The organism is Pseudomonas sp. Kh14 (genome assembly GCF_900291005.1).
Taxonomy (GTDB): domain Bacteria; phylum Pseudomonadota; class Gammaproteobacteria; order Pseudomonadales; family Pseudomonadaceae; genus Aquipseudomonas; species Aquipseudomonas alloputida.
Map to the genome: position 1 here is coordinate 1 of NZ_OLKJ01000037.1, position 114,272 is coordinate 114,272.

The window sequence follows — 114,272 nt, forward strand, 5'->3', positions numbered from 1 at the left end:
GGAGCGGGTTTACCCGCGAATACGGTGGCGGCGGCAACGGTGAACGGCGGGTGGAGATTGGCCAGCAGGGCCGGCCCTTTCGCGGGTAAACCCGCTCCTACACGGCGGCCTATGCCCAACCACCGATGTGTGTCCACAACCAATTTGTGTAGGAGCGGGTTTACCCGCGAATACGGTGGCGGCGGCAACGGTGAACGGCGGGTGGAGATTGGCCAGCAGGGCCGGCCCTTTCGCGGGTGAACCCGCTCCTACACGGCGGCCTATGCCCAACCACCGATGTGTGTCCACAACCAATTTGTGTAGGAGCGGGTTTACCCGCGAATACGGTGGCGGCGGCAACGGTGAACGGCGGGTGGAGATTGGCCAGCAGGGCCGGCCCTTTCGCGGGTGAACCCGCTCCTACACGACGGCCTGTGTCCAACCTCCGATGTGTGTCCACAACCAATTTGTGTAGGAGCGGGTTTACCCGCGAATACGGCGGCGGCGGCAACGGTGAACGGCGGGTGGAGATTGGCCAGCAGGGCCGGCCCTTTCGCGGGTGAACCCGCTCCTACACGACGGCCTGCGTCCAACCTCCGGTGTGTGTCCACCACCAATTTGTGTAGGAGCGGGTTTACCCGCGAATACGGTAGCGGCGGCAACGGTGAACGGCGGGTGGAGATTGGCCAGCAGGGCCGGCCTCTTCGCGGGTAAACCCGCTCCTACGGGGATCTCGGCAGGAACAGCGGATAGGCAAACAAAAAGGCCGGCATCTCTCGATACCGGCCTTCGTGCTTACTTGGCCTGGTAGATGATCCCCGGGCTGCACTGCACCATCTGGTAATGGTCCGGCAAGCCGTTCAGCGCTTCCGAGGCGCCGAGGAACAGGTAGCCACCGGGCTTGAGGGTACTGTGAATGCGCAGCAGGATGTCCTTCTTCACCTGCGCCGAGAAATAGATCAGCACATTCCGGCAGAACACGATGTCGAACTTGCCCAGACTGGCATAGCTGTCGAGCAGGTTGAACGAGCGGAACTCGACACGGCTGCGAATCGCCGGCTTGACCGCCCAACGCCCCGGACCCTTGGGGTCGAAGTAGCGCTGCAGGCGTTCCTGGGACAGGCCGCGGGCAATCGCCAGACTGTCGTATTCGCCGGTTTTGCAGTTGGTCAGCATGGTGCCGGAGAGATCGGTGGCGACGATCTGCGCCCCCATCTTCAACTGGCCGAGGTTGCTGCGCTCGAACTCGTCGATCGCCATTGAAATGGAATACGGCTCCTGCCCCGACGAACAGGCCGCCGACCACATGCGCAGGCGCTGGCCGGGGTTGTTGCGGATGAACTCGGGGATCACCTTGTTCTTCAACACCTCGAAGGGGTAGGTGTCGCGAAACCACAGGGTCTCGTTGGTGGTCATGGCATCGACCACCTGCTCGCGCAAACCGCCGCGCGGCTGGGCCTGGATGCGCTGCACCAGCTCACCCAGGCTCTTGATGCCCTGTTGTTCCATCAGCTTGTTGAGACGGCTGGAAACCAGGTACTGCTTATTCTCGCCCAGCAGGATGCCACAGGCTTTCTCCAGGAAGACCCGGAACTGTTCGAAATCCAAATTACCCGTAGACACTACTGCCGCCTCTTTTCAATCACTGGTGCCGGGGGCATGCCCCCGGCTGCTTCAATGCGCTGCCTTGATCCGGTCGACCACCCGCTGGGCCAGGTCGTCCGGCTTGAACTTGGCCAGGAAGTCATCGGCGCCGACCTTCTTGACCATTGCCTGGTTGAACACCCCGGAAAGCGAAGTATGCAGGCAGATGTGCAATTTTTGCATGCGCGGATCGCTGCGAATCTCCGCCGTTAGCGTATATCCGTCCATTTCCGGCATTTCAATGTCCGAGATCATCATCAGGAACTCTTCTTCCGGCTTTTTGCCCTCATCCACCAGCTGACGCAGGTAGTTCAGCGCCTGACGGCCATCATTGAGCGCCACCACCTCGACCCCTACGGTCTGCAGGCAACGGCTGACCTGCTTGCGCGCCACCGACGAGTCGTCGACGGTCAGCACCCGCATCAACACCGCCTTGTCCTGCACTTCGGCATCGATCACACCGGCCGACACCGACTCGGACGACGGCGACACTTCGGCCAGCACCTTCTCCACGTCGATGATCTCGACCATGCGGTTGTCCACCCGGGTGACCGCAGTGAGGTAGTGATCACGGCCGGTACCCTTGGGTGGCGGATGGATCTCTTCCCAGTTCATGTTGACGATGCGCTCCACCGAATGCACCAGGAAGCCTTGGGTCTTGGTGTTGTACTCGGTGATGATCACGAAGCTGTTGCGTGTATCTTCCTGCAACGGCCGCAACCCGGTGGCCATCGACAAGTCGAGGATCGGGATGGTCGCCCCGCGAATATTGGCAACGCCACGCACCACAGGGTGCGCCTTGGGCAGCAGGGTCAGCGCAGGGCATTGCAGTACTTCCCTGACCTTGAACACATTGATGCCGTAAAGCTGTTCGCCATTGAGGCGGAACAGCAGCAATTCCAGGCGATTCTGCCCCACCAGCTGCGTGCGCTGGTTGACCGAATCCATAACACCCGCCATGCCAGACTCCTTAACGTTTCAGCCTTTCGTTGCAACTCAGGTAGCGAGTCGGCACGGGCTTTGCTTTTTTGAGTGTCATGCACACGAAAACGACATTTTCCCGACGATTGACACGCCTGCTGACTGGCCCGCTGGCCACGCTGTGCCTGCTGATGCCCGGCGCTCGCACAGTGGCGAACGCGTTCACCTTGCCTGAACAGCTTATCGGTGTCACCCAAGGGTTTCTTGAATTCACCGTTGAAGATTATCTGTCCACTACCCAGACTGCCGGCCGCTATGAAATCCAGGTCAACCCGCTGGACCCACGCCTGCGCATGCCGTTGTGCAGCCAGCAGCTGGACGCCTCACTGGAAAGCCCGGCCCAGCCGCTGGGCCGGGTGACGGTACGGATACGCTGCAACGGCGCAGCACCGTGGACGGTATTCGTGCCGGCCACCGTGCGACTTTTCCGCGACGTGGTGGTGGTAACCCGCCCGCTCAAGCGCGACAACACGGTCGGCGAAGGTGACGTGGCCCTGCGCGAGCGCGATGTCGGCACCCTGGGCCAGGGCTTTCTGACCGAGCTGGACCAGGCGGTGGGCATGAAGATGCTGCGCCCCACGGTGATCGACCAGGTGCTCACCCCGCAACACCTGGAAAAGGCCGAGGTGGTGCGCAAGGGTGACCAGGTGGTGATCATTGCCCGCAGTGGCAGCCTGAGTGTGCGCATGCCGGGCGAAGCCCTGAGCAAGGGCGGCCTGAGCGAGCAGATCCGGGTACGCAACCTCAATTCCAAACGCGTGGTCAAGGCCAGGGTGACCGGCCCGGGCCAGGTCGAGGTCAGTATGTAGGCCAGCCACCAGATTGCGCTGGCAGTGAGGAACCGCTTTTCCTAAACTGAGTCAGAACATGGGTTCGCGGGCTTGCCGACAGGCGGCAATGCATTTGTGCCTAAAGTTTATATCGGGTTGGCCGAAAACAAGGCAAGCGTCCAAATACCCAGAGGTTTCTGATCATGGTCATCGACTTCAGTCGTTTGAATAACTCTCCGTCCGTCACGGGCGGCGTGCGCGGCAACACCGCGTCCGGCAGCGCCGAAAAACCGGCAGCCAGCCAGGAAGCGGTGAAAGACACCAGCGCCAGCGGAGAGGCGGTACACCTCAGCCAAGAGGCACAGCAGTTGCAGAAAATCAGCGACAAGCTGCGCGACGAGCCAGTAGTCAACAGCGCCCGTGTGGCCCAGTTGAAGCAGGCGATCGCCGACGGCAGCTACCAGGTCGATGCCGGCCGGGTCGCCAGCAAACTGCTTGATTTCGAAGCCCAGCGCTGACCGTACGGCGCGCTGACTTCACGGACGCCAGAAAAGCCAAGAGTTAGCCATGCACGACACCACCTTGCTGCAACTGATCGAAGATGACATTGCCCCGATGCAGGAATTGCTCGACCTTCTGCACAAGGAAGCAATCGCCCTGCATGGCCGCGACATGCCGCTGCTGGAGCAAATCCTGGCGCGCAAGCAGTCGTTGATCATCTTGCTCGAGCAGCATGGTCAGCGCCGCAGCCAATTGCTCGGCAGCCTGGGCCTGAGTGCCGACCGCACCGGTGTGCAGGCTGTAGCCGCGCAGTCACCTCATGGTGATGTGATGCTGCAGCGGCTCGACATGTTGTCGCAACTGATGGACGACTGCCAGCAGGTCAACCAGACCAATGGCCGGATCATCCAGGTTCAGCAACACGTCACCAACAACCAGATCCGTATCCTTCAGGGCGGCGATTCGCCTTCGCTCTACGATAGCCGTGGCAGCACCTCGCCGCTGGCCAAACCGCGCGCGCTCAGCCAAGTGTGATTTTTCTATCAAGGCACAGAACATAGTGGCAAAATGCCGTTACTTGCGTGTGTCGCTTTTGCCTGGAGAACGATAAGCTGTGTTCAATGAATCCGATGCCCCGCAACCACCCAAGGTGTTGAGCACCCCCTTGGAGATTGCGGCCAACTTGCGGCAGCTGCAGGAAAGCCACGACCCCCTGATCATCACCTTCCACGACCGCAGCCAGCGCTTCCAGAGCTATGTGGTACACGTGGACCGCGAAAGCAACACCCTCGCACTGGATGAGATGATCCCCCGTGACGGCGAGAAATTCATCGAGAACGGCGAGCACTTCCGTGTCGAAGGTTTCCACGATGGTGTACGCATCGCCTGGGAATGCGATCACGCGCTTAAAATCAGCGAAGTCGACGGCCACCGCTGCTACAGCGGCGCCCTGCCGCAAGAGATGACCTACCACCAGCGCCGCAACGCCTTCCGCGCCGCGCTGAAGCTATCGCAGCTGGTCGACATCATCCTTGACGGTGCTCACCTCAAGGGCAACGGCGCCATGCGAGGCAAGCTGCTGGATATCTCGGCCACCGGCTGCAAACTGCGCTTCGAAGGCAATGTCGAAGACCGCTTGCAACTGGGCCAGGTGTATGAGCGTTTCAAGGCGGGCAACCCACTGGGCCTGGTGGACACCATGGTCGAGCTGCGTCATCTGCACTATGAAGAGCGCATCAACACCACCTTTGCCGGCGTGCGCTTCCACAACCTGAGCGGGCAGGCTCAACGCAAGATCGAGAGTTTCGTGTACCAGCTGCAGCGTGAGGCGCGGCGGTTCGACAAGGACGATTATTGATCGTCGGTCGGTAAAACAGAAAACGCCACCTGCTGAGGTGGCGTTTTCATTTGTGTTTCTGCTGGGCTGGCCTCTTCGCGGGTAAACCCGCTCCTACAGCGACTTGCTGACCTCTTCAGGTTCAGGCGCCTGTTGCTGCGCACCCTTCTCTTCATCCTCGGTATCTTCAGCCGCCACCGGCGCCTGCATCACGTCCTGCACAGTCTGCTCATCCACCCGCGGGTCCAGCGCCGCCGACAACGGCGAGCCGGCCGCCGGCATCGCCACGTGGCCCAGCGGCGCATCCTGTACCTGATGCAGGCCGGTAACCGCTTTCGGCCGAATGCGCCAGACCAGCACCAGGGCAAAGAATACGAAGAAGGCATACAGCATCTGCGCGCCCAGCACTTTCATCAGAACCCCTGCCGCCAGCGGACCGACGCATGCACCCACACCGTAGGTCACCAACAGCATCGCCGTCAGCGATACCCGGCGCTCGCTTTCCACGTGGTCATTGGAAAAGGCAACCGCCAGCGGGTACAGGCAAAACTGCAGCAACGAGATCAGGAAGCCGATACCGAACAGCAACTCCAGCGGCACAGTGGGCAGTATTGCCAATGGCGCAGCCGCCAGCGCCAGCCCCACTGCCACACTCCGAATCAGCACCGCCCGGTCATAACGGTCAGACAACCAGCCCAGCGGCCACTGCACCAGCAGGCCGGCAAAAATGCAGCTACCCATGAACAGACCGATCTGCTCGGTACTCATCCCCTGGCTTGACGCATATAAAGGCGCCAGACCGTAGAACGAGCCGACAATCAGCCCCGAGCCCAAAACCGTACTGAGCGACTGCGGCACGCGCTTGATGAAGAACTTCGGCTCCATCGGTGCCGGGCGCAGGGGCGCCGGGTGAATACGCCGGGTCATCGCCACGGGCACCAGGCACAGGGCAAAGCACATTGCCACCAGCATCAGCAACTCAGGGCCGAGCTGCGGGTGCACCACCAGAATCAACTGGCCAAGCACCAGCCCCAGGTACGAGGCAATCATGTAGCCGCTGAACACCGCGCCCCGGTGCTTCACATCGGCTTGCTCATTGAGCCAGCTCTCGATGACCATGTATTGGCACATCATCCCCAGGCCGACGATCACGCGCAGCCCGACCCAGGCCGGCAGCCAGCTGGTCAGGCCATGGCCGAGCACCGCAGCGCCGACGATACCGGCACAGGTAGCATAGGCGCGTATGTGCCCTACCCGTCCGATCAGCCGGTGGCCAACCTTGCCGCCAACCGCCAGACCAAAGTAGTTGGCCGCCATCAACGCACCCACCCACAGGCTGTCGACGTGGTCGGCAGCCAGGCGCAGGGCCAGGTAGGTGCTGAGCAGGCCCGAGCCGATCAACATCATCAGCGCGGCGAAATACAACGACTGAAACGGCTTCCATACATTTCGCATACGTCCCGTGGAGCTCCCTGGTCAGGTGGCAGTTTTGGGTGCTAGCAGCATAAAGGCAAAAACCGCCTGGCGCAGGCCCCCCCGACAGCTATTTGGCACTGCGGGGGCGTGCCCGGTGCAGGTTGTGTCGCGCTCAGGCCTGTGCCGCCAGGACCCGGCGCTCCCACGGCGTGATCTCGTCGAAGAAATCGCTCAGCTCAAGGGTCTTGCTGGCAATGTAGCCTTCGATGAACTCGCTGCCGAACAGTTCCCGCGCCAGCGTGCTGCGCTTGAGCCTTTCAAGGGCCGCGTGCAGCGTGCACGGCAGGCTCAGGTGTTCGGGTACTTCGAATTCGCCCTGGATGGCTGGCGATGGCTGCAAGCGCTGCTCGATGCCATGCAGCCCGGCGGCCAGGCTGGCAGCAATGGCCAGGTACGGGTTGGCATCGGCGCCAGGCAGGCGGTTTTCCACCCGTCGCGCGACCGGCGCACTGGCCGGAATGCGCAAGCCAGCGGCGCGATTGTCCTCGGACCAGCACGCATTGTTCGGCGAGGCATAGGGGTGGCACAGGCGCTGGTAGGAATTGACGTTGGGCGCGAACAGGGCGGTGAAGTCGGCCATGCACGCCTGCAACCCGCCGATGAAATGGTGGAAGGTGTCTGTCGGCAGGCCTTGCTCGTCACTGAACACGTTACGCCCGCTGCCGACCTCGACCAGGCTCTGGTGAATGTGCATGGAACTGCCGGGCGTACGCGCCAGCGGCTTGGCCATGCAGACCACGGTCAGCCCGTGCTTGAGCGCCACTTCCTTTAGCAGGTGCTTGAACAGGAAGGTCTGGTCGGCCAACAGCAGCGGGTCGCCGTGCAGCAGGTTGATCTCGAACTGGCTGACACCCATTTCGTGCATGAAGGTGTCACGTGGCAGGCCGAGTGCGGCCATGCAGTGGTACACCTCCTTGAAGAACGGGCGCAGGCCGTTGTTGGAACTGACACTGAACGCCGAATGGCCCAGCTCGCGGCGGCCATCGCTGCCTACAGGCGGCAGGAACGGTTGCTGCGGGTCGGTGTTGGGGGCAAAGACGAAGAACTCCAGCTCGGTTGCCACTACCGGCGCCAGGCCCAGTGCCGCATAGCGGGCTATCACGGCCTTCAGCTGGCCCCGGGTGGACAATGCCGAGGGCCGGCCATCCAGCTCGTTGGCATCGCAGATGGCCAAGGCGCGGCCGTCATCGCTCCAGGGCAGGCGGTGGACCTGACCGGGTTCGGCCACCAGTGCCAGGTCGCCGTCATCACTGCCGTAGAATTTCGCCGCTGGGTAGCCGCCCATGATGCACTGCAGCAGCACACCCCGGGCCATCTGCAGGCGACGGCCTTCGAGGAAGCCGTCGGCGGTCATCACCTTGCCGCGCGGGACGCCGTTGAGGTCGGGGGTGACGCATTCGATTTCATCGATGCCCTGGAGCTGAGCAGTGCTCATGACGCTTGTCCTTGTTGTTGTAGGCTGACAACAACATAGGCTGCGGGTGTTTAAAATATCAAGCAGCCTATTGGTGGCTGTGCCGGCCTCTTCGCGGGTGAACCCGCGCCTACGGGTGGGTGCGATCCTTGTAGGAGCGGGTTCACCCGCGAAGAGGCCGGCACAGGCCACCCCTACTCCCGCAAGGTCATGCCATTGGCCGGCAACGGCAACGCCGTCTTGTAGCGCACCTGCTTCAGGGCAAAACTTGAACGAATATTGGCCACGCCCGGCAAGCGCGTCAGGTAATCGAGAAACCGCTCCAGCGCCTGGATGCTCGGCAGCAGCACCCGCAACAGGTAATCCGGGTCCCCGGTCATCAGGTAGCACTCCATCACCTCGGGCCGCTCGGCGATCTCTTCTTCAAAGCGGTGCAACGACTGCTCCACCTGTTTTTCCAGGCTGACATGGATAAACACATTCACATCCAGCCCCAGCACCTCAGGCGACAGCAAGGTCACCTGCTGGCGGATCACTCCCAGCTCTTCCATGGCCCGCACCCGGTTGAAACAAGGCGTGGGCGACAGATTCACCGAGCGTGCCAGCTCGGCATTGGTGATGCGGGCGTTCTCTTGCAGGCTGTTGAGAATGCCGATATCAGTACGATCGAGTTTGCGCATAAGACAAAATCACCGGTTTTTTGTGTTTATGCGGAATGTTTATCTGCCTCGCTCGGCAAAGGCAATCAACTTGAGAGAAAAATTCTCCTGCCGGGCCACTAAGATGTAGGTGACGCTGACTTACCAGTCACAAGCCGGTACTCAGCGGCGGCCGCTTCAGAGCTCACAAAAACAAATACCCGAGCGAGCGTAAAAAGCATGAACGAGTACGCCCCCCTGCGTTTGCATGTGCCCGAGCCCACCGGCCGGCCAGGCTGCCAGACCGATTTTTCCTACCTGCGCCTCAACGATGCAGGTCAAGCCCGTAAACCCGCTATCGATGTCGATGCTGCCGACACTGCCGACCTGTCCTACAGCCTGGTCCGCGTGCTCGACGAGCAAGGCGATGCGCAAGGCCCCTGGGCCGAAGACATCGACCCACAGGTCCTTCGTCAAGGCATGCGCGCCATGCTCAAGACGCGGATCTTCGACAGCCGCATGGTGGTCGCCCAGCGCCAGAAGAAGATGTCCTTCTACATGCAAAGCCTGGGCGAAGAAGCCATCGGCAGTGGCCAGGCGCTGGCGCTGAACCGCACCGACATGTGCTTCCCGACCTACCGCCAGCAAAGCATCCTGATGGCCCGCGACGTGTCGCTGGTCGAGATGATCTGCCAACTGCTGTCCAACGAGCGCGACCCCCTCAAGGGCCGCCAGTTGCCGATCATGTACTCGGTGCGCGAAGCCGGCTTCTTCACCATCAGCGGCAACCTGGCGACCCAGTTCGTACAGGCGGTCGGCTGGGCCATGGCATCGGCGATCAAGGGCGATACCAAGATCGCCTCGGCATGGATTGGTGACGGCGCTACTGCCGAGTCGGACTTCCACACCGCCCTCACCTTTGCCCACGTATACCGCGCCCCGGTCATCCTCAACGTGGTCAACAACCAGTGGGCCATTTCCACCTTCCAGGCGATCGCCGGTGGCGAGTCGACCACCTTTGCCGGCCGTGGCGTGGGTTGCGGTATTGCTTCGCTGCGGGTTGACGGCAACGACTTCGTCGCCGTGTACGCCGCCTCGCGCTGGGCGGCCGAGCGCGCCCGCCGCGGCCTGGGCCCAAGCCTGATCGAGTGGGTTACTTACCGTGCCGGCCCGCACTCGACGTCGGACGACCCCTCCAAGTACCGCCCTGCCGACGACTGGAGCCACTTCCCGCTGGGTGACCCGATCGCCCGCCTGAAGCAGCACCTGATCAAGATCGGCCACTGGTCCGAGGAAGAACACCAGGCCGTCACGGCCGAGCTCGAAGCTGCGGTGATTGCCGCACAGAAAGAAGCCGAGCAGTACGGCACCCTGGCCAACGGGCACATCCCGAGCGCCGCCTCGATGTTCGAGGATGTGTACAAGGAGATGCCCGAACACCTGCGCCGTCAACGCCAGGAACTGGGGGTTTGAGATGAACGACCACAACAACAGCATCAACCCGGAAACCGCCATGGCCACCACTACCATGACCATGATCCAGGCCCTGCGCTCGGCCATGGATGTCATGCTTGAGCGCGACGACAATGTGGTGGTGTACGGCCAGGACGTCGGTTACTTCGGCGGCGTGTTCCGCTGCACCGAAGGCCTGCAGAACAAGTACGGCAAATCGCGCGTGTTCGACGCGCCCATCTCCGAGAGCGGCATCGTCGGTACCGCCGTGGGCATGGGTGCCTATGGCCTGCGCCCGGTGGTGGAGATCCAGTTCGCCGACTACTTCTACCCGGCCTCCGACCAGATCGTCTCCGAGCTGGCACGCCTGCGTTACCGTTCGGCCGGCGAATTCATTGCCCCGCTGACCCTGCGCATGCCTTGCGGCGGCGGCATCTATGGCGGCCAGACTCACAGCCAGAGCCCGGAAGCGATGTTCACCCAGGTGTGCGGCCTGCGCACCGTGATGCCGTCCAACCCTTATGACGCCAAAGGCCTGTTGATTGCCTCGATCGAATGCGACGACCCGGTAATTTTCCTGGAGCCCAAACGCCTGTACAACGGCCCGTTCGATGGCCACCACGACCGCCCGGTAACACCGTGGTCGAAGCATCCGCACAGCGCCGTGCCCGACGGCTATTACACCGTACCGCTGGACAAGGCCGCCATTACCCGCCCTGGCAATGACGTGACCGTGCTGACCTACGGCACCACGGTGTACGTGGCCCAGGTGGCCGCCGAAGAAAGCGGCGTCGATGCCGAAGTGATCGACCTGCGCAGCCTGTGGCCGCTGGACCTGGATACCATCGTCGAGTCGGTGAAGAAGACCGGCCGTTGCGTGGTGGTGCACGAGGCCACCCGCACCTGCGGCTTCGGTGCCGAGCTGGTGTCGCTGGTGCAGGAGCACTGCTTCCACCACCTGGAGGCGCCGATCGAACGCGTCACCGGCTGGGACACCCCCTACCCTCACGCACAGGAATGGGCTTACTTCCCCGGCCCTTCGCGGGTAGGTGCGGCACTGAAAAAGGTCATGGAGGTCTGAATGGGCACGCACGTCATCAAGATGCCGGACATTGGCGAAGGCATCGCGCAGGTCGAGTTGGTGGAATGGTTCGTCAAAGTCGGCGACATCATCGCCGAGGACCAGGTGGTGGCCGACGTCATGACCGACAAGGCCACCGTGGAAATCCCCTCGCCGGTCAGCGGCAAGGTGTTGGCCCTGGGTGGCCAGCCCGGGGAAGTGATGGCGGTCGGTAGCGAACTGATCCGCATCGAAGTGGAAGGCAGCGGCAACCATGTGGATGTGCCTCAGCCAAAACCGGTAGAGGCCCCGGCTGCCCCCATTGCAGCCAAGCCGGAACCGCAGAAAGACGTAAAACCCGCCGCGTACCAGGCGCCCGCCAACCACGACGCTGCGCCCATCGTGCCGCGCCAGCCGGGCGACAAGCCACTGGCCTCGCCGGCCGTGCGCAAACGCGCCCTGGACGCCGGTATCGAACTGCGTTATGTGCATGGTAGCGGCCCGGCCGGGCGCATTCTGCACGAAGACCTCGACGCCTTCATGAGCAAGCCGCAAAGCAATGCCGGGCAAGCACCTGATGGTTATGCCAAGCGCACCGACAGCGAGCAGGTGCCGGTGATCGGCCTGCGCCGCAAGATCGCCCAGCGCATGCAGGACGCCAAACGCCGGGTCGCGCACTTCAGTTATGTCGAGGAAATCGACGTCACCGCCCTGGAAGCCCTGCGCCAGCAACTCAACAGCAAGCACGGCGACAGCCGCGGCAAGCTGACCTTGCTGCCATTCCTCGTGCGCGCCCTGGTGGTGGCGCTGCGTGACTTCCCGCAGATCAACGCGACCTACGACGACGAAGCGCAGATCATCACCCGCCATGGCGCGGTGCATGTGGGTATTGCCACCCAAGGTGACAACGGCCTGATGGTACCCGTGCTTCGCCACGCCGAAGCGGGCAGCCTGTGGGCCAATGCCGGCGAGATTTCTCGCCTGGCCAACGCTGCACGTAACAACAAGGCCAGCCGTGAAGAGCTGTCCGGCTCGACCATCACCCTGACCAGCCTTGGCGCCTTGGGTGGCATTGTCAGCACGCCCGTGGTCAACACCCCGGAAGTGGCAATCGTCGGGGTCAACCGCATGGTCGAACGGCCAGTGGTGATCGACGGCCAGATCGTCGTGCGCAAGATGATGAACCTGTCCAGCTCGTTCGACCACCGCGTGGTCGATGGCATGGACGCCGCCCTGTTCATCCAGGCCGTGCGTGGCCTGCTCGAACAACCCGCCTGCCTGTTCGTGGAGTGAGCATGCAACAGATTATCCAGACAACCCTGTTGATCATCGGCGGCGGCCCTGGCGGCTATGTAGCAGCCATCCGCGCCGGGCAACTGGGCATTCCTACCGTACTGGTGGAAGGCCAGGCACTGGGCGGCACCTGCCTGAACATCGGCTGCATCCCGTCCAAGGCGCTGATCCACGTGGCCGAGCAGTTTCACCAGGCCTCGCGCTTTACCGAACCCTCGCCGCTGGGCATCAGCGTGGCTTCGCCGCGCCTGGACATCGGCCAGAGCGTCACCTGGAAGGACGGCATTGTCGACCGTCTGACCACCGGTGTTGCCGCCCTGCTGAAAAAGCACGGGGTGAAAGTGGTGCATGGCTGGGCCAAGGTACTGGACGGCAAGCAGGTCGAGGTCGATGGCCAGCGTATCCAGTGCGAGCATCTGTTGCTGGCGACCGGTTCCAGCAGTGTCGAACTGCCTATGCTGCCGCTGGGTGGCCCGGTGATTTCCTCGACCGAAGCCCTGGCGCCGAAAACCCTGCCGCAACACCTGGTAGTGGTCGGCGGTGGCTATATTGGCCTGGAGCTGGGCATTGCCTATCGCAAGCTGGGTGCACAGGTGAGCGTGGTGGAAGCGCGTGAGCGCATCCTGCCGACCTACGACAGCGAATTGACCGTCCCGGTGGCCGAGTCGCTTAAGAAACTGGGCATAGCGTTGCACCTGGGCCACAGCGTCGAGGGCTACGAAAATGGCTGCCTGCTGGCCAGCGACGGCAAGGGTGGGCAACTGCGTCTTGAGGCCGATCAGGTACTGGTGGCCGTGGGCCGCCGGCCACGCACCAAGGGCTTCAACCTGGAGTGCCTGGACCTGAAGATGAACGGCGCCGCCATTGCCATCGACGAGCGCTGTCACACCAGCATGCACAACGTCTGGGCCATCGGCGACGTCGCTGGCGAACCGATGCTGGCGCACCGGGCCATGGCCCAGGGCGAGATGGTCGCCGAAATCATCGCCGGCAAGGCCCGACGCTTCGAGCCGGCAGCGATTGCCGCCGTGTGCTTTACCGACCCGGAAGTGGTGGTGGTCGGCAAGACCCCGGAACAAGCCAGCCAGCAGGGCCTGGACTGCATCGTCGCGCAGTTCCCGTTTGCCGCCAACGGCCGGGCCATGAGCCTGGAATCGAAAAGCGGTTTTGTGCGCGTGGTGGCGCGGCGCGACAACCACTTGATCCTGGGCTGGCAGGCGGTTGGCGTGGCGGTTTCCGAACTGTCCACCGCGTTTGCCCAATCGCTGGAGATGGGCGCGCGCCTGGAAGATGTGGCCGGCACCATTCATGCCCACCCAACGCTGGGTGAAGCGGTACAGGAAGCCGCACTGCGCGCCCTGGGCCACGCCTTGCATATCTGACACTGAAGCGGCCGAGGCCGATTTGGCCCGCTGCGCCGAGAGGCGCTGCGGGTCTTTTTTCATTCAGGCCATCTAAGCCTTCAGAAAACCGCACGCTCTTTGATGGGCTAGTGTGGTGTTTTGCAAATACGGCCAATAACTCGCGAGCGATTTTTGCGCTCAGGCAAGGCGTCGCGACGAGTCGTAGCCCAGCTACGGCGAGGAGCGACAACGCCGCATGAGCGCAAAAAGCGCCGCGAGTTATGGTCGTTATTTGTGAAACACCACACTAGCTACTCGGCAATTGCGTTCTTGCCTGTACCCTTGGCCCTGTAGAGTGCCTTGTCGGCACGCGCCAGCAGCGCGTGCTGGTCCTCCCCTTCCCGCCATTGCACCACGCCATAGCTCATGGTCAGCCTGCAATCACCCACCGGCTCCACCTGCTCCAGCACCTGACGCAAGCGCGCCGCCACATCCAGCGCCTCCCCCAGCGCGGTCTGCGGCAGCACGATGACGAACTCGTCGCCGCCCCAGCGCGCCAGCAGGTCCAGTTCGCGCAAGCAGGTGCGCAGGCTTTCGGCCACCCGGACCAGCGCCGCATCGCCACGGGCGTGACCGTAGCGGTCGTTGATCGGCTTGAAATCATCCATGTCCATCGCAATCAGCGACAACGGCTGACGGAAGCGCTGGGCGCGCTGGCACTCCAGCTGCAACGCACTCTCCAGTCGGTAACGGTTGGCGACACGGGTCAACGCATCGCGTTCGGCCAATTCACGGTTTTCGTCCAGTTGCCGCTGCAACTGCTGGTTCACCCAGGACAACTCACGGGTGCGTTCGGCCACCTGAAACTCCAGCGACTGGTTCTTCTGTTCCAGTTGAGACACCAAACGCTTGCCAGCGTCGATATTGCGGTGCGCACCCAGCATGCGCGCTACGGAACCGTCCTCGTTATGCGCGATGATGTAGCCGCTGTCTTCGATCCAGATGTAGCTGCCGTCCTGACAACGGCAACGGTATTCAATGCGGTAGCGCTCGTTGCGGTGATTGATATAGGCCTCGAAATGGGCCATTACCCGTGGGTAGTCTTCGGGATGGATCACGCTTTCCCAGGTAAATACCGAGTTGGCCATGGAGTGGCTGGCATAGCCCAGCATGCTGTACCAGCCCGGGTTGCGATAAACGTAACCGGTATTGGCATTCCAGTCCCAGATGCCATCGCTGATCAAATCGAACAAGGTGTGCAACTGCTGTTCACTGAAGCCGGCAGGTACCGGCCTGGTGTCTTGACTCATGGACGCTCTCCCTGATGCCCAGCAACTGCGCTCCGATCAAGGGGCTGCCGACAGTGGTGTTGATTGCCGCGAGCGGCAAGATGATGCCTATCACGGGCAAGCATATGCCCACCCGAGTGCAACCGAAATAGCGCCAACGCCCTGATTTCGACCGGCACAGCGCTGGCATGGCTTTTGCGCTTGGTACCTGCCAACGAGATTTCCAAGGAGGAAACATGATAATCGCCCCAAACGGCGTCAGCTGGCAGCCCACACTCCACCAGCCTCGGTACACCAGCGATGAGCAGACAGTGGCCCAGATTGCACCGCTGCGCACGCCAATAACCACCGCCAACACGGCGAGCCAACAACAGAGCGGGGGCAGTACCGCTCAGCAAAACGCTGAGGATGCTCGTGCAGAAGCCTTTGCCAAATTCAAGGTGATGCTGCAAAACCTGGGTTCTGCGACCACCGAGCCGGTCATCGGAGAACCACTGCCGCCCAAGACTGCCCGGCAGGAGTTTCAAGACTTCATGTCCAAGTCGCCCGGCGAGATGATCAAGGAAAAACTGCTGCGTGAAATAGGCCTGACCGAAGAAGAGTACGACGCCCTGCCGCCAGAATTGAAAGCAAAGGTCGACGAGTTGATCGCCCAGCGCATGAAAGATGACATCGAGCGCAAGATCGAGGAGAAAGCGCAAGAGCAGATCGCCAAAGTGGACGGCGGCCTGGATGAAGAGCAACAAGCGGCACGCCCGGTATGAGGGGGTGGCAGCGGCCGGTAAGGAGAGCGCCGCGGATCGTCCAAGGCGCCCCAGCCTGAACGGTTTGAAGACGTCCGGTGGCGTCGATGTTCAGGTGGTGCATGGCTTCGTCAACTGCACCACTACCGGCGCCATGACCGGTCTCAGGAAAAATAGGCAGGATGTTGTGCAGAGAATTCGTTTGAGGTCCTTGGCCTTATTGTCCAGGGTGGCAGGCTGGTAGCTATTTGCCACGCGTGGACGCAGGCGCATGACGATGCCTGCGTAGGGGAACGATGCCGGATCCCCCCTAAAATAAGAGAGGACAAGGAAATGCAATCACACGGTTTGAAGCAAAGCCTCAAGCAGCGGCATATCACCATGATCGCCCTGGGTGGGGTGATCGGTGCAGGGCTGTTCATGGGCTCGGGCTCACTGATCGCATCGGCAGGGCCCGCGGCCATACTGTCGTATTTCATTGGTGGCCTGGTGGTCACCCTGGTCATGTTCATGCTGGGTGAAATGGCCTGCCGCAACCCGGATGCAGGGTCGTTCTCGACCTACGCCAACACCTACCTCGGCGACTGGGCAGGGTTTGCGGTCGGCTGGCTGTACTGGTTCAAGTCGATGATGACCATCACCCTGGAAGCGGTATTGCTGGGCGCCATCCTGCATGACTTCCTGCCCTGGCTACCGATCTGGGCAGGCGCCTTCCTGATGCTGGTGACACTCATGGCCAGCAACGCCTACTCGGTGCGTTCGTTTGCCGAAGTAGAGTATTGGCTGGCCGCGATGAAGGTCGCCACCATCCTCATCTTCATGCTGCTGGGCGTCTCGATCCTGCTCGGCCTGCACAGTGAGATTCCCGCCCCCGGCCTGATCAACCTCACCGCCCATGACGGCTTCATGCCCAACGGCCTGTCACCGGTGATGGCCGGCGTTATCGTGGTGATTTTCTCCCTGGGGGGCAGCGAAATTGCCGCCGTGGCCGCGGGTGAGTCAGAGAACCCGCGACAAAACGTGATCCGCGCGATCAAGAGCGTGATCCTGCGGGTGATGCTGTTCTACGTAGGTTCTGTGTCGATCCTGATCCTTTGCCTGCCCTGGACCGACAAGGCCAACCTGGCCTCGCCCTATGTTTCGCTGTTCAGCCTGGCCGGGTTCGGTGGTGCGGCAGTGGCCATGAAACTGGTGCTGTTCGTCTCGTTCATGTCGGTGATGAACTCGTTCATGTTCTCCAACTCGCGCATGCTGTTCTCGCTGAGCCAGCGCGGTCACGCGCCCAAGCTCTTCTCGCGCACCAGTGCCAAGGGCGTACCGATCAATGCACTGCTGCTGAGCCTGTCGATCTGCACGATGATCCTGACCGTGCACTTTGTCAGTGGCGGCGACTTGTTCATGACCTTGGCCAAGAGTACCGGCAGCCTGGTCATGGTCGTATGGATCTTCATCATCATCGCCCACGTGGCCATGCGCATGAAAACCCGCCACGAAGCGGTCGCCCCAAACGCCTTCCGTGCCTGGCTGTTCCCCTATACCAATATCATTGCGCTGTTCGCCTTGCTGGCAGTCATCGGCACCCAGGCGTTCGACCCGGCATCGCGTTTCCAGTTCTGGTTCACGGTGCTGACGGTACTGCTGGTGGTGGCGGGGTACTTCCTGATGCGCCACCGGCTGGCATCTAGCGCGGCGTTAGCCCACGAAGGTGATGCATGACAGCGCTGGCCAAGCGCAGATGCTGTCAACAGCAGCACGGCGGCAACGAAGACGACGGAGACAATCATGGGAATGACGAGAATGGCGTCCCAGGCAGGAATTGAACCTGCAACCTTCCCCTTAGGAGGGGGATGCTCTATCCAATTGAGCTACTGAGACGCTACGACCGGCAGCGAGCGCTGCACAGCGGGATGGCCAGCATGTTAACCAGCATGCTGGCGTTTGTCATGCCTGAACTGGGCTTTTTCGCGTAATCCTTTTCTGCGGCTGCTATCCCCGCGGTAGCACGCCCTGATCGCGAAGCAGCGAAACGAATGCGGCGACCGCCGCCTCCAGTGTGGAAGAATTATCCAGCACATGCACCGACGGGTCGGCTGCAGCTTGCAAGCGTGCGCTGCGCGCCAGGCGCTGCTCCACTTCTTCTGCGGTTTCCCGGCCCCGGGCCAGCAAGCGCTGGCGCAGCACCTCAGGCTTGACCTCGACCAACACGGCCAACAAATCCGGATAGCGCTGACGGGCCTCTGGCAGATAAGCCCGCGAGCCATTCACCAGCACCGCCCTCCCCGCCGCCAACCACTGGTCCACCTGCCGGGGTATGCCATAGTCCAGACCATTGGCCCGCCAGTGCATGGCAAACGCACCCTGCGCACGCAAGGTATCAAACTGCTCAGGCGTGACCCCTTGGGCAGCTTCGCCTTTGGCTTCGGCCGAACGGGTGATGACCCGGCGGGCAATTTCTACCCCGGCGGCGGCCAGTTGCTCACGCGAAGCGTCGATCAGGGAATCTTTCCCGGAACCCGACGGCCCAACCAGAAATATCAACCGGCCCGTCCCTGATCGGCGGTCGCTTGCGTCATGTTGCATAGCCACTATGCTCTATGGAGGGAACCGGCGCATTCTAGGGCTTTTCCGGGCATTTTTCTGCGTTTTACCGATTGTTGACGGCAAAAGACTGACGGCCAGGCTAGCCAGAGCATGTAAAACTTTTCAAACCAGTGCTCATTTCTGATAATTGGTACTGGCATAAAGCCTTTATCCGGATCACTATTTGTCACATAATTGACGCCAAGCAAACGGCGACCTTGAGGCAAGATGAGCATCCATTTTTCACTGGCGGTTGAACATTTTGTCGTCGCCACGGTCGTACTTCCATCCCGTGCGGCCAATTTGAGAACCGCTTCCCCTGAACCAAACTCTGGTCAATTTATATGCGCCCAATGAAACAGGCTATTTATTCGAGCCGCACTGCTGACAAGTTCGTCGTCCGCCTGCCAGACGGAATGCGTGAGCGCATTGCCGAGGTAGCGCGCAACCACCACCGCAGCATGAACTCCGAGATCATTGCACGCCTGGAACAGAGCCTTATCCAGGAAGGTGCGCTGGGTGACGAACTGAGCATGCGCCTGGACAGCCCTGAACTGTCCCTGCATGAGCGCGAGTTGCTGCAGCGTTTCCGCCAACTGTCCCACCGCCAGCAGAACGCTCTGGTCGCCCTCATCGCTCACGATGTGGAAATGGCCGCAGACGCCTCCTGAGGGCTGCAGCGAATACGAAAAAGCCAGCGTAAGCTGGCTTTTTTGTGGGCGTCTGACTGGCAGCAAGGCCACTACCCTGCGGAATTGTTCCCACAGGGCGGATCGGCTTACAACAGGAACAGCGTGGCCAGCCCAAGGAAGATGAAGAAACCACCGCTGTCGGTCACAGCAGTGATCATCACGCTCGCCCCCATCGCAGGGTCGCGCCCCAGGCGGGCCAATGTCATCGGGATCAGCACGCCCATCAGCGCCGCCAATAACAAGTTCAAGGTCATCGCCGCGGTCATCACCACCCCCAGCGACCAGCTGCCATATAGCCAGAAAGCCACCGCACCAATCACGCCGCCCCAAACCAGGCCGTTGATCAGCGACACCGCCAATTCCTTGCGCATCAAGCGACTGGTATTGCCTGGCGACACTTGGTCCAGGGCCATGGCGCGGACGATCATGGTGATGGTCTGGTTACCAGAGTTGCCACCAATACCCGCAACGATCGGCATCAACGCAGCCAACGCCACCAGCTTTTCAATCGAACCTTCGAACAACCCGATCACTCGCGAAGCAACGAACGCGGTAATCAGATTGATGGCCAGCCACGCCCAACGGTTGCGGAACGAACGCCAGACCGAGGCGAAAATATCTTCCTCTTCACGCAGACCCGCCATGTTGAGGACTTCGCTCTCGCTTTCCTCGCGGATCAGGTCAACCATTTCGTCGATGGTCAGACGGCCGATCAGGCGTTCGCTCTTGTCCACCACTGGGGCGGATACCAGGTCATAACGCTCGAAAGCCTGCGCTGCATCGTAGGCATCTTCCTCGGGCTGGAAGGAGACAGGGTCGGTCGCCATGACCTCCGCCACCTTCTTCTCCGGGTCGTTGACCAGCAGGCGCTTGATCGGCAACACCCCCTTGAGGATGCCGTCGTAATCGACCACGAACAATTTGTCGGTGTGGTTCGGCAATTCTTTCAGGCGGCGCAGGTAGCGAAGCACCACTTCCAGGCTGACGTCTTCGCGGATGGTGACCATCTCGAAGTCCATCAGCGCACCGACCTGCTCCTCGTCATAGCTCAGCGCCGAACGCACCCGCTCGCGCTGCTGGGCATCGAGGGTTTCCATCAGCTCGTGAACAACGTCACGCGGCAGCTCTGGGGCGAGGTCGGCCAGTTCGTCGGCGTCCATCTCCTTGGCGGCAGCCAGCAGCTCGTGATCGTCCATGTCGGCGATCAGCGATTGGCGAACCGAATCGGAAACTTCCAGCAGGATGTCGCCATCGCGCTCCGAGCGCACCAACTGCCAGACCGTCAGGCGATCTTCCAGGGGCAAGGCTTCGAGGATGTAGGCGATGTCGGCGGGGTGCAGGTCATCGAGCTTGCGCTGCAGCTCGACGAGGTTCTGGCGGTGGACCAGGTTTTCTACCAGGTCGTTGTGCGCGCCTTCCTGGCGATGGGTCAGGTCTTCGACCATGCGCTGACGATGCAGCAGTTCGACCACCTGGGCCAGGCGATCCTGCAGGCTTTCTTGCGCTTTTTTAACTTCTACTTCGGTCATAGGCGAACTCCACTCCCAGCAGCGGAGCACGCCGAGGGAATCAATCGGTCAGATCTTTCTGTATGAATCGTGTTAGCGAGTAACTACTGGGTAAGTCCATGGTGGTTTTCCACAAGCCCCGGCGGGGCTGACGGGCGCAATCATACACTGCTAAAGCTGTCAGATCGCTTAAATTTTTGGCCAGAACAATCGTTTGCGTGATAAAGCTGGGACAACGCTCGAAGCTATCAGTGCGACGGTTGTTTTGGATGAGAAAGCACATTTGATTTTTGAGGCCGCTCAGCGGCGCCAGACTACACCGCAATCATTACAGAAGAGCGTAGATCGACAGGCTCAAGAATTCATTGACGCACAAACAAAAAGCCCGCTCTATTGAGCGGGCTTTCTGATGGGGTGTGGCGGACTCAGCAGGATTCGAACCTGCGACCGCTCGGTTCGTAGCCGAGTACTCTATCCAGCTGAGCTATGAGTCCGTGGTGGTAGTTTTAGACCAGATTACCACTGGTTGACTGAAATGGCTTTGCAAGCAAAACCACTTCAAAAAGTGGCGGACTCAGCAGGATTCGAACCTGCGACCGCTCGGTTCGTAGCCGAGTACTCTATCCAGCTGAGCTATGNGGCGGACTCAGCAGGATTCGAACCTGCGACCGCTCGGTTCGTAGCCGAGTACTCTATCCAGCTGAGCTATGAGTCCGCGATTGGCAGTTTTAAACCAGATACCGCTGGCTGACTGAAATGGCTTTGCAAGCAGAACCACTTCAAAAGTGGCGGACTCAGCAGGATTCGAACCTGCGACCGCTCGGTTCGTAGCCGAGTACTCTATCCAGCTGAGCTATGAGTCCGCGATTGGCAGTTTTAGACCAGATACCGCTGGTTGATTGAAGCAGCCTTGCAAACAAAGCCACTTCAAAAGTGGCGGACTCAGCAGGATTCGAACCTGCGACCGCTCGGTTCGTAGCCGAGTACTCTATCCAGCTGAGCTATGAGTCCGTGTCTTGCCGCGCATTATAGGTCGCTGAAACATTTTTGCAAGAAGCTTTTCGTTATAAAATAACTACTTAGCGCTCCTACCGTTTACAGCGCCCTACGCAAATAATGGCGGTGAAGGGGGGATTCGAACCCCCGATACCCTTATGAGGTATACTCCCTTAGCAGGGGAGCGCCTTCGGCCACTCGGCCACCTCACCGCAACACGAGGCGAATATTAAAGAACCTCTTTCACCTTTGCAACCCTTTTTTTGAAAAAAACTTCAAAAAAATTAAAGGCTTGGCTCTTCATCCTTCTCCTTCTTGATCCGCAGGTAGATTTCCTCGCGGTGAACTGCCACTTCTTTCGGGGCGCTCACGCCAATACGCACCTGGTTGCCTTTGACGCCAAGCACCGTCACGGTGATCTCGCCGTCTCCAATGATCAGGCTCTCGGCGCACCGACGAGTCAGAATCAACATAGCTTTCTCCTTACGCAAAACATTCAGGGGTAACAGTCTTGGATATCGGGCCCGGGTCGCGGACGACGACCATGGCCCCGGTTACTCGCCGCACAAGGCAGGACAGGACCTGCGCGGCGAGCAGAAACGCGAAGGGCGCGGCAAGCCGCGCCCTTCCAGGCAGCGCCTTACTCGCCCTGTCGGGCAGGAGCATCCAGATCGAACGCGGTATGCAGCGCGCGTACGGCCAGCTCCAGGTACTTCTCTTCGAGCACCACAGAAACCTTGATCTCGGAAGTGGAAATCATCTGGATGTTGATGCTCTCCTTGGCCAGGGCTTCGAACATGCAGCTGGCAACACCGGCATGCGAACGCATGCCGACGCCAACGATCGAGACCTTGGCGATCTTGGTGTCGCCGATCACTTCACGGGCACCGATTTCGCGCGCGGTGTTTTCCAGCACGCTCTGCGCCTTCTCGTACTCGTTGCGGTGCACGGTGAAGGTGAAGTCGGTGGTGTTATCGTGAGCAACGTTCTGCACGATCATGTCGACTTCGATGTTCGAAGCGCTGATCGGGCCGAGGATCTTGAAGGCCACGCCCGGGGTATCCGGCACGCCGCGAATGGTCAGCTTTGCTTCATCACGGTTGAAGGCGATACCGGAAATGATCGGCTGTTCCATGGATTCCTCTTCATCAATGGTAATGAGGGTACCCGGACCCTCCTTGAAGCTGTGCAGCACGCGCAGCGGAACGTTGTACTTGCCGGCGAACTCCACCGAACGGATCTGCAGCACCTTGGAACCGAGGCTGGCCATTTCCAGCATCTCTTCGAAGGTGATCTTCTCCAGACGACGAGCCTGTGGCACGACGCGCGGGTCGGTGGTGTAGACGCCATCGACATCAGTGTAGATCTGGCACTCATCAGCCTTCAGCGCCGCCGCCAGGGCCACGCCGGTGGTATCGGAGCCACCACGCCCCAGGGTAGTGATGCTGCCGTGCTCGTCGACACCCTGGAAGCCTGCAACCACGACCACGCGGCCTTCCTTGAGGTCGGCACGAATCTTCTGGTCGTCGATTTGCAGAATGCGCGCCTTGTTGTGCGAGCTGTCGGTGAGGATACGCACCTGGTTGCCGGTGTAGGACACCGCTGGCACACCACGCTTGATCAAGGCCATGGTCAGCAGGGCAATAGTGACCTGCTCACCCGTCGACACGATCACGTCCAGTTCACGAGGAACCGGCTGATCGGTGATCTGCTTGGCCAGGTCGATCAGGCGATTGGTTTCACCGCTCATGGCCGACAGCACAACCACCAGGTCGTCGCCCGCTTCACGGTGTTTCTTGACCTTTTCGGCTACCTGCTCGATCCGCTCGATGGAACCGACAGAGGTGCCGCCAAATTTCTGTACGATCAACGCCATTTCAATGGTGCCTCAGCCCATACAGGGCCCCAAAAAACAATCCAACATGAAGAGGTGGACGGGAGTGGCCTGTGTGGCCACTAGACCATCCCCCCGTTCATCTCAAAGTCCCTGCTCTGCGAATGGCACGGCCAGCGCCAGGGCCTGGTCCAGGGCAGCGACGTCGACGCCACCACCCTGGGCCATGTCCGGACGGCCACCGCCCTTGCCACCCACCGCCGCAGCGGCTTGTTTCATCAGATCGCCAGCCTTGAGTTGGCTGGAGAGGTCCTTGGTCACGCCGGCCACCAGCACAACCTTGCCCTCATGCTCGCTGCCCAGCAGGATCACTGCGTGGCCGAGCTTGTTCTTCAGCTGATCGACCAGGGCCAGCAGAGCCTTGCCATCCTGCCCATCCAGGCGGGCGGCGAGGACCTTGGCACCCTTGACCTCAACGGCCGCGTTGGAGAGATCGTCCCCGGCGGCGCTGGCGGCCTTGGCCTGCAGCTGTTCCAGCTGCTTCTCCAGCTGGCGGTTGCGCTCAAGCACAGCCGACAGCTTGTCGATCAGGTTGTCGCGGTTACCCTTGACCAGTTGCGCGGCTTCCTTGACCTGCTCTTCGGCAGCGTTCAGGTAGGCCAGCGCAGCGGCACCGGTTACGGCTTCGATACGGCGCACGCCAGAGGCTACGCCGCCTTCGCTGATGATCTTGAACAGGCTGATGTCACCGGTGCGCTTGGCGTGGATACCGCCGCACAATTCCACCGAAAAATCACCGCCCATGCTCAGCACACGCACGGTGTCGCCGTATTTCTCACCGAACAGCGCCATTGCGCCTTTGGCCTTGGCAGTTTCGATGTCGGTCAGTTCGGTTTCAACCGGGGTGTTCTTGCGAATCTCGCGGTTGACGATGTCTTCCAGCTGCTTGATCTGCTCCGGCTTCACCGCTTCGAAGTGGCTGAAGTCGAAACGCAGGCGCTGGCTGTCGACCAGCGAGCCCTTCTGCTGTACGTGCTCGCCCAGTACCTGGCGCAATGCTTCGTGCAGCAGGTGGGTGGCGGAGTGATTCAACGAGGTGGCGTGCTGTACGTCGGCATCGACCTTGGCCTCGACTGGCGAACCGATCAGCAGCGCACCGCTGGCCACCACGCCATGGTGCAGGAAGGCGCCGCCGGTCTTGGTGGTATCACGCACGTCGAAGCGTGCAGCACCCGCCTGCAGGAAGCCGCTGTCACCGACCTGACCACCGGACTCGGCGTAGAACGGCGTGCGGTCGAGCACCACAACGCCCTGCTCGCCTTCACCCAGCTGGTCAACGGATTGGCCGTCCTTGTACAGGGCGATGATCTTGCCCTGGCCCTCGGTGGCGTCGTAACCGAGGAACTCGGTGGCGCTGTCGACCTTGACCAGGCTGTTGTAATCCATGCCGAAGGCGCTGGCGGAGCGGGCGCGCTCACGCTGGGCGTCCATTTCACGCTCGAAGCCGGCTTCGTCGATGGTCAGCTCACGCTCACGAGCGATGTCGGCAGTCAGGTCCATCGGGAAGCCATAGGTGTCGTACAGCTTGAACACCACGTCGCCCGGTACCACGTCGCCTTTCAGCTGGGCCAGGTCTTGCTCGAGGATACGCAGGCCCTGTTCCAGGGTCTTGGCGAACTGCTCTTCTTCGGCCTTGAGCACGCGCTCGATGTGCGCTTGCTGGCTCTTCAGCTCCGGGAAGGCTTCGCCCATTTCAGCGGCCAGTGCGGCAACGATCTGGTAGAAGAAGCTGCCCTTGGCGCCCAGCTTGTTGCCGTGACGGCAAGCGCGGCGAATGATGCGGCGCAGCACGTAGCCACGGCCTTCGTTGGACGGCAGCACGCCGTCGGCAATCAGGAAGCCGCACGAACGGATGTGGTCGGCGACCACTTTCAGCGAGGCCTGGCCGTCATTGCTGCAACCGATGGCCTTGGCTGCGGCAGCCAGCAGGTTCTGGAACAGGTCGATCTCGTAGTTCGAATGCACGTGCTGCAGCACGGCGCTGACACGCTCCAGGCCCATGCCAGTGTCCACCGACGGCGCTGGCAGCGGGTGCAACACACCGTCGGCAGTGCGGTTGAACTGCATGAAGACGTTGTTCCAGATCTCGATGTAGCGGTCACCGTCTTCTTCTGGCGAGCCAGGTGGGCCACCCCAGATATCCGGGCCGTGATCGTAGAAGATCTCGGTGCACGGGCCGCACGGGCCGGTATCGCCCATGGTCCAGAAGTTGTCGGAGGCGTACGGGGCGCCCTTGTTATCGCCAATGCGCACCATGCGCTCGGCCGGCACGCCGACTTCCTTGGTCCAGATGTCGTAGGCTTCGTCGTCGGTGGCGTAGACGGTGACCCAGAGCTTTTCCTTGGGCAGGTTCAGCCACTGCTCAGACGTCAGGAAGGTCCAGGCGAAGGTAATGGCGTCGCGCTTGAAATAGTCGCCGAAGCTGAAGTTGCCCAGCATTTCGAAGAAGGTATGGTGACGCGCGGTGTAACCGACGTTTTCCAGGTCGTTGTGCTTGCCACCGGCACGCACGCACTTCTGGCTGCTGACAGCACGCGTGTAGGCGCGCTTCTCCGCACCGAGGAAGCAGTCCTTGAACTGGTTCATGCCTGCGTTGGTGAACAGCAGGGTCGGGTCGTTGTTCGGGATCAGCGAACTGGAGGCGACTCGGGTATGTCCCTGCTCTTCGAAGAAGCGAAGGAAGGCTTCACGGATTTCTGCGCTTTTCATAGGTTCTTCCACGGAAACGGCGGCCGTTTGGGCTGATACGTCGCATCGACGAAACGACGGCAAAGGGCGCCATTATATCCAGCCTGAACGGCGGATGCAGTGTGTTTATACGCCCGAAACGGTCAATCGCCATGAAATCGTCATCTCGGGCATCAAAGTGGAGGCTATACGGTTCAGCGCCTTGTCACAACGCCCCCCTTCTCATTCACCTTGTCCCTAGATAAGTACCACTCCTCGCCTGCACAACCCTTTAGCTTTAGCCACGGCGACAACTGCCGCCCCCCATTCACAGCAAGCGAGCCTTCTCATGCACCCCAACCCCGTCTATTTCATTTCTGGCAGGACCAGCGGTTTTCAACAGCGGGCAGACACGTCCATCGATGGCCAAGCCGTTCATCGTTTCTACGAATACCGGGACGACAAAATAGACGTCCTTCTGGAACAGGTATGGTTCGATCAGGGCCAGATCCCGGGCAAGCACCACATGGTGATTCAGACCCATTCCTCGGCAGTCGATATCGACATTTCCCTCTACGATTGCCACCTGAAAGCCACAGTCGGCAACAAGAGGTTCGTCCTCGCACCTACGCAAAGACAGACCCTCATCATCAGAACGGCAAAGGGTGAGGCCAACGTCCGCGTGGCGGAGGAAGTGAAGACGCCCGTGATCATCCAGGCCGCAGAGGGCCGTGCGCACATCACCACCGGCGGCGGCATCACCGAGGTCTTCACCGGCAGTGGCAATGCACAGATCAACGTGGGCCCGGGGCTGACATTCATCAAGCGCGGCTCGGCGAGCCGCGGTATGGGCGGTCATATCCTGGGAGTCGACGGCTATATTCTGGTCGACGACCCACATGAATCAGTCATCTATGCTCGCAACCAGGCGGGTGACGCCCGCTTCGAGCAGCCACTCTCCGCCCCGCTCACCGCACTCGCCAGCAATACACTCGACATACGAGGCAGCGACACCTTCAAACAGGCCGTCCACAACCACCTGGTTTTTCTTTGCCACACACATTGCGGCCAGCAACTTCTGACACAGCTGGCAAAACGGTCGTGGATAAGGGTTACCGAAACACCTCTAGCCACCCGTTTCGACGTCTACACCTCAGACCCGACCGACAACGACCATTACCTGCGACGAGACAGTAAACTGGAGTGGGTGGCCGGCTTGCCTGCCGAGGGCGGAGACCTGGCACTCAACCTGACTCGCTCGGGCAGCGACAATTTGCCGCTGCTCGACTTTTACCGTTGCTTGTGCGAGGCGTATAGCGCCTTCAACGGTACGACGGTACCTGGGCACAGTTCAATCAGCACTCTCGATCGCAGGCAGATCCAGGTCGACAATGCTCACCTGCAAGCAATTGGCCTGCCGAGCGGCCTTCTGTACGATTTCGACAATAACCCCGACACGGCGCCAACCGACACCAACCCATCACCCTTCAACGAAAACGCGCTGCGAATGGAGCTGGGCCTGCCAGTGCGCACTTACTACTGAGCGAGCCCATGTGGCGCGCCGGAACGCGCGCCACCTCCCCCATCACCCCAGCCGCTGCCCCGAATCCGGCACAATGAGAATCCCCGCGCGCAAGCCGTTCTTCACCTTGGGGTTGGGGAAGATGATGCGCGCCCCCTCCTCCTCGACCACCCAGCGCATCTCGGCCAGGTCTTCAGCCAGCAGGTAACCCTTGCTCAGCTCGGAGAAGTTTTCGATGTCCGCCGGCAAGTGCAGGTGAAAACTGTCGCTGTGCTTGATGATTTCGCGGGAAACACTGAACAGCTGCAGGCCATCCAGCGAACTTTCGCCCTCTGGCTCGGTAGCCTCGATGATGCGGATCAGCCGCTCTTCGAGCTTGTCGAGGTTGACCTGGTCGTTCTGGCCGAACGGACGGGCCTTGCCCAGCTCGAGGGTGAAGGCTTCCGCATCCAGCTGTTCGTAGGTGAACGCGCTGAAGGTGATGGACGACTTGCTTTGCAGCAGCACCGCTTCCATACCTGCCGCCGCCAGGCGCGCCAGTTCGCGACGGGAATGCTTGCGCCCCTCTTTATAAGGGTACAAGGCGAATTGCTCGATCTTCGAACCACGGATGGCAGTATGCAGGTCGTAATGCAGGCGGTTGCGCCCCGGCTTGCTGAAGAACACCCGGGCGAACTGTTCCAGCTCGGCGGCACGCAATGCTTCGAAGCCGCTGGACAGCTCATGGCGGCCATTGAACAAGCGGTTGATGTCCTGTTCGATAAAGCGCTCGCCCTTGCGGATCGCCGCCGGGTTGCCGAACAGGAACAGCACCCGTGCCCTGGGTTTGATCTTGCCGTTGGCCACGCCGTGCAGCAGCCGCTCGAGCAATTCGATCGGCGCTGTTTCGTTGCCATGAATGCCGGCGGACAACAGCAAGTCCAGCCCGCAATCTTCGCTTTCAGCCGGACGCACTTCAAGCGCGCCCTCTCCCAGCCACCGCAAACGCGCGCCCTTGGGTGTCACTTGGGTCTTCTCGGCCGGTTCGTGATCGGTGAGGGTCAGCTCAAGCAATTTGCCAAGGGCGAGCATAGGTACTTCCTTAGTGGTGGTGGCCGCAGTCAGGGCCATGAACGTGATCGTCGTCTTCGCCAAGTTCTGCCGGTTCCATTTCCAGCTGCAGGCTGACCAGGTTGGTGGCCATCGGGCGCAGCAGCAAGTTGGCATACTCGGTGTCGTCTTCCTCGACATCCACGCCGATCAGCAGTTGGCCACGGCCGTCCTGCTGAATCCACACTTCCTTGCCTTGCCAGACCACAGCAAAGCGGGTGCAGGAAGTTTCCAGCTGGGTGCCGTCTTCATCTTCGAGGATCAGGCGCAAGGCGTCGGTCATTACAGAGTCTCTCTTCAAGGTTGGCGTTGGAACGGATACACCGAGCCCAACTTCAGGATCTGGGTCAATTCGTCCAGTGCCGTACGGCATTCCACCAGCAGTTGCGGGTCAGCCAGGTCTGCTTCGCCAAGGCGATCGCGGTAGTGCCTGTCGACCCACTGCAGCAGCGTGTCATACAGCGAGGCCGTCATGATAACGCCTTGGTTGACCGCCGCCAGCTCCGCTTCCTTCAAAGCCACGCGCAAACGCAGGCAGGCCGGGCCGCCGCCGTTTTGCATGCTTTGCTTGAGGTCGAACACCTTGACCTCCTTCACCGGGCCTCCCTGGCTGGTCAGCTGGCCCAGATAGTCCCAGACCCGCTCGTTGTTGCGGCACTCTTCCGGCACGACCAACAGCATGGAACCATCGTCGCGGCTGAGCAGCTGGCTGTTGAACAGGTAGGATCGCACCGCGTCCTCCACCGCCACCGCTGCCCTGGGCACGCAGATGGCCTGGAAGTTGCCACCCTTGCTGGCCAGTTTAGCTCGCAGCTGCCCAAGTACCCCGTCGGTATCGAGAAACGCGTCCTCGTGGTAGAACAGCACCTCGCCGTTACCTACCGAAATCACATCATTGTGGAACACACCCTGGTCGATCACCGCCGGGTTCTGTTGAGCGTAGACCACACCGTCATCGCTCAGGCCGTGCAGCCGGGCCACAGCCTGAGAGGCCTCCAGGGTTTGCCGGGCCGGGTACTTCTGTGGCGCCGGGTAACGGCTGTCGAAGGCGCTGCGGCCGTAGACAAAGAACTCCACGCCAGCCTCGCCATAGGCGCGGCAGAAGCGCGTGTGGTTGGCCGCGCCCTCGTCACCGAACTGTGCCACGGCAGGCAGCGCTGCGTGGTGGGCAAAGTGTTTCTCGTTGCTGAACATGGCGCCCAGCACGCGGCTGGTGGTCGGGTGCTCGATGCTGCGGTGATATTTGCAGTTGAGGTTGGCGGCGGTGAAGTGCACACGACCGTCAGCAGTGTCGGCACTGGGGCTGACTGTCGCGGCGTTGGCCACCCACATGCTCGAGGCCGAGCAACTGGCCACCAGCAACGGCATGGCCTCGCGGGCGGCACGCTGGATAACTTCGGCATCGCTACCACTGAACCCCAGGCGGCGCAGCGCCGCCACGTCCGGGCGCTCTTGTGGCGCCAGAACTCCCTGCTTGAAGCCCATGTCGGCCAGCGCTTTCATTTTCGCCAGGCCCTGGCGCGCTGCCTCACGCGGGTTGGACGCCTGCTGGCTGTTGCTCTGCGAAGCCACGTTACCGTAAGACAGGCCGCCATAGTTGTGGGTAGGCCCCACCAGGCCATCAAAATTCACTTCATAGGATTTCATCGGCTAGGCTCCGTGACCTGTTGTTATAGGGTGACGCCCGGCGTCAGGGTCGCCGGCAAGGCAAGGCTGGCGGTCTCCAGCGAAGCCACGGGGTAAGCGCAGTAGTCGGCCGCGTAATAGGCACTGGCGCGATGGTTGCCACTGGCACCCACACCACCGAACGGCGCGCTGCTGGCAGCCCCCGTCAGCTGTTTGTTCCAGTTGACGATGCCAGCGCGACTGCGCAGCCAGAAGTACTGGTAGCGGGCTCGCGAATCAGACAATAACCCGGCGGCCAAGCCATACTGGGTGTTGTTGGCTTCATCGATGGCAGCATCGAAGTCGGCGTAGCGGATCACCTGCAGCAGCGGGCCGAAAAACTCTTCGTCCGGGCGGTCAGCCACGGCGGTGACATCGACAATACCCGGGGTCAGCAGTGCAGCATCGGCCTGTGGCTGAGTCATTTCCAGCAGTTTCACGCCACCTTTGGCGGCCAGTTCAACCTGGGCGGCAAGCAGCGCCCGAGCCGCCGGCAGCGAAATCACCGAACCCATGAAAGGCGCCGGCTGTTCATCGAACGCCCCCACCGTGATGGTTTTGCACACCTCGACCAGGCGCGCGATCAGCGCATCACCCCAGGCGCCTTGCGGTACCAGCAGGCGCCGCGCGCAGGTGCAGCGTTGGCCGGCGGAAATGAACGCCGACTGGATAATGGTATACACCGCCGCATCGAGGTCCTTGACCTCGTCCACCACGAGCGGGTTGTTACCCCCCATTTCCAGGGCCAGGATCTTGTCTGGGCGCCCTGCGAACTGTTGATGCAGCAGGTTGCCGGTGCGGCTGGAGCCGGTAAAGAACAGGCCATCGATACCTGGGTTGGCGGCCAGCGCCACACCGGTTTCACGTGCGCCCTGCACCAGGTTCAGCACACCCGCCGGCAGGCCGGCAGCAATCCAGCAGTTGACGGTAAGCTCAGCGACCTTGGGGGTCAGCTCGCTGGGCTTGAACACCACGCAGTTGCCTGCCAGCAGCGCCGGCACGATATGGCCATTGGGCAGGTGCCCGGGGAAATTGTAAGGGCCGAACACCGCCACGACGCCGTGAGGCTTGTGCCGCAGAACAGCCGTGGCATCGGCCAGCGGACCACTCTTTTCGCCGGTGCGCTCGCGGTAGCTCTGTACTGAAATCGCCACCTTGTTGATCATGCTGGTGACTTCAGTCGCAGATTCCCACAGCGGCTTCCCGGTTTCCTCGCCAATGCACTGGGCCATCGCCTCGGCATGCACTTTCAGCTGCGCGGCAAACTTCTCCAGCACATCGATACGTGCCTCCAGGCTCAATTGCGCCCAGGCCGGAAAGGCCTGCCGCGCGGCCTGCACGGCAGCGTCGACCTGGCTGGCGTCAGCGCCCTGCCCTTGCCAGATCACGGCCTGGGTCACCGGGTTAAGCGACTGCAGGGTTTCGCCCTGGCCGGTCTGCCAATTGCCTGCGATGTAATGCGTGGTCATTTACTGGGCCTCCCGGCTGGCCGACAGCGGCACCGCGCGGACATTGTCGCCGACGCCCATGCGCAGGCGCTTGGCGGTCAACGGGTCGACCACCAGGGTGCCGGCGGCCAACCGTGCAGGTGCAGCAGTGATGCGGCAATCGTCGCGCTTGCGGTTGTGGATGATGAAAGGGGTCGCGTCATCGCCTGGCGTACCTACCGCCAGCACCAGGGTCTGGCTCTCGCGCACGGCGCGGATCTTGGCAGTGTCACACTCGATGGCCGGGCCGGCATCGAAGATGTCGACGTAGCCCTGGTAGTTGAAGCCCTCCTGCTTGAGCATGGCCAGCGCCGGCTCGGTGTCTTTGTGCACACGGCCGATCACGTTGCGCGCCGCCTCGGACAGGAAGCAGGTGTACAGCGGGAACTTGGGCATCAGCTCGGCGATGAACGACTTGTTGCCCACACCAGTGAGGTAGTCGGCCTGGCTGAACTCCATCTTGAAGAAATGCCGGCCCAGGCTTTCCCAGAACGGCGAACGGCCCTGCTCGTCAGACATGCCGCGCATTTCGGCAATGATCTTCTTGCCGAACAGCTCCGGGAACTCGGCAATGAACAGCATGCGCGCGCGTGACAGCAGGCGGCCATTGAGGCCGGAGCGATGGTCGCTGCGCAGGAACAGCGAGCACAGCTCGGAGTTGCCGGTCAGGTCGTTGGCCAGGAACAGCGTCGGGATTTCGCGGTAGATCTTCAGCTCCTGCGAGGCGCTGACAGTCAGGCCGACCCGATAGTTGTACCAGGGCTCACGCAGGCCGACGGCGCCGGCGATGGCACTGATGCCCACCACCAGACCTTCGTCGTTTTCCAGCACGAACAGGTAATCGGTGTCGCCACGCTCAGCTTCGCCACGAAAGCTTTTTTCCGCCCAACCAACGCGATGCCCCAGGCGCTCTTCGTTGGCCGGCAGCGTGGTCAGCCCGGTGGTGCCGGTGCTGCGTGCCAATTCGATCAACGCAGGCAAATCGCTGCTGCGTACAGGACGAACGATCATGCTATCTCCTTGTGCGGCGGCATCGGCCGGCGCGAAACTCTGCTAACGCATCAACCCCGAAACGTCTGTTGCCAGACCTCAAACCGCGACCAGGCGCACGCTGGCGCCCTCGCCCACGCCCAGCGCGTCGGCTGCTGCCACGCTCAGGCTGACCGGCTTGCCAGGCACCCAGTCCAGGTCCAGCAACACCGCGCGGTAGTCCTGCAACAGGCCGTTGCACACCAGGTACGGGCGACCGCCTTTGGCCGGGGCCTCTTCGATCTTCACCGGCACCACCCGGCTCTGGGCGATCGAGCGGATGCCAGAGGTGCGCGCATGCAGGGTCGGGCCGCCGTCGAAGATGTCGATGTAGTGCTCGGTCTCGAAGCCTTCGCGCATGAGTATGTCGAAGGTGATCTGCGCCCGCGGATGTACCTGGCCCATGGCTTCCTGCGCCAGGTCTGGCAACAACGGCACATAGATCGGGTAATGCGGCATCAGCTCGGCGAGAAAGGTACGGCTCTTCAGGCCGCACAGGCGCTCGGCGTCGGCATAGTTGAGGTCGAAGAAGTTGCGGCCAATGGCATCCCAGAACGGCGATTCACCCTGCTCGTCGCTGAAGCCGACGATTTCGGTCACCACCGAATCGGCAAAGCGCTCCGGGTGCGCAGCCATGAACAGCAGCCGGCCGCGCGAGTTGAGCTCGGCCCAGCCACTGTTCACCAGCTCAGGCGCCACATAGAAGCTGGTCAGCAGGCTGTTGCCGGTCAGATCATGGCACAGCGACAGCACATGGATCTTGTTGTGTATCTTCAGCTCGCGTGAGGCGTGCACGAATGTTTCGTTACGAAAACTGTAGAACGGCTCAGAGTAGCCGGCCGAAGCGACGATGGCCGAGCAGCCGGCCAACTTGCCTGTTTCGCTGTCTTCAAGCACGAAAAAGTAACTCTCTTCACCGTTGAAGCTGACCTCGGCGGCGAAGGATGTCTCAGAGGCGGCAATCTTGTCGCCCAGACGAGCAGTGTCGTCCGGCAGCGAGGTGACACCAATGGGGCTGTCTGCAGCCATGCGCTGCACGTCGTTCAGATCAGCCATTTGCGCGGGGCGCATCACCAGCATGGTGTCACTCCTTTGGAATACGGGCCATTCACGTCGGCACGGAAAAACGGCAGGCACCCAGGCACCTGCACTGGAATCGGGTATCGCCGGCCCGGCGCAGCCTCGAGCTGAGGCTGCGCCGGGCCGGCGAAAAGACCACTGGCGGATCAGCCTTTGGTCAGTGTGGCCACAGCGCGTTCGAAGCGGTCCAGGCCTTCGTCGATGTCGGCGTCCTCAACCACCAGGCTTGGCGCGAAGCGGACCACGTCCGGGCCGGCCTGCAGCACCATCACGCCTTCTTTCTCGGCAGCATTGAGCACGTCCTTGGCCTTGCCTTTCCAGGCCTCGGTCAGGACACAGCCCAGCAGCAAGCCGACGCCACGCACCTGGCTGAACAGGTTGTACTGCTGGCCGATCTGTTCCAGGCGGGTTTTGAAGCGCTCGTGCTTAGCCTTGATACCGGCCAGGGTTTCCGGGGTATTGACCACATCCAGCACCGCGCAGGCAACGGCGCAGCCCAGCGGGTTGCCGCCATAGGTGGTGCCGTGGGTGCCAACGGCCAGGTGCGTGGCCAGCTCGGTGGTGGTCAGCATGGCGCCAATCGGGAAACCGCCGCCCAGGCTCTTGGCACTGGTCAGAATGTCCGGGGTCACGCCGTAGTGCTGGTAGGCATACAGCGAGCCGGTACGGCCCACGCCAGTCTGCACTTCGTCGAAGATCAGCAGAGCGTTGTGCTCGTCACACAGCTTGCGCGCGCCTTCCAGGTAGGCCTTGTCGGCCGGCACCACGCCGCTCTCGCCCTGGATCGGCTCGATCACCACGGCGCAGGTCTTGTCGGAAATCTGTGCCTTCAACGCTTCCAGGTCGTTGTACGGCACATGGCTGATACCGGTGATCTTCGGGCCAAAGCCATCGGAGTACTTCGGCTGGCCGCCCACGCTGACGGTAAACAGGGTGCGACCGTGGAAGCTGTTCAGGGTGGCGATGATTTCGTGCTTTTGCGGACCGAAGCGGTCATGCGCCACACGACGGGCCAGCTTGAAAGCGGCCTCGTTGGCCTCGGCGCCAGAGTTGCAGAAGAACGCGCGGTCGGCAAAGGTGGCGTCCACCAGCTTGTGGGCCAGGCGCAGGGCCGGCTCGTTGGTGAACACGTTGGAAACGTGCCAGAGGGTGTTGGCCTGTTCGGTCAGGGCCTTGACCAGTGCCGGGTGGCAGTGGCCCAGGGCATTGACCGCGATGCCGCCGGCAAAGTCGATCAGCTCGCGACCCGACTGGTCCCAGACACGGGAACCCTCGCCTCGCACAGGAATGAAGGCCGCCGGAGAATAGTTGGGGACCATCACCTGGTCGAAATCGGCACGTTGCACCGGGGCTTGCTCAACGGACATCTGAGTCTCCTGAAGAGGAACGCTGGCCTGGAAGTGGCGAGCGATGGGGGGATTGTAAGGACTGATCCGCGCCTGTCCTTGCGGCCAAGCGACAACTTGTTACAGCGCAAAACCCAGTTTTGACAAGGCTTTCGGCAATGCGACAAACACTGTCGCAATCGCGCAGTGTACGGGAGAGAGGGGGGCTGGGTGAACGGGTGTTCACACAGGATTGTGAGGGGACAGGATGTACGGCGATGTTGATGCGTTGGCGGGGAGATCGAGCGCCGCCCGCGCGGCGCTTCGCGGGTAAACCCGCTCCTACGCTTGTTTCGGGCCAGTCCCTCCTGCGCCCGGCGCGCGCGACCGCCTTGTTTGTTCGACGGGATATCGAGGTGTGCGCCAAGGCGTTCGCGCGCAAATGCCACAGGCATAACTGGCCCGAAACAAACGTAGGAGCAGGTTTACCCGCGAAGCGCCGCGCGGGCGGCGCTCGATTTGCGCCCCAACATCAACCTCAAGGCATACACCCCGAACCCACCCGAAATCTCAGCCCTTTTCAGCCGGCGCCGAGCTCAATTCAAACGGGCTGCTGCTGCGACGCTGGTTCCGGTCTTCCCGCGGCGTTGCACCAAAGAAGTTACGGTAGGCACTGGAAAAATGCGGCCCCGACGAGAAACCACAAGACAGCCCGATCTGGATGATCGACTTGCTGGTCTGCATCAGCATCTGCCGTGCCTTGTTCAACCGCAACTCCAGGTAGTACTGGCTGGGCACGCGGTTCAGGTACTGCTTGAAGATTCGCTCCAACTGCCGACGCGACACACACACATGCTGGGCAATTTCGTCGGTGGTCAGCGGCTCTTCGATGTTGGCTTCCATCAGCAAAACGGCCTGAGTCAGCTTGGGGTGACTCGAGCCCAGGCGGTTCTGCAGCGGAATACGCTGGCGCTCGCCACCCTCGCGGATGCGCTCTACCACCAGCTCTTCCGACACCGCCCCGGCCAACTCCGCCCCGTGATCCCGCGCCAGCACCGCCAGCAGCAGGTCGGTCACGGCCATACCGCCGCAGGCGGTCAGACGGTCGCGATCCCAATCGAACAGGTGGCTGGTGGCAATCACCTTGGGGAAGCGTTCGGCAAAGTCATCCTGCCAGCGCCAGTGCACGGCTGCCCGGTACCCATCGAGCAGGCCCAGCATGGCCAGCGGATACACCCCGGCCGACAGACCACCGATCAGGCAACCACTGCGCGCCAGTTGCTTGAGCGCCGCTGAAAAGGCAGCCCCCATCGCCGCAGGCGGCTCGTCGGCCAGCAGAAATAGCTTGTGGCAGCCCTCCAGGCGGCCGGTCCACGGCTCGCCAGGCAGCCGCCAGACGCCTTCCTGCGCAGGCTCGGCCTGCAGGAAGACCAACTCGTAGACCACATCCGGATGCACACGCTGCGCCACCAGCAACACTTCCTCGGCCAACGCCAGGGTCAAAGGCCTGGTGCTGGGCCAGATGAGAAAACCGATTCGCTGGGTGGTCATAGGGTGCGGTCCGAAACCTGAGGTCGTTCGAGTCTGTGCGCCGGGTCAGGCTGCGCTCGCCGCGCAGCATGCCCTATTCTGGTGCAAAAATGCAGCTTTTACTTCAGGCTGCCGGAGAGGAACTGCTTCAAGCGCTCCGACTGCGGGTTGGCCAGCACTTCACGTGGGCAGCCGGTTTCTTCCACCAGGCCTTTGTGCAGGAACACCAACTGGTTGGACACCTCGCGGGCAAAGCCCATTTCGTGGGTCACCACCACCATGGTCCGACCTTCCTGGGCCAGCGCCTGCATCACCTTCAGCACATCACCCACCAGCTCAGGGTCAAGCGCCGAGGTCGGCTCGTCGAACAGCATGACCTCCGGCTCCATGGCCAGCGCCCGGGCAATTGCCACACGTTGTTGCTCCCCCCCCGACATATGCCCGGGGAAGGCATCCTTGCGATGAGCAACCCCCACCTTGGCCAGGTAGTGCTCGGCCTTTTCCAGGGCTTCCTTCTTGTTCACGCCCAGCACGTGCACTGGCGCTTCGATGATGTTCTCAAGCGCAGTCATGTGCGACCACAGGTTGAAGTGCTGAAACACCATCGACAGGCGCGAGCGCATGCGTTGCAATTGACGCGGGTCGGCGGCCTTCAACGCGCCATCCTTGCCGGGGACCAGCTTCAGTTCTTCGTTGTTGAGCAGGATCTTGCCGGCGTGCGGCTGCTCCAGCAGGTTGATGCAGCGCAGGAAGGTCGACTTGCCCGAACCGCTGGAGCCGATGATGCTGATGACGTCGCCGGCCTTGGCCGCCAGCGACACGCCCTTGAGCACTTCGTGACTGCCGTAGCGCTTGTGCAGGTCTTGGACTTCGAGTTTGTACATGCTGTCGATTCTCACAAAGCGGTCAGTGCTTGCGCGGCGCCAGGTAGCCGAGCCAGCGGCGTTCGGCCATCTTGAACAGGCGCACCAGGATGAAGGTCAGGCACAGGTAGAACACGCCCGCCGTGATATAGGCCTCGAAAGGCAGGTAGTACTGGGCATTGACCGTGCGCGCAGCACCGGTGATGTCGATCAGGGTGACGATCGACGCCAGGCTGGTGGTCTGCAGCATCATGATCACTTCATTGCTGTACTGCGGCAGTGCCCGACGCAATGCCGAAGGCAGCAGGATGCGGCGGTACATTTTCATGCGCGACATCCCCATGGCCTTGGCGGCCTCGATCTCGCCATGCGGCGTCGCCTTGAGGCTGCCGGCAATGATTTCGGCGGTATAGGCACTGGTATTGATGCCGAACGCCAGGCAGGCGCAGAAGGTGGCGCTGGACAGCAGCGGCCAGAAGATACTCTCGCGCACCGCCTCGAACTGGGCCAGGCCGTAGTAGATCAGGAACAGCTGCACCAGCATCGGTGTGCCACGGATGACGTAGGTGTACAGCCATGCAGCAAGGTTGATCACCGGCTGCCTGGATACCCGCATCAGGCCCAGCGGAATGGCTGCCAACAGGCCGAAGAAAAGCGAAATCGCCAGCAGCTTCAGGGTGGTCAGCAAACCGCCGAAGTACATCGGCAGCGCTTCCCAGACGACGTTGTAGTCGAAGATCATAGTTCAGCCACCTTGACGCCCACCGAGTAGCGGCGCTCCAGATACTTCAGGGCCAGCAGCGAAACACTGGTCAGCACCAGGTACAGCGCCGCCACTGCCAGGAAGAAGGTGAAGGGTTCGCGGGTGGCGTCAGCCGCCTGCTTGGCCTTGAACATCATGTCCTGCAGGCCAACGACCGAAATCAGCGCAGTAGCCTTGGTCAGCACCAGCCAGTTGTTGGTGAAGCCCGGAATGGCCAGGCGAATCATTTGCGGTACCTGGATGCGGAAGAACACTTGGCGGGGGCTCATGCCATACGCCACGCCCGCCTCGGCCTGGCCTTTGGGAATGCCCAGGAAGGCCCCACGGAAGGTTTCCGAGAGGTAGGCGCCAAAGATGAAGCCCAGGGTACCGATACCTGCGATCAGCGGGTTCAGATCGATATAGTCTTCGTAGCCGAGCAGCGGCGCCACCCGGTTGATGATGTCTTGCCCGCCGTAGAAGATCAGCAGGATCAGGACCAGGTCCGGAATACCACGGATCACCGTGGAATACAGATCGCCCAGCCAGGCCAACCAGCGCACTGGCGACAAACGCAGCGCCACACCGATCAGGCCGAGCACGATGGCCAGGGCCATCGACGACAGGGCGAGCTGTAGCGTCAGCCACGCCCCGTCGAGGATGACTGCCCCGTAGCCTTTCAACATGATGAGGTCCTCGACCTAGAGAATGAAAAATGGTGCAAACCTCAGAGCCTCTGCTGTTTGCACCATTGCACAGGTGAAACCCGACGTCTTACTTCGAGTCTGGACCGTAGATGTCGAAATTGAAGTACTTGCTTTCGATTTCTTTGTACTTGCCGTTGGCACGGATGGCGTCGATCGCCGCGTTGATGCGGTCGACATTGGCCTTGTCACCCTTGCGTACGGCAATACCGATACCGTCACCGAAGTACTTGGCGTCGGTGAAGGCCGGGCCTACGAACGCGAAGCCCTTGCCGGCGTCAGTCTTGAGGAAGCCGTCTTCCAGCAGGGTGGCATCAGCCACGGTGCCGTCGAGGCGGCCAGCTGCGACGTCCAGGTAGATTTCGTTCTGGGTGCCGTAAGGCACCACGGTGGCACCTTTGGCGCCCAGCACTTCCTTGGCGAAGCGGTCGTGAATGGAGCCGCGCTGCACGCCGATCTTCTTGCCTTTCAGTTCGTCCAGGCTGTCGCTGACGGTGGTGCCGTCCTTCATGACCAGGCGCGCCGGAGTCAGGTAGTAGCGCTTGGTGAAGTCGACCGACTTCTTGCGGTCATCGGTGATCGACATGGACGACAGGATGGCGTCGATCTTGCGCACTTTCAGCGCCGGGATCAGGCCGTCGAACTCCTGCTCGACCCAGGTACACTTGGTTTTCATCTCTTCGCACAGCGCGTTGCCGATATCGTAGTCAAAGCCGGCAATGCTGCCGTCAGGTTGCTTGAAGGCGAAGGGTGGGTAGGCAGCTTCGATGCCGATTTTCAGCGGTTTTTCAGCAGCCTGCGACACCAGGGAAAACACAGACAGCGCCAGGGCGCCAAGCAGTGCGAGCTTCTTCATCAGGTAACTCCATCGGTACGGGGCAATACAAGGCAGGTAACGGCTGCCCGATATGCGAATGAGTACAACGCGAGCCGCGCAGGGTTCGACCAAGGCCGCATACCACGAGCGAGTGAGTGGCATTTTAACGACAGCCCGGTAGTCGATATTTCTTCAAAGCGACAACTACTTATAGAAGCGCCTGAAACCGCCGCGGGCGATGTTGACAGCCAATGCAGAATATGCAATGGCGCAAGAAATAGAACCTATAGACCTAGCAATTCCTGGGCCTATTATTGGCAAAGCCTTGTACGACGGCAAGTGCAGCGTGCTTTGATGCACAAAATGCTGACTCCTATGCACCGAAACGGGCCGGAATTGTTTCCTGGCGCCCCGAACCTGTGCAGGACCGGTGACAGAACGGTAACCGATGATTGTCGGGTAACAATGCAAGAGCGGGCTTGCCCGCGAATGCGTGAGGTCAGGGGACAGCTTAGCCTGAACTGGCGCATTCGCGGGCAAGCCCGCTCCTACAGGGGGTATTGCCGGGAAGGGGTTAGGCCGAAGCCAGGTTCATCGCCTTGTGGGTATCGATCAGGTGCTGCACCACACCTGGGTCGGCCAAGGTCGAGATATCGCCCAGGGCGTCGTACTCACCGGTGGCGATCTTGCGCAGGATGCGGCGCATGATCTTGCCCGAGCGGGTCTTCGGCAGCCCCGGCGCCCACTGGATCACATCCGGCGAAGCAATCGGGCCGATCTCCTTGCGCACCCAGTTCTTCAGCTCCAGGCGCAATTGCTCGCTGGCCTCGATGCCGGCATTGAGGGTGACATACACATAAATGCCCTGCCCTTTGATGTCATGCGGCACGCCAACCACTGCAGCCTCGGCAACCTTCGAGTGCGCGACCATGGCGCTTTCGATCTCGGCAGTGCCCATGCGGTGGCCGGACACGTTGAGCACGTCATCCACACGGCCGGTGATCCAGTAGTAACCGTCCTCGTCGCGGCGCGCACCGTCGCCGGTGAAGTACATGCCACGGAAGGTCTTGAAGTAGGTGTCGACGAAGCGGTCATGGTCGCCGTACAGCGAACGCGACTGGCCCGGCCAGGAGTCGAGGATTACCAGGTTGCCTTCGGCAGCACCGTCGATCAGGTTGCCCAGGTTATCGACCAGTGCAGGCACCACACCGAAGAACGGGCGGGTTGCCGAACCCGGCTTGAGGCCGGTGGCACCAGGCAGCGGGCTGATCAGGATGCCGCCGGTCTCGGTCTGCCACCAGGTGTCGACGATCGGGCAACGCTCCTTGCCGACGGTCTTGTAGTACCAGTTCCAGGCTTCAGGGTTGATCGGCTCACCCACCGATCCCAGCAGGCGCAGACTGGAACCGTCGGCGCCCTCAACAGCTGCCTGCCCTTCAGCCATCATGGCGCGAATGGCAGTTGGCGCCGTGTAGAGGATGTTGACCTTGTGCTTGTCGACAATCTTCGATACGCGGGTAATGTCCGGGTAGTTGGGCACGCCTTCGAACAGCAAGGTGGTGGCGCCGTTGGCCAGCGGGCCGTAGACGATATAGCTGTGGCCTGTGACCCAACCGACGTCCGCGGTGCACCAGTACACCTCTCCCGGGCGGTAATCGAACACGCGTTCATGGGTCAGCGCGGCGTAAACCAGGTAACCGCCTGTGGTGTGCAGCACGCCCTTCGGCTTGCCGGTGGAGCCGGAGGTATAAAGGATGAACAGCGCCTCTTCAGCGCCCATTTCTTTGGGTGCACAGTGGCTGGAGGCCACTTTCATCAGGTCTTCGTACCAGATGTCGCGGTGCTGGTGCCAGGCAATATCGCCACCGGTGCGCTTGCACACGATGATTTTCTGAACGCTGCTGGTTTCAGGGTTGGTCAGCGCCAGGTCGACGTTGGCCTTGAGCGGGGTACGGCGGCCACCACGCACGCCTTCGTCGGCAGTGATCACCACCTTGGACTTGCAGTCGATGATACGGCCAGCCAGCGCCTCGGGCGAGAAGCCGCCGAACACCACCGAGTGAATCGCACCAATGCGTGCACAGGCCAGCATGGCGACCACCGCTTCGGGGATCATCGGCATATAGATGGTGACCACGTCACCGCGGTGCACATCCTGGCCACGCAGGGCGTTGGCGAACTTGCAGACCTGCTCGTGCAACTCGCGGTAAGTGATGTTGCGGTGCTCGGAAGGGTCGTCACCTTCCCAGATGATGGCCAACTGGTCACCGCGCTCTTCAAGGTGGCGGTCCAGGCAGTTGGAGGAAACGTTCAGAGTGCCGTCGGCGAACCATTTGATATCGACATGGTGGTCGTCGAAGGAGGTCTGTTTGACCTTGGTGAACGGCTTGATCCAGTCGATACGCTGGGCCTGCTCGCGCCAGAAGCCGTCCGGGTTGATCACCGATTGCTGGTACATGGCCTTGTAGGTGGCCTCGTCGGTCAGGGTAGTGGCCGCAACCTCGGGACGAACGGGATACAGTGGAGCCGCACTCATCTGTGTTACCTCGGTGTAATAGTTGTTTTTGTATGGAACCGTTTGTAACTGTACCAGAGCGACAAAAGCCATTCGACGTTGGTAGTAATTTGGTACACCCGTTCCGGCAAAACGCTCTGGCGCGGGCATTACAGCCTTGCCGACGAAAAAATGAGGGGTTTGCCACAGGATTGTTACAGATTCTGTCAAAACACTTTATCAAAACACCCACTGTTTCAGCATCGGCCACCGCCATAAAATTCACCTCGCCAGCAACGGCAAGGCGATTAACAACTGGTAACAGCCCCCACGAAGGCAAGCGTTAATCCCCCTCTAATCCCAATAGTTAAAACTCGCTGTACTCGCGGCGCCATAAGCGCCGCGTGCCCCCTCACGACCTTAGACAGGTAAATAGAAAATGAAAGCTTTACTGGTATTGGTACTTGGCAGTCTTTGCGGCGCGGCGATGGCCGGCGAAGCCAAAGATGCCGAGCAGATTCCGGTTGAACAGTACAGTTACTCGCAGCACCTGGACATTGCTCGCGTCATTTCCATGAGCGAAGTGCCTAATGTGTGCGAAGTCGTGCCCGCCCGCATGACCTACGAGGACTCCAAGGGCCAAACGCACATTCTCGAATACCGCGTGATGGGGAACGGCTGCTCTAACGGCTGATACCTTGTGAATTGGGGGCCTGCGGGCCCCTTCGCGGGTGAACCCGCTCCTACGGGTACCACGCAAACCATGAATGTGGCGCGGTACCAGCGGGTTCACCCGCGAAGCATTCACCACCTGATTAACAGGCTATTAACTTACAGCCATTTAATCAGTCGACTTGCCCAACGAATAATCCCTCAACTTGTTGGCAATCGTGGTATGCGAAACACCCAGTCTTTTGCCCAAGGCCCGACTACTGGGAAACTCCCCCATCAAACTTTCCAGCACCGCCTTTTCAAAGCGCCCTACTATCTGCGAAAGATCCCCTTCCAGCGAAAACTCGCCCAACGGTTGCCGCACGCCATAATCAGGCAAACGAATATGCTCGCTTTTAACTACGCCGCCGTCACATAACGAAACCGCCTGGAACAAAACGTTTTCCAACTGCCTTACATTACCTGGCCAGTGATACTGCCCAAGTTTGTCCATTGCCGCCGGTGCCAGGCGCGGCATGGCGCAGCCAATCTGCCGACTGGCCTGATCGAGAAAATGCTGCACCAACCCCTCCAGACCATCCATGCATTCGCGCAAAGGCGGAATGTGCAGCGACAGTACATTGAGCCGGTGATACAGGTCCTGGCGAAACTCGCCACGGGCACACAACTCGGACAAATCAACCTGGGTTGCACAAATCACCCGCACATCCAGGTAGACCTCTTCATCGCTACCTACCCGACGAAAGCAGCCGTCCTGCAGAAAGCGCAGCAGCTTCACCTGCAAGCGCGGGCTCATCTCCCCTACCCCGTCAAGGAACAGCGTGCCGCCTGCAGTCAACTCCAGCAGCCCCAGCTTGCCTTCGGCCCGTGCCCCTTCGAATGCCCCAGGGCCGTAACCGAACAGCTCGGTCTCGGCCATCGACTCGGGCAACCCGGCGCAGTTGAGCGCCATCAGCGGCGACTGTCCACGGGGGCTGGCCAGGTGGCAGGCACGCGCCAGCAACTCCTTGCCGGTACCGGTTTCGCCCTCGATCAACAACGGTGCATCCAGCGGCGCCATGCGCCGCGCTTCACGCACCACGGCAGCCATCACCCGCGAGCTCTGGAAGATGCTGTCGAAGCCACGCAGCTCTTGCTTGCGCACATTGTAGATACGCTCGCCGATCCGGTCGGCGCGGTGCAGGGTAAGCACCGCGCCGGCCAGCGCCTCGCTGTCATCGTGCTCGGACTGCAGCGGTGCGATATCGGCCAGGAACACATCGCCTTTGACTTTGATGCGCAAGCCGTTGATGCGCGACTTGTTGGCCCGCACCAGCTCTGGTAGATCGAAGTCTTCCACGTAGCGCGCCAGCGGCATGCCCGGCACCTCATCAACCCGCACGCCAAGCAACTGCGCGGCTGCACGGTTGGCGGCAACGATGCTGCCGCCCATGTCGATCGACAACACCGGAAAATCCAGCGCCCCCAGCAACGCATTCAGCTCCATGTGCCGGCGTTCGCTGGGCATCAGGCCCACACGCTTTACGCCGAATACCCCGGCGATCGCCTCGAACTTCGGCCGCAGGGCCTGAAATTGCAGGTTGATCAGGTTCGGGCAGTGCAGGTAGATGGCGTTGCCATGATCACCGCCGACCTCACCGCGCAGCACGTTGATGCCGTACTCCACCAGCAGGTTGAGGATGTCGCGCAGGATGCCAATGCGGTTCTGGCAATGGACTTTGATACGCATGAGGGCTCTCGAAGCGCTGATGTTTTTCAACACCGCGCAGAAAAGTCGTAAAGATAAGCTGACAAAAACTGCGTTTACGCCAGCCAGATGCCTCGAATTTTCCGACACTTGCCGCGTTTTGTAAAATTATCGTTACGAAAAGCCGCATTGGCCCCCTCCGCGGCCGAGCCCCGCCCCCGTGCAAAACCGCTGGCGAAGGGATATTCCTTTAGGCATGTCCTGTACATAACAAGAAAAGCCCTCACCAGGAGAGCCTCATGAAACAGACGCAATACGTGGCACGCGAGCCCGATGCGCATGGTTTTATCGATTACCCGCAGCAAGAGCATGCGGTTTGGAACACCTTGATCACCCGCCAGCTGAAAGTGATCGAAGGCCGTGCGTGCCAAGAGTACCTGGACGGCATCGACCAGCTGAAATTGCCGCATGACCGCATTCCGCAACTGGGCGAGATCAACAAGGTGCTGGGTGCCACCACCGGCTGGCAGGTTGCCCGGGTTCCGGCGCTGATCCCCTTCCAGACCTTCTTCGAATTGCTGGCCAGCAAGCGCTTTCCGGTTGCCACCTTCATCCGCACCCCGGAAGAGCTGGACTACCTGCAAGAGCCGGATATCTTCCACGAAATCTTCGGCCACTGCCCGCTGCTGACCAATCCCTGGTTCGCCGAGTTCACTCACACCTACGGCAAGCTCGGCCTCGCCGCGACCAAGGAACAACGCGTGTACCTGGCGCGCCTGTACTGGATGACCATCGAGTTTGGCCTGATGGAAACCGCGCAAGGCCGCAAAATCTATGGCGGCGGCATCCTCTCGTCACCGAAAGAGACCGTCTACAGTCTGTCTGACGAGCCCGAGCACCAGGCCTTCGACCCGATCGAGGCCATGCGTACGCCCTACCGCATCGACATTCTGCAACCGGTGTATTTCGTGCTGCCGAACATGAAGCGCCTGTTCGACCTGGCCCACGAGGACATCATGGGTATGGTCCACAAAGCCATGCAGCTGGGTCTGCACGCACCGAAGTTTCCACCCAAGGTCGCTGCCTGAGCGATCTTGCCGATAACAACTCGAACCGGAAAACACCTCATGAATGCCTTGAACCAAGCCCATTGCGAAGCCTGCCGCGCCGATGCACCGAAGGTCACCGACGAAGAGCTGGCCGAGCTGATCCGCGAAATCCCGGACTGGAACATCGAAGTACGTGACGGCCACATGGAGCTGGAGCGCGTGTTCCTGTTCAAGAACTTCAAGCACGCCCTTGCGTTCACCAATGCCGTGGGCGAAATCGCCGAAGCCGAAGGCCACCACCCAGGGCTGCTGACTGAATGGGGCAAGGTCACCGTGACCTGGTGGAGCCACTCGATCAAAGGCCTGCACCGCAACGACTTCATCATGTGCGCACGCACTGACAAAGTGGCGGAAACGGCTGAAGGCCGGAAGTAAACACCAGAAAGAAGGGGCCAGAGGCCCCTTTTTTCATGGGGCATATGTGCGCTGTTCGCCCGCAAAACCGACAAACGACCGGGAAAAAAACCAAACTGTCATCCAGACTTGTGTATCCTGCCCCAGCTTTTTGAAGCTACAAACGCGCCTGGCGCAGACTTTTCACTCACACTTGCGAGGAACGACGAGATGCATGAAATCCCGAATCTTCCCTTCCCAAGCCTGAACCCAGAAGAGCCATCCGTGACCGTTCACGCCGAACCGGCAGCTGCCGCCGAGCAGGATGGTGACGATCAATCCAGCGCTGACCAGGAATAACTGCGCATCCCCGATTGTGTGAAAACGGCTGACCTGCGGGCTACCCCCGTCATCACGTTTTCACACCGTCTAAAATCAACGTTGTAACAACCCACTACCACCTGCCCCGCCCCTCCCCCACACAGACTCGTGCCTCCAACCGCAAAGAGGCAGAGCCATGTCATCCATCACTGACGCCGCCGACCTACTCGCCCGGATAGACACGCTGGACGCCGAGAGCGTGCGCCTGCACAGCGACCTGTCCGGTCCAATGGACCTGGCCACATCGCTGCGCGAACATTTCAACCAGGCCCTGGGCTTCACGGACCTGTTCCCCGTCGACCTGAGCGATCATGACCTGCGCCAACAACTGACCGCAGCTTTCGCCAGTGAACCGGCGCGTGAGCACTTCAACCGCACCCTGCGACGCCCCGCCGGCAGCCAAGTAGAGGCGAACCTGGTGGCGACCTTGCAGGCAAAACTGGCCCATATCGTGATCACGGCAACCGATGCCTCACTGATCGCCGGGTTGAACGAAGGCCTGCCCTACCCATGGCCCTATGCCAGTTGCAGCCTTGCCCAGGCACTCTGGGCTCGCCGGGTATGCCTGACCCAGCGTGACTGCTTCGTAGCGGCCGCCTTGCTGCTGTACCCCAGTTTGCCAACTACCCCCCAGCCCCCTCGATCGGCCTCCCGTCCACTGGTGCTGGACAACTACCTGGACCTGCCCACACTGGCCAGACACCTGCTGAAGCCTCCAGCCGGTGTTCACCTTGCCGTACACCTGTTCAACGCCCTCGGTGCGACAGTCTATGCACAAGGCAGGCGTTACCGCCCGCCCACTGCCCGCGAACGGGAGGCAGGCATAACCCCTGATCAAAATGGAAAGGCGTTTCTCCCAGGCCCGGCCTTGAATGCGCCAGCGGCGCAAGCGCTCGACGCCCTGCTGCATTCGTCCATGTTCAGCCGATGGGCCGGCGAACTGGCCGCCTCGGCAGAATGGGATGCCAGCTCCGATCACTTGGCCTTGGCCGAACAAACCTTGATCGACGTGTTGTACCCACCCGATGACCGCCAGCCGGGGCTGATCATGGCTTTCGATCTGTTCAGCCCGGACAATGCCACGCTCCCCGTTGAGGAAATCCGCCTTGACCTGATCAACAGTGTGCAAATCCGTCTCGCCTGCACCCCGGCGATTGCGCAACTGGCCGGTGAGCTGCTGATGCGCCGCTTCGCGCCCGAACTACTGCTCAGTGGCTACCCGGCCGATTTCAGCTTCGAGCCCGACCTGCGCTGGGCCAGCGTCCGTCAGGGAGCCCTGATACTCAGCGCCCGCCAGCAACCGATGACCTTCGACAACGCAGAAGAGGTCATGCGCCAGGCCCTGCAAGAGAATGACCCCGTTCCCGAAGAAGCACTGCGCCAGACGCTGGCGGTGTGGGCCCCCTTGCGCGGATCATTCGAACTCCCCCCGCCCTGGTCGCACCAGCAATGGCAATTGGCGTTGCATCGCTACCTGGCGGTCAGGGACGTTGAAAGCCTCAATGATCTCCCGGACCGCTTCGAGGAGGCGCGTCGTCAGTTGCTCCAGAGCCGGATAGCGCCAGAGTCGCGCAATGCGGATGGCCAGGTGCACCTGCTGATGTACCTTGACCATGGCGCAGGCTACCGAGGCAATCCCCGCTTGCCGGACGTGACCGCCTGGTATGAAGTGGCCTTCGGCGCTTGGGAACAGCGTGCCATCAACGTCTATCAAGCTATCCTGCACCGCTGCTTGAGCCACCTGCCGGAAGATATCAAGGACCGCCTGCGTGATGGCCACTGGACCGCCTATGCCGTGACCTGGCCGATCTACGTGGGCCCTGATAACCGACCTGAGTACGGCTCCAGCCCCAGAGCGGACTGGCACATGCAGACGGCCACCCAGGGTTTCGTCGTACATGCCCCCGGCACAGAGGGCGATTGGCTTTACGAGCTGTTCCCCGAACGGCTGCACTGGCAAGCCCACTTCGTTACCCACACAGCGCCGACGCGCCTGGCCGAGCAATTGACGCTGCTCTACAGCGAATACAACCAATCACGACTGCCGTGGATCGCTGCTGACTTTCCTGCCTTGCGACCCGTGCTCATCGCCCCCACGCAAGATCGCCTCGACTCACTGGCCAGGCATTACGCCAGCGATATCGCCTTGGGCAATCGGGATGCTTTGCATGCACTGGGCAAAGGCGCTACCCCGCATGAACAATTCCTGGCCAGGCGCCAGTCCGTGAGCACTGGGCGCTACTTGCAACGGTTGTTTTCCAACCTGATACCGGGCTTGAGTTGCCTGAACCCAGAGGATGGCAGCGATGCCCTGGCTTGCGTCCTGGACATCGCCGCGCTGAAAGGCGCGGCAGTCACGCTCGGTGGACGGGCCTTCAAACCATTGGCCAAGCTTCCCGGCGTGCTGGGCCAAAGCGCCAACACCGCACGCCTGAACGCCGCGCGTGCCGCCCGACGCTGGAGCAGCATCCCCATCACGCCCGACTTCAGCGAGCGCATTACCCCGCCCAAGCGCTGGCGCAGCGCGCCCGAACTGACGATGGTCGCCCCCGAATCCCGGGAACTCATGACGCAGCGAAGGGTACTCCCGGGCCAGACGCCCGATGCCGTACTACTTGACCAGATACCCGGCAGCCATGGTCCGGTGCCACGCGAGCTGCCCGAGACAGCCACACTGATCCCCCGCGACAATGCCACGGTCGATGCAATCATTCATGGCGCCGCCTATCGCCTTCAAACACCGAACACCTCGGGGCTGCTACGTCGGGTTGCGCATGAGCCGCTACTCGGCCAGCCGCCCACCATGGTGCCGCCGCCTTACCCCGGCGGCGAAGCGCGAATGGCCCTGAGCTTCTCGCCTTTGCCCAATGACGCCGGCACACCCGCATTCGGACAACAGGTCAGTCACGCCTTCCAAACCGTGCGAATCGAGCCGGTACCGATTCGTTACCGCCCCCAGCACACGCGCTTCGACATCTGGGCGCAGGTCATGGTGCGCGAGGGCAAGGTCGTCGTACACGCCCCTAATAACCCCAAGCGATTGAAGCCCTTGCCCGCCGAAGAAAACCAGTTACGCCTTGGCGTCATCTCGCCTCCCGTGTACCACAGGCGCATCGTGGTCGACCCATCGCCTGAACTACGCTTTGGCTTGCCTGCGGACATGCCGATCGAGCAAGTCAGGCAGATTACCGACTACTGCCCTCCCGTGCGCCTGGGCGGGCTGGCGCGGACCATCCCCGACCGCCGCACCCTGCGCGGCGCATTGATCGACTGGCGCGGTGAGCAGTGGTTGATCGTCGAGGCCGATCTGGGGGTATTCTATGGCGCCCCCCATCAGCCCTGGGCGTGGCAGACAAGGCTGCTGGATGCCCCGGCCCTGCCAGCTTCGCTGCCACATCCGCCCAGAGGGCTGCGTCGCAAGTTCGAGAGAATCACCGACCACGAGGCCATCGAACGGTACCTGGAAATCAGCGAAACCTACCGCATCGTCGCCGAGCGTCCCAACCTGCAGCGCGATATCGATAACGTGGCCAGATTGCTGCGCGACTGGATAGAACAAGGGCGAACATGGCAGCCCCGCCGCCCCTCGCCCTACCTGCAGTTCATCGAAGCCATGGAGTCGCGCCTGCTCCCGGCATACGCGCGCAACATTCTCACGCAGAGCACGGCCCAGGACGCTTTGGCGGGCCCCGCCAGTCGCGGCATTGCAGCGTTGAACCGGGAGATAATCCCGATCTGGAGGCAGTTCCACAGCACCAGCGCCGCAGACCGCCAACACATCCTTGGCGTACTGGACGATCTGCTACCTGCGCGCGGCGCCACTACCCCTTACACACCGGCAGCAGGTGCACAGTCGCTCGACGACAACGCGATGGCTGCCTTGCGTCAGCACCTCTACCCAGTCAACCTGGCCTTTGCCAGCGTCACGCTGAAGGACCATAGCCGCGTGGTGTTCTTCGCCCTGTCAGGCAGCCCTGGCCGCCGCGCATTGGATATCACCCCGACGCCCCGCCTCACACCGGCAGTGGAATATGTCGATGCACGTCAGGTTAACCAGTCTTTCCCGCCAGACCCGCGGTTTACCGAGCTGCCAATCCTGCGGCGCGCAGATTTCCTGTGGACGCGCGTCCATAAGCGACATCTCGATGCCGAACGACACATCGCCAGCGCGCTGAACCGCAGACTGCTTCACCGCCACACCGAGGTCGAGCGTATCGATGTCTTCACAATGCTCGACTCCTGTCGCTCCTGTGGCGGCTTCGTCCTGCCGCGCTTGCGGCTGGATTACCCGCAAGCCGAGTTCAGTGTGACCTGGATGCTCGATTACACCAACTGACTACAGGCTGACAGCTTCGCCCGCAAATACCCTTGCTGTGGTTAAGATGGCGGCACACACCGCCATCCTTACCGCAGCAACGGATCCCCAATGCCAGCACGCAGTCCCACGTCCCTTGCCGTCACTGGGCAAGTCGTCTCCATCGTCCTGTTCACCTTCATCGGCTACCTGAACATCGGCATCCCCCTGGCCGTTTTGCCCGGCTATGTGCACAACGACCTGGGTTTCAGTGCCGTGGTCGCCGGCCTGGCTATCAGCGTGCAGTACCTCGCGACGTTGCTCAGCCGCCCTGGCGCCAGCCGTATCATCGACAACCACGGCAGCAAGAAGGCGGTCATGTACGGCCTGGCCGGTTGCGGGCTTAGCGGGGTATTCATGCTGGCCTGCGCCTTCCTCACTCACCTGCCCTGGCTGAGCCTGGCTTGCCTGCTGGTCGGCCGCCTGGTGCTGGGTAGCGCAGAAAGCCTGGTGGGCTCGGGTGCGATCGGCTGGGGCATTGGCCGGGTGGGTGCTGCAAACACGGCCAAGGTCATCTCCTGGAACGGCATCGCCAGCTATGGTGCGCTGGCCATCGGCGCCCCACTGGGCGTACTGATGGTCAAGGGTCTCGGGCTGTGGAGCATGGGTGTGGGCATCATCCTGCTGTGCGTACTCGGTTTGCTGCTGGCCTGGCCCAAGCAAGCCGCACCCATCGTCATTGGTGTACGCCTGCCGTTCCTGCGGGTGCTGGGCAAGGTATTCCCGCATGGCTCGGGGCTTGCCCTGGGTTCGATCGGCTTTGGCACCATCGCCACCTTCATCACCCTTTACTATGCAAGCCGAGGGTGGGCCAATGCGGCGCTGACCCTTAGCCTGTTCGGCGCCAGTTTCATCAGTGCACGGCTGCTCTTTGGCAACCTGATCAATCGCATCGGGGGATTCAGGGTGGCGATCGCCTGCCTGTCGGTGGAAACGCTCGGGCTGTTGATGCTGTGGCTGGCACCCAACGCCGAACTGGCCTTGGCGGGGGCTGCATTGAGCGGTTTTGGTTTCTCGCTGGTGTTTCCGGCATTGGGTGTGGAGGCAGTAAACCAAGTGTCGGCAGCTAACCGCGGGGCGGCGGTGGGGGCGTATTCGCTGTTCATTGACCTGTCACTGGGGGTCACTGGGCCCTTGGTCGGTGCGGTGGCGGCGGGCTTCGGCTTTGCTTCGATGTTTCTGTTCGCGGCGGCTGCGGCAGCGTGTGGGTTGGTATTGAGCCTCTATTTGTACCGCCAGGGGCGTCGGGACAGGGACCGTACAACAGAAGCCTGAAAGCCGGTGCCGGCCTCTTCGCGGATAACCCTGGGCCTGCAGGGTTGACGCGCCAGCCTGGCTTGCACGCTCCCCCGTAGGAGCGGGTTTACCCGCGAAGGGCTGCAAAGCAGCCCCCAAAGGCCCTGAACCTTAGCGCTGAGCGTACTGCAACACCACCTCAAGCGGGTGACGCATCTTCCGCTCGGTCATGCGCTTGACCTGGCTACGGCACGAGTAACCGGTCGCCAGCGGCTCCCCTTCCTTGTCCAGCTTGGTCGCCCAGCTCTGCTCGAATATGGTCCGCGAGGTTTCCTGGTTGCGGGCTTCATGCCCATAGGTACCGGACATACCGCAGCAACCCGTGGCCTCGGTCACCAGCTTCAGCCCCAGACGGGCGAACACCTGCTCCCACTGCCGGGTGCTGGCCGGCACGTTGGTCTTCTCGGTGCAGTGCGCCATCAGGCGGAAGCTGCCCGGTGCGGTAGGCGCCTGCTCGGGCAGCACATCCATCAACCATTCCTGCGGCAGCAGCACCTGCGGGCAACCCTCCAGGCCTGGCACCTTCTGGTACTCCTGGCGATACACAAGCGTCATCGCTGGGTCCAACCCCACCAGCGGCACACCGCAATCGGCCAGGGCCCTGAGCTGCGTGGCGTTGCGGATCGCTGCCTTGGCAAATGCGCCAAGGAAACCCTGTACGTGCAACGGCTTGCCGTTGGCGCTGTACGGCGCCAGGAATACCCGGTGGCCCAGGCGGTGGGCAAGGTCGATGAAGGCCGACAGCAGCGGCGTTTCGAAGTAGCGGGTGAAGGCGTCCTGCACCAGCACGATGCTGCGCTCGCGCTGGGCCGGGGTCAGCTCGCGCAGGGCCGGCACCGTGGCCACGCCGACGCGGCAACGGGTCAGGGTAGCCTGGAAGTTGAAGCGGCTGATCAGCGGGCTGTCGACCATGCCCACCTTGTCGGCCAGCAGCTGGCTCACCCACTTCGAGCCCATCACCGCGTTGTACAGCCCCGGCGCGTGCGCCAGGTAGGGAATGGTGAACTCGAGCGAGCCGATCAGGTAGTCACGCAGCGGGCGCTGGTAGCGACCGTGGTACAGCTCGAGGAAGCGCGAGCGGAAATCCGGCACATTGACCTTGATCGGGCACTGCCCGGCGCACGACTTGCACGCCAGGCAGCCGGCCATGGCGTCGTACACTTCATGGGAGAAGTCTTCCTGGCCTTGGCTGCGCGCGCGGTTGTTGCGCAGACGCGCCGGCAGGCCCTTGAGCCACGACACCTTGTTGCGCGCCGCAGCCAGCACATCGATGTTCGCCTCGCCCTGCAGGCGCAACCACTCGCGCATCAGCGAGGCGCGGCCCTTGGGCGAATGCTGGCGTTCGCGGGTAGCTTTCCACGACGGGCACATGGCGTCGTTGGGGTCATAGTTGTAACAGGCGCCATTGCCGTTGCAGTGCACGGCGCTGGGGAAGTCCTGCCATACGCGCTCGTCAATGGTACGGTCAAGGTCGCCGCGCAGGGTCACGCCATCGACCGGGGTCAGCCCCTCGGCGCTGCCCAGTGGTGTGCAGATCTTGCCCGGGTTGAGCTGGTTGTGGGGGTCAAAGGCGCCCTTCAGACGCTGCAACGCCGGGTACAGCTCGCCGAAGTACTCGGGCACGTATTCCGAGCGCAAGCCTTTGCCGTGCTCACCCCACAGCAACCCGCCATAGCGTTTGGTCAGCGCGGCAACTGCATCGGAAATCGGCTTGACCAGTGCGGCCTGCGCCGGGTCCTTCATGTCCAGTGCCGGGCGCACGTGCAGCACGCCGGCATCGACGTGGCCAAACATGCCGTAGGCCAGGCCGTAGCCGTCGAGCAGTGCGCGGAAGTCGGCGATGTAGTCGGCCAACTGCTCTGGTGGTACTGCGGTGTCCTCCACGAACGGCTGCGGGCGCACTTCGCCTTCGACGTTGCCCAGCAGGCCCACCGAACGCTTGCGCATGGTATAGACGCGGGTGACTGCCTCGGCGCCTTCGGCCAAGGTGTGGCCCAGGCGCTCGACGCTGGTGTCGCTTTGCAGGTGCTGGATGAACGCCTGCACCTTGGCGTTGACCTCGGCCGGCTCGTCGCCGCAGAACTCCACCAGGTTGATGCCCAGCGTGGGGCGCTCGGGGTCCGCCGGGAAGTACTCGGCAACGCTGTGCCAGACGATGTCTTTCATCGCCAGCATCAGCACCTTGGAGTCGACCGTCTCGATCGACAGCGGCTTGTGCGCCATCAGCGCATTGGCATCACGCAGCGCATCCATGAAGCTGGTGTAGCGTACGTTGACCAGCACCGCATACTTGGGAATCGGCAGCACGTTGAGCTTGGCTTCGACCACGTAGCCCAGTGAGCCCTCGGCGCCGCACAGCACGCTGTTGAGGTTGAAACGGCCCTGCTCGTCGCGCAGGTGAGCCAGGTCGTAGCCGGTCAGGCAACGGTTGAGCTTGGGGAAGGTGGTTTCAATCAGTTCGGCCTGGGTTTCCTGAATTTCCCGGGCCATGCGGTACACCTCGCCGACCCGGCCCGGCGCGGCGCAGGCCTGCTCCAGCGCAGCATCGTCGATCGGCAGACTGTGCAGGCGTTCGCCACCGAGCAGCACGCTGTGCAGCTCCAGCACGTGGTCGCGGGTTTTGCCGTAGGTGCAACTGCCCTGGCCACTGGCATCCGTGTTGATCATGCCGCCGACCGTGGCGCGGTTGGAGGTGGACAGCTCAGGGGCGAAGAACAGCCCGTGCGGCTTGAGCGCAGCATTGAGCTGGTCCTTGACCGTACCGGCCTGTACCCGCACCCAGCGCTCTTCCACGTTGATTTCGAGAATGTTGTTCATGTGCCGCGACAGGTCGACGACGATACCGTCGGTCAGCGACTGGCCGTTGGTACCGGTGCCACCACCGCGGGGGGTCAGCCTGACCTGCTGGAAGCGCGGCTCGCCCATCAGCGTGGCGACCCGCGCCACATCATCGGCATCCAGCGGGAACACCGCCGCCTGCGGCAAGCGCTGGTAGATCGAGTTGTCGGTGGCCAGTACCGTGCGGGTTGCGTAGTCGGCACTGATCTGGCCACGGAAGCCGCTGTTGCGCAGGGCTTCGAGGAATTCGGGGTAATTGGCGCTCGGTGCAACGGTGGACAGCTGGGCGATCATCGAAGGATGGCCTCTTGATATTGGCTAAATCACGGGATCCCTGTCGCCCCAGCATGGGTTGAGGCATGCAGGGATGACGTATAGGCCAATGTTCCTGTAGTTTCGCCTCAGGGGCAAACGGATAATCCTGCCGCTATCAATGACTTTTATGAATGAATTACCGCCACCTGACCCCATCCATGTCACTGCTGCTGGCCTTCGAGGCCGCCGCCCGGCATGAAAGCTACACCCGCGCCGCCGCCGAACTGTCGCTGACCCAAAGCGCGGTCAGCCGCCAGGTACAGGCCCTGGAGCAGCAGTTGGGCCTGACCCTGTTCCGCCGCGAGGGGCGCCAGGTGCAGCTGACCGATGTCGGCCGCCTGTACCAGCGCGAGCTCAGCGAGGCACTGGGGCGCATCCGCAGCGCCACCTTGCAGGCACTGGCCTATCAATCGGGGGTAGGCACCTTGCGCCTGGCTACTCTGCCAACCTTCGGCTCGAAATGGCTGTTGCCGAGGCTGCATGCGTTCTACAGCGCTCACCCAGGCATGCTGGTGCACATTCATTCACGCATTGAAACCATCAACTTCGACACCAGCGAAATCGATGCCGCCATCGGCGTGGCCAGCCACGACTTGCCGGGGCTTGTCTGCCATCGCCTGCATGCCGAGGAGCTGGTGGTGATCTTGCCGCCGGAGGCCGGCGTCGGCAGCCAAGGCTGGAGCCCGGCGCGGATCAGTGAAGAGGTGCTGCTGAATGTGGCCAACAACCCGCATGCGTGGGGCGAGTGGTTTTCCCATCATGGCCTGCCGCACCGGGCGATGCGGCTGGGGCCGAGCTTCGAGCTGACCTCGCACCTGATCCAGGCGGTACGTGCCGGGATCGGGATCGGGCTGGTGCCGCGCATATTGGTGGAGGAAGAACTGGCCAAGGGTGAGCTGTACAGCCCAGGTGTGGCGTTTGCCAGCCAGCGTAGTTATTACCTGATCTACCCGCCGAGGAATGAGGCACTGCCGTCGCTGCGGGCATTCAGGGGGTGGTTGCTGGAGCAGATCTGATTTTTGCCGGGATCACCTGACCTGAGGGCAACGCTGTACCTGTAGGAGCGGGTTTACCCGCGAAAGGGCCGGGCCTGCTGGCCAATCTCCACCTGCAGCTCACCGTTGCCGCCGCTATCGTATTCGCGGGTAAACCCGCGCCTACAAGGGTTGTAGGAGCGGGTTCACCCGCGAACAGGCCCATACAGGCAACAAAAAACCCGAAGCCAGTCACCTGACTCCGGGTTTTCGCATACCGCCTATGGCGCCTTACTTGGCCACAGTCTCAACAGCACCGCCCGCATTCACCTGGCGCCGCGACTTGACCACGTACACCACGAACATCGCAAGCAGCCACACCGGGATCGCATACACCGACACCTGGATGCCCGGGATCATCAGCATGATGCCCAGAATCAGCACCACGAAGGCCAGCACCACATAGTTGCCGTACGGGTACCACAGTGCCTTGAACAGCGGCTTCTGGCCGGTACGGTCGAGGTGCTGACGGAACTTCAGGTGCGAGTAGCTGATCATCGCCCAGTTGATCACCAGGGTGGCCACGACCAACGACATCAGCAGTTCCAGCGCGTTTTGCGGCATCAGGTAGTTCAGCAGCACGGCGACGAAGGTCACGGCAGCCGACACCAGGATCGAACGCACTGGCACGCCCCGCTTGTCGACCTTGGCCAGCGATGCCGGGGCATCGCCCTGCTCGGCCATACCCAGCAGCATGCGGGCGTTGCAGTAGGTGCCGCTGTTATACACCGACAGCGCCGCAGTCAGCACCACGAAGTTCAGCAGGTGGGCAGCCACGTCACTGCCCAGCAGCGAGAACACTTGCACGAACGGGCTGCTGCCATAGCTGCCACCCGAGGCGTCGATGCTGGCGACCAGGTTGTCCCACGGGGTCAGCGACAGCAGCACCACCAGGGCACCGACATAGAAGATCAGGATACGGTAGATGACCTGGTTGATCGCTTTGGGGATCACGGTCTTTGGCTTGTCGGCCTCGGCGGCGGTGAAGCCGAGCATTTCCAGGCCACCAAAGGAAAACATGATGAAAGCCAAGGCCATTACCAGCCCGCTGACGCCGTTGGGGAAGAAGCCGCCGTGTGACCACAGGTTGGCCACGGTGGCTTCAGGGCCGCCGCTGCCGCTGGTCAGCAGGTAGGCACCCAGGCCGATCATGCTGACGATGGCCACCACCTTGATGATGGCGAACCAGAATTCGGTTTCACCGAAGAACTTCACGTTCATCAGGTTGATGGCGTTGATCAGCACGAAGAATGCTGCCGCCGTGACCCAGGTGGGGATCTCCGGCCACCAGTAGTGGACATACTTGCCGACCGCCGAAAGCTCCGACATACCCACCAGGATATACAGCACCCAGCAGTTCCAGCCCGACAGGAAGCCGGCGAAACCACCCCAGTAGGTGTGGGCGAAATGGCTGAACGAGCCGGCCACCGGCTCTTCGACGATCATTTCACCCAGCTGGCGCATGATCATGAAGGCGATGAAGCCGCAGATGGCGTAGCCAAGAATCATCGAAGGGCCGGCGGATTTCATCACGCCAGCCGAGCCGAGGAACAGGCCTGTACCAATCGCACCGCCGAGGGCGATCAACTGGATGTGGCGGTTCTTCAGGCCCCGCTTTAGCTCGCCTGAATGCATGTTTTGTCCACTCATGAACGAAGTCACCTGCATTGTTTTTATCTGTGACGGAATCGGACCCACCGCGCTCGTGGCGCAGCGGAATGGGCAAGGTGGTTACCTTGGGTTTCTTGACCTCAGGTGCCGCCGGAGCGGGTCAACCAGGCGTGATCAAGAGTGCGCGGTACGCAAGAGGGTCACAGGTAAAACGCGGCGCACTGTATACCCCTGCAAACGCGCAGGCGTCAACGCGTTGCATCGTTTCCTCGGGAAAAAACGCAGCGTTCCTGTGGTTTAGGCCTTCAAAGGCGAAGTGATCGGCGTACATGGCGCCTCCATTTGTTGTTTTGTCAGCCCGGCTCTATGGGCGGGCTTCTGCACAAGGCAATGGCGGCTATAACACCGTGGGGACGGGGGTTTGGGCAAGGGTGGCTGGCGCCATGGTGACGGCTTTGGCACAGGAGCGCCGGCAAGGTTTGTTTACACGATCGGGCATGATCTGAAATGCGGACTGAAAACGGCCATATTCGTACAGTTTTCTTTACAGGGCGGCTCAAGAACTTGCCAGTCGTCCGAAAAATTCTTTCTGCTCAATATCTTGGGCCGCTTGGCGCGCATTCCCGCAGGCATAAAAAAACCAGCCCGAAGGCTGGTTCCTTGATTACCACGCTGGCTTATCAGCCACGCGGCTTGCCGCGACCACGGCCTGCCGGCTTGTCACCATCAGGCTTGCCCGGACGCTTGCGCATCTCGCTCGGGCGCTCAGCCACCGTGCTGCCACGGGTGGGTTTACGCGGCGCTTCCTCACGCGGCTGACGCGCCGGGCGTTCGCCGGTAGCGGCACCTTCGTGGGCCGGGCGCAGGTTGCGCACGCGCTCGCCACGGCCCAGCGGGCGGGTCGACTTGCGCTGCAGGCGCTCCATCTTGTCCTTGGCCTTGAGCTTCATGGCTGGCAGCGCGACCGGCTGCAGGCCGACTTCGGCGGCGAGGATGTCGATTTCGCCCTGGGTCATTTCGCGCCAGCGGCCCATCGGCAGGTCGGAGTTGAGGAACACCGGGCCGAAACGCACACGCTTCAGGCGGCTGACCACCATGCCCTGGGATTCCCACAGGCGACGCACCTCACGGTTACGACCTTCCATCACCACGCAGTGGTACCAGTGGTTGAAGCCTTCGCCACCCGGTGCCTTCTGGATATCGGTGAACTTGGCCGGGCCGTCTTCCAGCATTACGCCGGCTTTCAGGCGCTCGATCATCTCGTCGTCGACTTCACCACGCACACGTACCGCGTACTCACGGTCCATCTCGTAGGACGGGTGCATCAGGCGGTTGGCCAGCTCACCGTCGGTGGTGAACAGCAGCAAGCCAGTGGTGTTGATGTCGAGGCGGCCGATGTTGATCCAGCGGCCTTCTTTTGGCCGTGGCAAGCGGTCGAACACGGTCGGACGGCCTTCCGGGTCGTCACGGGTGCAGATTTCGCCGTCGGGCTTGTTGTACATGATCACCCGGCGAGTGGCCTCGGCGGCCTCCTCGCGCTTGATCAGCTTGCCGTCCACGGCGATGGCGTCGTGCAGGTCTACGCGCTGGCCAAGGGTGGCCTCGACGCCGTTGACCTTGATGCGACCCTGGCTGATCCAGGCCTCGACATCACGCCGCGAGCCCACGCCAATGCGCGCCAGCACTTTCTGCAGCTTTTCGCCGGATGGCGGGGTGATTTCGGTTTCTTTCAGGTCTTGCTCACTCATCTGGGCACCTCCCGGTGTAGGAATGAAAACAGGTTTCTGGCGACGAACGCGCCAAAAGGCCGCGCATCATACGCGGTTCATCAGGGGAACGCACTGCAGGGTAGAGGGTTTTGTGGGGATGGGCATGATTTTCTGCCCAGTGGGCTTTGTGCTGGCCTCTTCGCGGGCAGGCCCGCCCCTACAGGTACGCGCAACCTTCGGGACCTGTGATACCACTGTGGGAGCGGGCTTGCCGGCGAAGAGGCCAGCACAGGCAACAGATCAATCAGGGCTGTGCCTTGATCTCCTCCTCCACCGGAGGCTCAGGCTCTTCTCCCCGTAGATCATCAAAATCGGTTTTCAAACCGTCTTCCATGGCATCCAGTTCCACCAACAGGCTACGGAAGCTGGTCTCCTCTCTCGGCTCACCAACCTCCTCTTCCCCAAGGCTGGCATCCGCCAACGCCTGCAGGTGCGCAGGCACCGGCGCATCATCCGGATCAAGTTGCGGCTCTGGTTCCATTTCGCGCAGCTCGGCCAAGGCCGGCAGGTCCTCAAGGCTCTTGAGGTTGAAATGGTCGAGAAACGCCTTGGTGGTGGCGAACATCGCCGGCCGCCCGGGCACTTCGCGGTAGCCGACCACGCGAATCCACTCGCGCTCCATCATGGTCTTGATGATATTGCTGTTCACCGCAACGCCCCGCACATCCTCGATTTCACCCCGGGTGATCGGCTGGCGGTAGGCAATCAGGGCCAATGTCTCAAGCAGCGCACGCGAATAGCGCTGCGGGCGCTCTTCCCACAGGCGCCCGACCCAAGGGGCATAATCCTCGCGAATCTGCAGGCGATAGCCGCTGGCCACCTCCTTGAGCTCGAACGCACGCCCATCGCACGACTTGCCCAGCACCTCCAGGGCCCGCTTGAACACCTTGGGCTCAGGGCGCTCGGCCTCCTCGAACAGCTCGTACAGGTGCTCCAGGGATTGCGGCTTGCCCGAAGCGAGCAAGAAGGCTTCGATCAGCGACGCCAGGTCGCGGGGTTCATTCAGGTTCATCGGGTTCTTCAACTGGCGCTGGGCGAAGCCGCACGTGAATGGCGGCGAAAGGTTCATTCTGCACAAGTTCGATCAGCGATTCCTTCACCAGCTCGAGAATGGCCATGAAGGTCACCACCACGCCTAGCTTGCCCTCCTCGGCAGCGAACAGCGCGATGAACGGCACAAAGGCACCGCCCTTGAGACGCTCCAGCACCTGGCTCATGCGCTCGCGGGTGGACAAGGTCTCACGGGTGATCTGATGGCTTTCGAACAGGTCGTTGCGGCGCATCACCTCGGCCATGGACATCAGCAGCTCTTCCAGGCTGACCTGAGGCAACAGCTTGCGTACCTTGGCCTGCGGCGCTTCCAGGCGCGGCACCACCACCTCGCGCCCGACCCGTGGCAATTCGTCGATGCCCTCGGCGGCAGCCTTGAAGCGCTCGTACTCCTGCAGGCGGCGGATCAGTTCGGCGCGTGGGTCACCCTCCTCCTCCTCGACGTCGGCGGAACGCGGCAGCAGCATGCGTGACTTGATCTCGGCCAGCATGGCAGCCATCACCAGGTATTCGGCGGCCAGCTCAAGGCGTACGCTTTTCATCAGCTCCACATAGCCCATGTACTGCCGGGTGATCTCGGCCACAGGGATGTCGAGGATATCGATATTCTGCTTGCGGATCAGGTACAGCAACAGGTCCAGCGGGCCTTCGAAAGCTTCGAGGATGACTTCAAGGGCATCCGGCGGGATGTACAGGTCCAGCGGCAGCTCGGTCAGGGCTTCACCATAGACCAGCGCCAACTGCAGTTGCCGAGGCTCCTCGACCCGTTCGGCCGGCGCCTCAGGCGCTTCCAGCTGGCTCACGCGTTGACCAGGAACGGCGTGGGGTCGCCACAACCTTCGCGGATCAGTTCCGGTTCGTCGCCGGAGAGGTCGATGATGGTCGACGCCTTGAGGTCGCCGAACCCGCCATCGATCACCAGGTCGACATGGTGCTCCAGCCGTTCACGGATCTCGTAAGGGTCGGTCATCGGCTCGCTGTCGCCCGGCAGGATCAGGCTTACGCTCATCAGTGGCTCGCCCAACTCGGCCAGCAAGGCCAGGGTGATGGCGTGGTCCGGCACACGCAGCCCGATGGTGCGACGCTTATCGTGCAACAGCAGGCGCGGCACTTCACGCGTGCCGTTGAGGATGAAGGTGTAAGGCCCCGGCACATGCGCCTTCAGCAAGCGGAAGGTGCCGGTGTCGACCTTGGCGTACAACCCCAGCTGCGACATGTCGCAGCACATCAGGGTAAAGTTGTGCGTCTTGTCCAGCCCGCGTAGGCGCCGCACCCGCTCGATTGCCGACTTGTCGCCTATCTGGCAACCCAGCGCATACGCCGAATCCGTCGGATACACCACCACGCCCCCCTTGCGGATGATCTCGACGGCCTGTTTTATCAGGCGCGCTTGTGGGTTCTCCGGATGAATCTGGAAAAATTGGCTCACGTAATCGTCCTGTTCATAGCGCCAAAGGCTGTTCATGGCTGAATCGACGCCACAAAGGTGGCAGATCCTCGGGCAAAGGCCGATAGGCACCGATCTCGCCCCAGGTGCCGGGGCCGTGGAAGTCACTGCCAGCGCTTGCCAGCAGGCCGAACTCACGGGCAAGAATGGACATGGTGCCCACTTGCTCGGCAGGCATCATCCCGTTTACCACTTCAAGCGCCTGCCCTCCTGCCTGAATATAGTCGGCAATCAGCCGCCTGCGCTTGCTGCGGGTCAGGTCGTAATGCATGGGATGCGCCAGGCTCACCCAGGCGTTGGACTCTCTCAGCGTGGCAACGGTTTCGTCGAGCGTCGGCCAGTGCTGCTTGACGTCGCCCAGCTTGCCGGCGCCCAGCCACTTGCGAAACGCTTCACCACGGTCCTTGACGTGCCCGGCCCGCACCAGATATTCGGCAAAATGCGGCCGCGCCGGGGCATTGCCGCTGTCACCTAGCTCGTGCTGCACGGCGCGCGCGCCTTCGAGTGTGCCGGGCATGCCCTTGGCCGCCAGCCGTTTGTCGATTTCTTCGGCACGCAGCCAGCGGCCGTGGTGCAGCGCTTGAATCGCCGCCAGCAATGGCGGTGCGTCGAGCGGGAAGTCATAACCCAGCACATGGATGGTCGCGCCGCCCCACGTGCAGGACAGCTCCACCCCGCTGACCCAGCGCATACCCAGGTCAACGCAGGCCTGGCGCGCTTCAGGCAGGCCTTCGAGGGTGTCATGGTCGGTCAGTGCCAGCGCTTGCACCCCGTGCTCATGAGCCCGGGCAACCAGTACCGAAGGCGACAGGGCGCCGTCGGAGGCCGTGCTGTGACAGTGCAGATCAACATTCATAGAGGAGCGCTTTCGCTGGAATCGATGTTTGTTATTATGCCGTCACATCCCGATTCTGGCTGCCATTGTGAAACAATTCATCGATTTCATCCCGCTGCTGCTGTTCTTCATCGTCTACAAGCTCGACCCGCGCCCCATGGAAGTCGCCGGCCATCACTTCGAATTTGGCGGCATCTACAGCGCCACGGCCATGCTGATCATCAGCTCGCTGGTCGTGTACGGCGCACTGTTCCTGCGCCAGCGCAAGCTGGAAAAGGGCCAGTGGCTGACGCTGATCGCCTGCCTGGTGTTCGGTGGCCTGACCCTGACCTTTCACAGCGAAACCTTCCTCAAATGGAAAGCTCCCGTCGTGAACTGGCTGTTCGCCCTGGGTTTTGCCGGCAGCCACTTCATCGGCGATCGGGTGCTGATCAAGCGCATCATGGGCCACGCCCTGACCCTGCCTGATGCCATCTGGACGCGCCTGAACCTGGCCTGGATCGCTTTCTTCCTGTTCTGCGGCGCGGCCAACCTGTTCGTCGCCTTCACCTTCCAGGACTTCTGGGTGGACTTCAAGGTGTTCGGCAGCCTGGGCATGACCGTGATCTTCCTGGTGGCGCAAGGCGTGTACCTGTCGCGCCACCTGCACGATGACCCTTCTATCTCCAAACCCAAGGATTGACATGCTCTACGCCATTATCGCCAGCGACGTCGCAAACTCCCTGGAAAAGCGCCTGGCTGCCCGCCCGGCGCACATCGAACGCCTGCAGCAGCTCAAGGCCGAAGGCCGCGTGGTGCTGGCGGGCCCACACCCGGCCATCGACAGCAACGACCCGGGCGAAGCGGGTTTCAGCGGTAGCTTGATCGTTGCCGAATTCGAGTCGCTGGCAGCCGCGCAGACCTGGGCCGATGCCGACCCGTACATCGCTGCCGGCGTGTACGACAAGGTTGTGGTCAAGCCGTTCAAGCAAGTACTGCCTTGACCTGAGACGGCACGGCCCTCTTCGCTACAAGGTACCCACAAACCTTCGGATCTGTGCGATCGCCCGTAGGAGCCGGTTCACCCGCGAAGAGGCCGGGCCTGCTGGCCAATCTCCATCCGCCGTTCACCGTTGCCGCCGCTACCGTATTCGCGGGTAAACCCGCTCCTACACAGATTGGTGGTGGACACATCTCGGTGGTTGGACACAGACCGCTGTAGGAGCGGGTTTACCCGCGAAGAGGGCCACGCGTTACCAGCAGTTATACTCAGGCCATCAGTCTGCGGTATCTTTGCCACTGGCGGACCGAATCACCGCCGTCAATGGTTGAATTGAGTGAGTCATGAGCGAGCTGTTACTGATTGATGATGACCAGGAACTGTGCGAGCTGCTCGGCAGCTGGCTGACCCAGGAAGGGTTTTCCGTGCGTGCCTGCCACGATGGGCAGAGCGCACGCCTGGCCCTGGCTGAGCATGCCCCTGCTGCCGTGGTACTGGATGTGATGTTGCCCGACGGCAGCGGCCTGGAGCTTCTCAAGCAGCTGCGCAGCGAACATGCCGAGCTGCCGGTGCTGATGCTGTCAGCCCGCGGCGAGCCGCTGGACCGCATTCTCGGCCTGGAACTGGGCGCCGACGACTACCTGGCCAAACCCTGCGACCCGCGTGAGCTCACTGCCCGACTGCGCGCAGTACTGCGCCGCAGCCACCCCACCGCCACAACCAGCCAGATGGAGCTGGGTGACCTGGTCTACAGCCCTGCGCGGGGCGTGGCCAGCATCGATGGCCGGGAAATGACCCTGACCCTGTCCGAAAGCCGTATTCTTGAAGCGCTGCTGCGTCAGCCCGGCGAACCGCTGGACAAACAGGAACTGGCGCAGATCGGCCTGGGCCGCAAGCTGACCCTGTACGACCGCAGCCTGGACATGCATGTCAGCAACCTGCGCAAGAAGATCGGCCCCCACGCCGATGGCCGGCCACGCATTGTGGCGTTGCGTAGCCGTGGCTATTACTACTGCCTGTAAACACACCGGGGCCGCTGTGCGCCCCCCCCTGCGCGGCACAAGGCCGCGGCTGCACCGCCCCATCATCTTTACTTTGCCTTTACCATCCCCTGACTGCGCTTGACGGTGATCTCCCTAGACTGTGTTCATCCGGTAATCACCGGCCTATGAAAGGAGAGACACCATGCGCAAGACCCTTATCGCCCTGATGTTCGCTGCCGCTTTGCCGACCGTGGCCATGGCAATGCCTGACGGCGGCCCGCGCCACGACGGCCCGCATCATCGCGGTGATGCGCCTTTCCACCAACTGGACCTGAGCCGCGATCAGCGCCAGCAGATTGGCAAGCTGATGGGCGAGCAAATGCAGCAGCGCCGCGACATTACCGAGCGCTACCTGTCCAAGCTGCCGGCCGCCGACCAGAAAGCCATGAAGGATGAACTGCAAGCCAGCCGCGACAAGACCGACAGCGCAGTGCGCAAGTTGCTCACGCCTGACCAGCAGAAGAAGTTCGATGAACTGCAAAAAGAACGCGCCGCCAAGAAAGCCGAGTGGCAGGAGTTCCAGGCCTGGAAAGCTGAAAAAGGCGCCAAGGCCCAGTAAGCTGTCCGCCCCGTGCCCGGCCCGCATCACTGCGGGCCGGGCTTTTCCCGTTTAGGAGGTGCACTTGCGTTCACTGTTCTGGCGCATCCTGGCCAGTTTCTGGCTGGCCATCACCCTGGTCGCAGGCCTGTCGATCCTGCTGGGGCACATGCTCAACCAGGACGCCTGGATCCTCAGCCGCCACCCGGGCCTGAACACCCTGGCCAGCAAGTGGGCCAAGCACTATGAGCAGGAAGGCCTGGAAGCGGCCCAGCACTTTCTGGAACGACGCAAGGACCGCTACAAGATCGACGTGCAGGTGCTCGACGATAGCGGTGAGGCCGTGGTGCCCGGTACCTTCCCTCGCCGTGCGGCAGCCTTCGAAGCGCGCCAGCACAATGACCAGCGGCGCTTGCCATGGCGCCGGCTGACCGAGGAATACACCAGCCCCGACACCGGCGAAACCTACTTGCTGATCTACCGTATCCCCCACCCGGCGCTGGATGCCTGGCACCGTGAAAGCCTGCTGTGGCCACTCAGCGCCCTGGGCATTGCCTTGGTCGTGCTGACCCTGTTCAGCCTGCTGGTGACGCTGTCCATCACCCGCCCGTTAAGCCGACTGCGCAGCGCCGTACACGATCTGGGCCAGACCACCTATCAGCAGAACAGCCTGGCACGGCTGGCAGCGCGGCGCGACGAGTTTGGCGTGCTGGCCAAGGACTTCAACAAGATGGGCGCGCGCCTGCAAAGCACCATTGGCAGCCAGCGCCAGCTGCTACGCGATGTGTCACATGAACTGCGCTCGCCGCTGGCCAGGCTGCGTATCGCCCTGGCCCTGGCCGAACGCGCCGAGCCTGAGCAGCGGCAAGCGCTGTGGCCACGCCTGACCCGCGAGTGCGACCGCCTGGAAGACCTGATCAGCGAAATCCTCGCCCTGGCCCGAGTGGATGCCGAACAGGCTCATGCCGAACCCGTCGACATCAATGCCTTGCTCGGCAGCGTACGCAAGGACGCCCTGCTGAGCGCGCCGGAGCAGGACGTGCGCCTGGAGGCGCAGCCGGGGTTGAGCTTGCAGGGTTGGCCAACGCTGATCGAGCGTGCCGTGGACAACCTGCTGCGCAATGCCCTGCGCTTCAACCCGGTGGGCCAGCCGGTCGAGGTCAGCGCCGCACGCGAGCAGGACCGCATCGTGATCAGCGTGCGTGACCATGGGCCTGGCGCGGCAGCGGAGCACCTGGCGCAACTGGGTGAGCCGTTCTTCCGCGCGCCGGGGCAAGCAGCACCGGGGCATGGCCTGGGGCTGGCGATTGCACGCAAGGCCGCGGAGCGCCATGGCGGTAGCCTGGTGCTGGAGAATCATCCACAGGGTGGGTTTGTGGCCAGGCTGGAGTTGCCCTTGGCTGAAGCGACAGGCAGTTGATGGGTGTAAAGGCGCCTGGCCTCTTCGCGGGTAAACCCGCTCCTACGGGGATGTGGTTGCTGTTGTAGGAGCGGGTTCACCCGCGAAGAGGCCGGAAGCCTCGATACATGAATCAGCCCAAGCCCAGGTTACTCACCCCAGCCACTGACGAAATCAGCCGTTTCCAGCACCGGCGCCGTCCGCGGCTCGGTCAGCGGCGTGCCGATGTACAGGTAGCCGATCAGCTCTTCGTTCTCGGCCAACCCCAACCCCTTGTGCACATGGGCATCGAAAGCCATGTCACCGGTACGCCACACCGCGCCGATCCCTTGCGCGTGCGCAGCAATCAGAATAGCGTGCGCCGCACAGCCTGCTGCCAGGCGCTGCTCGGACTTGGGCACCTTGAAGTGGTCCTGCAACCTGGCCACCACCACGATCAGCAACGGCGCCCGCAGCGGCATCGCACGGGCCTTGTCCAATGCAGCCTGGCTGGCAGCGCCCTTGTGCTGCACGGCTTCGGCGAACAGCTCACCCAGCTTCTCGCGGCCCTGGCCTTCAATGGTAAGAAAACGCCACGGCCGCAGCTGGCCGTGGTCCGGGGCGCGCAGGGCAGCCTGGAACAGCGCCTCGCGCTGGGCGGCATTGGGCGCCGGTTCGGTCAGGCGCGGCACGGAAACACGGTTGAGCAATGCGTCGAGAGCCTCCATCGGCTACCCTCCTGGCAGTTGAATGTGTGGCCATTCTAGCGTTTACATCACCAGACCCATAGGTAGAATGGTGCCCTTCCGTTTCGAGTCTGAGCAGATCACATGGCGTTGCCGACCTTAAGGATCATTGGTTTCATCATCGGCATCTTCCTGATTACCCTGGCCGTCGGCATGGCCGTGCCCATGGCGACCCTGGTGATCTTCGAGCGCACCGGTGACATGCCGTCGTTTCTCTGGTCGAGCCTGATCACCTTCATCGCCGGCCTGGCCCTGGTGGTGCAGGGGCGCCCGGAGCATGTACACCTGCGCCCGCGCGACATGTACCTGCTGACCGTCAGCAGCTGGCTGGTCGTGTGCGTGTTCGCCGCGCTACCGTTCCTGCTGACCCAGCACATCAGCTACACCGACGCCTTCTTCGAAAGCATGTCAGGCATCACCGCCACTGGAGCCACCGTGCTCAGCGGGCTCGATAACATGTCGCCGGGCATCCTCATGTGGCGCTCGATGCTCCACTGGCTTGGCGGTATCGGCTTCATCGCCATGGCGGTGGCTATCCTGCCGCTGCTGCGCATCGGAGGCATGCGCCTGTTCCAGACCGAATCGTCCGACCGCTCGGAAAAGGTCATGCCGCGTTCGCACATGGTCGCCAAGTCGATCGTGGCGGTTTACGTCGGTTTCTCCATACTTGGTGCGTTGGCCTTCTGGTGGGCGGGCATGAGCCCGTTCGATGCGATCAACCACGCCATGTCGGCTATCTCTACGGGTGGGTTCTCCACCTCCGACCAGTCATTGGCAAAATGGGATATCCCGGCCGTGCACTGGGTGGCGGTGGTGGTGATGATCATGGGCAGCCTGCCGTTCACCCTCTACGTAGCCACCCTGCGCGGCAACCGCAAGGCGCTGATCCGCGACCAGCAGGTGCAAGGCTTGCTAGGCATGCTGGTGGTCACCTGGCTGGTGTTGGGCACCTGGTACTGGTACAGCACCAACCTGCACTGGCTCGACGCCCTGCGCCACGTAGCGCTGAATGTGACCTCTGTGGTCACCACCACTGGTTTCGCCCTGGGGGACTACAGCCTGTGGGGCAACTTCTCGCTGATGCTGTTCTTTTACCTGGGTTTCGTTGGCGGCTGCTCTGGCTCGACCGCCGGCGGTATCAAGATTTTCCGCTTCCAGGTGGCCTACATCCTGCTAAAGGCCAGCCTCAACCAGCTGATTCACCCGCGCGCGGTGATCAAGCAAAAATACAACGGTCATCGCCTCGATGAAGACATCGTGCGTTCGATCCTGACGTTCTCGTTCTTCTTCGCCATCACCATTTGTGTCTTGGCGCTGCTGCTGTCGCTGCTGGGCGTTGACTGGATGACTGCGCTGACCGGTGCCGCCGGCACGGTTTCGGGTGTAGGCCCAGGCCTGGGTGAAGTGATCGGCCCGTCGGGCAACTACGCCACGCTGCCTGACGCGGCCAAATGGATTCTGGCGGCCGGCATGCTGCTGGGCCGCCTGGAAATCATCACGGTGCTGGTGTTGTGCATGCCGGCGTTCTGGCGTCACTGAGCACTTCGCCTTCCGCGCCCAGGCGGGCGCGGTACTCGCTGGGCGTGGCATCAAACCAGCGGCGGAACGCCCGATAGAAGTTACTGGGGTCGGCAAAGCCCAACAGGTAGGCGGTTTCCAGCAAGGTCATGCCCGGCTGGGCCAGGTATTGTTCGGCCAGTTCGCGGCGGGTGTCGTCAAGCAAGGTCTGGAAGCTGGTGCCTTCCTCCTGCAGCCGCCGTTGCAAGGTGCGCTGCGACAGGTGCAGGGCCTGGGCCAGGGTTTCGCGCTTGGGCTCACCCTGCGGCAGGATGCGGCACAACACCTGGCGTACGCGGTGGCTAACCCGGCTTTCGGAGAAGCGTGCCAGGTACTCGCCGGCAAACCGGTCGTGCAGCACCGCCATGGCCTCGTTGGCGGTCGGCAGCGGCGCCTCCATGTCGGCCCGCTCGAACACCAGCGCATCATGTGGGGCGCCGAACACCAGCGGCGAATGGAACGCCACCTTGTAAGGCTCGACATTCTTCGGCTGCGGCCCCTGCACCAGTACCCGCCGCGGCTGGACCGGCCGGCCACTGAGCCATTTACACAGCGCCAGCGCACAGGCCAGCGACGCTTCGGCGCTATGCCGGGTTGGCGGCAGGTGGTCGCCGTGCACGGTCAGAATCAGCGAATAACCCTCGGGGCCGAGGACGAAACTGAGGTCGGAGCTTTCGGCGATGATGCGCTGGTAGCGCACCAGGCGCTCGAAGCCCTCGGCCAGGGTGCGGCTGGACATCAACGCATAGCCCACTACATGGAACGACGCCGGGCGGACCACCCGTGCCATGTTCAGGCCGATGGCCTGATTGCCCGACAGTTCCACCGCCAGTTGCCAGAGGCGGGTCATGGAGTCTTGCGGAAAGCGTGCATCGGGGTCGTCGAGGGCGGCAAAGTCCAACCCTAATTGCTTGAACATGGCTCTGCAATCCAGCCCTTCCAGTTCAAGTGCCTTCACGATCCCTGATGCCCAACTGGCTGACGTTGTTCTTTCGCTCATGACAGGCTTCTTTTACCAACCGCTCCTGCGGTGAACCCCAAGGATACTCATTTGGCGCCTATTGTCACTGGTAGGCCCCGTCAGTCACTCTAGACTCGAATCAGGCTCCACGCCGTGTATCTTGTCCAGAAGTATTAATCCCGGAGCACTGCCATGAACAGCAAAGCGCAGTTTCGCAGTTTTGCCGAGTTCTATCCGTACTACCTGGGGGAGCACAGCAACCCCACCTGCCGCCGCCTGCACTTCGTCGGCACCAGCCTGGTGATAGCGCTGCTGGCCTACACCATTGGCAGTGGCAAATGGTTGCTGCTGCTGGCCGTGCCGGTGTTCGGCTATGGCTTTGCCTGGGTCGGGCACTTCTTTTTCGAGAAAAATCGGCCAGCGACCTTTACCTATCCGCTGTACAGCCTGGCCGGGGATTTCGTGATGTTCCGGGATATCCTGCTGGGCAAGCTCAGGCTGTAAGCATCCGAGGTCTCTTGGCGGCTCGCCCCTAAGCCGGCTCGCGCAACGCCGCCACGGCCTGCGCTTCGGCCAGCCGATACAGTTCGACACTGCCGTCCCAATGCTCGATCAACGCCGTGCACGACTCCACCCAGTCCCCGCAATTGAGGTAGTCCACCTCACCCACCTTGCGGATTTCGGCATGATGGATATGCCCGCACACGACCCCATGAAACCCACGGCGGGTGCACTCATGGGCAATGGCGTTCTCGAAGTCGCTGATGAAGTTCACCGCGCCTTTCACCTTGTGCTTGAGGTACGCCGACAGCGACCAGTAACCATAGCCATACCGCGCACGCCAGTGGTTGAGCCAGCGGTTGAGCACCAAGGTGAATTCGTAGGCGCGGTCACCCAGAAACGCCAGCCAGCGGTGGTAACGGGTAATCACATCGAACTGATCGCCATGGACCACCAGCAGTCGGCGGCCATCGGCTGTCAGGTGCTCTGCCTCGTCTACCAGCTGAATGTTACCCAGAATCAGCTTCGAGTAGCGGCGCAGGAATTCGTCATGGTTGCCGGTGACGTAGATCACTTCGGTGCCGCGCTTGCTCATGGTCAACAGCCGGCGAATCACGTTGGTGTGGGCTTGCGGCCAGTAAATCCCGCCGCGCAGTTTCCAGCCATCGATGATATCGCCCACCAGGTAGACACGATCAGCCTGGTAGCCCTTGAGAAATTGCGACAGGTGTTCGGCCTGGCAGTCGCGGGTACCCAGGTGCACGTCGGAGATCCACAGGGTACGCACGCGTTGCTTGCGCGAGGGGCGGGACAGTTCGGCATGGCTCATGGGCAGGCTCCGGCGCAGTTTGCTGGAGACTGGCAGGCGTACATGACAGCGCCATGGCAAAACAGTGACGAGTGATGGCGTGCAGGGATTGAGGCACAATGGGCGCCTGCCCTGCGAGGAAGCCCCCATGACCGCCGGCCCGATCCTCTCGCTGCGCCATTACCGCGACAGCCTGATCGCCCACAGCCACGAACACCCGCAACTGGTGTTCGGCCTGCGCGGCCGCCTGGAGTTCGAGGTCCAGGGGCATGGCGCCGGCATCGATCGCCAGGGGCTGATCGTGGTCCCGGCGGGTGCTCATCACACATGCGCCAGCGATGCCGGCAGTGATTGCCTGGTGCTTGATGTGCCTGGGGAGCCTTGGCTGCGCGAGCACCTGGGCGAGCATGCCGATGCCAGCCGCCGCCTGCTCGACCGCCCCGCCGCCGTATGCCTGGATGAGCGCCAACAGCAACTGGTGGACTGGCTGGCGACCAGCCCCGTGCACGACCCGTTGATCGCCAGGCAAGGCGCGGCCCTGCTGCTGGCCAGCCTCAACGCCACGGCGGCAGCCAGCGTGCACGCCAGCAAGCGCCTGCCCTACAGCGCCTTCGATGCGCATATCGAACAGCATGCTGCCTACCCGCTGCAGGTTGCCGACCTGGCACGCATCGCCGGGCTGTCCATTGCCCGGCTGCATGCGCGATTTACCGCGGAGTGCGGGATGACTCCGATGGACTACATTCGCCAGCGGCGGTTGCTCAAGGCGCGGCGGCTAATCGTGCAGACCGTACTGCCGATGGGCGAAGTTGCGGCGCAGGTTGGGTATAGCTCGCAAAGTGCCTTTTCAGCGGCGATGCTGCGGGCGTTCGGGTGTACACCTTTGGCTTTGCGGCGAGAGTCTGGCGATAACTGACAGCAGTCTTGCGACAGAATGTGTTTGCCTGAGGCTTTACACTTTGCCTTTGCCGGCCCCTTCGCGGGTAAACCCGCTCCTACAGGATTTCCCGCGGCCCTGAAGGTTGTGCACACCTGTAGGAGCGGGTTTACCCGCGAAAGGCCCGGCACAACCTGTAGGAGCGGGTTTACCCGCGAAAGGACCGGCACTGCCTGTAGAGATCTTCATCAAGGACTACCATGAACCACCGCACCGCCCTCGGCGCCCTGCACATTGGCGCGCTGTTCTTCGGCCTTACCGGCGTCTTCGGCAAACTGGCCACCAGTGCCAGCCCGGCGATCATCGTCTTCGGTCGCGCTGCCTTCGCCGTACTCGCCCTGGCCCTGTTCGCCAGCCTGGCCGGTCCGGGCTGGCAACGCCTGAGCAGCCAGGATGCGCGCCGCCTGCTGCTCGGTGGTGTGCTGCTGGCCGGCCACTGGGTCAGCTTCTTCATCGCCGTCAAAGTGGGCGGCGTAGCCATCGCCACCCTCGGCTTCGCCAGCTTCCCGGCCTTTACGGTGATCCTCGAAAGCCTGCTGTTCCGCGAGCGTATCCACCGTAACGAAGCCGTCTTGGTCGTGCTGGTCAGCATCGGCCTGATACTGGTCACACCGGCATTCGACCTGGCCAGCGAAGCCACCGGCGGCCTGCTCTGGGCACTGCTCTCGGGCCTGCTGTTCTCGCTGCTGTCACTGACCAACCGGGCCGGCTCCGGCCGTTTGCCTGCGGTACAGGCCGCTCTTTGGCAAAACCTGGTGGTGGGCCTGTGCCTGCTGCCGTTCGCAGCGCCCGGCCTGACCGACGTTGCGGCCCCGGACTGGCTGTGGATCGCCCTGCTCGGCATCTTCTGCACGGGTGTGGCGCACAGCCTGTTCGTCGCCAGCCTGGCGGTGATCAAGGCGCGCACCGCCGCCGTCGTGTTCGGCATGGAGCCGGTCTACGGCATTGCCGTGGCCTGGGCAGTGTTCGCCGAAACCCCGACCGTGCGCATGCTGCTGGGCGGCGCGCTGATCATCTTCGCCATCGTACTGTCCAGCCGCCTGGCTGCCGAGCAGCCGCCCAGGCAGCGGCCACTGACCGAGGGCGCCTGATCAGCGGTCGTTGTGACCAAGATCACGCTGCGGGTCGACCTGGTCGCGCACCCGCTGCTTCAGTACCTTCGCTTCGGGGAAACCACCGTCGGCCTTGCGCTCCCAGATCTGCACACCATTGCAGGTGATGCGGAAGATACCCCCAGTACCCGGCTCCAGCGCTACCCGGCCAAGGTCGTCGGAAAAGGTGCTGAGCAGTTCCTGTGCCAGCCAGGCAGCACGCAGCAGCCACTGGCACTGGGTGCAATAGGTGATGACGATTTCCGGCTTGTGATCAGCCATGGTGAAACATCTCCAGGTAAGGGGCCGCTTATACTAGCGGTCTTTAGCCCACGGTTTGAGACTCACGATGCGCCGTTTGCTGTTCTGTTTTCTGCTCGTCCTTACCTCGCTTACGGCAATCGCTGCGGAACCCGCCAGGCCCAAGGTTGGCCTGGTGTTGTCTGGCGGTGCGGCCCGTGGCCTGGCCCACATCGGCGTACTCAAGGCGCTGGAGGAACAGGGTGTGCGCATCGACGCCATCGCCGGCACCAGCATGGGCGCGGTGGTCGGCGGCCTGTATGCCTCGGGCTACAGTGTCGAAGAACTGGAAAAACTTGCGACCACCCTTGACTGGCAACAGGCACTCTCCGACGCCCCGCCGCGCAAGGATGTGCCGTTCCGGCGCAAGCAGGATGACCGTGACTTTCTGGTCAAGCAGAAGCTCAGCTTTCGCGACGACGGCAGCCTGGGCCTGCCGCTGGGTGTGATCCAGGGCCAGAACTTGTCACTGCTGCTGGAAAGCAAACTGGCGCATACCGCCGACACCCGCGACTTCGACAAGCTGCCCATCCCCTTCCGCGCGGTGGCTACCGACATCGCCAGTGGCGAAAAAGTCGTATTCCGCCGTGGTCACCTGCCCCAGGTAATCCGCGCCAGCATGTCGATCCCCGCGGTGTTCGCCCCGGTCGAACTGGACGGCCGCCTGCTGGTGGACGGCGGGATGGTCGACAACATCCCGGTGGATGTGGCCCGCGAAATGGGCGTGGACCTGGCCATCGTGGTCGACATCGGCACCCCGCTGCGCGATCGCAAGCAATTACTGACGGTGGTCGACGTGCTGAATCAGTCGATCACTTTGATGACCCGGCGCAACTCCGAAGAACAACTGGCCAGCCTGCACCGCGACGACATCCTCATCCAGCCATCGCTGACTGCCTTCGGCGTGACAGATTTCGGCCGTGCCCGCGACATGATCGACGCCGGTTACCGCGCCACTCGCCTGCTTGACCCGCGCCTGGCCGCCCTGCGCCAGCTCGAGGGCGACGCCAGCCTGGCCGTGGCCCGCTCGCCGCGCCAGCGCACGCCGGTAATCACCGCAATCCGGATCGAAAACGACTCCAAGGTCAGCGATGATGTGATCCGCTCGTACATCCGCCAGCCGATCGACGCGCCGCTGGAACTGGACCGCCTGCAGACCGACATGGGTACGCTGTATGGCCTGGACTATTTCGACAGGGTGCAGTACCGCGTGGTGCACAAGGGCAACGACAATACCTTGGTGATCAACGCCCGCGGCCGACGCGGCGGCACCGACTACCTGCGCCTGGGCCTGAACCTGTCCGATGACCTGCGCGGCGACAGCGCATTCAACCTGGGCGCCAGCTACCGGGTCAACGGCATCAACAGCCTTGGCGCCGAATGGCTGACCCGCGGCCAGATCGGTGACCAGCAAGCGCTGTACAGTGAGTTCTACCAACCCCTGGATGTGGGCTCACGCTACTTCATCGCGCCATACCTGGACCTGGGCTCTCAGAACATCGAAGCCACCCTGGACAACGACCCCGTCGCCGAGTATCGCCTGGAGCGCTACGGTTTTGGCCTGAACGTAGGCCGGCAGATCGGCAACAGCGGTGAAGTGCGTCTGGGCGTGGGCAAGGCCTGGGGCGAGACCGAGGTGCGCATCGGCGACCAGGATCTGCCCAAAGTCAGTTTCAACGAAGGTTTCTACGAGCTGAAGTACTCGTTCGACACCCTCGATAACGTGTACTTCCCGCACCATGGCGAGGACATCGGCCTGACCCTGCGCAAATACGACAAGTCGCTGGACTCCGACCAGGATTACCGGCAGTGGCTGTTCACCCTGGACAAGGCCATCAGCAGCGGGCCGAACACGTTCGTGCTGGGTGGGAGCTACGGGCGCACGCTGGACGATACCGAAGTGGTGACGTCGAGCTTCGTGATGGGCGGGGCGCGACAGCTGTCAGGCTTCCGCGAGGACTCGGTATCGGGGCAGAACGCGAGCCTGGTGCGCATGGTCTATTACCGCCGGCTGACGCCGCGGGCCTATGTGCCGCTGGACTTCCCGCTGTACATCGGCGGCTCGCTGGAGCGTGGTCGGGCGTGGAACAACGACAACGAATTCGACAGTGGGTACATCAATGCGGCGAGCATCTTCCTGGGGCTGGATACGCCTCTAGGGCCGCTGAACTTCAGCTACGGCGCCAACAGTGCGCATGAGCAAGCGGTGTACCTGAACCTTGGGCACACCTTCTGAGGCTTGCACTGCACCTGCATCGATGGGTGAGCTCAGGACTTTTCGAGGTTGGCCAGGATCTTGGCATGCACGCGCATACAGACCTGCAAGTCCGCCTCGTCCACGCCGGTAAACAGCTCTACCCGCAGCTGGTTGGCGATGGTCTCGATCTGATCGATCAACGGCTTGGCCGGCGGGCACAGCACAATCTTCTTCGCCCGCCGATCCTCCAGCACCGCCTGCCGGCGCACCAGCCCTTGCGCTTCCAGGCTGTCAAGCAGACGCGCCAGGGTCGGGCCTTCGACGCCTACGCTCTGGGCCAGCTCACGCTGTGTCGGGGCTTCTTCGAAGCGCGCCAGGTGCAGCAACACCAGCCAGCGCGCCTGGGACAGGTTGAGCCCGGCCAGGCGGCGGTCCAGCTCGGCACGCCAACCTCGGGACATCTGAGCCAATTGCATGCCAAAGCGGTGTTGGTTGTCGTTCAGGGGCATAAGGAACTCATTGGAGTAGATCTAATTATTAGGCAGCTAACCATGCCCTGCCCCACGAGGCAAGGCTCGGCCATGGTTACGCGTTCGATAATCGTCAAAAAGCATGACAAAGGTCAGCAGATGGCGCTTCTGCCTTCGATCCTGCATGCGTTTACAATTCGAATTCCGCCGCCAGCGCTGCGCGCACGCAATAGAGTACGCCCTCCGGCACCCGCGCCCCGAATTGCGGCGCAATGGCCGACACCGGTGGCAGCTCACCCTCACCATCAAGAAAGGCGTCCTGCACCTCCATCATCAGGTCTTCCGGCAGGTCGATGGCCTGGTCCAGACTCAGTTCCTGGCGGCCCAGCGCCTCGGCCAGCAGGCTATACACGTTCTTCTCGCTGCAATTGAGCTGCCCGGCGATCTGCGCCGGGGTCATGCCGGCACGGGCCAGGCTGACCAGTTCGTGGCGCAGGTCGAGCACCACTTTCGGTGCCTCGTCGGTGCCACCGCTGTTGTTCAGCACTTCGAGGAACGCCTGGCCGTAGCGCTCCAGCTTGCGCGCCCCCACACCGCTGACCTGGGCCATGTCGCTGAGGCTGACCGGCTGGCTGCGCAGCATCTCCAGCAGTGTCGAGTCGGGGAAGATGACGTAGGGCGGCACACTGTGTTCTTCGGCCAGCTTGCGGCGCAGGGTACGCAGCGCTTCCCACAGATCGCGCTCTTCGGCACGCACCAGCTGGCTGGCCGGGCTGCCGCCGCTGGACGACGAGGTTTTGGCCGTGGTCTGCGGTTTGAGGTCACGGCGCAGTTGCAAGGTCACCTCGCCGCGCAGCAGCGGCCGGCAGCTGTCGGACAGGCGCAGTCCGCCGTAGCCTTCCAGGTCGATATCGACCAGCCCGCGCGCCACCAACTGACGGAACAGCGAGCGCCACTCCACCTCGGCCAAGCCTTTGCCAACGCCGAATACCGACAGCTTCTCGTGGCCGAAATTGCGCACCTTCTCGGTGTCCTTGCCCAACAGCACATCGACCAGGTGGCCAACACCATAGCGCTGGCCGGTGCGGAACACCGCCGACAGCGCCTGGCGGGCCGGCTCGGTGGCGTCCCAGGTCTGGATGTTGTCGACACAGTTGTCGCAGTGCCCGCACGGTTGTTCGAGGGTTTCGTCGAAGTAGGCCAGCAGCGTCTGGCGGCGGCAGCGCGTTTCTTCGCACAGCGCCAGCATGGCTTCCAGCTTGTGCTGCTCGATGCGCTTGTGGCGCTCGTCGCCTTCGGAGTTCTGCAGCATCTGCTTGAGCATCACCATGTCCTGCAGCCCGTAGGCCATCCAGGCATCGGAGGGCAGGCCGTCACGGCCGGCCCGGCCGGTTTCCTGGTAGTAGGCTTCAAGCGATTTGGGCAGGTCGAGGTGAGCAACGAAACGCACGTTGGGCTTGTCGATACCCATGCCGAAAGCAATGGTAGCGACCATGATCAGCCCTTCCTCGTTGAGAAAGCGGTGCTGGTTGGCCGCACGTGTCTCGGCGGCCAGGCCGGCGTGATACGGCAGCGCAGGGAAACCCTGACTGCAGAGGAAGGCGGCGGTTTCGTCGACCTTCTTGCGCGACAGGCAGTAGACGATGCCTGCGTTGCCACGACGTTCGCCGAGGAAGGCCATCAACTGCTTGCGCGGTGCCTCCTTGGGCACGATGCGGTAGAAGATGTTGGGCCGGTCGAAACTCGACAGGAAGCGCTCGGCGCCTTGCAGGTGCAGGCGCTGAACGATCTCCTCGCGGGTTCGCATGTCGGCTGTAGCGGTAAGCGCAATGCGCGGTACATGCGGAAACAGTTCGGCCAGCTGGCCCAGCTGCAGGTACTCTGGGCGGAAATCGTGCCCCCATTGCGATACACAGTGGGCCTCGTCAATAGCGAACAGCGAGATGTCCAGATCGCGCAGGAAGTCGAGCATGCGCGGCTGCACCAGGCGTTCCGGCGCAAGATACAGCATCTTGACTTCACCACGGCGCAAGCGCCCGGCCAGTTCACGCTGCTGCTCCGCCGTCAGGGTAGAGTTCAGGGCGGCCGCAGATACACCCAGCTCGTCAAGGGTGGCGACCTGGTCGTCCATCAGCGCGATCAGTGGCGATACCACCACCGTCAGGCCCGGGCGCAGCAGCCCCGGCACCTGGAAACACAGCGATTTGCCGCCACCGGTGGGCATCAGTACCAAGGCATCGCCGCCATTGGCCACGCATTCGATGATCGCTGCCTGGCGCCCACGGAAACTGTCGTAGCCGAAGATGTCCTTGAGAACGCGCTGAGCCTGTTCGAGCATGTGCAACTCCAAATCGCCGTACCATCCTGGATAAAGGCTGGACGAAAAACCCGCCCCGCACACGCCAAATGCGTAAGCGGTTTTTGCCAGGCAGCCGTTAAAACCTGCCCCTGGATGAAAAATCGCGGAGTATACCGCAGCACCGTGCTGCACATGCACCGCGGCGATAGACGTTCCCTTTGCCCCGCTGCCGCTGCAAGGTGCTAGAATTCGTTATCGTTTATTCCCCAAGGTAGCCCTGTAATGTCCTTCGCCGAGCAACTGACCCGCCTGCAAGCCTTCCTCGACGCCGACGAGCTGCACGAAGAAGCGCTGGACTATGTCGCCGCACACGGCTACCTCACCGCTCTTTCGATCAACGCCGAGGACGTGCCCGAGCGCGAATGGATCGACGCCCTGTTCGCCGAGGAGCCGCACTACGCCAGCGAAGCCCAGCGCACCGAGATCGAAGCCACCCTGGTGGCGCTCAAGGCGCACATTGCCCGCCAGCTGGCCAGCGACGAAGAATTCGACCTGCCCTGCGACCTCGACCTGACCGATGAGCCGGACGATTCCGACCTGCGCGGCTGGTGCATCGGCTTCATGGAAGGCGTGTTCCTGCGGGAAGAGGCGTGGTTCGAGAACGCCGAGGAAGAAGTCAGCGAGATGCTGCTGCCGATCATGGTGGGTTCGGGCTTGTTCGACGAGCAACCAGAGTTCGCCGATATCGCCAGCAACGCCAACCTGCAGGATGACATGATCGTGCAAATCCCCGAGGCATTGAGCGCATTGTTCCTGCTGCTGCACGCCCCTGACGAAAAACCGGCGCTGCTCAAGCCACGCCACCACTGAGCAACCTGTGCGCTACCTGCTGCTGGCCACTGGCTGGCTCAGCGTCGCGCTGGGGGTGCTGGGGATATTTTTGCCGGTATTGCCCACCACCCCATTCCTGCTTTTGGCGGCGGCCTGCTTTGCCCGCAGCTCGCCGCGCTTCCATCACTGGCTGGTCCATCATCCCAAGCTGGGGCCATGGATCCGTGACTACCTCAGTGGTGAAGGCATCCCCCTCAAGGGCAAGGTCTACGCCATCGGCCTGATGTGGGCCAGCATTGGCCTGTCGTGCTATCTGGTGCCGCTATTCTGGGCGCGCACCTTCATGTTGACCAGTGCCGTATTGGTCACCCTGTACATTCTCAGCCTGAAGACCCTGCACAAGCCAAGGTGACAATATTTTGTCGCCAAATATCGCTTTCGCCTAATCAACAACCTATTTATCCAAATTAGTTCTGGAACTACGCATAGCCCTTGTATCCATTGGTTTTCAAGGCACTTCTTGCGTTCATTTCGTGCGCTGGAATGCACACTTATTAGACAACAAAGATCTTATATGGCAATTTGATATGAATAAATCTTCTTATCTATCGCGTTGAATGTACTTAGCTGTGTTGTTAAAAACCTGCAACACTATACGCGATAAGTTTATCGTCATTTTTTTGGCGAACAGCAGGATCAATTCCAGGATCAGGGAGATGTACCATGCGCGTTTTGAACCCCATCACCAGTGCTTTACTGTTGGCCCTGGCGAGTGCCAACGTACAGGCGATGTCGATTACCGAGGCTGTCCAAAGCGCCGTGGACTACCACCCACAAGTCAGCTCCAACCGTAACAGCAAGCTGTCGGCCGATGAAGACGTGAAGTTCGCGCGTGGTGGCTACTACCCTTCCGTGGACCTGGTTGCCGGTTACGGCCGCCAGCGCTCGGACAACGCCACTACCCGCGCCGAGGGAAACCACAACAAGGAAACCCTCAACTACACCCAGTCCGAACTGCGCCTGCGGCAGATGATCTTCGACGGCTTCAACACCTCGAATGAAGTAGGCCGCACCGAGGCGGTCTCTACCTCCCGCGCCTATTACACTCAGGCCGTTGCCCAGGATGTCGCCCTGCGTGCAGTCGAGGTCTACCTGGAAGTGCTCAAACGCCGTGAACTGGTGACCCTGGCCAAGAACAACCTGCAAGCTCACCTGCGCGTCAACGACCAGATTGGCCTGCGCAACGAGCGCGGCGTCGGCAGCACCGCCGACCTCGACCAGTCCCGCGCCCGTCGTGCCCTGGCGGAAAACAACCTGGACACCGCCGAAGTCGACCTGGCCGATGCCGAGGCCAACTTCTTCAGCGTGATCGGTCGCGCCCCGGACGAGCTGGAAAGCCCGCAGAGCATCAAGGGCGAGGTGCCAGGCACCCTCGACGAAGCCCGCGATGGCATGCGTCAGAACAACCCGTACATCAAGTCTGCCCAGGCTGACGTCAACGCCGCCGAGAAGCAGTACGAAGTGGGCAAGTCGACCTTCTACCCACGCTTCGACGCCATTCTGGCAACCGGAGCCAACAACAACACCGGCGGCGAGAAAGGCCACAACAACAACGACTGGCAAGCTGGCGTGGAGATGAACTACAACCTGTTCCGCGGTGGCAGCGACAAGGCTCGCCTGCAGTCCGACGCGCACAAGATCAACCAGGCACTGGACATTCGCAACAACGCCCTGCGTGAGTTGACCGAGAACCTGAGCCTGGCGTGGAACGCCATGAACAACGCCAGCAAGCAGCTGCCGACCGCGCGTGAATACGCCGAGACCACCAAGCGTGTGCGTGCGGCCTACCAGGACCAGTTCGGCCTGGGCCAGCGCACCCTGCTGGACGTACTCGACAGTGAGAACGAGCTGTACAACGCCGACCGCCGCTACACCGAGGTGCGTTACACCGAAGAGTTCTCGCGCTACCGCGTACTGGCGACCATGGGTGAATTGCTGAGCAAACAGCATATTTCGTTGCCACCAGAGGCGCTGGCGACCACCGAAGTCCGCACCGAGGCGCGGCTGCCTGAGATGCGTTGAGCGGGTTTTAGGTAGCGGGGCTGCTTTGTGTTGCGAATGGTGCAAAGCAGCCCTCAACCCTCATTCGCGGCCATGATTACGCTGAAAAGTCTCTACGCCCATAGCCCTGATCTGCCCCTCGATCAACGCCTCGAACGGCGCCAGCAGTGCATCGAAGCAGGCCGGTTGTTCCAGCGTATTCAATGCCCCGACCACAGCCTCGATCGTCGACAATGCTCCCGCCTCCGGCGCTTTGCGCAACCGATAGCGTGAAGGGGCCACCTGCCCCAGCGTCACCCGTGGCAGCCCCCCAAGCAACGGGTTCAGGTACAGCAGCTTGCGCGCCTTGCGCCAGGTGCCGTCGGGCACGATCAGCAGCAAAGGTTTGTCGCCCGCCTCGCCATAGGCTGTCAGCACCTGGGCGTCATCCCCCGGGAACAGCAGCACCGGCTGGTATTCAGGGGTGGCGAGCAGGTCATGCAGGTCATCGAACACCTCTCCAATCCGCAGCTCGGCATTGTTCAGGCCAAGGGCAGCCAGGCGCGCCGTGTTCAGGGCATGGGCAGTTTCACTGGGGTGCTGCAGCAGGATCACACGGGTGCGGCTGTCGAGCGTGGGGATCAGTGGGCATAGGCAATGGTCGAACGGGCGCTGGCAGCGCTCGCAGCGGGGTCTGGGCATGGCGGTCTCCTTGGCGGGGACAGTTTGCCACATAACCGGGGCCCGCTTTGCGGGCCATTCGCTCCTGTAGGAGCGGGCTTGCCCGCGAACACGGGCGAAGCCCGTGCCTGCCTCCGCGTGGCCTGCTTCGCGGCCCCAGCGATTTCAGCGGTTGAACCTTTCCGCCAGGCTGTGCAGGTACTCCGCCATGCGCTCGAGGTCCTGGCTGATTTCCGCGCCTTGCCTGGCTTGCCCGGCACTCTGGTCGCACAGTTGGGCAATCCTCACGATCTGCTGGTTGATGTCTTCAGCCACATGGCTCTGCTGCTCCGATGCCGTGGCCATCTGCTGGCTCATGCCGGTGATGCGGCTGACCGCCACGGCAATCCCGCTCAGCGCCGCCTGCACCGCCTCGACACTGTGCACACTGTCCCGGGAAATCTGCTCGCCCCGGCTGGCAGTGCTCACCGCTCGCTCCGCCCCGGCCCTCAACGAGGCAATGATATGGTGGATCTCTTCGGTCGACGCGCGGGTACGCTGCGCCAAAGACCGCACTTCATCAGCCACCACGGCGAACCCACGCCCTTGCTCACCGGCGCGCGCTGCTTCAATGGCAGCGTTAAGCGCCAGCAGGTTGGTCTGCTCGGCAATCGAAGTGATCACGTCGACCACACTACCAATCGACTGGGTCTGCTCGGCCAAGGCGTTGACTGCCTGACCAATGTCATTGACCGCATCACTCATGCTGCCCATGGCTTGCAGGCTCTTCAGGGCCAGCTCGCTGCCCTGCTGCGCCAGCTGGTCGGCATCACCTGCCGCGTGCGCCGTGCTTTGCACGTTGTGGGTGACCTGCTGGATGGTAGCCGCCATCTGCGCGATAGCCGTGGGGGACTGGTCGGTCTCGCTGCGCTGGCGGTCGAGCATCTGCGCCTGCGCATCGGACAGGTCAGAGGATTGCGCAGCCCGCGATTTTACCCCGACCCCGGCATCCACCAGTCGGGTCAGGGCCGTTTGCAGACGGGCTTCTTCGCTGATGATGGCCAGATCGAGCTGGCCCCGCAGGCCCGGGTTGTCGCTGTAGGTCAGCGCCACCAGCGGGCTGGTGAAGGCCTTGGGGTGCTCGGCCAGCGTGCGGCGGACGGCCTGGTTCTGCCGGTGCTCGACCAGGTACCAGGCCAGCAGCAGGCTCGCCATCAGCACCCCAAGCGCCGCGTAAGGCGGCAACCACAGGTAACCCGCCGCCGACAGCAGGCCGGCGCCGATCAGCGGCCAGCCATGGCCCAGGCCGTGCCCCAGACGAGCAGCCCAGGGCACCGGGCTGCGGCCATCGCGCAAGCGCGCATACAGTGCCTCGGCACGGCGGATCTGCTCACGGGTGGGCACCGAGCGCACCGACTCGTAGCCACTGATCCGCCCCTGTTCGTATATCGCCGTGACGTAGGCGCTTACCCAGTAGTAATCGCCGTTCTTCGCCCGGTTCTTGACGATGCCCATCCAGGGTTTGCCCTGCTTGATGGTTTCCCACATATGGCCAAACACCGCCGGCGGCATGTCCGGGTGGCGCACTAGGTTGTGCGGTTGACCGATCAGTTCGTCGTAGGTAAACCCGCTGATCGCCACAAAGGCGTCGTTGCAGTAGGTGATGCGGCTGTTGAGGTCAGTCGTGGAAATCAGGCGTTGATCGCCGGAGAAGGTTCTTTCGTGCTCAGTGACGGGCAAATTCATGCGCATCTTGGGCGATCCTTGCAGGATGAAATAAGGGGAAATCATCAGCGCAAGTTGATATGTAGCAGAGCGCTATCAGGTTAGCGGCCAGCGTTTACCGGAATTTAACCCCCTCCCGACGGAATGCATGAATGCGTCGCATCTCAGCCCACGTTGAGCTGGCTTTTCAACAGGTCACGGAAGGTCTGGATCAACGGTTCGCGGCTGCGCCCGCGGCGAATGATCAGCGAGAACGGGGCCTGGTAACCAAAGGTCGACGGCGACAGTACGCGCAAGTCACCTTTGTCGACCCAGGCTTGGGCGTAGTGCTCGGGCAAGTAGCCAATATAGGCCCCGGAAAGGATCAGGATCAGCTGCGCCTCCATACTTTCAACTGTCGCAGCACTGTGCTTGAAGCCATGCCGGGCCAGTTCGGCCTGGCTCCAATAACCACGGCCGACCATGCGCTGCTGGGTCACCACCTGCTCGGGAATGCGCCGCTCGGCATACAACGGGTGGCGGCTGCTGCAGTACAGCCAATGCTGCTCGCGGTACAACGGCTGGTAGAGCAGACCGCTCATCCGCGAAGAAAACGCGCCTATGGCCAGGTCCAGGCGGTTGTCCTGCACACCCAGTTGCAGCTCGTAGGGGCTGGACACCGACAGGTGCAGGTGCACCGCCGGGTGCTCCTGGCTGTAGGCGCCGATGGCTTCGGCCAGCGGCAAGGCGCGGTCACCGACTGTGGAGTCGATCACCCCAAGGTTGAGGGTGCCACGCAATTCACCCTTGAGGGCGGCGGCATACTGCTCGAAACCGTCCAGCTCGGCCAGCAGGCGCAGGGTTTCCTGATGGAACAGCTCGCCCTTGCTGGTCAGGCTGAAGCCACCCCGCCCCCGGTGGCACAGCACGATACCCAAGGCGCCCTCCAGCTGGCTCATGTAGGTACTGATGGCCGAGGTCGACAGGTTCAGCTCGCGCTGGGCGTTGGCAAAGCCCTGGTGGCGCACCACGCTGATGAAGATGCGCAGCAGTTTCAGGTCGGGCAAGGTCGAGGCCATGGTGCAACGGTTCCACAAAGGGTATGTGCGCGCAGTCTAACTGCTCCACCCGGCTTTAGTTCAGAAAATCCTGAACTAAGTATTTGTCGGTAGCGATTCTTCCCCGGCACTCCCTTGAGCAGACTTGGCCGAAATGTCCCTACCCGCCGGCAAAACCCACGTGAATGGCGCGCGGCGGCACAGGTTCGAACAAACACAACAATCGACCGACTGATGAGGCCCACCGTGGACAAGACTCTCCACCAACCACTGGGCGGCAACGAAATGCCGCGTTTCGGCGGCATCGCCACCATGCTCCGCCTCCCCCACCTGCAAAGCGCCGAAGGCCTGGATGCTGCCTTCATTGGCGTACCGCTGGATATCGGTACCTCGCTACGCTCCGGCACCCGCTTCGGCCCGCGGCAGATCCGCGCCGAATCGGTGATGATCCGCCCGTACAACATGGCGACCGGTGCAGCCCCGTTCGACTCGCTGTCGGTAGCCGATATCGGTGATGTGGCAATCAACACCTTCAATCTGCTGGACGCCGTGCGCATCATCGAAGAAGCGTATGACGAGATCGTCGAGCACAACGTCATCCCCATGACCCTGGGTGGCGATCACACCATCACCCTGCCGATCCTGCGTGCGCTGCACAAGAAGCACGGCAAGATCGGCCTGGTGCACATCGATGCCCACGCCGACGTCAACGACCACATGTTCGGCGAGAAGATCGCCCACGGCACCACCTTCCGCCGCGCAGTGGAAGAAGGCCTGCTCGATTGTGACCGTGTGGTGCAGATCGGCCTGCGCGCCCAGGGCTACACAGCCGATGACTTCAACTGGAGCCGTCGCCAAGGCTTCCGCGTGGTCCAGGCCGAAGAGTGCTGGCATAAGTCGCTGGAGCCACTGATGGCCGAAGTGCGGGAAAAAGTCGGCGGCGGCCCGGTTTACCTGTCGTTCGACATCGATGGCATCGACCCGGCCTGGGCGCCCGGTACCGGTACCCCGGAAATCGGCGGCTTGACCACCATCCAGGCGATGGAGATCATTCGCGGCTGCCACGGCCTGGACCTGATCGGCTGTGACCTTGTCGAAGTCTCCCCGCCTTACGACACCACCGGCAACACCTCGCTGCTCGGTGCCAACCTGCTGTTCGAGATGCTCTGCGTGCTACCGGGCGTGGTGCGTCGTTAATACCGCTACACCCCGGCAGGAGCCATCAGGGAGGGCCACTGAGGCCCGCCAACACACGACAAGACCGCCGGGCGCGGTGAACCCGCCCGCATGGTCGATCTCGCCATAATAAAGATAATCGGGAGACCCCCAATGGCCTTGGACATCATTGTTGTAATGATCTACACCGCCGGCATGCTCGGGCTTGGCTGGTATGGCATGCGGCGCGCGAAAACCCATGAAGACTACCTGGTGGCCGGGCGCAATCTCGGCCCGGTGCTGTACATGGGCACCATGGCCACCACCGTGCTCGGTGGTGCTTCCACCGTCGGCACCGTGCGCCTGGGCTACGTCCACGGCATTTCCGGTTTCTGGCTGTGCGCAGCCCTGGGCCTGGGCATCATCGCCATCAACCTGTTCCTCGCCAAACCGCTGCTGCGCCTGCGCATCTTCACCGTGACCCAGGTACTGGAACAGCGCTACAACCCGACCGCACGCCAGGCCAGCGCCGTCATCATGCTGGCTTACGCGCTGATGATCGGTGTCACCTCGACCCTGGCCATGGCCACCGTCCTGCAGGTGCTGCTGGACCTGCCGTTCTGGGCTTCACTGATGCTCGGCGGCGGTGTGGTAGTGCTGTACTCCACCATTGGCGGCATGTGGTCGCTGACACTGACCGATATCGTCCAGTTCGTGATCAAGACCGTCGGCCTGATGTTCATCCTGCTGCCGGTGTGCCTGTACAAGGCCGGTGGCTGGGACACCCTGGTGGCCAAATTGCCAGCGGCCAGCTTCCAGCTGACTACCATTGGCTGGGACACCATCATCACTTACTTCCTGATCTACTTCTTCGGCATCCTCATCGGCCAGGACATCTGGCAGCGGGTGTTCACCGCCCGTGACGAAAAGGTCTGTCAGCGTGCCGGTACCACCGCTGGTGTGTACTGCGTGCTGTATGGCCTGGCCTGTGCTGCGATCGGCATGGCTGCGCATGTGCTGATGCCCGACCTGGCCAACCCGAACAACGCCTTTGCCGAGATGATCAAGACCACCCTGCCCGATGGCATCCGTGGCCTGCTGATGGCAGCAGCGCTGGCGGCCATGATGTCCACCGCCAGCGCCGGTCTGCTGGCTGCCTCGACCACCGTGACCGAAGACCTGCTGCCCAAGTTGCGTGGTGGCAAGCAGTCGAGCCTGGGTACCAGCCGCCTGTTCACCCTGCTCACCGGCCTGGTGGTGCTGGGCATCGCGCTGGTGGTAAATGATGTGATCAACGCCCTGACCCTGGCTTATAACCTGCTGGTCGGCGGTATGCTGATCCCGCTGATCGGGGCGATCTTCTGGAAGCGTGCGACCACCGCAGGCGCGATTGCCAGCATGTCGCTGGGCTTTGCTACCGCCCTGCTGTTCATGTTCCTGGACGGGCTGGAGGCCAATACGCCGATCTACTACAGCCTGGCAGTAGGGCTGGTGAGCTTTGTGGGGGTGAGCCTGGCGTCACGCAAGTCGGTGGCAGCGGTAAAGCTGGCCTGACTGCTGTACCGGCCCTTTCGCTTGTAGGAGCGGGCTTGCCCGCGAAAGGGCCGGCACAGGCAATAGACAATCAGCAGACACAAAAAGGCCGCTGCACCCAACCGGGTGAAGCGGCCTTTGTCGTTAATCAGCGCCGACGCGGTTGACGTTTGCGCTGCTCTTCATCAGTCGGGATCGGCACCGGCTGCAAGGGTGGTGGAATCAGCCCCAAGGCGACAGCAAGGTCATGGAGCCAGTTTGACAGTGGTTTATTCATAATGCCCCCTTGACGGGTCAGCCTCACGGCAAATCAATCCTGCGATGTTTCATACAGATCATAGCCCGATGTCCTGTATTACGCATGCCTCTGTTCCTACAGATAAGGGCGATTTTGACGCGGATCAAGCCGTGGCGGCGCATTCCGACGACTGGTTAATCGTTTCGCTTTGTTGCAGGTCGATCCATGCCTGCAGATTAGCCCCACGCATACCCTGGCGCCACATCAGCCAGGTGACCGCCTGATCGAAAGGTGCCTGCAGCGGGTGCACCCTCACCCGATCACGTCCAGGCAGGCTGTCGAGCATCGACTGGGCCATCATTGCCACACCCGCACCCGCGATCACACAGGCCAGCATGCTCTGGTACGACTCGATCTCCATCACACGCCCCATCGGCGTATGGGCATGGGCATACCAGGCCTCCAGGCGCATGCGGTACGAGCAGCCCTGGCGGAAGGTGAACACCGCCTTGCCCGCCACGTCCTTGGCTGTGAAGACCGCCGGGTGCTCAGGGCTGGTGATCAGTACCAGTTGCTCATCGCACAGCGGCACGCCATCCAGCCCGGCAAGGCTCGGTGGCCCGTCCACAAGAGCAGCATCCAGGGTGTGGTTCAACAGCCCTTCAAGCAACTCGCCGCTGGGTGCTGCACGCACTTGCAGGTTCACCTGCGGGTAAGCCTGATGATAGCGCGCCAGCAACGCCGGCAGGTGGGTCGCCGCCGTGCTGTACATGGTCCCCAGCACGAAGTCCCCAGCCGGCTGACCGCCACGCACGGCGCCCAGCGCTTCGTCGCGCAAGGCGGACATACGGTTGGCATAGTCCAGCAGCACCTTGCCTGCTGGCGACAGTTGCAGCCGCTGGCGTTCGCGCAGGAACAGTTCGACGCCCAGCTGCTCCTCGAGTTGGCGCAGGCGCGTGGAAAGGTTTGATGGCACTCGATGCAGACGCTCTGCGGCGCGGGTAACCGAACCTTCCTCGGCCACGGCCTGGAAGATACGCAGTTGGCTGAATTCCACAGCATTCTCCAAAACAGAACAACTTGATCATCATTATTCAATTTTATTGAAAAACAAAGCACCTTAACCTGCCATCTATCGCTTACCTGCGCAGGAGACCTGTCATGTCGCCACTCATTCAACTGCTCGCCAGCGCCGTGGCGCTGATGATGGCCATGGGCATCGGCCGTTTCGCCCTCACCCCGCAACTGCCGCAACTGATTGCCGAAGGCCAGTTCGACCTGACAGTCGCCGGGCTGGTCGCGGCGGCCAATTACCTGGGCTATTTCGTGGGTGCGGTGGACGCCATGTTCGCCCGCTCGCCAGGCCAGGTACGGCTGCGCCTGCATGGGGGGCTGTGGCTGTGTGTGCTGCTGACCCTGGCCTCCTGGGCTGCCAACGGCTTCTGGGGGCACCTGCTGCTGCGCTTTGGCACAGGCGTAGCCAGCGCCTGGGTGCTGGTGATGATCACCAGCCTCAGCCAGCAAGTAGCCACTGCGCACAACCGCCAACGCCTGGGAGCGCTGGTATTCGCCGGGCCCGGCCTCGGTATCGCCGTGACCGGGCTACTGGCACTGGTTGCGCATGTGCTGGGGCTTGGCTCGGCAGCCCTGTGGCTGATCTATGCCATGGCTGCGCTGGTGATGCTGCTGGCCGTGCGGCCGTGGTTGCCACGGGCATTGCAAGCGGCACCGACTCAGTCGCCAGTACGGCAAGGCCCGACGCGCAATGTCGGCACTGGCCGCCTGGGGTTGGTGTATGGCCTGTATGGCATGGGCTACATCCTGCCGGCCACCTTTCTGTCACAGATGGCCAATCAGCAGTTTCGCGGACAGTGGCTGGCGGACCTGTTCTGGCCGGCGTTTGGCCTTGCGGCGGCGCTGGGCGTGTTGCTGGTGAGCGTGCGCCGTGGTGGCCGCACGTCAACCTGGTTGACCGCCACCCTGTGGTTGCAAGGGCTGGGTGTGGTGGCCTGCCTGATGGGTGGGGGTATCGGGCTGGCGCTGGGTGTCGCGCTGTGTGGCGGGCCGTTCCTGGCCTGCATGCAACTGGTCATGCAACGCTCGCGCGAGTTGGCGCCACAGGCCACACAGCGCAATGCCGGGCTGCTGACCGCATGCTTTGCCTTGGGGCAGTTGAGTGGGCCGCTGTTGGCGGCGCTCAGCAGCCACTACAGCGGTGGGCTGCAACCGGCATTGATGCTGGCGGCGGGCGGGTTGGTGGTGGCTGGCGGGTTGGTCCAGTTGCCGGGTGATGCACAACAAGGAAGCGCCTGTCAGGCCAAGGTTGCATCCTGAGCAGGTACAGGCAACACATCACCCTACCAACCGCCGCAATTGTTGTTTCACCCAAGGCTCGGCACTGACCAGGATCACACCCAACAACACCATCAACGCCCCCACCACGAAATTCGCACTGAGCGGCTCATCCAGCAGCAAAACGCCAAAAGTCACCCCAAACAATGGGGTAATGAAGGAAAACACCGCGAGGTTCGACGCCAGGTATTTGCGCAGCAACCAGAACCAAGTGAGGTAGCTGATGAACGACACCACAATCCCCTGGAACAATACACTGCCCATCGCCAGCGGCGTCAGCGACACCGCGCCGATCTGCCCGCTGAGCAGGGCGATCAGCAACAGCCCGGCAAAACCGACCGCCAGCTGATAGAACAGGGTCAAGGTCGCTGGCGCCTCCGACAACCGCGAGCAGCGCACCACCACCGTGGTCGCGCCCCAGGCCAGCCCGGCGATCACGCCAAAGGCATCACCCAGCAAGGTGCGGCCGTCCATGTGCTCGAACGAAGTGCCACCGGCAAAGGCCATGGCAATGCCGCCGAAGGCCAGCAGAATGCCCAGCCACTGCAGCAGCCGCAAGCGTTCACTGGGTAGCCGAAAATGCAGGCCCAAGGCGGTAAATACCGGCGCGGTATAGAGGAATACCGACATGTGCGCCGCCGAGGTCAGTTTCAGCCCTTCGGCAATGAACAGAAACTCCACCCCGAACAGCCCGCCCGCCACCAGCCCTGCGCGCCAAGTGCTGCCGACCTGCTCCCAGCCACCCCGCCAGCACAGCATCAGGGCTACCAGCACAGCGGCAATGCCATTGCGCAGTGCTGCCTGCATCACCGGCGCGATATCGACGGCGGCGGTCTTGATCAGTACCTGCTGGCAGCCCCAGATCAGGCAAAGGCCCAGCATTACCTGGAAGGCAAAGGCGTCAGGGTTCTTGCGGACCGCGCTCATAAGCGGGCCTCTGGGGTGATCGTAGGCATGGGCAAGGCTCGGCAGCGTTCAGAGGCTACCGATTATCGGGTTTTGAATGCTGCACTTGCCAGCCTTAAAACGACCTCAAGCAATCTGTGCCTTCGCAGATACCCGTTCGAACGTCGTTTCGTCCAGCGCATCCTCCTGCTCATCCAGCACCTGGCGCGGGTGCTCGAAGCCGGGGATGCTGCTGTCGATCAGGCTCATCAAGCGCGAGCCGCGTTCGGTCAGGACGAAGTTTTCGCCATTGCCGCCGTCCTCTTCAGGCCGGCATTCAATGAATCCGCGCTCAAATAGCAGCTTTTCATACTCGCATGCACGGGTTTTCAGGTGATCCACGTCACCCACCGGCTCACCCTTGGCGGCCAGTGCAGCAGCATGCTGCTCGGCATAGGGGCGGGGCGTGAAGCTGTGACCGGCGCCGTTCTGCACTTCGTGCAGCAAGCGTTCGATCAGGTCCCAGTCGTAGGCGATGCTCATGGCTACGGGCTCCTGCTGTGGACGAAAGGGGTACACAGGTTGGGACCTGCCAAGGTTGCCAAGCGTTCCAAAGCGCTTAGCGCTGGCGTTGTTGCGCTTGCATGTACTGGCGCAGCAACTGATTGATGCGGGTCTGGTAGCCGCTGCCCTGCTCCTTGAACCAGGCGAGGACATCTGAGTCCAGTCGAATGGTCACCGTCTGCTTGGCGGGAACGCGCAGCTCGGCCTGGCGGAAAAAGTCCTGGTCCAGTTCAGGGATATCTGATGTGTCGATATCCTTGTCGTCCTGTCGGGCCAGGCGGCTCCAGTCAGTTCTCGATGATTTGGTCATAGTACCTGGCCTCCCGTTTGGTGGCTTTTCTTGCAGAAATGATGCGTATCACCTCACCCCGCCTCTCCGTGTACACGACGACACCTATCAGCGCCTTTAGCCATCCTAGGCTGACCCAACGTTCTTCAGCACATTCCACATCCTCATCACGCCGGATCAACATGGGATGGTTGAACATGTCAGGAACGTCGGCAAAGTCGATGCCGTGCTTGCGGATATTGCTCTGGTTTTTCCCTTCGTCCCATTCAAAGAACATGGGACGACCTGTATTTACAGCTGTACATACAATACCCCCTCTTTTCCTTCGAGACTAGAGCGATGTAGCGTGCTGCTCAACGGCGCTGGAGGGATACGGGAGCGTTTCAGAAACGGACTACCACCACCAAAGAAATCTTCCATCGGTCGCAAGCCCTGAACTTCCCTGCACCCACAGCCCTCCACCGGGCATCACCACCGCCGGAGGTTGGAAGGATGAAACCGCTACTGCCCATAGCCTGTGCCACTGCCCTGGTCTGCGCCCTGCCCGCTTGGGCCTGCACACCTGAAGAAGCAACGCAGAAACGTGAGGAGCTGGCCGGGCTGGTTACTCAGTTGACCGAGCAGAACCCGCAAAAGGCCAAGGAGATCAATGATGAGCTTCAGGGAATGGATCTGGGGACGGCGAGCAAAGACTTGCCCGACAAGTGTCAGCTGATAGACCAGCGGATCAAGGAGTTGAAGCAGGCAGAGAAAAAGGTGGAGTGACTGTTCGTCGCCTGCGCACGCCCTTTGCAGAAGCGAGCTTGTGTCGCTTCTGCAAAGGGCTGCCGTGAGTTTTATTCAGCAGCAGGCTTGCGCTTCTTCAGCGGCGCCAGGCCGTCAGCGCTGGCCAAAGGCGCGTTGGCCTTCGGCTTGGCAGTAGGCTTGCGCTTGGCTGCGGCTTTCTTGTCACCAGTCTTCTTCTCGACCTTTTTCTTCTTGCTACCGGCCGCCTTGCCCGAGGCCTTGACCTTCTTCGGCCCGTTGTAGGTGCCCTTCACTTCCTTGATGACCCGGCGCTCGAACTGCTGCTTGAGGTAGCGCTCGATGCTCGACATCAGGTTCCAGTCGTTGTGGGTGATCAACGAGATCGCCAGGCCTTCGCCACCGGCACGGCCGGTACGGCCCACACGGTGTACGTACTCGTCACCGCTACGTGGCATGTCGAAGTTGATCACCAGGTCCAGGCCGTCGATATCCAGGCCACGGGCTGCCACGTCGGTCGCCACCAGCACTTTGGAGCTGCCCTGCTTGAAGCGCTCGATGGCCAGCTTGCGGTCCTTCTGGTCCTTTTCGCCATGCAGCACGAAAGCCTTCACGTCCTTGGCCACCAGGTGACCGTAGATGCGGTCGGCCATGGCGCGGGTGTTGGTGAAGATGATCGCCTTGTCGAAGGTTTCGTTGGCCAGCAACCACTGCGCGATCTGCTCTTTATGCTGGTCGTGGTCGGCGGTAATGATCTGCTGGCGAGTGCCTTCAGCCAGTTGCGAGACACTGTTGAGCATCAGGTGTTCAGGGTCTTTCAGCACCTTGCCGATGATGTCGCGCAGGGCCGCGCCACCGGTGGTAGCCGAGAACAGCAAGGTCTGCTCGCGGTTTTCGCACTCTTTGCACAGGCGCTCCATGTCTTCGGCAAAGCCCATGTCGAGCATGCGGTCGGCTTCGTCCAGGATCAGGACCTGCACGTGGGACAGGTCGAGGTTGCCGGCATTGAGCTGCTCGAGCAGGCGACCCGGGGTGCCGATCAGCACGTCAGGCACCTTGCGCAGCATGGCGGCCTGTTCCTTGAAGTCTTCACCGCCGGTGACCAGGCCCGCCTTGACGTAGGTGAACTGCGAGAACAGCTGCACTTGCTTGAGGGTCTGCTGGGCCAGCTCGCGGGTCGGCAGCAGGATCAGCGAGCGGATCTCGACGCGCCCGCCTTTCAGGTCGACCAGGCGGTTGAGCAGCGGCAGGACGAACGCCGCGGTCTTGCCGCTGCCGGTCTGCGCAGTCACACGCAGATCACGCCCTTGCAGGGCCAAGGGGATGGCCGCGGCCTGCACCGGGGTTGGCTCAACAAATTTAAGCTCGGCCACGGCTTTAAGCAGGCGTTCATGCAGGGCGAATTGGGAGAACACGGAGGTAACCTCAGACAAGTGCGGGAAATTCAGTTGCATAGGGTAACGTTTTCTGCAGCCTTAGCCGAATTTCTTTTGGCAACTTTGTCGCTATCCGCGCTCTAATACGGCTTCGTTTCGCAACAAGACTGTACGCAAGCCCATGGATATCCAACGAATCTGGCGTGACTCCCTCGACCTGTGGGGCACCCTCGACCAACATCCCATGCTGCACGCCGCCATCGGTCTGGCGGTACTGCTGCTCATCTCCCTGGTAGTCGGCCGCCTGGCGCGCTTCCTGATACTGCACGGCGCGCGCCTGCTGGCCCGCCAGCCTGCGCTGAAGTGGCTGGACGACCTGCGCCACAACAAGGTGTTCCACCGCCTGGCGCAAACAACCCCGTCCCTGGTGCTGCAATTCGGCCTGAAGCTGGTGCCTGAGCTGTCCGACACCGCCCAGCACTTCCTCGGCAATGTCGCCCTGGCCTTTACCCTGCTGTTCATGACCATGGCGCTGTCATGCCTGCTGGATGCCCTGCTCGACATCTATGCCCGTACCGAACATGCCCGCACCCGCTCGATCAAGGGCTACGTGCAACTGGCCAAGATGATGCTGTGGATCTTCGCCTCGATCGTCATCGTCGCTACCCTGATCGACCGCTCGCCGCTGTTGCTGCTGTCCGGCCTGGGTGCGATGTCGGCGGTGCTGCTGTTGGTGTACAAGGACACCCTGCTGTCGTTCGTCGCCAGCGTGCAGTTGACCAGCAACGACATGCTGCATGTGGGTGACTGGATCGAAATGCCGCAGGTAGGCGCCGATGGCGACGTGGTGGACATCACCTTGCACACGGTTAAAGTGCAGAACTTCGACAAGACCATCGTCTCCATCCCCACCTGGCGCCTGATGAGCGAGTCATTCCGCAATTACCGCGGCATGCAGCAGTCCGGTGGCCGGCGCATCAAGCGCAGCCTGTTCATCGACGCCGCCGGCGTGCGCTTCCTCACCCGCGAAGAAGAACAGCGCCTGAGCCAGGTGCAGCTACTGAGTGACTACCTGGCGGGCAAGCGCCAGGAACTGCAAAACTGGAACGAGGCGCTGGGGCCAGTGGCGGACCTTTCGGCCAACCGCCGCAAGCTGACCAACATCGGCACCTTCCGCGCGTTCGCCCTGGCTTACCTGAAGAACCACCCCAATATTCACCCGAACATGACCTGTATGGTGCGGCAGATGCAGACCACCGCCGAAGGCGTGCCGCTGGAGATCTACTGCTTCACCACCACCACGGTGTGGGCGGATTACGAACGGATCCAGGGAGATATCTTCGACTACCTGCTGGCGGTATTGCCGGAGTTCGGCTTGAGCCTGTATCAGCAGCCGAGTGGCAATGACATGCGCGTGGGGTTGGCGGGGCGCACGGCGGCAGAGCCGATGCCGCGTCGCCTTGAAGAGATGAACGAGGCCTGAGATTGCCGGGGCTGCCTAGCAGCCCCGGATCAAAGGGCGCGTCAGGCCTTGCCGGCCAGCGGTGCTTGCGCGCGACCACCCAGGCGGCTCAGCCACACCGACGCCAGGATGATCCCCCCGCCGATGAACAGCCGCCCTAGCGGCTCGTGCTGGTTCCAGATCAACAGGTTCAGCAGCAGCCCCACCGGCACATGCAGGTTGTTCATCACCGCCAGCGTACCGCCAGAAACCAGGCATGCACCTTTGTTCCACCAGTACAGCCCCAGCGCCGTCGGACACAGCCCCAGGAACAACAGCACCAGCCATTGCACGTCAGTGCTCGGCAGGTGCTGAGTGTTGCCGAACAGCAAGAAAGCCGGCAGCACCACCAGCAACGCGCCGAGGTAAAAGTACCCAAAGCGCGCGTAGTGTGGCAGGTCGCTGGGATGGCGAGCGACGAGGTGACGGTACAGCACCTGGCCAGCGGCGTAGGTAAAGTTAGCCAGTTGCAGCAGCAGGAAGCCGATGAAGAACTCGCCGCTGATGCTGTCGAAGCGGATCACGGCAGCACCGGCCACGGCGACCAGCGCGGCCACTAGCGCCCAAGCGTTGAAGCGCCGGTTCAGGGCATCTTCGATCAAGGTCACGTGTAGCGGCGTGAGGATCGTGAACAGCAGCACCTCCGGTACGGTAAGCACGCGGAAACTCAGGTACAGGCAGACGTAGGTGATGCCGTACTGCAAGGCGCCAATCAGCAGCATGGAACGCATGAAGCGTGGCTCGACCTGGCGCCAGCGGGTCAGCGGCAGGAACACCAGGCCGGCCAGCAGCACCCTGGCGAGCACTGCGAAATAGCTGTCGACGTGCCCGGCCAGGTACTCGCCGATCAGGCTGAAGGAAAACGCCTGGATCAGCGCGACGATTATCAGGTAGCCCATGGTTGCCTCTCGTGAATCAAGGCGGCGACCTTAGCGGGTTGCGGCGAATGAGTTCAACCATGAGGAATGTAGGGGCTGTACCGGCCTCTTCGCGGGCACGCCCGCTCCCACAGGGACCTGTATATCTTCCGGCGAGCGAATAGGCCGGCACTGACCACCAAAAAACCCCAGGCATAAAAAAACCCGGCCATACAAGCCGGGCAGGTACACCCAAAGGAGCAAAAACAGGTGTCAGGGTTGGGAATTCGTGATGCCTCAGGCCACCGCCGCCAACTTGGCCTTGGCTTGGTTGACGCCCTTCTCGTGGAACTCGCCGCTCATGTTCAGGCCTTCGGCATGGATGAAGTCGACATCGTGGATGCCGATGAAAGCCATCACCTGGCGCAGGTACGGTTCCTGGTGGTCACTGCTGGCACCCGCATGGATGCCGCCGCGGGCAGTCAGGACAATGGCGCGCTTGCCGGTCAGCAGGCCTTGCGGGCCGGTCGGGGTGTATTTGAAGGTGATGCCGGCACGCAGCACATGGTCCAGCCAGGCCTTCAGGGTGCTGGGGATGGTGAAGTTGTACATGGGCGCAGCCATCACCAGCACGTCGGCAGCCAACAACTCATCCGTCAGTTCGTTGGAACGGGTCAGGGCCTCCAGTTCGGCGGCGCTGCGCTGTTCTTCGGGCTTCATCCAGCCACCCAGCAGGTTCGCGTCCAGGTGGGGAACCGGGCTTACTGCCAGGTCGCGCACAGTGATCTGATCGGCCGGGTGAGCGGCCTGCCATTGCTGAATGAAGTCCTTGGTCAGCTGACGGGAAACGGAATCCTGCTGGCGGGCGCTGCTTTCGATGATCAGTACGCGGGACATGGGGGGTGCCTCCATCGGGAAAAAAGGGTGCGATTCGATGGAGGTGAGATTAAGGCTTGACCTATCGATAAAAAAGCGTAAAAAGTGGGTCCAATCTATCGATTAATCAGTTTATTCTGCACTGCAGTTCAAGGCGATCCGCAGTTTGATGATTTGCCGATTGAATTTCGCGGTGACATCGACGCTTTTACCCGCCGGTACGTTCACCCGGCGCACCCGTGGTGCCTCTGGGCCATTGCGGAAGGTCACCTTGCACGCCGCCGGGACCTGCCCATAGTTGTTGAGGGTGATGGCGCCAATGTCATAGGCCGTGTCATAGGCGGTGTAGTCGAGCTTGACCCCGGTCAGCTCCTTCTCCACATCGATGGGATAAGCCATGGCCCCGAGGGGCAGGCACATCAGTATTGCCGCACAACATTTCTTCATGGGCCGCTCTCCTTGAAAGAGCGCAGCTTAGGACAACAGGAGCGAAAGATGAAAGCGCCGCGCGTAACCCTTGACCAGTGGCGAACCCTGCAAGCAGTGGTCGATCACGGCGGGTTTGCCCAGGCCGCCGAGGCCTTGCACCGCTCGCAGTCATCGGTCAGCTACACCGTGGCCCGCATGCAGGAGCAGCTGGGCGTCCCGCTGTTGCGCATCGATGGCCGCAAGGCGGTGCTGACCGAGGCCGGCAATGTGCTGCTGCGCCGCTCGCGCCACCTGGTCAAGCAGGCCAGCCAGCTCGAAGACCTGGCCCACCACATGGAACAGGGCTGGGAAGCCGAGGTGCGCCTGGTGGTCGATGCCGCCTACCCCAGCGCCCGTCTGGTACGCGCGCTGGCTGCGTTCATGCCACAAAGCCGCGGCTGTCGGGTGCGCCTGCGTGAAGAAGTGCTGTCTGGCGTGGAGGAAGTGATGCACGAAGGCATCGCCGACCTGGCCATCAGCAGCTACAGCATCGGCGGCTACCTGGGCGCCGAGTTGAGCGCAGTGGAGTTCATCGCCGTCGCCCACCCCGAACACAGCCTGCACCGCCTGGGACGCGAACTGACCTTCCAGGACCTGGAAAGCCAGCTGCAGGTTGTGATTCGTGACTCCGGGCGCGCCCAACCGCGCGACGTGGGCTGGCTGGGCGCCGAGCAGCGCTGGACCGTCGGCAGCCTGGGCACCGCCGCCACTTTCGTCAGCAGCGGCCTGGGTTTTGCCTGGCTGCCCCGTCACATGATCGAGCGCGAGCTGCGCGAGGGCGTGCTCAAGCCATTGCCGCTGGATCAGGGTGGCAGCCGCCACCCACTGTTCTACCTTTATTCGAGCAAAGAGAAGACCCTGGGCCCGGCCACGCAGATTCTCATCGACCTGCTGCGCAATTTCGACACCGCGCCACTGGACGTGCCCTTCGCAGCCCCCCCACAAGCCTGAGAGGACCGCGCCCATGGCCTATTTCGAACACGAAGGATGCACGCTGCATTACGAGGAATATGGCCAGGGCGAACCCTTGGTGCTGCTGCACGGCCTGGGCTCCAGTTGCCAGGACTGGGAGTTGCAGGTGCCGGTGCTCAGCGGCCACTACCGGGTGATACTCATGGACATCCGCGGCCACGGTCGCTCCGACAAACCCGCTGACGGTTACCAGATCGCCACCTTCAGTGCCGACCTGCTGGCCCTGCTCGAACACTTGCACACAGGCCCGGTGCATTTCGTCGGCCTGTCCATGGGCGGCATGGTCGGCTTCCAGTTTGCCGTCGACCACCCACAATGGTTGCGCAGCCTGTGCATCGTCAACAGCGCCCCCGAGGTCAAGCGTCGCACCCGCAGTGACTGGCTATGGTGGTTCAAACGCTGGAGCCTGGCGCGCGTGCTCAGTGTCGAAACCGTCGGCAAGGGGCTGGCCGAGCGGCTGTTCCCCAAACCACAACAAGCAGACCTGCGGCAGAAGATGGCCCAGCGCTGGGCGCGCAACGACAAACGCGCCTATCTCAAGAGCTTCGACGCCATCGTCGACTGGGGCGTGCAGGAACGCATCGGGCAGATTCACTGTCCTACCCTGGTGATCGCCGCCGACCACGATTACACGCCGATACAACTGAAACAGCGCTATGTCGCCCTCATACCCAACGCCAGGCTGGTCGTCGTCGACGATTCCCGGCACGCTACCCCCCTCGATCAACCCGAGGTCTTCAACCAGACCCTGCTGCAGTTCCTCGCAGCCGCTTCCACCTCTCAAGGATCTTTGAGCCCATGCTGAAAAAACTCCTGCTCACCGCCTGCTCGGTCGCCTTCGCCACCAGTGTCATGGCTTCCGACAAGACCCCGCACGTCCTGCTGGACACCAGCTTCGGCCAGGTCGAAATCGAGCTGAACGCCGAGAAGGCACCGCTCAGTACCAAGAACTTCCTGGAGTACGTGGACAGCGGCTTCTACAACAACACCATCTTCCACCGCGTGATCCCGGGGTTCATGGTCCAGGGCGGTGGGTTCACTGACCAGATGGTGCAAAAAGATACCAAGGCCCCGATCAAGAACGAGGCCAGCAACGGCCTGCAGAACACCCGCGGCACCCTGTCGATGGCACGCACGTCCAACCCGAACTCGGCCACCAGCCAGTTCTTCATCAACGTCGCCGACAACGACTTCCTCAACCCGGGCCGCGACGCCGGTTATGCCGTGTTCGGCAAAGTGACCAAGGGCATGGAAGTGGTCGACCAGATCGTCAACTCGCCGACCACCGTCAAGAAAGGCATGCGTGATGTGCCGAGCGACCCGGTGTACATCAAGTCGGCCAAACGCATCGACTGACCGCAGGCTTTCACAAGGATGTGAAACCGCCTGAGGGCCGGATGGAACAGGAGTGTCACCACCCATGCTGTACCGCCGTTTCGAACAACTGATCGACATCTTTCGCGAAGCCCCCAGTGAATCGCCGCCGACGACCGTGTGGCCGTTCTACCTGTACTACCTGCGCCAGGTATGGCCCAGTTTTCTTGCGCTGCTGGTGGTCGGCCTGGTCGCCTCGCTGATCGAGGTGGCGATGTTCAGCTACCTCAGCCGGATCATCGACCTGGCCCAGGGTACGCCCAATGCCAATTTCTTCAGCCAGCACAGCGGCGAGCTGATCTGGATGCTGGTTGTAATTCTGCTGCTGCGGCCATTGTTCTTCGGCCTGCACGATCTGCTGGTGCACCAGACCATCAACCCCGGCATGACCAGCCTGATCCGCTGGCAAAACCATACCTATGTGCTCAAGCAGAGCCTGAACTTCTTTCAGAGCGACTTCGCCGGGCGTATTGCCCAGCGCATCATGCAGACCGGCAACTCGCTGCGCGATTCCGCCGTGCAGGCGGTGGACGCGTTATGGCATGTGCTGATCTACGCCATCACCTCGCTGGTGCTGTTCGCCGAGGCCGACTGGCGCCTGATGCTGCCGCTGCTGGCGTGGATCGTCAGCTACATTGCCGCACTGTTCTACTTCGTGCCACGGGTCAAGGAGCGCTCGGTAGTGTCTTCGGACGCACGTTCCAAGCTGATGGGGCGTATCGTCGACGGCTACACCAACATCGCAACGCTGAAGCTGTTTGCCCACACCGACTACGAACAGCAGTACGCGCGTGAGGCAATCCGCGAGCAGACCGAGAAAACCCAGCTGGCCTCCCGGGTGATCACCAGCATGGACGTGGTCATCACCACACTCAATGGCCTGCTGGTGGTCGCCACCACCGGCCTTGCCCTGTGGCTGTGGAGCCAATCGCTGATCACCGTGGGTGCCATCGCCCTGGCCACTGGCCTGGTGATCCGCATCGTCAACATGTCGGGCTGGATCATGTGGGTGGTCAACGGCATCTTCGAGAACATCGGCATGGTGCAGGACGGCCTGCAGACCATCGCCCAGCCGGTCACCGTCACCGACCTGCCCAATGCGCCGGCCCTGAAGGTCAGCCGCGGCGCGGTGCGTTTCGATGACGTCGACTTCCATTACGGCAAGGCCACCAATGTCATAGAAGGGCTCAACCTGGACATCCGCCCGGGCGAGAAAATCGGTTTGATTGGCCCGTCCGGGGCAGGCAAGTCGACCCTGGTCAACCTGCTGTTGCGCCTGTACGACGTGCAGGGTGGGCGCATCCTCATCGACGGCCAGGACATTGCCAAGGTGAGCCAGGCCAGCCTGCGTGCACAGATCGGCATGATCACCCAGGATACGTCGCTGCTGCACCGTTCGATTCGCGAAAACCTGCTGTACGGCCGCCCCGGTGCCAGCGATGCAGAACTGCACGAAGCTGTGCGCCGCGCGCGGGCTGACGAGTTCATCCCTCAGCTTTCGGATGCCCAGGGCCGCACCGGTTTCGATGCCCATGTGGGCGAACGCGGGGTCAAGCTGTCGGGTGGCCAGCGTCAGCGTATCGCCATTGCACGGGTGCTGCTGAAGAACGCGCCAATCCTGATCATGGACGAGGCCACCTCGGCGCTGGATTCGGAAGTGGAAGCGGCGATCCAGGAAAGCCTGGAGACGCTGATGCAGGGCAAGACGGTAATCGCCATTGCCCACCGGCTTTCCACCATTGCCCGTATGGACCGGCTGGTGGTGCTGGACAAGGGACGAATTGTCGAAAGTGGCAGCCACAGTGAGTTGCTGGAGCAGCAAGGGCTGTATGCCCGGTTGTGGCACCACCAGACCGGAGGTTTTGTCGGGGTCGATTGACACCTGCGCGGCCTTTTCGCGGGTAAACCTGCTCCTACAACGATAGCGAACCTGTGTAGGAGCGGGTTTACCCGCGAAAAGGCCAGCACAGGCAACACAGATCTCTCAGTCCCGGCGGTAGGGCAACATCCCCCGCGCCTCCTCGGCATACCCCTTGACCCCTTCCCGTTCCTGCAGCAGAAAATCCTCCACCGCCCGCCGCAACCCCGGGTGCAGCAGGTAATGCCACGACCGCGTCAACACCGGCTCAAACCCGCGTATCAATTTGTGCTCGCCCTGTGCCCCGGCATCGAAACGCTGGTAACCCTCGGCAATGGCAAAGTCCATGCCCTGGTAGAAACACGTCTCGAAATGCAGCCGGTCGAACTCATCCAGGCAGCCCCAGTAGCGGCCAAACAGGCTGTCGCCCCCCACCAGGCTCAAGGCCATGGCCACATCTCGACCACCCTGGCGAGCCATTACCACGCGCACCGCCTCGGGCATGCGCTCGGCCAGCAGACTGAAAAAATCGCGCGTCAGGTAAGGGGCACGACGGCGCACCGCATAGGTGTTGGCATAGCACAGAAAGACGAAATCCCACTGTGCCTCGTCCAGTTCATCACCGCGGTACCAGCGGAAGTCGATACCCTGCCCCGCCACCTGCTCGCGCTCCTTGCGCATCTGCTTGCGCTTGCGCGAGCTGAGGCTGTCGAGAAAGTCCTGGAAGTCGCGATACCCCCGGTTTTGCCAGTGAAACTGGCAACCCAGGCGTTCCATCCACCCAGGCAGGCCCGCCAACTGCGCGTCCAGCGCCGGGTCGGTGAAGTTGATGTGCGCTCCGGAAAGCCCACCCTTGCCCAAATACTCCGGCAGGGCCTGCAGCATCAACAAACCGTCAGCCGGATCGGCCGCCAGCAGCCGTGGGCCGCTGACCGGACTGAACGGCACAGCGCCAAGCAGTTTTGGGTAGTAGGCGATACCAGCCCGCTCACAAGCATCGGCCCAACCATGATCGAACACATACTCGCCAAACGAGTGCCACTTGCGGTACGCGGGCAACAGCGCTCGTACCTGTCCGTCACGCTCCAGCACCAGGTGCTCGGCGGCCCAGCCAGTGTTGCGCGCCACGCTGCCGCTGTCCTCCATTGCACTGAGAAAAGCATGGCGCAGGAAGGGTTGGCCGGCTGGCACAAGGGCATCCCAGGTGGCCGTCGAAAGATCACGCAGGTGGGCAAGGCTGTACAGGCTGGTCACGTTTTCGGCTCGCTGTCTGAAGACCGTCAGTATCCCCAAGGAAGGCCCGTCGCTCAAATGACGAACGCCGGGTGGGTCCTTCAATACTCAATTACTTAACAACAGTGCCACTAATCAGACATTAATCTGTCATTGGCCCCCGCAATACTTGCGCCTGTTTTCCGGAACCCTAGAACCTGTCTATTCAGGCCCTTTCCGAAGACATGCCAACGCAGGGGCAGGCGCTTGAGCCTCCCCCATTTTTTTCAGTAGGGAGAACCTTATGCGTCTTGTTTCCACACTTACCGGAGTAAGCCTCACCGGCATGATGCTGGCCCTGAGTGCCCCGGCCAGTGCTGCTGTCGACGCCAAGCTGCTCGAAATGCTCCGCGCCAATGGCTCGATCAATCAGGCGCAGTACAACGAACTGCAGGGCGACCTGGCAAAAGAAACCAAGGAAAAGGCCGACCAGAAAGCTCAGTCCGAACGCATGAGCTCCTTTGAACAAAAAGTGGCATGGGCCGCCAAGACCCAGATCAAGGGTGACGTGCGCCTGCGTTACGAAGACGTCAACGTCGACGATCCGAACAGCAGCAGCGGCAACCAGGACCGCCAGCGAGTACGTGCCCGTGTCGGTTTCTACAGCGAGATCAACCCGCAGGTCGACGCTGGGGTCCGTATCGCCACTGGCAGCAGCGCTGACCGACGTTCGACCAACCAGAGCTTCGACAACTACTTCGACAAGAAGTCGCTGTGGGTCGACCTGGCCTACCTCGACTGGCACCCGACTGCAGTCCCAAACCTGCACCTGATTGGCGGCAAGATGCAACAGCCTTGGGTGAGCATGGGCGACATCATCTGGGATAGCGACATCAACCCGGAAGGTGTGGCGGCCACTTACAAGGCTGACCTGGGCGGGGCCGAAGTGTTTGCCAGCGCCGGTCAGTACACCTTGAAGGACAACGTCGATGGTGACGGCGTCCAGTACAAGCACGATGCACAGGTCTACCACGGCCAATTGGGTGCCAAGTTCGCGCCGGCCGACGTGCTCAAGCTCACCGTGGGTGCCAGCATCTATGGTTACGACAACGACAAGGAAGCAGCCATCCTGCAGTCGTTCGGCAACACCACCAACGAGTTCAATCTGGTGGAAGGCTTTGGCCAGATCGACTTCACTGGCTTGGCCATTCCGTTGTCGGCCTATGGCCAGTACGTTAAGAACACCGACAGCACCGACGGCGAAGATCAGGCCTGGCTGGCTGGCCTGAAAACCAAAATGGGTGCCTGGAGCCTGGACTACAACTACCGCGATGTGCAGCGTAACGCGGTGGTCAGCCTGTTCACCGATTCGGACTTCGGCAACGGCTACACCGGTTCGCGTGGTCACAAGTTCAAGGTCGGTTACGAAATCGACAAGAACTTCTCCCTGGGTGCTGCCTACCTGATGGCCAAGACCGACCTGTCGCAGTTGCCGAACAGCAATGCTGACGTCGACACCCTGCAGGTAGATCTGGAAGCCAAGTTCTAAGCGACACCCTGCTCTGCTTCACCTGAAGCGGGAAACGCCGACCCCATCCGGCGTTTCCCGCTTTTTTGCCTGTGTGAAATGCGCCGGCCCCTTCGCGGGCTTGCCCGCTCCCAGAATCACCACAGACCTTGAGAACTGTGCTGTACCTGTGGGAGCGGGCAAGCCCGCGAAGAGGCCGTAACAGGCGCCTGATGAATCAGCGCTTGCGCAGAATCACACTACCAATCGAATACCCCGCACCAAACGAGCTCAACACGCCCAACGAGCCCTTGGCCAGGTCATCCTGGTACAGGTGGAAGGCAATCACCGACCCCGCCGAGCTGGTATTGGCGTAACGGTCCAGAATCACCGGTGCCTCTTCCTCGGCCACTTCATGCCCCAACAGTTTCTTGACGATCAGCTGGTTCATGCTGAGGTTGGCCTGGTGCAGCCAGAAGCGCTTCACGTCGCCCGGTTGCAACCCGTTCTCCTGCAGGTGCTCACCGATCAGCTCGGCCACCTTCGGGCACACCTCGCGGAACACCTTGCGGCCTTCCTGGATGAACAGCTTGTCCGCAGCGCCTTCACCCTCTTCCGCCGCACGGTTGAGGAAGCCGAAGTTGTTGCGGATGTTGTTGGAGAACTCAGTCCAGAGCTTGCTGCTGACGATGTCGAACTGGTGCGCCGAAGTGGCCTGGTCGGCACGCTCCAGCAACACGGCGGTGGCGGCATCGCCAAAAATGAAATGGCTGTCGCGGTCACGGAAGTTGAGGTGGCCGGTGCACACTTCGGGGTTGACCATCAGCACCGCCCGCGCCTGGCCCAGCGCTACGCTGTTGGCGGCGGTCTGGATACCGAAGGTGGCCGACGAGCAGGCCACGTTCATGTCGAAGGCAAAGCCCTGGACACCCAGTGCCTGTTGCACTTCGATGGCGATGGCCGGGTAAGGGCGCTGCAAGTTGGAGCAGGCGACGATCACCCCGTCGACATCGGCCGCCGTTCGGCCTGCGCGCTCCAGGGCCTGGCGGGCAGCGGCCACGGCCATTTCACACAGCACCGACGGTTCATCGTTGCTGCGCTCGGGCAGGCGCGGCTTCATGCGCTGCGGGTCGAGGATACCGGCCTTGTCCATGACAAAGCGGCTCTTGATGCCCGAGGCCTTTTCGATAAACGCCGCGTCGGAGAGCGGCGCCGCCTCGACTTCACCGCGCTCGATGGCGGCAGCGTTGTCCTGGTTGAACTGCTGCGACCAGGCGTTGAAGGAAGCCACCAGCTCTTCGTTGGAAATGCTCTGGGCCGGGGTGTACAGGCCGGTGCCGCTGATCACGACGTTATGCACGGTCGTTCCTCTGGTCAAAGGCCATCGCCACAGGGCGCTGGCTGGAAACATGACAGGTTAATGGCACTTTAGTGCCAATTCAGGGGCATACGTTTACCCCTGCGCGGCGGGCTTATCCGCCAAGGGCCGCAAAGCGGCCCCAAACGCCCCAAAGTTTGCCACAAATAATGGAGGTTAGCCTTCCACCTGACTCCATTGTTTGCTCAATCGCTTGTCAGAAATCGGCACCTTGGTCCCCAACTGCTGGGCAAACAGCGATACGCGATATTCTTCCAGCCACCAGCGGTACACAGTCAGTTGCTCATCGCGCTTGCCTTCCTGGGCATGCTTGTCGGCACGGGCCTTGTACTGCGCCCACAGGTTGGCCAATTCGCCGCTCCACACCCGGTCCTTCTGTACTTGCGAGCCGAGTTTTTCGAGGCGCAATTCAACCGCCTTGAGATAACGCGGCAACTCCTTGAACCACACCCCAGGCGTTTCGCGTACGAAGCCCGGGTACACCAGGTTGCCTAGCTGCTGCTTGATGTCGTTCAGTGCCACCGCTTGGCTCAGGTCGATCTTGCCCTTGAAGCGTTTCTGCAGACCATGCCACAGCTTCAGCACTTCCAGGGTCTGCCTTGCCAGGCGCTCGGCATGCTCGGCCCAGCTGCCGCGCTTGCGTTCAGCCAGCGCGGCCAAGGCCGCGCCATCACGTGGCAACGGTTGTTCGCCTTCAAGGATGCAACTGTCCAGGCTGGCCAGCAGAATGTCTTCGACCAGCGCCTCGACCCGCCCCATTTCACGGTACAGCAGGCCCAGCTCGGTCAGCCCCGGCAGCTTGCCGCGCAGGAACTTGGCCGGCTCGGCCAGTTGCTGCAGCAACAGCCGTTGCAAGGCGCGGCGGTGCTGAAACTCGGCTTCGGCCTGGGTCGAGAAGCGCCCTTCACGCACAGTGCCGTTGTCTTCCACCAGTGCCGGGTACACGGTCATCGACAGGCCGGCGATCTTCTGCTGGGCGGTCTGCTTCACTTCGCTGAAGGCCTTGGCCTGCACCGGCTGCTCACCCTTGGCGTCACGTGGCACGGCCAGGGCAGCCTGGCTGGCGGCAGCAAAGCGCGCGGTCAGCTCCGCCAGGTCGCGGCCTTCGCCAAGGAACTTGCCCTGGCCATCGACCACTTCGATGTTCATGCGCAGGTGGCCCTCGACCTGGTTGACCGACTCGTCCCAGGCCTCGTCCGACACACGTGCACCGGTCATGCGCAGCAGTTCCTGGCCCAGGGCCTGTGGCAGCGCCCCTTGGCCGAAGGTCATGCGCGCCAGCGAAGCCTTGACGAAGTCTGGCACCGGGACAAAGTTCTTGCGCAGGGCCTTGGGCAGGTTGCGCACCAGCGCCACGCACTTGGCCTCCAGCAGGCCCGGCACCAGCCACTCCAGGCGCTCGCCCGGCAGGCTCGGCAACAGCGGCGCCGGCACCCGCACCGTCACACCATCGCGGGGGTGGCCGGGCTCGAAGTGGTAGCTCAGCGGCAGGCGCAAATCGCCCACCTGCATACTGTCGGGGTACTGTGCGGCGGTCACTTCGCTGGCCTCGCGGGCCAGCACGTCCTCCTCGCGCATGATCAGCAGGTTGGCGTCCTTCTGGCTGCCCATGCGGTACCAACTGTCGAAGGTCGCCGTCTGGTGGATTTCCGCCGGCAGGCGCGCTTCGTAGAAAGCGTACAGCGTTTCTTCGTCAGCCAGAATGTCACGCCGGCGAGCCTTGGCTTCCAGCTCGTCCAGCTCTTCAAGCAGGCGTTTGTTGGCCGCCAGGCACTTGGCCCGCGACTGGATTTCGCCACCCACCAGGCCTTCACGGATAAACAGCTCGCGCGAGGTCGCCGGGTCGATCGGGCCGTAGTGCACCGGCCGACGGCCGACCAGGATCAGCCCGTAGAGCGTGATCTGCTCGTAGGCCACCACCTGCCCGCGCTTCTTCTCCCAGTGCGGCTCGAAATGGTTTTTCTTGATCAGGTGGCCGGCCAGCGGCTCGATCCAGTCCGGCTCGATCTTGGCCACCATGCGCGCATACAGCTTGGTGGTTTCGACCAGCTCGGCAGCCATGACCCACTGCGGGCGCTTGCGCCCCAGGCCCGACGATGGATGCACCCAGAAACGCCGCTGGCGGGCGCCCTGGTAGTCGCCCTCTTCGGTCTTCTGGCCAATCTGGCTGAGCAGCCCGCTGAGGATTGCCTTGTGCATCTTCTGGTAATCGGTCGGTTCCTTGTTCACCGTCAGCTGCAGGTCACGGCAAATCAGCGCCAACTGACGATGAGCATCGCGCCACTCGCGCAGCCGCAAGTAGTTCAGGAACTGCTTGCGGCACCAGTTGCGCAGCGGGTTGGCAGTCAGCGCCTGACGTTGTTCCTCGAAGCCGCGCCACAGGTTGACCAACGCAGCGAAGTCCGAGTCCACGTCCTTCCACTGTGCGTGCGCCTGATCGGCGGCCTGCTGGCGTTCTGGAGGGCGTTCACGCGGGTCCTGCACCGACAGCGCACTGGTGACGATCAGCACTTCCTGCAGGCTGCCCAGGCGCGCGCCTTCAAGCAGCATGCGGCCCAGCCGCGGGTCGATCGGCAAGCGCGCCAGCTGGCGGCCAATTGGCGTCAGCTGGTTCTCGCGGTTAACCGCCGAAAGCTCCTGCAACAGGTTGAAGCCGTCGCTGATGGCTTTGCCATCCGGCGGCTCGATGAACGGGAAGGCATCGATTGCGCCCAGGCGCAGGTGCAACATCTGCAGGATCACCGCCGCCAGGTTGGTGCGCAGAATCTCCGGGTCGGTAAACGCTGGCCGGCTGTTGAAGTCCTCTTCGCTGTAGAGACGCACGCAAATGCCCGGCTCGACCCGGCCGCAACGGCCTTTACGCTGGTTGGCACTGGCCTGTGACACCGCCTCGATCGGCAGGCGCTGGACCTTGGCGCGGTAGCTGTAGCGGCTGATGCGCGCAGTACCGGTGTCAATCACATAGCGGATGCCAGGCACGGTCAGCGAGGTTTCGGCGACGTTGGTGGCCAGCACCACGCGGCGCCCGGTGTGCGGTTGGAAGATACGCTGCTGCTCAGCCGGCGACAGGCGCGCGTACAGCGGCAAAATCTCGGTATGGCGCAGTTGCGCCTTGCGCAGGATCTCGGCGGCATCACGGATTTCCCGCTCGCCCGGCAGGAAGATCAGCACATCGCCCGGCCCCTTGCCCTCGCTACGCTCGTGCTGCGCCAGCTCGTCGAGGGTGGCAAGGATGGCCTGATCGACGGTGAGGTCGTCCTCGATCTGGTTGCCCTCTTCGTCCTGTTCGCTGGTCAGCGGGCGGTACCAGGTGTCCACCGGGAAGGTGCGCCCGGACACCTCGATGATCGGCGCACCGTCGAAGTGCCTGGAGAAGCGCTCCAGGTCGATGGTGGCCGAGGTGATGATCAGCTTCAGGTCCGGTCGACGATGCAGCAACGTTTTCAGGTAGCCGAGCAGAAAGTCGATGTTCAGGCTGCGCTCGTGCGCTTCGTCGACGATGATCGTGTCGTAGCGTTCAAGGAAGCGGTCATGCTGGGTTTCGGCCAGGAGGATGCCGTCGGTCATCAGCTTGACCAAGGTATTGGAATCGCTCTGGTCTTCGAAACGCACCTGGTAGCCGACCAGCGCGCCCAAGGGCGTGCCCAGCTCTTCGGCGACTCGCGCGGCCACGCTACGCGCTGCGATCCTGCGTGGCTGGGTATGGGCGATCAACCCATGGCTGCCACGGCCAAGTTCCAGGCAGATTTTCGGCAACTGGGTCGTCTTGCCAGAGCCGGTCTCGCCGGCGATCACCAACACCTGGTTTTCGGCCAAGGCCTTCTTGATTTCGTCACGCTTGGCGGCGATGGGCAGGTTGTCGTCGTAGCGTACGGTCGGCACGCTCTGCTGACGCGCGGTGACCTGGGCGCAGGAGGCCTGGACCTTCTCCACCCACTGCGCCAGCTTCGCCTCGTCGGGGCGCTTGCGCAGTTCGTGCAGTTGCCGGCGCAGGCGATGGCGGTCGGCAATCATGGCGTGGTCGAGGTTTTGCAGCAGTTTGTCGATGGCGTGGTCAGTCATGGGGCTTTTTAATGATGCAGGTGAGCCTGCTTTTTCATGATCGGCATTCGGAAAGTCGGGCGATTGTCGCAGATTTGCGGATTCTCTGCTGCTTGCACGCTCACTGTGGGAGCGGCCTTGTGTCGCGATAGGGCCGCAAAGCGGCCCCAGCAATTTCTGAGTGGTCGCTGATGGCCGGGGTCCGCTACGCGGCCCTTTCGCGACGCAAGGCCACTCCACATTGACCGTGATGCTTTCAACACGAATGTTTAGCCAAGTGCGATGTAAAGGTTGCCATTCACTGCTTTAATCAACCTTACGCCGCATGTGAGTATCAAAGGCATGACTCCCGCCCAGCCCATCGCCCCACCGTCGTCCCGCCCTTCGCTGCCGAAGGCCCGGAGCCGTGCCGGGGAAAATCCGCTGGTCCACATCATCCTTGCCTTCTGGGCCTTGTGGCACTGCCGTCACGCGCGCCCACCGGACACCTCGCTCACGCCATTGTGACCAAACCCGGCCACCGTCTGGCCGTTTGACTCAACTGGGCCGCCTGCTTGCGCGGTGGCCCTGCGCGCCTATGAGCGAATTGATCATGCACTTTGCCCCTGTAGAGCAGGCTACCCGTTTTCTGGCCGACAACCCCGATATCGAGCTGTTCGAACTGTTCATCCTCGACGCCAACGGTGTGCCACGCGGCAAGCTGTTGCACCGCGAGGAACTGCTGGCCGTGTACCAGACAGGCCGGCCACTGCCCAGCACCATCCTTGGCTTGACCCTCAATGGCGACGACGTGGAAAACTCCGGCCTGGTGTGGGACGTAGGCGATATCGACTGCCGTGCCTACCCGCTTGACGGCAGCCTGGTGCGGCTGCCCTGGCGACGGGTGCCAACCGCTGCAGTGCAGGTGAGCATGCACCCCAGCGAGGGGCTGCCGGCCAGCATCGCTGACCCACGCCATGTGCTGCTGCGCACCATCGAAGCGTTGAAGGCCGATGGTTACCACCCGGTGATGGCCTGCGAGCTGGAGTTCTACCTGCTTGACCAGCAGCGTGATGCCCAGGGCCGCCCACAACCGGCACTGGACAACGATGGCGGTCGCCCACGCAGCACCCAGGTCTATGGCCTGCGCGAACTGGAGCAGATCGAACCGTTCCTCGCCGACCTGTACGCTGCCTGCAAGGCCCAGGGCATCCCGGCGCGCACGGCCATTTCCGAGTACGCCCCGGGCCAGGTGGAAATCACCCTGGAGCATGGCGATGCGCTGCAGGCGATGGACCAGGCGGTGCGCTACAAGCGCCTGGTAAAAGGTGTGGCCCATGCCCACGGCATGCAGGCCTGCTTCATGGCCAAGCCATTTGCCCAACTGGCCGGCACCGGCATGCACATGCACCTGAGCCTGGCCGACAGCGCCGGCAACAACCTGTTCGCCAGCGAAGACAAGGCCGGTACCCCGCTGCTGCGCCAGGCCGTGGCCGGCATGCTGCGGCACCTGCGCGACTCGCTGTTGCTGTTCTGCCCCAACGCCAACTCGTACCGACGTTTCCAGGCCAACAGCTATGCGCCCCTGGCGCCAACCTGGGGCGTGGACAACCGCACCGTGAGCCTGCGTGTGCCAGGAGGCCCTGCCAACAGTCGCCATGTGGAGCACCGCATCTGTGGCGCAGATGCCAACCCTTACCTGGCTGCAGCGGCGATCCTTGCTGCCAGCCACCGCGGCATCCGCGAACAGCTTGACCCAGGTGCCCCCGTTGAAGGCAACGGTTACGCTCAGGCCACCGAACACCTGCCCACCGACTGGCTGACCACACTCGACGCCCTGCAACATTCCGAATGGGCCCGTGAAGCATTGGGCGAAGACTTCCTTGGCGTGTACCTGAAGGTCAAGCGCGCCGAGTACCGCCAGTTCATGGCTGAAGTCAGCGAACAGGACTGGCGCTGGTACCTGCACCAGGCCTGAGCCCCTACAAAACAAGGAACACCCATGAACGCAGCATTGAACAACGGCCCGGCAAAGCGCGCGCCGTCCTATTACAGCGCCACCCTCAACGACCACAGCGAGTACCCGCAACTCAAAGGCACCGTGCAGGTGGATGTGGCGATCATCGGCGGTGGCTTTACGGGCGTGGCCACGGCGGTTGAACTGGCCGAGCGCGGCCTGAAGGTCGCCATCGTCGAAACCAACCGTATCGGCTGGGGCGCCAGCGGTCGCAACGGCGGCCAGGTCACCGGCAGCCTGTCGGGCGACGAGGCCATGCGCTCGCAGATGCGCAACCACCTGGGCGCCGAAGTGGACGATTTCATCTGGCACTTGCGCTGGCGCGGGCACCAGGTGATCGAACAGCGCGTGGCGCGCTATGGCATCGATTGCGACCTCAAGCGTGGCCATCTGCATGCAGCCATGAAGCCTTCGCACATGAACGAACTGCGTGCGTTCGAGGCCGAAGCACAGCGCCGCGGCATGGGCGAGCAGGTGCAACTGCTCGATCGCGCTGCAGTGGCCGAGCATCTGCAAAGCCCGCTTTATCTGGGTGCGTTGAAGAACCTGCGCAACCTGCACCTGCACCCACTCAACCTGTGCCTGGGGGAAGCCCGTGCCGCGCATGGCCTGGGTGCACTGATATTCGAAAATTCCGAAGTGCTGGACATCGTCCATGGCCCGCGCCCGGCGGTGGTTACCGCCCACGGCCGGGTCGAGGCACGCCAGGTGATGTTGGCCGGCGATGTGTATCACAAGCTCGAAAAGCGCCAGCTCAAGGGCAAGATCTTCCCGGCCATGGGCGGTATCGTCACCACCGCGCCGCTGGGTGAGCTGGCCGAGCAGATCAACCCGCAGGACCTGGCGGTGTACGACTGCCGCTTCGTCCTCGACTACTACCGCCTGACGGCCGACAAGCGCCTGCTGTTCGGCGGCGGCGCCAACTACTCAGGCAAGGATTCACGCGACATCGAAGGCGAATTGCGCCCCTGCATCGAACGCACCTTCCCGGCATTGAAGGGGGTGCCGATCGAGTTCCAGTGGAGCTGCGCCATGGGCATCGTGGTCAACCGCATCCCGCAGCTGGGCAAGCTGTCGGACAACGTGTGGTACTGCCAGGGTTACTCGGGGCACGGCATTGCCACCAGCCACATCATGGGCGAGATCATGGCCGAAGCGTTGACCGGGACGCTGGAGAAGTTCGACACCTTCGCCCAGTGCAAGCATGTGCGGGTGCCGATGGGAGACTTGCTGGGGAACCCGCTGCTGGCGGCGGGGATGTGGTATTACCAGATGCTCGAGAAGCTGCGCTGAGTTGCGCGGATGTAGGAGCGGGTTTACCCGCGAAAGGGCCGGCCCTGCTGACCGATCTCCACCCGCCATTCACCGTTTTCGCCACTACCGTATTCGCGGGTAAACCCGCGCCTACAGGGGCTCACAATGTCTGAAGACGGCGCCGCATCTTATTGTGGGGCCTTATGTCGCGAAAGGGGCGCATAGCGCCCCCAGCCATCGTTGCATTACCGCCGAAATCCCAGGGCCGCGTCTCGGCCCTTTCGCGACACGAGGCCGCTCCCACACTGAGCGTGCAGGCCTGTGGTCAGGCGATCTTCTTCAAGCCTTGCTTCTTGAGCTCTTCATCACGCAGTTCGCGGCGCAGGATCTTGCCCACGTTGGTGGTAGGC

The 114,272-nt window shown here is 62.1% G+C and carries 101 protein-coding genes and 6 tRNA genes (1 of these 107 running past the window's edge); 45 read left to right on the top strand and 62 right to left on the bottom strand.

Annotated elements, in window-relative coordinates; translation table 11 throughout:
• Positions 1-774: 774 nt before the first annotated feature.
• Positions 775-1,602: a protein-glutamate O-methyltransferase CheR gene (gene cheR / locus FQ668_RS21045; protein ID WP_004575768.1), complete on the bottom strand. Its 828-nt coding sequence runs from the start codon at positions 1,600-1,602 to the stop codon at positions 775-777.
• A gap of 51 nt (positions 1,603-1,653) precedes the next feature.
• Positions 1,654-2,583, bottom strand: coding sequence for a chemotaxis protein CheV (locus FQ668_RS21050; RefSeq protein ID WP_010955104.1), 930 nt, complete (start codon positions 2,581-2,583; stop codon positions 1,654-1,656).
• A gap of 77 nt (positions 2,584-2,660) precedes the next feature.
• Between FQ668_RS21050 and flgA the strand changes: the two genes are divergently transcribed.
• The 4 genes from flgA (at position 2,661) to FQ668_RS21070 (ending at position 5,232) form a co-directional block, all read left to right on the top strand.
• On the top strand, positions 2,661-3,413 hold the full coding sequence (flgA, locus tag FQ668_RS21055; RefSeq protein ID WP_144180637.1) for a flagellar basal body P-ring formation chaperone FlgA: 753 nt from the start codon (positions 2,661-2,663) through the stop codon (positions 3,411-3,413).
• A 164-nt stretch (positions 3,414-3,577) separates the two neighbouring features.
• Positions 3,578-3,892, top strand: a complete 315-nt coding sequence (gene flgM / locus FQ668_RS21060) for a flagellar biosynthesis anti-sigma factor FlgM (protein WP_003254479.1) — start codon at positions 3,578-3,580, stop codon at positions 3,890-3,892.
• A gap of 49 nt (positions 3,893-3,941) precedes the next feature.
• Entirely contained in the window at positions 3,942-4,409 is a 468-nt protein-coding gene (locus FQ668_RS21065) for a flagella synthesis protein FlgN (protein ID WP_010955106.1), read from the top strand.
• A gap of 79 nt (positions 4,410-4,488) precedes the next feature.
• Positions 4,489-5,232 carry a flagellar brake protein gene (locus FQ668_RS21070; protein WP_012051591.1) on the top strand — a complete coding sequence of 248 codons (744 nt, stop codon included), beginning with the start codon at positions 4,489-4,491 and terminating at the stop codon, positions 5,230-5,232.
• 93 nt (positions 5,233-5,325) lie between these two features.
• On the opposite strand, the gene FQ668_RS21075 is transcribed toward FQ668_RS21070, so the two are convergent.
• The 3 genes from FQ668_RS21075 to bkdR form a co-directional block, all read right to left on the bottom strand.
• Positions 5,326-6,666: an MFS transporter gene (locus FQ668_RS21075; protein ID WP_014590118.1), complete on the bottom strand. Its 1,341-nt coding sequence runs from the start codon at positions 6,664-6,666 to the stop codon at positions 5,326-5,328.
• A 133-nt stretch (positions 6,667-6,799) separates the two neighbouring features.
• Positions 6,800-8,041 (bottom strand): glutamine synthetase family protein, encoded by a 1,242-nt coding sequence (locus tag FQ668_RS21080; protein ID WP_167665923.1) that lies wholly within the window; start codon positions 8,039-8,041, stop codon positions 6,800-6,802.
• A gap of 254 nt (positions 8,042-8,295) precedes the next feature.
• Positions 8,296-8,781: a Bkd operon transcriptional regulator BkdR gene (bkdR, locus tag FQ668_RS21085; RefSeq protein WP_003254485.1), complete on the bottom strand. Its 486-nt coding sequence runs from the start codon at positions 8,779-8,781 to the stop codon at positions 8,296-8,298.
• Between the two features lie 198 nt (positions 8,782-8,979).
• Here bkdR and FQ668_RS21090 point away from each other — a divergent pair, with 198 nt between their 5' ends.
• From FQ668_RS21090 to lpdA, 4 genes are read left to right on the top strand one after another with little or no spacing between them, the layout of a single operon-like run.
• Positions 8,980-10,212: a 3-methyl-2-oxobutanoate dehydrogenase (2-methylpropanoyl-transferring) subunit alpha gene (locus tag FQ668_RS21090; protein WP_014590116.1), complete on the top strand. Its 1,233-nt coding sequence runs from the start codon at positions 8,980-8,982 to the stop codon at positions 10,210-10,212.
• 1 nt (position 10,213) lies between these two features.
• Entirely contained in the window at positions 10,214-11,272 is a 1,059-nt protein-coding gene (locus tag FQ668_RS21095; RefSeq protein ID WP_012051588.1) for an alpha-ketoacid dehydrogenase subunit beta, read from the top strand.
• Positions 11,273-12,544, top strand: a complete 1,272-nt coding sequence (locus FQ668_RS21100; RefSeq protein WP_019438370.1) for a dihydrolipoamide acetyltransferase family protein — start codon at positions 11,273-11,275, stop codon at positions 12,542-12,544.
• 2 nt (positions 12,545-12,546) lie between these two features.
• Positions 12,547-13,926, top strand: a complete 1,380-nt coding sequence (gene lpdA / locus FQ668_RS21105; protein ID WP_144180639.1) for a dihydrolipoyl dehydrogenase — start codon at positions 12,547-12,549, stop codon at positions 13,924-13,926.
• Between the two features lie 272 nt (positions 13,927-14,198).
• Here lpdA and FQ668_RS21110 read toward each other — a convergent pair whose 3' ends face one another.
• The gene (locus tag FQ668_RS21110; RefSeq protein WP_010955114.1) at positions 14,199-15,197 is read right to left on the bottom strand and encodes a diguanylate cyclase; all 999 of its coding nucleotides are present in this window, start codon (positions 15,195-15,197) and stop codon (positions 14,199-14,201) included.
• Between the two features lie 215 nt (positions 15,198-15,412).
• Between FQ668_RS21110 and FQ668_RS21115 the strand changes: the two genes are divergently transcribed.
• Positions 15,413-15,940, top strand: coding sequence for a hypothetical protein (locus FQ668_RS21115; protein ID WP_144180641.1), 528 nt, complete (start codon positions 15,413-15,415; stop codon positions 15,938-15,940).
• 312 nt (positions 15,941-16,252) lie between these two features.
• Positions 16,253-17,635, top strand: coding sequence for an amino acid permease (locus tag FQ668_RS21120; RefSeq protein WP_019438365.1), 1,383 nt, complete (start codon positions 16,253-16,255; stop codon positions 17,633-17,635).
• A gap of 82 nt (positions 17,636-17,717) precedes the next feature.
• On the opposite strand, the gene FQ668_RS21125 is transcribed toward FQ668_RS21120, so the two are convergent.
• From FQ668_RS21125 to FQ668_RS21135, 3 genes are all read right to left on the bottom strand, one after another.
• Positions 17,718-17,794, bottom strand: a tRNA-Arg gene (locus FQ668_RS21125).
• 111 nt (positions 17,795-17,905) lie between these two features.
• Positions 17,906-18,499, bottom strand: a complete 594-nt coding sequence (gene phnN / locus FQ668_RS21130; protein WP_019438364.1) for a phosphonate metabolism protein/1,5-bisphosphokinase (PRPP-forming) PhnN — start codon at positions 18,497-18,499, stop codon at positions 17,906-17,908.
• Positions 18,500-18,504: 5 nt separating this feature from the next.
• Entirely contained in the window at positions 18,505-18,774 is a 270-nt protein-coding gene (locus FQ668_RS21135; protein ID WP_134697902.1) for a hypothetical protein, read from the bottom strand.
• A gap of 69 nt (positions 18,775-18,843) precedes the next feature.
• Between FQ668_RS21135 and FQ668_RS21140 the strand changes: the two genes are divergently transcribed.
• Complete coding sequence (locus FQ668_RS21140; RefSeq protein ID WP_003254499.1) at positions 18,844-19,170, top strand: Arc family DNA-binding protein; 327 nt, start codon at positions 18,844-18,846, stop codon at positions 19,168-19,170.
• Positions 19,171-19,277: 107 nt separating this feature from the next.
• On the opposite strand, the gene mgtE is transcribed toward FQ668_RS21140, so the two are convergent.
• Entirely contained in the window at positions 19,278-20,720 is a 1,443-nt protein-coding gene (gene mgtE / locus FQ668_RS21145) for a magnesium transporter (RefSeq protein ID WP_014590109.1), read from the bottom strand.
• Between the two features lie 193 nt (positions 20,721-20,913).
• Here mgtE and FQ668_RS28620 point away from each other — a divergent pair, with 193 nt between their 5' ends.
• Complete coding sequence (locus FQ668_RS28620) at positions 20,914-21,096, top strand: hypothetical protein (protein WP_178097132.1); 183 nt, start codon at positions 20,914-20,916, stop codon at positions 21,094-21,096.
• A gap of 20 nt (positions 21,097-21,116) precedes the next feature.
• On the opposite strand, the gene FQ668_RS21150 is transcribed toward FQ668_RS28620, so the two are convergent.
• From FQ668_RS21150 to alaS, 8 genes are all read right to left on the bottom strand, one after another.
• Positions 21,117-21,193 (bottom strand) — tRNA-Arg (locus FQ668_RS21150).
• Positions 21,194-21,340: 147 nt separating this feature from the next.
• Positions 21,341-21,414: transfer RNA gene (locus tag FQ668_RS21160), tRNA-Arg, on the bottom strand.
• 71 nt (positions 21,415-21,485) lie between these two features.
• Positions 21,486-21,562 (bottom strand) — tRNA-Arg (locus FQ668_RS21165).
• A 71-nt stretch (positions 21,563-21,633) separates the two neighbouring features.
• Positions 21,634-21,710 (bottom strand) — tRNA-Arg (locus tag FQ668_RS21170).
• A 106-nt stretch (positions 21,711-21,816) separates the two neighbouring features.
• Positions 21,817-21,907: transfer RNA gene (locus FQ668_RS21175), tRNA-Ser, on the bottom strand.
• Positions 21,908-21,979: 72 nt separating this feature from the next.
• Complete coding sequence (gene csrA / locus FQ668_RS21180) at positions 21,980-22,168, bottom strand: carbon storage regulator CsrA (protein ID WP_003254503.1); 189 nt, start codon at positions 22,166-22,168, stop codon at positions 21,980-21,982.
• Positions 22,169-22,335: 167 nt separating this feature from the next.
• Positions 22,336-23,571, bottom strand: a complete 1,236-nt coding sequence (locus FQ668_RS21185; protein ID WP_003254504.1) for an aspartate kinase — start codon at positions 23,569-23,571, stop codon at positions 22,336-22,338.
• 102 nt (positions 23,572-23,673) lie between these two features.
• On the bottom strand, positions 23,674-26,298 hold the full coding sequence (gene alaS, locus FQ668_RS21190; protein WP_014590108.1) for an alanine--tRNA ligase: 2,625 nt from the start codon (positions 26,296-26,298) through the stop codon (positions 23,674-23,676).
• 307 nt (positions 26,299-26,605) lie between these two features.
• Between alaS and FQ668_RS21195 the strand changes: the two genes are divergently transcribed.
• Entirely contained in the window at positions 26,606-27,799 is a 1,194-nt protein-coding gene (locus FQ668_RS21195; protein ID WP_144180643.1) for a M91 family zinc metallopeptidase, read from the top strand.
• 42 nt (positions 27,800-27,841) lie between these two features.
• On the opposite strand, the gene astE is transcribed toward FQ668_RS21195, so the two are convergent.
• The 13 genes from astE to acs all read right to left on the bottom strand — a co-directional run bounded on the left by astE (position 27,842) and on the right by acs (position 42,645).
• A complete protein-coding gene (astE, locus tag FQ668_RS21200; RefSeq protein WP_019438363.1) occupies positions 27,842-28,849 on the bottom strand; it encodes a succinylglutamate desuccinylase in 1,008 nt (335 codons plus the stop codon).
• Between the two features lie 10 nt (positions 28,850-28,859).
• Complete coding sequence (locus FQ668_RS21205) at positions 28,860-29,150, bottom strand: topoisomerase II (RefSeq protein WP_003254508.1); 291 nt, start codon at positions 29,148-29,150, stop codon at positions 28,860-28,862.
• A gap of 14 nt (positions 29,151-29,164) precedes the next feature.
• Entirely contained in the window at positions 29,165-30,514 is a 1,350-nt protein-coding gene (astB, locus tag FQ668_RS21210) for an N-succinylarginine dihydrolase (protein WP_019438362.1), read from the bottom strand.
• A gap of 23 nt (positions 30,515-30,537) precedes the next feature.
• Complete coding sequence (gene astD, locus FQ668_RS21215; protein WP_019438361.1) at positions 30,538-32,001, bottom strand: succinylglutamate-semialdehyde dehydrogenase; 1,464 nt, start codon at positions 31,999-32,001, stop codon at positions 30,538-30,540.
• A complete protein-coding gene (gene astA, locus FQ668_RS21220) occupies positions 32,002-33,030 on the bottom strand; it encodes an arginine N-succinyltransferase (RefSeq protein WP_014590103.1) in 1,029 nt (342 codons plus the stop codon).
• 78 nt (positions 33,031-33,108) lie between these two features.
• Entirely contained in the window at positions 33,109-34,128 is a 1,020-nt protein-coding gene (gene aruF, locus FQ668_RS21225; RefSeq protein WP_012051578.1) for an arginine/ornithine succinyltransferase subunit alpha, read from the bottom strand.
• A gap of 146 nt (positions 34,129-34,274) precedes the next feature.
• Positions 34,275-35,495, bottom strand: coding sequence for an aspartate aminotransferase family protein (locus FQ668_RS21230; RefSeq protein ID WP_014590102.1), 1,221 nt, complete (start codon positions 35,493-35,495; stop codon positions 34,275-34,277).
• Positions 35,496-36,023: 528 nt separating this feature from the next.
• A complete protein-coding gene (gene argR / locus FQ668_RS21245) occupies positions 36,024-37,004 on the bottom strand; it encodes a transcriptional regulator ArgR (protein WP_014590101.1) in 981 nt (326 codons plus the stop codon).
• Positions 37,005-37,102: 98 nt separating this feature from the next.
• Positions 37,103-37,867 carry an arginine/ornithine transport ATP-binding protein AotP gene (aotP, locus tag FQ668_RS21250; RefSeq protein WP_014590100.1) on the bottom strand — a complete coding sequence of 255 codons (765 nt, stop codon included), beginning with the start codon at positions 37,865-37,867 and terminating at the stop codon, positions 37,103-37,105.
• 22 nt (positions 37,868-37,889) lie between these two features.
• The gene (locus tag FQ668_RS21255; protein WP_014590099.1) at positions 37,890-38,588 is read right to left on the bottom strand and encodes an ABC transporter permease; all 699 of its coding nucleotides are present in this window, start codon (positions 38,586-38,588) and stop codon (positions 37,890-37,892) included.
• Positions 38,585-39,274, bottom strand: a complete 690-nt coding sequence (locus FQ668_RS21260) for an ABC transporter permease (RefSeq protein ID WP_003254523.1) — start codon at positions 39,272-39,274, stop codon at positions 38,585-38,587. Before FQ668_RS21260 ends, FQ668_RS21255 begins: the two co-directional genes overlap by 4 nt.
• A gap of 88 nt (positions 39,275-39,362) precedes the next feature.
• Positions 39,363-40,148: an ABC transporter substrate-binding protein gene (locus tag FQ668_RS21265; RefSeq protein ID WP_003254524.1), complete on the bottom strand. Its 786-nt coding sequence runs from the start codon at positions 40,146-40,148 to the stop codon at positions 39,363-39,365.
• A 535-nt stretch (positions 40,149-40,683) separates the two neighbouring features.
• Complete coding sequence (gene acs, locus FQ668_RS21270; RefSeq protein WP_003254525.1) at positions 40,684-42,645, bottom strand: acetate--CoA ligase; 1,962 nt, start codon at positions 42,643-42,645, stop codon at positions 40,684-40,686.
• Between the two features lie 397 nt (positions 42,646-43,042).
• Between acs and FQ668_RS21275 the strand changes: the two genes are divergently transcribed.
• A complete protein-coding gene (locus FQ668_RS21275; RefSeq protein ID WP_014590098.1) occupies positions 43,043-43,297 on the top strand; it encodes a DUF2790 domain-containing protein in 255 nt (84 codons plus the stop codon).
• 147 nt (positions 43,298-43,444) lie between these two features.
• On the opposite strand, the gene FQ668_RS21280 is transcribed toward FQ668_RS21275, so the two are convergent.
• Positions 43,445-45,004, bottom strand: coding sequence for a sigma-54-dependent phenylalanine hydroxylase transcriptional regulator PhhR (locus FQ668_RS21280; protein ID WP_014590097.1), 1,560 nt, complete (start codon positions 45,002-45,004; stop codon positions 43,445-43,447).
• 257 nt (positions 45,005-45,261) lie between these two features.
• Here FQ668_RS21280 and phhA point away from each other — a divergent pair, with 257 nt between their 5' ends.
• The 5 genes from phhA (at position 45,262) to FQ668_RS21305 (ending at position 52,414) form a co-directional block, all read left to right on the top strand.
• Positions 45,262-46,050, top strand: a complete 789-nt coding sequence (gene phhA / locus FQ668_RS21290; RefSeq protein ID WP_003254528.1) for a phenylalanine 4-monooxygenase — start codon at positions 45,262-45,264, stop codon at positions 46,048-46,050.
• 39 nt (positions 46,051-46,089) lie between these two features.
• Complete coding sequence (locus FQ668_RS21295; protein ID WP_003254532.1) at positions 46,090-46,446, top strand: 4a-hydroxytetrahydrobiopterin dehydratase; 357 nt, start codon at positions 46,090-46,092, stop codon at positions 46,444-46,446.
• A 189-nt stretch (positions 46,447-46,635) separates the two neighbouring features.
• The gene (locus FQ668_RS29070; protein ID WP_003254533.1) at positions 46,636-46,764 is read left to right on the top strand and encodes a hypothetical protein; all 129 of its coding nucleotides are present in this window, start codon (positions 46,636-46,638) and stop codon (positions 46,762-46,764) included.
• A 157-nt stretch (positions 46,765-46,921) separates the two neighbouring features.
• Entirely contained in the window at positions 46,922-51,121 is a 4,200-nt protein-coding gene (locus FQ668_RS21300) for a deaminase domain-containing protein (RefSeq protein ID WP_019437592.1), read from the top strand.
• Between the two features lie 90 nt (positions 51,122-51,211).
• Positions 51,212-52,414, top strand: coding sequence for an MFS transporter (locus tag FQ668_RS21305; RefSeq protein ID WP_014590095.1), 1,203 nt, complete (start codon positions 51,212-51,214; stop codon positions 52,412-52,414).
• Positions 52,415-52,546: 132 nt separating this feature from the next.
• On the opposite strand, the gene FQ668_RS21310 is transcribed toward FQ668_RS21305, so the two are convergent.
• Entirely contained in the window at positions 52,547-55,567 is a 3,021-nt protein-coding gene (locus FQ668_RS21310; RefSeq protein WP_014590094.1) for an FAD-binding and (Fe-S)-binding domain-containing protein, read from the bottom strand.
• Positions 55,568-55,719: 152 nt separating this feature from the next.
• Here FQ668_RS21310 and FQ668_RS21315 point away from each other — a divergent pair, with 152 nt between their 5' ends.
• Entirely contained in the window at positions 55,720-56,604 is an 885-nt protein-coding gene (locus FQ668_RS21315; RefSeq protein ID WP_003254537.1) for a LysR substrate-binding domain-containing protein, read from the top strand.
• Positions 56,605-56,853: 249 nt separating this feature from the next.
• Here the strand turns inward: FQ668_RS21315 and FQ668_RS21320 are convergent, their stop codons facing one another.
• The 6 genes from FQ668_RS21320 to FQ668_RS21345 form a co-directional block, all read right to left on the bottom strand.
• Positions 56,854-58,272 carry an amino acid permease gene (locus FQ668_RS21320; RefSeq protein ID WP_162470262.1) on the bottom strand — a complete coding sequence of 473 codons (1,419 nt, stop codon included), beginning with the start codon at positions 58,270-58,272 and terminating at the stop codon, positions 56,854-56,856.
• A 641-nt stretch (positions 58,273-58,913) separates the two neighbouring features.
• Complete coding sequence (gene rluB / locus FQ668_RS21325; RefSeq protein WP_003254539.1) at positions 58,914-59,981, bottom strand: 23S rRNA pseudouridine(2605) synthase RluB; 1,068 nt, start codon at positions 59,979-59,981, stop codon at positions 58,914-58,916.
• Between the two features lie 265 nt (positions 59,982-60,246).
• Entirely contained in the window at positions 60,247-61,014 is a 768-nt protein-coding gene (scpB, locus tag FQ668_RS21330; RefSeq protein ID WP_014590091.1) for an SMC-Scp complex subunit ScpB, read from the bottom strand.
• Entirely contained in the window at positions 61,001-61,741 is a 741-nt protein-coding gene (locus tag FQ668_RS21335; protein ID WP_162470266.1) for a ScpA family protein, read from the bottom strand. Before FQ668_RS21335 ends, scpB begins: the two co-directional genes overlap by 14 nt.
• Before the next feature lie 110 nt (positions 61,742-61,851).
• Positions 61,852-62,481, bottom strand: coding sequence for an L-threonylcarbamoyladenylate synthase (locus tag FQ668_RS21340; protein ID WP_014590089.1), 630 nt, complete (start codon positions 62,479-62,481; stop codon positions 61,852-61,854).
• A gap of 13 nt (positions 62,482-62,494) precedes the next feature.
• Complete coding sequence (locus FQ668_RS21345; protein WP_019437591.1) at positions 62,495-63,355, bottom strand: PHP domain-containing protein; 861 nt, start codon at positions 63,353-63,355, stop codon at positions 62,495-62,497.
• A 67-nt stretch (positions 63,356-63,422) separates the two neighbouring features.
• Here FQ668_RS21345 and FQ668_RS21350 point away from each other — a divergent pair, with 67 nt between their 5' ends.
• From FQ668_RS21350 to FQ668_RS21375, 5 genes are all read left to right on the top strand, one after another.
• A complete protein-coding gene (locus tag FQ668_RS21350; RefSeq protein WP_019437590.1) occupies positions 63,423-64,016 on the top strand; it encodes a septation protein A in 594 nt (197 codons plus the stop codon).
• A 1-nt stretch (position 64,017) separates the two neighbouring features.
• Entirely contained in the window at positions 64,018-64,317 is a 300-nt protein-coding gene (locus FQ668_RS21355; protein WP_003254549.1) for a YciI family protein, read from the top strand.
• Between the two features lie 340 nt (positions 64,318-64,657).
• A complete protein-coding gene (locus tag FQ668_RS21365) occupies positions 64,658-65,335 on the top strand; it encodes a response regulator transcription factor (RefSeq protein WP_003254551.1) in 678 nt (225 codons plus the stop codon).
• Positions 65,336-65,498: 163 nt separating this feature from the next.
• On the top strand, positions 65,499-65,915 hold the full coding sequence (locus tag FQ668_RS21370) for a Spy/CpxP family protein refolding chaperone (protein ID WP_014590086.1): 417 nt from the start codon (positions 65,499-65,501) through the stop codon (positions 65,913-65,915).
• A gap of 58 nt (positions 65,916-65,973) precedes the next feature.
• Positions 65,974-67,314, top strand: coding sequence for a HAMP domain-containing sensor histidine kinase (locus FQ668_RS21375; RefSeq protein WP_019437589.1), 1,341 nt, complete (start codon positions 65,974-65,976; stop codon positions 67,312-67,314).
• Between the two features lie 128 nt (positions 67,315-67,442).
• On the opposite strand, the gene FQ668_RS21380 is transcribed toward FQ668_RS21375, so the two are convergent.
• A complete protein-coding gene (locus FQ668_RS21380) occupies positions 67,443-68,000 on the bottom strand; it encodes an NAD(P)H nitroreductase (protein ID WP_019437588.1) in 558 nt (185 codons plus the stop codon).
• A 102-nt stretch (positions 68,001-68,102) separates the two neighbouring features.
• On the opposite strand from FQ668_RS21380, the gene FQ668_RS21385 reads away from it, so the two are divergent.
• On the top strand, positions 68,103-69,557 hold the full coding sequence (locus FQ668_RS21385; RefSeq protein WP_004576878.1) for a TrkH family potassium uptake protein: 1,455 nt from the start codon (positions 68,103-68,105) through the stop codon (positions 69,555-69,557).
• Here the strand turns inward: FQ668_RS21385 and FQ668_RS21390 are convergent.
• Entirely contained in the window at positions 69,514-70,575 is a 1,062-nt protein-coding gene (locus tag FQ668_RS21390) for an AraC family transcriptional regulator (protein WP_026031876.1), read from the bottom strand. The genes FQ668_RS21385 and FQ668_RS21390 overlap by 44 nt on opposite strands.
• A gap of 153 nt (positions 70,576-70,728) precedes the next feature.
• On the opposite strand from FQ668_RS21390, the gene FQ668_RS21395 reads away from it, so the two are divergent.
• Positions 70,729-71,040, top strand: a complete 312-nt coding sequence (locus tag FQ668_RS21395; RefSeq protein WP_014590083.1) for a DUF962 domain-containing protein — start codon at positions 70,729-70,731, stop codon at positions 71,038-71,040.
• Between the two features lie 28 nt (positions 71,041-71,068).
• Here FQ668_RS21395 and FQ668_RS21400 read toward each other — a convergent pair whose 3' ends face one another.
• Positions 71,069-71,866, bottom strand: coding sequence for a UDP-2,3-diacylglucosamine diphosphatase (locus FQ668_RS21400; RefSeq protein WP_003254566.1), 798 nt, complete (start codon positions 71,864-71,866; stop codon positions 71,069-71,071).
• Positions 71,867-71,993: 127 nt separating this feature from the next.
• Between FQ668_RS21400 and FQ668_RS21405 the strand changes: the two genes are divergently transcribed.
• Both FQ668_RS21405 and FQ668_RS21410 read left to right on the top strand, forming a co-directional pair.
• Complete coding sequence (locus FQ668_RS21405) at positions 71,994-72,761, top strand: AraC family transcriptional regulator (RefSeq protein ID WP_019437586.1); 768 nt, start codon at positions 71,994-71,996, stop codon at positions 72,759-72,761.
• 221 nt (positions 72,762-72,982) lie between these two features.
• Positions 72,983-73,873: a DMT family transporter gene (locus tag FQ668_RS21410; RefSeq protein ID WP_014590081.1), complete on the top strand. Its 891-nt coding sequence runs from the start codon at positions 72,983-72,985 to the stop codon at positions 73,871-73,873.
• Here FQ668_RS21410 and FQ668_RS21415 read toward each other — a convergent pair whose 3' ends face one another.
• Positions 73,874-74,155: a SelT/SelW/SelH family protein gene (locus FQ668_RS21415; RefSeq protein ID WP_014590080.1), complete on the bottom strand. Its 282-nt coding sequence runs from the start codon at positions 74,153-74,155 to the stop codon at positions 73,874-73,876. It lies immediately after the preceding gene.
• Positions 74,156-74,222: 67 nt separating this feature from the next.
• Between FQ668_RS21415 and FQ668_RS21420 the strand changes: the two genes are divergently transcribed.
• The gene (locus FQ668_RS21420) at positions 74,223-76,409 is read left to right on the top strand and encodes a patatin-like phospholipase family protein (RefSeq protein WP_019437585.1); all 2,187 of its coding nucleotides are present in this window, start codon (positions 74,223-74,225) and stop codon (positions 76,407-76,409) included.
• A gap of 32 nt (positions 76,410-76,441) precedes the next feature.
• Here FQ668_RS21420 and FQ668_RS21425 read toward each other — a convergent pair whose 3' ends face one another.
• Positions 76,442-76,879 (bottom strand): MarR family transcriptional regulator, encoded by a 438-nt coding sequence (locus tag FQ668_RS21425; protein WP_010955198.1) that lies wholly within the window; start codon positions 76,877-76,879, stop codon positions 76,442-76,444.
• Positions 76,880-77,030: 151 nt separating this feature from the next.
• Entirely contained in the window at positions 77,031-79,178 is a 2,148-nt protein-coding gene (recQ, locus tag FQ668_RS21430) for a DNA helicase RecQ (protein ID WP_019437584.1), read from the bottom strand.
• Positions 79,179-79,421: 243 nt separating this feature from the next.
• Between recQ and FQ668_RS21440 the strand changes: the two genes are divergently transcribed.
• The 3 genes from FQ668_RS21440 to FQ668_RS21450 all read left to right on the top strand — a co-directional run bounded on the left by FQ668_RS21440 (position 79,422) and on the right by FQ668_RS21450 (position 82,052).
• Positions 79,422-80,009: a YecA family protein gene (locus FQ668_RS21440; RefSeq protein WP_010955200.1), complete on the top strand. Its 588-nt coding sequence runs from the start codon at positions 79,422-79,424 to the stop codon at positions 80,007-80,009.
• 7 nt (positions 80,010-80,016) lie between these two features.
• A complete protein-coding gene (locus FQ668_RS21445) occupies positions 80,017-80,382 on the top strand; it encodes a YbaN family protein (protein WP_014590077.1) in 366 nt (121 codons plus the stop codon).
• 311 nt (positions 80,383-80,693) lie between these two features.
• Positions 80,694-82,052: a TolC family outer membrane protein gene (locus tag FQ668_RS21450; RefSeq protein WP_012051559.1), complete on the top strand. Its 1,359-nt coding sequence runs from the start codon at positions 80,694-80,696 to the stop codon at positions 82,050-82,052.
• A gap of 60 nt (positions 82,053-82,112) precedes the next feature.
• Here the strand turns inward: FQ668_RS21450 and FQ668_RS21455 are convergent, their stop codons facing one another.
• The 3 genes from FQ668_RS21455 to FQ668_RS21465 all read right to left on the bottom strand — a co-directional run bounded on the left by FQ668_RS21455 (position 82,113) and on the right by FQ668_RS21465 (position 85,453).
• Complete coding sequence (locus tag FQ668_RS21455) at positions 82,113-82,712, bottom strand: tRNA-uridine aminocarboxypropyltransferase (protein ID WP_019437583.1); 600 nt, start codon at positions 82,710-82,712, stop codon at positions 82,113-82,115.
• A gap of 144 nt (positions 82,713-82,856) precedes the next feature.
• Positions 82,857-84,422: a PAS domain-containing methyl-accepting chemotaxis protein gene (locus tag FQ668_RS21460; protein WP_144180645.1), complete on the bottom strand. Its 1,566-nt coding sequence runs from the start codon at positions 84,420-84,422 to the stop codon at positions 82,857-82,859.
• Between the two features lie 137 nt (positions 84,423-84,559).
• On the bottom strand, positions 84,560-85,453 hold the full coding sequence (locus tag FQ668_RS21465) for a LysR family transcriptional regulator (protein ID WP_003254585.1): 894 nt from the start codon (positions 85,451-85,453) through the stop codon (positions 84,560-84,562).
• A 225-nt stretch (positions 85,454-85,678) separates the two neighbouring features.
• On the opposite strand from FQ668_RS21465, the gene speB reads away from it, so the two are divergent.
• Together speB and FQ668_RS21475 are read left to right on the top strand one after the other, a co-directional pair.
• A complete protein-coding gene (gene speB / locus FQ668_RS21470) occupies positions 85,679-86,629 on the top strand; it encodes an agmatinase (protein WP_003254586.1) in 951 nt (316 codons plus the stop codon).
• A gap of 132 nt (positions 86,630-86,761) precedes the next feature.
• Positions 86,762-88,141 (top strand): sodium:solute symporter, encoded by a 1,380-nt coding sequence (locus FQ668_RS21475; protein ID WP_014590073.1) that lies wholly within the window; start codon positions 86,762-86,764, stop codon positions 88,139-88,141.
• A gap of 127 nt (positions 88,142-88,268) precedes the next feature.
• On the opposite strand, the gene FQ668_RS29165 is transcribed toward FQ668_RS21475, so the two are convergent.
• The gene (locus FQ668_RS29165; RefSeq protein ID WP_009683677.1) at positions 88,269-88,397 is read right to left on the bottom strand and encodes a PA1414 family protein; all 129 of its coding nucleotides are present in this window, start codon (positions 88,395-88,397) and stop codon (positions 88,269-88,271) included.
• A gap of 124 nt (positions 88,398-88,521) precedes the next feature.
• Entirely contained in the window at positions 88,522-89,415 is an 894-nt protein-coding gene (locus tag FQ668_RS21480; protein WP_014590072.1) for a LysR family transcriptional regulator, read from the bottom strand.
• Positions 89,416-89,519: 104 nt separating this feature from the next.
• Here FQ668_RS21480 and FQ668_RS21485 point away from each other — a divergent pair, with 104 nt between their 5' ends.
• A complete protein-coding gene (locus tag FQ668_RS21485; protein WP_019437581.1) occupies positions 89,520-90,692 on the top strand; it encodes an MFS transporter in 1,173 nt (390 codons plus the stop codon).
• 18 nt (positions 90,693-90,710) lie between these two features.
• Here FQ668_RS21485 and FQ668_RS21490 read toward each other — a convergent pair whose 3' ends face one another.
• From FQ668_RS21490 to FQ668_RS21505, 4 genes are all read right to left on the bottom strand, one after another.
• On the bottom strand, positions 90,711-91,637 hold the full coding sequence (locus FQ668_RS21490) for a DMT family transporter (RefSeq protein WP_014590070.1): 927 nt from the start codon (positions 91,635-91,637) through the stop codon (positions 90,711-90,713).
• Between the two features lie 105 nt (positions 91,638-91,742).
• On the bottom strand, positions 91,743-92,138 hold the full coding sequence (locus tag FQ668_RS21495) for a hypothetical protein (RefSeq protein WP_014590069.1): 396 nt from the start codon (positions 92,136-92,138) through the stop codon (positions 91,743-91,745).
• A gap of 76 nt (positions 92,139-92,214) precedes the next feature.
• On the bottom strand, positions 92,215-92,469 hold the full coding sequence (locus FQ668_RS21500) for a BrnA antitoxin family protein (protein ID WP_004576871.1): 255 nt from the start codon (positions 92,467-92,469) through the stop codon (positions 92,215-92,217).
• Positions 92,447-92,725 (bottom strand): BrnT family toxin, encoded by a 279-nt coding sequence (locus FQ668_RS21505; protein ID WP_010955211.1) that lies wholly within the window; start codon positions 92,723-92,725, stop codon positions 92,447-92,449. Before FQ668_RS21505 ends, FQ668_RS21500 begins: the two co-directional genes overlap by 23 nt.
• Before the next feature lie 215 nt (positions 92,726-92,940).
• Between FQ668_RS21505 and FQ668_RS21510 the strand changes: the two genes are divergently transcribed.
• On the top strand, positions 92,941-93,213 hold the full coding sequence (locus FQ668_RS21510; RefSeq protein WP_019437580.1) for a hypothetical protein: 273 nt from the start codon (positions 92,941-92,943) through the stop codon (positions 93,211-93,213).
• Positions 93,214-93,284: 71 nt separating this feature from the next.
• Here the strand turns inward: FQ668_RS21510 and FQ668_RS21515 are convergent, their stop codons facing one another.
• Positions 93,285-94,646, bottom strand: a complete 1,362-nt coding sequence (locus tag FQ668_RS21515; RefSeq protein ID WP_019437579.1) for a DEAD/DEAH box helicase — start codon at positions 94,644-94,646, stop codon at positions 93,285-93,287.
• Between the two features lie 103 nt (positions 94,647-94,749).
• Between FQ668_RS21515 and FQ668_RS21520 the strand changes: the two genes are divergently transcribed.
• The gene (locus tag FQ668_RS21520) at positions 94,750-96,051 is read left to right on the top strand and encodes a mechanosensitive ion channel family protein (protein ID WP_014590066.1); all 1,302 of its coding nucleotides are present in this window, start codon (positions 94,750-94,752) and stop codon (positions 96,049-96,051) included.
• Between the two features lie 41 nt (positions 96,052-96,092).
• Here the strand turns inward: FQ668_RS21520 and FQ668_RS21525 are convergent, their stop codons facing one another.
• The 3 genes from FQ668_RS21525 to FQ668_RS21535 all read right to left on the bottom strand — a co-directional run bounded on the left by FQ668_RS21525 (position 96,093) and on the right by FQ668_RS21535 (position 98,249).
• The gene (locus FQ668_RS21525; protein WP_003254607.1) at positions 96,093-96,968 is read right to left on the bottom strand and encodes a carboxylate/amino acid/amine transporter; all 876 of its coding nucleotides are present in this window, start codon (positions 96,966-96,968) and stop codon (positions 96,093-96,095) included.
• A 255-nt stretch (positions 96,969-97,223) separates the two neighbouring features.
• The gene (locus FQ668_RS21530; protein ID WP_019439104.1) at positions 97,224-97,823 is read right to left on the bottom strand and encodes an FMN-dependent NADH-azoreductase; all 600 of its coding nucleotides are present in this window, start codon (positions 97,821-97,823) and stop codon (positions 97,224-97,226) included.
• A 111-nt stretch (positions 97,824-97,934) separates the two neighbouring features.
• Entirely contained in the window at positions 97,935-98,249 is a 315-nt protein-coding gene (locus FQ668_RS21535; protein ID WP_012051530.1) for a hypothetical protein, read from the bottom strand.
• A gap of 48 nt (positions 98,250-98,297) precedes the next feature.
• On the opposite strand from FQ668_RS21535, the gene FQ668_RS21540 reads away from it, so the two are divergent.
• The 4 genes from FQ668_RS21540 (at position 98,298) to FQ668_RS21555 (ending at position 102,495) form a co-directional block, all read left to right on the top strand.
• Positions 98,298-99,221: a LysR family transcriptional regulator gene (locus FQ668_RS21540; protein WP_003254610.1), complete on the top strand. Its 924-nt coding sequence runs from the start codon at positions 98,298-98,300 to the stop codon at positions 99,219-99,221.
• Between the two features lie 13 nt (positions 99,222-99,234).
• Positions 99,235-100,047, top strand: coding sequence for an alpha/beta fold hydrolase (locus FQ668_RS21545; protein WP_014590064.1), 813 nt, complete (start codon positions 99,235-99,237; stop codon positions 100,045-100,047).
• Positions 100,041-100,598: a peptidylprolyl isomerase A gene (locus FQ668_RS21550; protein ID WP_014590063.1), complete on the top strand. Its 558-nt coding sequence runs from the start codon at positions 100,041-100,043 to the stop codon at positions 100,596-100,598. Before FQ668_RS21545 ends, FQ668_RS21550 begins: the two co-directional genes overlap by 7 nt.
• 64 nt (positions 100,599-100,662) lie before the next feature.
• Positions 100,663-102,495 (top strand): ABC transporter ATP-binding protein, encoded by a 1,833-nt coding sequence (locus FQ668_RS21555; protein ID WP_019439106.1) that lies wholly within the window; start codon positions 100,663-100,665, stop codon positions 102,493-102,495.
• A gap of 105 nt (positions 102,496-102,600) precedes the next feature.
• Here the strand turns inward: FQ668_RS21555 and FQ668_RS21560 are convergent, their stop codons facing one another.
• Positions 102,601-103,728, bottom strand: coding sequence for a GNAT family N-acetyltransferase (locus tag FQ668_RS21560; protein WP_019439126.1), 1,128 nt, complete (start codon positions 103,726-103,728; stop codon positions 102,601-102,603).
• A gap of 262 nt (positions 103,729-103,990) precedes the next feature.
• On the opposite strand from FQ668_RS21560, the gene FQ668_RS21565 reads away from it, so the two are divergent.
• Positions 103,991-105,235, top strand: coding sequence for a putative porin (locus FQ668_RS21565; protein ID WP_003254615.1), 1,245 nt, complete (start codon positions 103,991-103,993; stop codon positions 105,233-105,235).
• A gap of 196 nt (positions 105,236-105,431) precedes the next feature.
• Here FQ668_RS21565 and FQ668_RS21570 read toward each other — a convergent pair whose 3' ends face one another.
• Both FQ668_RS21570 and hrpA read right to left on the bottom strand, forming a co-directional pair.
• Complete coding sequence (locus FQ668_RS21570; protein ID WP_019436964.1) at positions 105,432-106,553, bottom strand: beta-ketoacyl-ACP synthase III; 1,122 nt, start codon at positions 106,551-106,553, stop codon at positions 105,432-105,434.
• Positions 106,554-106,727: 174 nt separating this feature from the next.
• Positions 106,728-110,633, bottom strand: coding sequence for an ATP-dependent RNA helicase HrpA (gene hrpA / locus FQ668_RS21575; protein WP_014590059.1), 3,906 nt, complete (start codon positions 110,631-110,633; stop codon positions 106,728-106,730).
• Between the two features lie 571 nt (positions 110,634-111,204).
• Here hrpA and FQ668_RS21580 point away from each other — a divergent pair.
• Together FQ668_RS21580 and FQ668_RS21585 are read left to right on the top strand one after the other, a co-directional pair.
• Entirely contained in the window at positions 111,205-112,569 is a 1,365-nt protein-coding gene (locus FQ668_RS21580) for a glutamine synthetase family protein (RefSeq protein ID WP_003254618.1), read from the top strand.
• A gap of 24 nt (positions 112,570-112,593) precedes the next feature.
• A complete protein-coding gene (locus FQ668_RS21585) occupies positions 112,594-113,901 on the top strand; it encodes an FAD-binding oxidoreductase (RefSeq protein WP_014590058.1) in 1,308 nt (435 codons plus the stop codon).
• Positions 113,902-114,187: 286 nt separating this feature from the next.
• Here FQ668_RS21585 and fadD1 read toward each other — a convergent pair whose 3' ends face one another.
• Positions 114,188-114,272: the 3' end of a long-chain-fatty-acid--CoA ligase FadD1 gene (fadD1, locus tag FQ668_RS21590; RefSeq protein ID WP_014590057.1), read on the bottom strand. Its footprint extends 1,613 nt past the window's final position; only the last 85 of its 1,698 coding nucleotides appear in the window; its start codon lies beyond the right edge, outside the window — the gene reads right to left on this strand; the stop codon is at positions 114,188-114,190.

Bases quoted from the DNA above. Each gene is read 5' to 3' on its own strand.
- FQ668_RS21050 (WP_010955104.1), bottom strand. From the start codon at position 2,583: ATGGCGGGTGTTATGGATTCGGTCAACCAGCGCACGCAGCTGGTGGGG.
- flgA (WP_144180637.1), top strand. From the start codon at position 2,661: ATGCACACGAAAACGACATTTTCCCGACGATTGACACGCCTGCTGACT.
- flgM (WP_003254479.1), top strand. From the start codon at position 3,578: ATGGTCATCGACTTCAGTCGTTTGAATAACTCTCCGTCCGTCACGGGC.
- FQ668_RS21065 (WP_010955106.1), top strand. From the start codon at position 3,942: ATGCACGACACCACCTTGCTGCAACTGATCGAAGATGACATTGCCCCG.
- FQ668_RS21075 (WP_014590118.1), bottom strand. From the start codon at position 6,666: ATGCGAAATGTATGGAAGCCGTTTCAGTCGTTGTATTTCGCCGCGCTG.
- FQ668_RS21080 (WP_167665923.1), bottom strand. From the start codon at position 8,041: ATGACCGCCGACGGCTTCCTCGAAGGCCGTCGCCTGCAGATGGCCCGG.
- bkdR (WP_003254485.1), bottom strand. From the start codon at position 8,781: ATGCGCAAACTCGATCGTACTGATATCGGCATTCTCAACAGCCTGCAA.
- FQ668_RS21090 (WP_014590116.1), top strand. From the start codon at position 8,980: ATGAACGAGTACGCCCCCCTGCGTTTGCATGTGCCCGAGCCCACCGGC.
- FQ668_RS21095 (WP_012051588.1), top strand. From the start codon at position 10,214: ATGAACGACCACAACAACAGCATCAACCCGGAAACCGCCATGGCCACC.
- FQ668_RS21100 (WP_019438370.1), top strand. From the start codon at position 11,273: ATGGGCACGCACGTCATCAAGATGCCGGACATTGGCGAAGGCATCGCG.
- lpdA (WP_144180639.1), top strand. From the start codon at position 12,547: ATGCAACAGATTATCCAGACAACCCTGTTGATCATCGGCGGCGGCCCT.
- FQ668_RS21110 (WP_010955114.1), bottom strand. From the start codon at position 15,197: ATGAGTCAAGACACCAGGCCGGTACCTGCCGGCTTCAGTGAACAGCAG.
- FQ668_RS21115 (WP_144180641.1), top strand. From the start codon at position 15,413: ATGATAATCGCCCCAAACGGCGTCAGCTGGCAGCCCACACTCCACCAG.
- FQ668_RS21120 (WP_019438365.1), top strand. From the start codon at position 16,253: ATGCAATCACACGGTTTGAAGCAAAGCCTCAAGCAGCGGCATATCACC.
- phnN (WP_019438364.1), bottom strand. From the start codon at position 18,499: ATGCAACATGACGCAAGCGACCGCCGATCAGGGACGGGCCGGTTGATA.
- FQ668_RS21140 (WP_003254499.1), top strand. From the start codon at position 18,844: ATGCGCCCAATGAAACAGGCTATTTATTCGAGCCGCACTGCTGACAAG.
- mgtE (WP_014590109.1), bottom strand. From the start codon at position 20,720: ATGACCGAAGTAGAAGTTAAAAAAGCGCAAGAAAGCCTGCAGGATCGC.
- csrA (WP_003254503.1), bottom strand. From the start codon at position 22,168: ATGTTGATTCTGACTCGTCGGTGCGCCGAGAGCCTGATCATTGGAGAC.
- FQ668_RS21185 (WP_003254504.1), bottom strand. From the start codon at position 23,571: ATGGCGTTGATCGTACAGAAATTTGGCGGCACCTCTGTCGGTTCCATC.
- alaS (WP_014590108.1), bottom strand. From the start codon at position 26,298: ATGAAAAGCGCAGAAATCCGTGAAGCCTTCCTTCGCTTCTTCGAAGAG.
- FQ668_RS21195 (WP_144180643.1), top strand. From the start codon at position 26,606: ATGCACCCCAACCCCGTCTATTTCATTTCTGGCAGGACCAGCGGTTTT.
- astE (WP_019438363.1), bottom strand. From the start codon at position 28,849: ATGCTCGCCCTTGGCAAATTGCTTGAGCTGACCCTCACCGATCACGAA.
- FQ668_RS21205 (WP_003254508.1), bottom strand. From the start codon at position 29,150: ATGACCGACGCCTTGCGCCTGATCCTCGAAGATGAAGACGGCACCCAG.
- astB (WP_019438362.1), bottom strand. From the start codon at position 30,514: ATGAAATCCTATGAAGTGAATTTTGATGGCCTGGTGGGGCCTACCCAC.
- astD (WP_019438361.1), bottom strand. From the start codon at position 32,001: ATGACCACGCATTACATCGCAGGCAATTGGCAGACCGGCCAGGGCGAA.
- astA (WP_014590103.1), bottom strand. From the start codon at position 33,030: ATGATCGTTCGTCCTGTACGCAGCAGCGATTTGCCTGCGTTGATCGAA.
- aruF (WP_012051578.1), bottom strand. From the start codon at position 34,128: ATGCTGGTGATGCGCCCCGCGCAAATGGCTGATCTGAACGACGTGCAG.
- FQ668_RS21230 (WP_014590102.1), bottom strand. From the start codon at position 35,495: ATGTCCGTTGAGCAAGCCCCGGTGCAACGTGCCGATTTCGACCAGGTG.
- argR (WP_014590101.1), bottom strand. From the start codon at position 37,004: ATGACCACCCAGCGAATCGGTTTTCTCATCTGGCCCAGCACCAGGCCT.
- aotP (WP_014590100.1), bottom strand. From the start codon at position 37,867: ATGTACAAACTCGAAGTCCAAGACCTGCACAAGCGCTACGGCAGTCAC.
- FQ668_RS21255 (WP_014590099.1), bottom strand. From the start codon at position 38,588: ATGATCTTCGACTACAACGTCGTCTGGGAAGCGCTGCCGATGTACTTC.
- FQ668_RS21260 (WP_003254523.1), bottom strand. From the start codon at position 39,274: ATGTTGAAAGGCTACGGGGCAGTCATCCTCGACGGGGCGTGGCTGACG.
- FQ668_RS21265 (WP_003254524.1), bottom strand. From the start codon at position 40,148: ATGAAGAAGCTCGCACTGCTTGGCGCCCTGGCGCTGTCTGTGTTTTCC.
- acs (WP_003254525.1), bottom strand. From the start codon at position 42,645: ATGAGTGCGGCTCCACTGTATCCCGTTCGTCCCGAGGTTGCGGCCACT.
- FQ668_RS21275 (WP_014590098.1), top strand. From the start codon at position 43,043: ATGAAAGCTTTACTGGTATTGGTACTTGGCAGTCTTTGCGGCGCGGCG.
- FQ668_RS21280 (WP_014590097.1), bottom strand. From the start codon at position 45,004: ATGCGTATCAAAGTCCATTGCCAGAACCGCATTGGCATCCTGCGCGAC.
- phhA (WP_003254528.1), top strand. From the start codon at position 45,262: ATGAAACAGACGCAATACGTGGCACGCGAGCCCGATGCGCATGGTTTT.
- FQ668_RS21295 (WP_003254532.1), top strand. From the start codon at position 46,090: ATGAATGCCTTGAACCAAGCCCATTGCGAAGCCTGCCGCGCCGATGCA.
- FQ668_RS29070 (WP_003254533.1), top strand. From the start codon at position 46,636: ATGCATGAAATCCCGAATCTTCCCTTCCCAAGCCTGAACCCAGAAGAG.
- FQ668_RS21300 (WP_019437592.1), top strand. From the start codon at position 46,922: ATGTCATCCATCACTGACGCCGCCGACCTACTCGCCCGGATAGACACG.
- FQ668_RS21305 (WP_014590095.1), top strand. From the start codon at position 51,212: ATGCCAGCACGCAGTCCCACGTCCCTTGCCGTCACTGGGCAAGTCGTC.
- FQ668_RS21310 (WP_014590094.1), bottom strand. From the start codon at position 55,567: ATGATCGCCCAGCTGTCCACCGTTGCACCGAGCGCCAATTACCCCGAA.
- FQ668_RS21315 (WP_003254537.1), top strand. From the start codon at position 55,720: ATGAATTACCGCCACCTGACCCCATCCATGTCACTGCTGCTGGCCTTC.
- FQ668_RS21320 (WP_162470262.1), bottom strand. From the start codon at position 58,272: ATGAGTGGACAAAACATGCATTCAGGCGAGCTAAAGCGGGGCCTGAAG.
- rluB (WP_003254539.1), bottom strand. From the start codon at position 59,981: ATGAGTGAGCAAGACCTGAAAGAAACCGAAATCACCCCGCCATCCGGC.
- scpB (WP_014590091.1), bottom strand. From the start codon at position 61,014: ATGAACCTGAATGAACCCCGCGACCTGGCGTCGCTGATCGAAGCCTTC.
- FQ668_RS21345 (WP_019437591.1), bottom strand. From the start codon at position 63,355: ATGAATGTTGATCTGCACTGTCACAGCACGGCCTCCGACGGCGCCCTG.
- FQ668_RS21355 (WP_003254549.1), top strand. From the start codon at position 64,018: ATGCTCTACGCCATTATCGCCAGCGACGTCGCAAACTCCCTGGAAAAG.
- FQ668_RS21365 (WP_003254551.1), top strand. From the start codon at position 64,658: ATGAGCGAGCTGTTACTGATTGATGATGACCAGGAACTGTGCGAGCTG.
- FQ668_RS21370 (WP_014590086.1), top strand. From the start codon at position 65,499: ATGCGCAAGACCCTTATCGCCCTGATGTTCGCTGCCGCTTTGCCGACC.
- FQ668_RS21380 (WP_019437588.1), bottom strand. From the start codon at position 68,000: ATGGAGGCTCTCGACGCATTGCTCAACCGTGTTTCCGTGCCGCGCCTG.
- FQ668_RS21385 (WP_004576878.1), top strand. From the start codon at position 68,103: ATGGCGTTGCCGACCTTAAGGATCATTGGTTTCATCATCGGCATCTTC.
- FQ668_RS21390 (WP_026031876.1), bottom strand. From the start codon at position 70,575: ATGAGCGAAAGAACAACGTCAGCCAGTTGGGCATCAGGGATCGTGAAG.
- FQ668_RS21395 (WP_014590083.1), top strand. From the start codon at position 70,729: ATGAACAGCAAAGCGCAGTTTCGCAGTTTTGCCGAGTTCTATCCGTAC.
- FQ668_RS21400 (WP_003254566.1), bottom strand. From the start codon at position 71,866: ATGAGCCATGCCGAACTGTCCCGCCCCTCGCGCAAGCAACGCGTGCGT.
- FQ668_RS21405 (WP_019437586.1), top strand. From the start codon at position 71,994: ATGACCGCCGGCCCGATCCTCTCGCTGCGCCATTACCGCGACAGCCTG.
- FQ668_RS21410 (WP_014590081.1), top strand. From the start codon at position 72,983: ATGAACCACCGCACCGCCCTCGGCGCCCTGCACATTGGCGCGCTGTTC.
- FQ668_RS21415 (WP_014590080.1), bottom strand. From the start codon at position 74,155: ATGGCTGATCACAAGCCGGAAATCGTCATCACCTATTGCACCCAGTGC.
- FQ668_RS21420 (WP_019437585.1), top strand. From the start codon at position 74,223: ATGCGCCGTTTGCTGTTCTGTTTTCTGCTCGTCCTTACCTCGCTTACG.
- FQ668_RS21425 (WP_010955198.1), bottom strand. From the start codon at position 76,879: ATGCCCCTGAACGACAACCAACACCGCTTTGGCATGCAATTGGCTCAG.
- recQ (WP_019437584.1), bottom strand. From the start codon at position 79,178: ATGCTCGAACAGGCTCAGCGCGTTCTCAAGGACATCTTCGGCTACGAC.
- FQ668_RS21440 (WP_010955200.1), top strand. From the start codon at position 79,422: ATGTCCTTCGCCGAGCAACTGACCCGCCTGCAAGCCTTCCTCGACGCC.
- FQ668_RS21450 (WP_012051559.1), top strand. From the start codon at position 80,694: ATGCGCGTTTTGAACCCCATCACCAGTGCTTTACTGTTGGCCCTGGCG.
- FQ668_RS21455 (WP_019437583.1), bottom strand. From the start codon at position 82,712: ATGCCCAGACCCCGCTGCGAGCGCTGCCAGCGCCCGTTCGACCATTGC.
- FQ668_RS21460 (WP_144180645.1), bottom strand. From the start codon at position 84,422: ATGCGCATGAATTTGCCCGTCACTGAGCACGAAAGAACCTTCTCCGGC.
- FQ668_RS21465 (WP_003254585.1), bottom strand. From the start codon at position 85,453: ATGGCCTCGACCTTGCCCGACCTGAAACTGCTGCGCATCTTCATCAGC.
- FQ668_RS21475 (WP_014590073.1), top strand. From the start codon at position 86,762: ATGGCCTTGGACATCATTGTTGTAATGATCTACACCGCCGGCATGCTC.
- FQ668_RS29165 (WP_009683677.1), bottom strand. From the start codon at position 88,397: ATGAATAAACCACTGTCAAACTGGCTCCATGACCTTGCTGTCGCCTTG.
- FQ668_RS21485 (WP_019437581.1), top strand. From the start codon at position 89,520: ATGTCGCCACTCATTCAACTGCTCGCCAGCGCCGTGGCGCTGATGATG.
- FQ668_RS21490 (WP_014590070.1), bottom strand. From the start codon at position 91,637: ATGAGCGCGGTCCGCAAGAACCCTGACGCCTTTGCCTTCCAGGTAATG.
- FQ668_RS21495 (WP_014590069.1), bottom strand. From the start codon at position 92,138: ATGAGCATCGCCTACGACTGGGACCTGATCGAACGCTTGCTGCACGAA.
- FQ668_RS21500 (WP_004576871.1), bottom strand. From the start codon at position 92,469: ATGACCAAATCATCGAGAACTGACTGGAGCCGCCTGGCCCGACAGGAC.
- FQ668_RS21505 (WP_010955211.1), bottom strand. From the start codon at position 92,725: ATGTTCTTTGAATGGGACGAAGGGAAAAACCAGAGCAATATCCGCAAG.
- FQ668_RS21510 (WP_019437580.1), top strand. From the start codon at position 92,941: ATGAAACCGCTACTGCCCATAGCCTGTGCCACTGCCCTGGTCTGCGCC.
- FQ668_RS21515 (WP_019437579.1), bottom strand. From the start codon at position 94,646: ATGCAACTGAATTTCCCGCACTTGTCTGAGGTTACCTCCGTGTTCTCC.
- FQ668_RS21520 (WP_014590066.1), top strand. From the start codon at position 94,750: ATGGATATCCAACGAATCTGGCGTGACTCCCTCGACCTGTGGGGCACC.
- FQ668_RS21525 (WP_003254607.1), bottom strand. From the start codon at position 96,968: ATGGGCTACCTGATAATCGTCGCGCTGATCCAGGCGTTTTCCTTCAGC.
- FQ668_RS21530 (WP_019439104.1), bottom strand. From the start codon at position 97,823: ATGTCCCGCGTACTGATCATCGAAAGCAGCGCCCGCCAGCAGGATTCC.
- FQ668_RS21535 (WP_012051530.1), bottom strand. From the start codon at position 98,249: ATGAAGAAATGTTGTGCGGCAATACTGATGTGCCTGCCCCTCGGGGCC.
- FQ668_RS21540 (WP_003254610.1), top strand. From the start codon at position 98,298: ATGAAAGCGCCGCGCGTAACCCTTGACCAGTGGCGAACCCTGCAAGCA.
- FQ668_RS21545 (WP_014590064.1), top strand. From the start codon at position 99,235: ATGGCCTATTTCGAACACGAAGGATGCACGCTGCATTACGAGGAATAT.
- FQ668_RS21550 (WP_014590063.1), top strand. From the start codon at position 100,041: ATGCTGAAAAAACTCCTGCTCACCGCCTGCTCGGTCGCCTTCGCCACC.
- FQ668_RS21555 (WP_019439106.1), top strand. From the start codon at position 100,663: ATGCTGTACCGCCGTTTCGAACAACTGATCGACATCTTTCGCGAAGCC.
- FQ668_RS21565 (WP_003254615.1), top strand. From the start codon at position 103,991: ATGCGTCTTGTTTCCACACTTACCGGAGTAAGCCTCACCGGCATGATG.
- hrpA (WP_014590059.1), bottom strand. From the start codon at position 110,633: ATGACTGACCACGCCATCGACAAACTGCTGCAAAACCTCGACCACGCC.
- FQ668_RS21580 (WP_003254618.1), top strand. From the start codon at position 111,205: ATGCACTTTGCCCCTGTAGAGCAGGCTACCCGTTTTCTGGCCGACAAC.
- FQ668_RS21585 (WP_014590058.1), top strand. From the start codon at position 112,594: ATGAACGCAGCATTGAACAACGGCCCGGCAAAGCGCGCGCCGTCCTAT.